The sequence below is a fragment of the Corynebacterium sp. HMSC06D04 genome, from assembly GCF_001807315.1.
GTDB classification, from domain to species: domain Bacteria; phylum Actinomycetota; class Actinomycetes; order Mycobacteriales; family Mycobacteriaceae; genus Corynebacterium; species Corynebacterium simulans.
On record NZ_KV788527.1, the window covers coordinates 1 to 94,768 of the forward strand.

91 protein-coding genes, 2 tRNA genes and 2 pseudogenes are annotated in these 94,768 nt (G+C 59.7%); 45 read left to right on the forward strand and 50 right to left on the reverse strand.

Annotated features, from left to right (window positions below; all coding sequences use genetic code 11):
- Positions 1 to 85: 85 nt before the first annotated feature.
- The 3 genes from HMPREF3155_RS01865 to HMPREF3155_RS01875 form a co-directional block, all read right to left on the reverse strand.
- Complete coding sequence (locus tag HMPREF3155_RS01865; RefSeq protein WP_070432444.1) at positions 86 to 1,252, reverse strand: restriction endonuclease subunit S; 1,167 nt, start codon at positions 1,250 to 1,252, stop codon at positions 86 to 88.
- Position 1,253: 1 nt separating this feature from the next.
- Positions 1,254 to 2,828, reverse strand: coding sequence for a type I restriction-modification system subunit M (locus HMPREF3155_RS01870; RefSeq protein WP_070432445.1), 1,575 nt, complete (start codon positions 2,826 to 2,828; stop codon positions 1,254 to 1,256).
- 90 nt (positions 2,829 to 2,918) lie between these two features.
- Complete coding sequence (locus HMPREF3155_RS01875; RefSeq protein WP_070432446.1) at positions 2,919 to 3,299, reverse strand: zinc ribbon domain-containing protein YjdM; 381 nt, start codon at positions 3,297 to 3,299, stop codon at positions 2,919 to 2,921.
- 115 nt (positions 3,300 to 3,414) lie between these two features.
- Here HMPREF3155_RS01875 and HMPREF3155_RS01880 point away from each other — a divergent pair, with 115 nt between their 5' ends.
- Entirely contained in the window at positions 3,415 to 4,023 is a 609-nt protein-coding gene (locus HMPREF3155_RS01880; RefSeq protein WP_070432447.1) for a CueP family metal-binding protein, read from the forward strand.
- Between the two features lie 416 nt (positions 4,024 to 4,439).
- Here HMPREF3155_RS01880 and HMPREF3155_RS01885 read toward each other — a convergent pair whose 3' ends face one another.
- Together HMPREF3155_RS01885 and HMPREF3155_RS01890 are read right to left on the reverse strand one after the other, a co-directional pair.
- On the reverse strand, positions 4,440 to 5,153 hold the full coding sequence (locus HMPREF3155_RS01885) for a Fic family protein (protein WP_246817632.1): 714 nt from the start codon (positions 5,151 to 5,153) through the stop codon (positions 4,440 to 4,442).
- A gap of 24 nt (positions 5,154 to 5,177) precedes the next feature.
- On the reverse strand, positions 5,178 to 5,894 hold the full coding sequence (locus HMPREF3155_RS01890) for a helix-turn-helix domain-containing protein (protein ID WP_070432448.1): 717 nt from the start codon (positions 5,892 to 5,894) through the stop codon (positions 5,178 to 5,180).
- A gap of 115 nt (positions 5,895 to 6,009) precedes the next feature.
- Between HMPREF3155_RS01890 and HMPREF3155_RS01895 the strand changes: the two genes are divergently transcribed.
- Together HMPREF3155_RS01895 and HMPREF3155_RS01900 are read left to right on the forward strand one after the other, a co-directional pair.
- The gene (locus tag HMPREF3155_RS01895) at positions 6,010 to 8,538 is read left to right on the forward strand and encodes a hypothetical protein (protein WP_246817633.1); all 2,529 of its coding nucleotides are present in this window, start codon (positions 6,010 to 6,012) and stop codon (positions 8,536 to 8,538) included.
- Between the two features lie 29 nt (positions 8,539 to 8,567).
- Complete coding sequence (locus HMPREF3155_RS01900; protein ID WP_070432450.1) at positions 8,568 to 9,218, forward strand: MOSC domain-containing protein; 651 nt, start codon at positions 8,568 to 8,570, stop codon at positions 9,216 to 9,218.
- On the opposite strand, the gene HMPREF3155_RS01905 is transcribed toward HMPREF3155_RS01900, so the two are convergent.
- The gene (locus HMPREF3155_RS01905; RefSeq protein ID WP_246817634.1) at positions 9,193 to 10,716 is read right to left on the reverse strand and encodes an ATP-binding protein; all 1,524 of its coding nucleotides are present in this window, start codon (positions 10,714 to 10,716) and stop codon (positions 9,193 to 9,195) included. The two genes, HMPREF3155_RS01900 and HMPREF3155_RS01905, sit on opposite strands and share 26 nt — an antisense overlap.
- A gap of 390 nt (positions 10,717 to 11,106) precedes the next feature.
- Here HMPREF3155_RS01905 and HMPREF3155_RS13205 point away from each other — a divergent pair, with 390 nt between their 5' ends.
- From HMPREF3155_RS13205 to arfB, 3 genes are read left to right on the forward strand one after another with little or no spacing between them, the layout of a single operon-like run.
- Positions 11,107 to 11,898, forward strand: coding sequence for a Fic family protein (locus HMPREF3155_RS13205; RefSeq protein WP_246817637.1), 792 nt, complete (start codon positions 11,107 to 11,109; stop codon positions 11,896 to 11,898).
- Between the two features lie 8 nt (positions 11,899 to 11,906).
- On the forward strand, positions 11,907 to 12,416 hold the full coding sequence (locus tag HMPREF3155_RS01915; RefSeq protein WP_246817639.1) for a putative glycolipid-binding domain-containing protein: 510 nt from the start codon (positions 11,907 to 11,909) through the stop codon (positions 12,414 to 12,416).
- Positions 12,417 to 12,447: 31 nt separating this feature from the next.
- Positions 12,448 to 12,891 (forward strand): alternative ribosome rescue aminoacyl-tRNA hydrolase ArfB, encoded by a 444-nt coding sequence (gene arfB, locus HMPREF3155_RS01920; RefSeq protein ID WP_070432453.1) that lies wholly within the window; start codon positions 12,448 to 12,450, stop codon positions 12,889 to 12,891.
- 69 nt (positions 12,892 to 12,960) lie between these two features.
- Here the strand turns inward: arfB and HMPREF3155_RS01925 are convergent, their stop codons facing one another.
- Both HMPREF3155_RS01925 and HMPREF3155_RS12480 read right to left on the reverse strand, forming a co-directional pair.
- The gene (locus tag HMPREF3155_RS01925) at positions 12,961 to 13,254 is read right to left on the reverse strand and encodes a HigA family addiction module antitoxin (protein WP_083281220.1); all 294 of its coding nucleotides are present in this window, start codon (positions 13,252 to 13,254) and stop codon (positions 12,961 to 12,963) included.
- Positions 13,241 to 13,434, reverse strand: a pseudogene (locus HMPREF3155_RS12480) (type II toxin-antitoxin system RelE/ParE family toxin). The gene HMPREF3155_RS01925 and the pseudogene HMPREF3155_RS12480 overlap by 14 nt, the downstream one beginning before the upstream one ends.
- 369 nt (positions 13,435 to 13,803) lie before the next feature.
- Between HMPREF3155_RS12480 and HMPREF3155_RS01930 the strand changes: the two are divergent.
- From HMPREF3155_RS01930 to HMPREF3155_RS13210, 3 genes and pseudogenes are all read left to right on the forward strand, one after another.
- Positions 13,804 to 14,163: a Cd(II)/Pb(II)-sensing metalloregulatory transcriptional regulator CmtR gene (locus HMPREF3155_RS01930; protein WP_005530797.1), complete on the forward strand. Its 360-nt coding sequence runs from the start codon at positions 13,804 to 13,806 to the stop codon at positions 14,161 to 14,163.
- Positions 14,160 to 16,052 carry a heavy metal translocating P-type ATPase gene (locus HMPREF3155_RS01935; protein ID WP_070432454.1) on the forward strand — a complete coding sequence of 631 codons (1,893 nt, stop codon included), beginning with the start codon at positions 14,160 to 14,162 and terminating at the stop codon, positions 16,050 to 16,052. Before HMPREF3155_RS01930 ends, HMPREF3155_RS01935 begins: the two co-directional genes overlap by 4 nt.
- Before the next feature lie 311 nt (positions 16,053 to 16,363).
- Positions 16,364 to 16,486, forward strand: a pseudogene (locus tag HMPREF3155_RS13210) (IS3 family transposase); the annotation flags it as partial.
- A 133-nt stretch (positions 16,487 to 16,619) separates the two neighbouring features.
- On the opposite strand, the gene HMPREF3155_RS01940 reads toward HMPREF3155_RS13210, so the two are convergent.
- The 7 genes from HMPREF3155_RS01940 to HMPREF3155_RS01970 all read right to left on the reverse strand — a co-directional run bounded on the left by HMPREF3155_RS01940 (position 16,620) and on the right by HMPREF3155_RS01970 (position 24,306).
- Positions 16,620 to 17,354, reverse strand: coding sequence for an ATP-binding cassette domain-containing protein (locus HMPREF3155_RS01940; RefSeq protein ID WP_052750540.1), 735 nt, complete (start codon positions 17,352 to 17,354; stop codon positions 16,620 to 16,622).
- On the reverse strand, positions 17,341 to 19,125 hold the full coding sequence (locus HMPREF3155_RS01945; RefSeq protein ID WP_246817641.1) for a hypothetical protein: 1,785 nt from the start codon (positions 19,123 to 19,125) through the stop codon (positions 17,341 to 17,343). The genes HMPREF3155_RS01940 and HMPREF3155_RS01945 overlap by 14 nt, the downstream gene beginning before the upstream one ends.
- A 227-nt stretch (positions 19,126 to 19,352) precedes the next feature.
- Positions 19,353 to 19,637 carry a lactococcin 972 family bacteriocin gene (locus HMPREF3155_RS01950; protein WP_046646499.1) on the reverse strand — a complete coding sequence of 95 codons (285 nt, stop codon included), beginning with the start codon at positions 19,635 to 19,637 and terminating at the stop codon, positions 19,353 to 19,355.
- Positions 19,638 to 20,143: 506 nt separating this feature from the next.
- The gene (locus HMPREF3155_RS01955; RefSeq protein WP_246817794.1) at positions 20,144 to 21,535 is read right to left on the reverse strand and encodes a recombinase family protein; all 1,392 of its coding nucleotides are present in this window, start codon (positions 21,533 to 21,535) and stop codon (positions 20,144 to 20,146) included.
- Positions 21,536 to 21,810: 275 nt separating this feature from the next.
- Positions 21,811 to 22,599 (reverse strand): zeta toxin family protein, encoded by a 789-nt coding sequence (locus HMPREF3155_RS01960; protein WP_062036587.1) that lies wholly within the window; start codon positions 22,597 to 22,599, stop codon positions 21,811 to 21,813.
- Between the two features lie 3 nt (positions 22,600 to 22,602).
- Entirely contained in the window at positions 22,603 to 22,866 is a 264-nt protein-coding gene (locus HMPREF3155_RS01965) for a hypothetical protein (protein WP_005530783.1), read from the reverse strand.
- A 30-nt stretch (positions 22,867 to 22,896) separates the two neighbouring features.
- Positions 22,897 to 24,306: an aldehyde dehydrogenase family protein gene (locus tag HMPREF3155_RS01970; protein ID WP_070432456.1), complete on the reverse strand. Its 1,410-nt coding sequence runs from the start codon at positions 24,304 to 24,306 to the stop codon at positions 22,897 to 22,899.
- A gap of 124 nt (positions 24,307 to 24,430) precedes the next feature.
- On the opposite strand from HMPREF3155_RS01970, the gene HMPREF3155_RS01975 reads away from it, so the two are divergent.
- The gene (locus HMPREF3155_RS01975) at positions 24,431 to 25,363 is read left to right on the forward strand and encodes an AraC-like ligand-binding domain-containing protein (RefSeq protein ID WP_070432457.1); all 933 of its coding nucleotides are present in this window, start codon (positions 24,431 to 24,433) and stop codon (positions 25,361 to 25,363) included.
- A 461-nt stretch (positions 25,364 to 25,824) separates the two neighbouring features.
- The gene (locus tag HMPREF3155_RS13370) at positions 25,825 to 25,947 is read left to right on the forward strand and encodes a hypothetical protein (protein ID WP_256374613.1); all 123 of its coding nucleotides are present in this window, start codon (positions 25,825 to 25,827) and stop codon (positions 25,945 to 25,947) included.
- Between the two features lie 33 nt (positions 25,948 to 25,980).
- On the opposite strand, the gene HMPREF3155_RS01980 is transcribed toward HMPREF3155_RS13370, so the two are convergent.
- The 7 genes from HMPREF3155_RS01980 to HMPREF3155_RS02010 form a co-directional block, all read right to left on the reverse strand.
- Entirely contained in the window at positions 25,981 to 27,456 is a 1,476-nt protein-coding gene (locus HMPREF3155_RS01980; protein ID WP_070432458.1) for an NAD-dependent succinate-semialdehyde dehydrogenase, read from the reverse strand.
- An 8-nt stretch (positions 27,457 to 27,464) separates the two neighbouring features.
- Positions 27,465 to 28,244, reverse strand: a complete 780-nt coding sequence (locus HMPREF3155_RS01985) for an HpcH/HpaI aldolase family protein (protein ID WP_070432459.1) — start codon at positions 28,242 to 28,244, stop codon at positions 27,465 to 27,467.
- On the reverse strand, positions 28,229 to 29,014 hold the full coding sequence (hpaH, locus tag HMPREF3155_RS01990) for a 2-oxo-hept-4-ene-1,7-dioate hydratase (protein ID WP_061925411.1): 786 nt from the start codon (positions 29,012 to 29,014) through the stop codon (positions 28,229 to 28,231). The genes HMPREF3155_RS01985 and hpaH overlap by 16 nt, the downstream gene beginning before the upstream one ends.
- A 107-nt stretch (positions 29,015 to 29,121) precedes the next feature.
- A complete protein-coding gene (gene hpaD, locus HMPREF3155_RS01995; RefSeq protein WP_061925414.1) occupies positions 29,122 to 30,198 on the reverse strand; it encodes a 3,4-dihydroxyphenylacetate 2,3-dioxygenase in 1,077 nt (358 codons plus the stop codon).
- 41 nt (positions 30,199 to 30,239) lie between these two features.
- Positions 30,240 to 31,754: a 5-carboxymethyl-2-hydroxymuconate semialdehyde dehydrogenase gene (hpaE, locus tag HMPREF3155_RS02000; protein WP_061925417.1), complete on the reverse strand. Its 1,515-nt coding sequence runs from the start codon at positions 31,752 to 31,754 to the stop codon at positions 30,240 to 30,242.
- 31 nt (positions 31,755 to 31,785) lie between these two features.
- Complete coding sequence (locus HMPREF3155_RS02005) at positions 31,786 to 32,457, reverse strand: GntR family transcriptional regulator (RefSeq protein WP_070432460.1); 672 nt, start codon at positions 32,455 to 32,457, stop codon at positions 31,786 to 31,788.
- Positions 32,454 to 33,932, reverse strand: coding sequence for a fumarylacetoacetate hydrolase family protein (locus HMPREF3155_RS02010; protein ID WP_070432461.1), 1,479 nt, complete (start codon positions 33,930 to 33,932; stop codon positions 32,454 to 32,456). The genes HMPREF3155_RS02005 and HMPREF3155_RS02010 overlap by 4 nt, the downstream gene beginning before the upstream one ends.
- A 124-nt stretch (positions 33,933 to 34,056) precedes the next feature.
- Between HMPREF3155_RS02010 and HMPREF3155_RS02015 the strand changes: the two genes are divergently transcribed.
- A complete protein-coding gene (locus HMPREF3155_RS02015; protein ID WP_070432462.1) occupies positions 34,057 to 35,418 on the forward strand; it encodes an MFS transporter in 1,362 nt (453 codons plus the stop codon).
- 156 nt (positions 35,419 to 35,574) lie between these two features.
- The gene (locus HMPREF3155_RS02020; protein WP_070432463.1) at positions 35,575 to 37,425 is read left to right on the forward strand and encodes an FAD-dependent monooxygenase; all 1,851 of its coding nucleotides are present in this window, start codon (positions 35,575 to 35,577) and stop codon (positions 37,423 to 37,425) included.
- Positions 37,426 to 37,511: 86 nt separating this feature from the next.
- On the opposite strand, the gene HMPREF3155_RS02025 is transcribed toward HMPREF3155_RS02020, so the two are convergent.
- Positions 37,512 to 38,153: a hypothetical protein gene (locus tag HMPREF3155_RS02025; protein ID WP_070432464.1), complete on the reverse strand. Its 642-nt coding sequence runs from the start codon at positions 38,151 to 38,153 to the stop codon at positions 37,512 to 37,514.
- A gap of 295 nt (positions 38,154 to 38,448) precedes the next feature.
- Between HMPREF3155_RS02025 and HMPREF3155_RS02030 the strand changes: the two genes are divergently transcribed.
- The 6 genes from HMPREF3155_RS02030 to trpA are packed head-to-tail and all read left to right on the forward strand — an operon-like array spanning position 38,449 to position 45,108.
- Positions 38,449 to 39,984: an anthranilate synthase component 1 gene (locus tag HMPREF3155_RS02030; protein WP_070432465.1), complete on the forward strand. Its 1,536-nt coding sequence runs from the start codon at positions 38,449 to 38,451 to the stop codon at positions 39,982 to 39,984.
- Positions 39,981 to 40,646 (forward strand): anthranilate synthase component II, encoded by a 666-nt coding sequence (locus tag HMPREF3155_RS02035; RefSeq protein ID WP_061925439.1) that lies wholly within the window; start codon positions 39,981 to 39,983, stop codon positions 40,644 to 40,646. The genes HMPREF3155_RS02030 and HMPREF3155_RS02035 overlap by 4 nt, the downstream gene beginning before the upstream one ends.
- On the forward strand, positions 40,647 to 41,669 hold the full coding sequence (trpD, locus tag HMPREF3155_RS02040; RefSeq protein ID WP_070432466.1) for an anthranilate phosphoribosyltransferase: 1,023 nt from the start codon (positions 40,647 to 40,649) through the stop codon (positions 41,667 to 41,669). It abuts the gene before it with no gap.
- The gene (gene trpCF, locus HMPREF3155_RS02045; RefSeq protein ID WP_070432467.1) at positions 41,662 to 43,038 is read left to right on the forward strand and encodes a bifunctional indole-3-glycerol-phosphate synthase TrpC/phosphoribosylanthranilate isomerase TrpF; all 1,377 of its coding nucleotides are present in this window, start codon (positions 41,662 to 41,664) and stop codon (positions 43,036 to 43,038) included. The genes trpD and trpCF overlap by 8 nt, the downstream gene beginning before the upstream one ends.
- A 37-nt stretch (positions 43,039 to 43,075) precedes the next feature.
- On the forward strand, positions 43,076 to 44,290 hold the full coding sequence (trpB, locus tag HMPREF3155_RS02050) for a tryptophan synthase subunit beta (RefSeq protein ID WP_070432468.1): 1,215 nt from the start codon (positions 43,076 to 43,078) through the stop codon (positions 44,288 to 44,290).
- Positions 44,290 to 45,108: a tryptophan synthase subunit alpha gene (gene trpA, locus HMPREF3155_RS02055; RefSeq protein WP_070432469.1), complete on the forward strand. Its 819-nt coding sequence runs from the start codon at positions 44,290 to 44,292 to the stop codon at positions 45,106 to 45,108. The genes trpB and trpA overlap by 1 nt, the downstream gene beginning before the upstream one ends.
- A gap of 113 nt (positions 45,109 to 45,221) precedes the next feature.
- Here the strand turns inward: trpA and HMPREF3155_RS02060 are convergent, their stop codons facing one another.
- Positions 45,222 to 46,439: a dicarboxylate/amino acid:cation symporter gene (locus tag HMPREF3155_RS02060; RefSeq protein WP_070432470.1), complete on the reverse strand. Its 1,218-nt coding sequence runs from the start codon at positions 46,437 to 46,439 to the stop codon at positions 45,222 to 45,224.
- Between the two features lie 167 nt (positions 46,440 to 46,606).
- Between HMPREF3155_RS02060 and HMPREF3155_RS02065 the strand changes: the two genes are divergently transcribed.
- Together HMPREF3155_RS02065 and HMPREF3155_RS02070 are read left to right on the forward strand one after the other, a co-directional pair.
- Positions 46,607 to 47,062 carry an SdpI family protein gene (locus tag HMPREF3155_RS02065; protein WP_061925457.1) on the forward strand — a complete coding sequence of 152 codons (456 nt, stop codon included), beginning with the start codon at positions 46,607 to 46,609 and terminating at the stop codon, positions 47,060 to 47,062.
- 236 nt (positions 47,063 to 47,298) lie between these two features.
- Positions 47,299 to 47,670: a Rieske (2Fe-2S) protein gene (locus tag HMPREF3155_RS02070; RefSeq protein ID WP_061925459.1), complete on the forward strand. Its 372-nt coding sequence runs from the start codon at positions 47,299 to 47,301 to the stop codon at positions 47,668 to 47,670.
- 73 nt (positions 47,671 to 47,743) lie between these two features.
- Here the strand turns inward: HMPREF3155_RS02070 and HMPREF3155_RS02075 are convergent, their stop codons facing one another.
- Positions 47,744 to 48,808, reverse strand: coding sequence for an NADH:flavin oxidoreductase/NADH oxidase (locus HMPREF3155_RS02075; RefSeq protein WP_070432497.1), 1,065 nt, complete (start codon positions 48,806 to 48,808; stop codon positions 47,744 to 47,746).
- A 28-nt stretch (positions 48,809 to 48,836) separates the two neighbouring features.
- On the opposite strand from HMPREF3155_RS02075, the gene HMPREF3155_RS02080 reads away from it, so the two are divergent.
- The gene (locus HMPREF3155_RS02080; RefSeq protein WP_070432471.1) at positions 48,837 to 49,796 is read left to right on the forward strand and encodes a bile acid:sodium symporter family protein; all 960 of its coding nucleotides are present in this window, start codon (positions 48,837 to 48,839) and stop codon (positions 49,794 to 49,796) included.
- Entirely contained in the window at positions 49,793 to 50,104 is a 312-nt protein-coding gene (locus HMPREF3155_RS02085) for a hypothetical protein (protein ID WP_061925465.1), read from the forward strand. Before HMPREF3155_RS02080 ends, HMPREF3155_RS02085 begins: the two co-directional genes overlap by 4 nt.
- 20 nt (positions 50,105 to 50,124) lie before the next feature.
- Here HMPREF3155_RS02085 and HMPREF3155_RS02090 read toward each other — a convergent pair whose 3' ends face one another.
- From HMPREF3155_RS02090 to HMPREF3155_RS02105, 4 genes are read right to left on the reverse strand one after another with little or no spacing between them, the layout of a single operon-like run.
- Positions 50,125 to 50,457 (reverse strand): branched-chain amino acid transporter permease, encoded by a 333-nt coding sequence (locus HMPREF3155_RS02090; protein ID WP_061925468.1) that lies wholly within the window; start codon positions 50,455 to 50,457, stop codon positions 50,125 to 50,127.
- Positions 50,457 to 51,161, reverse strand: a complete 705-nt coding sequence (locus tag HMPREF3155_RS02095; protein ID WP_070432472.1) for an AzlC family ABC transporter permease — start codon at positions 51,159 to 51,161, stop codon at positions 50,457 to 50,459. Before HMPREF3155_RS02095 ends, HMPREF3155_RS02090 begins: the two co-directional genes overlap by 1 nt.
- 17 nt (positions 51,162 to 51,178) lie before the next feature.
- Positions 51,179 to 51,775: a YqgE/AlgH family protein gene (locus HMPREF3155_RS02100; protein WP_070432473.1), complete on the reverse strand. Its 597-nt coding sequence runs from the start codon at positions 51,773 to 51,775 to the stop codon at positions 51,179 to 51,181.
- 3 nt (positions 51,776 to 51,778) lie between these two features.
- The gene (locus tag HMPREF3155_RS02105; protein WP_070432474.1) at positions 51,779 to 53,182 is read right to left on the reverse strand and encodes a CCA tRNA nucleotidyltransferase; all 1,404 of its coding nucleotides are present in this window, start codon (positions 53,180 to 53,182) and stop codon (positions 51,779 to 51,781) included.
- Positions 53,183 to 53,210: 28 nt separating this feature from the next.
- Between HMPREF3155_RS02105 and HMPREF3155_RS02110 the strand changes: the two genes are divergently transcribed.
- The 9 genes from HMPREF3155_RS02110 (at position 53,211) to HMPREF3155_RS02150 (ending at position 65,639) form a co-directional block, all read left to right on the forward strand.
- Positions 53,211 to 53,795: an NUDIX hydrolase gene (locus tag HMPREF3155_RS02110; RefSeq protein WP_061925480.1), complete on the forward strand. Its 585-nt coding sequence runs from the start codon at positions 53,211 to 53,213 to the stop codon at positions 53,793 to 53,795.
- A complete protein-coding gene (locus HMPREF3155_RS02115; RefSeq protein ID WP_061925483.1) occupies positions 53,792 to 55,801 on the forward strand; it encodes a DUF6049 family protein in 2,010 nt (669 codons plus the stop codon). Before HMPREF3155_RS02110 ends, HMPREF3155_RS02115 begins: the two co-directional genes overlap by 4 nt.
- Positions 55,802 to 55,809: 8 nt before the next feature.
- A complete protein-coding gene (gene murJ / locus HMPREF3155_RS02120) occupies positions 55,810 to 58,986 on the forward strand; it encodes a murein biosynthesis integral membrane protein MurJ (RefSeq protein WP_070432475.1) in 3,177 nt (1,058 codons plus the stop codon).
- 157 nt (positions 58,987 to 59,143) lie between these two features.
- Positions 59,144 to 59,671: a YceI family protein gene (locus HMPREF3155_RS02125; RefSeq protein ID WP_070432476.1), complete on the forward strand. Its 528-nt coding sequence runs from the start codon at positions 59,144 to 59,146 to the stop codon at positions 59,669 to 59,671.
- 214 nt (positions 59,672 to 59,885) lie between these two features.
- Positions 59,886 to 62,369, forward strand: coding sequence for an aminopeptidase N (gene pepN, locus HMPREF3155_RS02130; RefSeq protein ID WP_070432477.1), 2,484 nt, complete (start codon positions 59,886 to 59,888; stop codon positions 62,367 to 62,369).
- Between the two features lie 82 nt (positions 62,370 to 62,451).
- Entirely contained in the window at positions 62,452 to 62,991 is a 540-nt protein-coding gene (locus HMPREF3155_RS02135) for a sigma-70 family RNA polymerase sigma factor (protein WP_062036523.1), read from the forward strand.
- A 142-nt stretch (positions 62,992 to 63,133) separates the two neighbouring features.
- A complete protein-coding gene (gene trxB, locus HMPREF3155_RS02140) occupies positions 63,134 to 64,060 on the forward strand; it encodes a thioredoxin-disulfide reductase (protein ID WP_062036520.1) in 927 nt (308 codons plus the stop codon).
- 5 nt (positions 64,061 to 64,065) lie between these two features.
- Entirely contained in the window at positions 64,066 to 64,395 is a 330-nt protein-coding gene (gene trxA, locus HMPREF3155_RS02145; RefSeq protein WP_070432478.1) for a thioredoxin, read from the forward strand.
- Between the two features lie 62 nt (positions 64,396 to 64,457).
- Positions 64,458 to 65,639 (forward strand): N-acetylmuramoyl-L-alanine amidase, encoded by a 1,182-nt coding sequence (locus tag HMPREF3155_RS02150; RefSeq protein WP_070432479.1) that lies wholly within the window; start codon positions 64,458 to 64,460, stop codon positions 65,637 to 65,639.
- On the opposite strand, the gene HMPREF3155_RS02155 is transcribed toward HMPREF3155_RS02150, so the two are convergent.
- The 8 genes from HMPREF3155_RS02155 to rpmH are packed head-to-tail and all read right to left on the reverse strand — an operon-like array spanning position 65,636 to position 70,477.
- Entirely contained in the window at positions 65,636 to 66,211 is a 576-nt protein-coding gene (locus tag HMPREF3155_RS02155) for a hypothetical protein (protein ID WP_061925507.1), read from the reverse strand. The two genes, HMPREF3155_RS02150 and HMPREF3155_RS02155, sit on opposite strands and share 4 nt — an antisense overlap.
- A complete protein-coding gene (locus HMPREF3155_RS02160; RefSeq protein WP_070432480.1) occupies positions 66,211 to 67,221 on the reverse strand; it encodes a ParB/RepB/Spo0J family partition protein in 1,011 nt (336 codons plus the stop codon). Before HMPREF3155_RS02160 ends, HMPREF3155_RS02155 begins: the two co-directional genes overlap by 1 nt.
- 8 nt (positions 67,222 to 67,229) lie before the next feature.
- Entirely contained in the window at positions 67,230 to 68,078 is an 849-nt protein-coding gene (locus HMPREF3155_RS02165; RefSeq protein ID WP_061925513.1) for a ParA family protein, read from the reverse strand.
- A gap of 10 nt (positions 68,079 to 68,088) precedes the next feature.
- Entirely contained in the window at positions 68,089 to 68,697 is a 609-nt protein-coding gene (rsmG, locus tag HMPREF3155_RS02170) for a 16S rRNA (guanine(527)-N(7))-methyltransferase RsmG (RefSeq protein WP_070432481.1), read from the reverse strand.
- 15 nt (positions 68,698 to 68,712) lie between these two features.
- Positions 68,713 to 69,699, reverse strand: a complete 987-nt coding sequence (gene yidC, locus HMPREF3155_RS02175; RefSeq protein WP_083281221.1) for a membrane protein insertase YidC — start codon at positions 69,697 to 69,699, stop codon at positions 68,713 to 68,715.
- Positions 69,700 to 69,708: 9 nt separating this feature from the next.
- Positions 69,709 to 69,984, reverse strand: coding sequence for a membrane protein insertion efficiency factor YidD (gene yidD / locus HMPREF3155_RS12490; RefSeq protein ID WP_246817643.1), 276 nt, complete (start codon positions 69,982 to 69,984; stop codon positions 69,709 to 69,711).
- Positions 69,972 to 70,331, reverse strand: coding sequence for a ribonuclease P protein component (rnpA, locus tag HMPREF3155_RS02180; protein ID WP_062042802.1), 360 nt, complete (start codon positions 70,329 to 70,331; stop codon positions 69,972 to 69,974). The genes yidD and rnpA overlap by 13 nt, the downstream gene beginning before the upstream one ends.
- A 2-nt stretch (positions 70,332 to 70,333) precedes the next feature.
- The gene (gene rpmH / locus HMPREF3155_RS02185) at positions 70,334 to 70,477 is read right to left on the reverse strand and encodes a 50S ribosomal protein L34 (protein WP_005530694.1); all 144 of its coding nucleotides are present in this window, start codon (positions 70,475 to 70,477) and stop codon (positions 70,334 to 70,336) included.
- A 617-nt stretch (positions 70,478 to 71,094) separates the two neighbouring features.
- On the opposite strand from rpmH, the gene dnaA reads away from it, so the two are divergent.
- From dnaA to gyrB, 5 genes are all read left to right on the forward strand, one after another.
- Positions 71,095 to 72,639 carry a chromosomal replication initiator protein DnaA gene (dnaA, locus tag HMPREF3155_RS02190; protein ID WP_070432482.1) on the forward strand — a complete coding sequence of 515 codons (1,545 nt, stop codon included), beginning with the start codon at positions 71,095 to 71,097 and terminating at the stop codon, positions 72,637 to 72,639.
- Positions 72,640 to 73,184: 545 nt separating this feature from the next.
- Entirely contained in the window at positions 73,185 to 74,366 is a 1,182-nt protein-coding gene (gene dnaN / locus HMPREF3155_RS02195) for a DNA polymerase III subunit beta (RefSeq protein ID WP_082778674.1), read from the forward strand.
- Entirely contained in the window at positions 74,366 to 75,532 is a 1,167-nt protein-coding gene (recF, locus tag HMPREF3155_RS02200; protein ID WP_070432483.1) for a DNA replication/repair protein RecF, read from the forward strand. The genes dnaN and recF overlap by 1 nt, the downstream gene beginning before the upstream one ends.
- Entirely contained in the window at positions 75,525 to 76,046 is a 522-nt protein-coding gene (locus tag HMPREF3155_RS02205) for a DciA family protein (protein ID WP_070432484.1), read from the forward strand. Before recF ends, HMPREF3155_RS02205 begins: the two co-directional genes overlap by 8 nt.
- 142 nt (positions 76,047 to 76,188) lie before the next feature.
- Positions 76,189 to 78,243 (forward strand): DNA topoisomerase (ATP-hydrolyzing) subunit B, encoded by a 2,055-nt coding sequence (gyrB, locus tag HMPREF3155_RS02210; protein WP_070432485.1) that lies wholly within the window; start codon positions 76,189 to 76,191, stop codon positions 78,241 to 78,243.
- An 84-nt stretch (positions 78,244 to 78,327) separates the two neighbouring features.
- Here gyrB and HMPREF3155_RS02215 read toward each other — a convergent pair whose 3' ends face one another.
- The 5 genes from HMPREF3155_RS02215 to HMPREF3155_RS02235 all read right to left on the reverse strand — a co-directional run bounded on the left by HMPREF3155_RS02215 (position 78,328) and on the right by HMPREF3155_RS02235 (position 80,479).
- Positions 78,328 to 79,014: a nitroreductase gene (locus tag HMPREF3155_RS02215; RefSeq protein WP_083281222.1), complete on the reverse strand. Its 687-nt coding sequence runs from the start codon at positions 79,012 to 79,014 to the stop codon at positions 78,328 to 78,330.
- A 32-nt stretch (positions 79,015 to 79,046) separates the two neighbouring features.
- Positions 79,047 to 79,484 carry a DUF6918 family protein gene (locus HMPREF3155_RS02220; protein ID WP_062036503.1) on the reverse strand — a complete coding sequence of 146 codons (438 nt, stop codon included), beginning with the start codon at positions 79,482 to 79,484 and terminating at the stop codon, positions 79,047 to 79,049.
- Between the two features lie 33 nt (positions 79,485 to 79,517).
- On the reverse strand, positions 79,518 to 79,874 hold the full coding sequence (locus HMPREF3155_RS02225) for a hypothetical protein (RefSeq protein ID WP_070432486.1): 357 nt from the start codon (positions 79,872 to 79,874) through the stop codon (positions 79,518 to 79,520).
- Between the two features lie 126 nt (positions 79,875 to 80,000).
- Complete coding sequence (locus HMPREF3155_RS02230) at positions 80,001 to 80,270, reverse strand: cell filamentation protein Fic (protein WP_070432487.1); 270 nt, start codon at positions 80,268 to 80,270, stop codon at positions 80,001 to 80,003.
- Positions 80,267 to 80,479 (reverse strand): hypothetical protein, encoded by a 213-nt coding sequence (locus tag HMPREF3155_RS02235; RefSeq protein WP_061925542.1) that lies wholly within the window; start codon positions 80,477 to 80,479, stop codon positions 80,267 to 80,269. The genes HMPREF3155_RS02230 and HMPREF3155_RS02235 overlap by 4 nt, the downstream gene beginning before the upstream one ends.
- 78 nt (positions 80,480 to 80,557) lie before the next feature.
- On the opposite strand from HMPREF3155_RS02235, the gene gyrA reads away from it, so the two are divergent.
- The 5 genes from gyrA to HMPREF3155_RS02260 all read left to right on the forward strand — a co-directional run bounded on the left by gyrA (position 80,558) and on the right by HMPREF3155_RS02260 (position 85,189).
- The gene (gene gyrA / locus HMPREF3155_RS02240; protein ID WP_061925545.1) at positions 80,558 to 83,122 is read left to right on the forward strand and encodes a DNA gyrase subunit A; all 2,565 of its coding nucleotides are present in this window, start codon (positions 80,558 to 80,560) and stop codon (positions 83,120 to 83,122) included.
- Positions 83,123 to 83,125: 3 nt separating this feature from the next.
- Positions 83,126 to 83,470: a DUF3566 domain-containing protein gene (locus HMPREF3155_RS02245; protein ID WP_070432488.1), complete on the forward strand. Its 345-nt coding sequence runs from the start codon at positions 83,126 to 83,128 to the stop codon at positions 83,468 to 83,470.
- 166 nt (positions 83,471 to 83,636) lie between these two features.
- A tRNA-Ile gene (locus HMPREF3155_RS02250) sits at positions 83,637 to 83,713 on the forward strand.
- A gap of 9 nt (positions 83,714 to 83,722) precedes the next feature.
- Positions 83,723 to 83,795: transfer RNA gene (locus HMPREF3155_RS02255), tRNA-Ala, on the forward strand.
- A gap of 215 nt (positions 83,796 to 84,010) precedes the next feature.
- Entirely contained in the window at positions 84,011 to 85,189 is a 1,179-nt protein-coding gene (locus HMPREF3155_RS02260; protein ID WP_005323424.1) for an IS256-like element IS1249 family transposase, read from the forward strand.
- On the opposite strand, the gene HMPREF3155_RS02265 is transcribed toward HMPREF3155_RS02260, so the two are convergent.
- The 4 genes from HMPREF3155_RS02265 to HMPREF3155_RS02280 are packed head-to-tail and all read right to left on the reverse strand — an operon-like array spanning position 85,160 to position 87,962.
- Complete coding sequence (locus HMPREF3155_RS02265; RefSeq protein ID WP_246817645.1) at positions 85,160 to 85,471, reverse strand: HAD family hydrolase; 312 nt, start codon at positions 85,469 to 85,471, stop codon at positions 85,160 to 85,162. The two genes, HMPREF3155_RS02260 and HMPREF3155_RS02265, sit on opposite strands and share 30 nt — an antisense overlap.
- A complete protein-coding gene (locus HMPREF3155_RS02270) occupies positions 85,464 to 85,862 on the reverse strand; it encodes a hypothetical protein (RefSeq protein ID WP_070432490.1) in 399 nt (132 codons plus the stop codon). The genes HMPREF3155_RS02265 and HMPREF3155_RS02270 overlap by 8 nt, the downstream gene beginning before the upstream one ends.
- Positions 85,863 to 85,885: 23 nt before the next feature.
- Positions 85,886 to 87,100 (reverse strand): cysteine--1-D-myo-inosityl 2-amino-2-deoxy-alpha-D-glucopyranoside ligase, encoded by a 1,215-nt coding sequence (gene mshC / locus HMPREF3155_RS02275; RefSeq protein WP_005296309.1) that lies wholly within the window; start codon positions 87,098 to 87,100, stop codon positions 85,886 to 85,888.
- A 16-nt stretch (positions 87,101 to 87,116) separates the two neighbouring features.
- The gene (locus HMPREF3155_RS02280; RefSeq protein ID WP_070432500.1) at positions 87,117 to 87,962 is read right to left on the reverse strand and encodes an undecaprenyl-diphosphate phosphatase; all 846 of its coding nucleotides are present in this window, start codon (positions 87,960 to 87,962) and stop codon (positions 87,117 to 87,119) included.
- A gap of 70 nt (positions 87,963 to 88,032) precedes the next feature.
- Between HMPREF3155_RS02280 and HMPREF3155_RS02285 the strand changes: the two genes are divergently transcribed.
- Complete coding sequence (locus HMPREF3155_RS02285; RefSeq protein WP_070432491.1) at positions 88,033 to 89,085, forward strand: YncE family protein; 1,053 nt, start codon at positions 88,033 to 88,035, stop codon at positions 89,083 to 89,085.
- Between the two features lie 10 nt (positions 89,086 to 89,095).
- Positions 89,096 to 90,175, forward strand: coding sequence for a quinone-dependent dihydroorotate dehydrogenase (locus HMPREF3155_RS02290; protein WP_070432492.1), 1,080 nt, complete (start codon positions 89,096 to 89,098; stop codon positions 90,173 to 90,175).
- On the opposite strand, the gene HMPREF3155_RS02295 is transcribed toward HMPREF3155_RS02290, so the two are convergent.
- The 4 genes from HMPREF3155_RS02295 to tetA are packed head-to-tail and all read right to left on the reverse strand — an operon-like array spanning position 90,172 to position 94,462.
- Positions 90,172 to 90,528, reverse strand: coding sequence for a hypothetical protein (locus tag HMPREF3155_RS02295; RefSeq protein ID WP_005390939.1), 357 nt, complete (start codon positions 90,526 to 90,528; stop codon positions 90,172 to 90,174). The genes HMPREF3155_RS02290 and HMPREF3155_RS02295 overlap by 4 nt on opposite strands.
- A gap of 10 nt (positions 90,529 to 90,538) precedes the next feature.
- Positions 90,539 to 91,072 carry a YbhB/YbcL family Raf kinase inhibitor-like protein gene (locus HMPREF3155_RS02300; protein ID WP_070432493.1) on the reverse strand — a complete coding sequence of 178 codons (534 nt, stop codon included), beginning with the start codon at positions 91,070 to 91,072 and terminating at the stop codon, positions 90,539 to 90,541.
- A gap of 21 nt (positions 91,073 to 91,093) precedes the next feature.
- Positions 91,094 to 92,899: an ABC transporter ATP-binding protein gene (locus HMPREF3155_RS02305; protein ID WP_070432494.1), complete on the reverse strand. Its 1,806-nt coding sequence runs from the start codon at positions 92,897 to 92,899 to the stop codon at positions 91,094 to 91,096.
- Positions 92,900 to 94,462 (reverse strand): tetracycline efflux ABC transporter TetAB subunit A, encoded by a 1,563-nt coding sequence (tetA, locus tag HMPREF3155_RS02310; RefSeq protein ID WP_349018405.1) that lies wholly within the window; start codon positions 94,460 to 94,462, stop codon positions 92,900 to 92,902. It lies immediately after the preceding gene.
- A 103-nt stretch (positions 94,463 to 94,565) separates the two neighbouring features.
- On the opposite strand from tetA, the gene HMPREF3155_RS13105 reads away from it, so the two are divergent.
- A partial coding sequence (locus HMPREF3155_RS13105) for a hypothetical protein (protein ID WP_210385632.1) occupies positions 94,566 to 94,768 on the forward strand: 203 nt, incomplete at its 3' end.

Here is a 94,768-nt window from a genome sequence, read left to right on the forward strand (position 1 = left end):
GCGGACTCGCGGTACCAACTACCCCAAATCGACACCAATACGTGAAGCACTGGAACCATGTATCCATGCCACTTCAAAATTGCCATTAAAGTTCTCCTTGGAAAGCGCGGGTGGAGAGGGATTTTTGTAGTTCCGCGACGAGTTCGAATCGCTTGCTTAGCAATTGCCGGAGTTTATCGGTCATTTCTATTTGCGTTTCAAACCTAGAAAGCTCTGCGGGACCCAATACCGGCACTTTTAGCTTTCTAAGGTCCTTCACGTTCAGATGCTTTGAAGTCGCCCCGACCATCAGCATTCCTATGCGATTAGGGTCAAGCGAATAGAGTATTGATTGAAGAAGCCAATTACTTGAGGTCTTTTCCAGATCAGGACGAACCTGAACAAGACGCTGCCCCATACAAGCCCTTAGGCCAGCTGGGATCTTTGCGGCAATTCCTACGGTTCCTTCTCGGGAAAGAACAATATCGCCCTCCACTAGTTCGGCACGCTTTGTTCTTTCTTCAAACGTCTTCGATGACACGTATCTACGCTTATCCCATTTGAGACTGCCTACAGCCAAATTCCCTGTCCACAAGCAAATTTCTCCCTCTTCAGCCCATTTTGGGGTTGAATGCGGGCAATCTATAACTGCAACTGAAAGGTCTTCCAAAGGGCTCGTTGGAGCGTTCTGCGCAAAGCCTCTAAAAATTGATTCTTCAAATTGCCGGACTAACGCCTCCCAACCACTTACCAAGGCTTGAATTCTATTAACCTCATCCAAAATCGCCGCGATGCGGCGCTGCTCGTCGAGGGGAGGGAGCGGGATTCGAATGTCCGCCGCCCTTGATTTAGAAAGCTCCTTGAACGTCGCACCTGTACCCCGCGATTGAAGGACATCTTTCTGCGAAAGCAAATAGTGGGCTAGGTAGCGTGCATCTATTTCGGAGGAAGGAAGGAAGCTCTTGCAGCCCTGATTCGTAGCCATCGGCACTTGTGCAATTGCAACATATCCAATTGGCGCACGGCTCGAAAGCACAACACTTCCTGCCGGAAGAAGCACGGCAGAGCTTTTATCAACACCTTTTTGAGTAATGGCTCGTGCCCCAGAACATACTTCGAGCCCCTTTAGTTTGCTCAGATCGGCAGGTGTCACCCATGGAATCTCACCGTCCCAATACTCCGCAACACTCGTCTTCGGTGTGCCACCTGAAACAACCTCACACACATCCCCCAACCGCACCATCGGCCAGTCGTGCTTTGCCGTGCTCGCCATGTTATTTCCCCTCGCTAAGCATGGACTTGAGGTTGGCAAGGCCTTGGACGATGTCGCGGTCGAGTTCTTCGATTTCGGCGATGATGTCCATGGGGTCGCGGGTTTCTTGTGCTTCGAGGACGATCTCCTTGTAGCGGTTCATGGAGAGGTCGTAGTCGGCTTGGGCGATCTCCTCCTTGGGCACGGTGAAGGAGTAGTCCGTGCGGGCGCGCTCACGCTCGTCGGTGGTGCGGGAATGCCAGCGGGCAACAACGTCCGGAAGGTTGTTGAGCTTCAGCTGCTCGTCGGTGAGGGTGACGGAGGTGGGGACGTCGGCAAGCGCGGGATCGCTCAGGTCCTGGATATGGGAGGCAGGGGAGGGGCCGAGCAAGGGGGCGTCAAGAAACGGAGTACGTTTGTCATCCAGGGAGTAGCCATCTGCGGTGACGTCATAGAACCACACCTCATCGGTACCGCCCGAATCCGTGCGGGTAAAACACAAGACAGCGGTGGACACACCCGAGTAAGGCTTGAACACGCCGGAGGGAAGTTTGATGACAGCATCCAAGCGCTGATCCTCAACCAAGGTTTTGCGAAGAGCCTTGTGGGCCTTGGTGGAGCCGAAGAGAACGCCTTCAGGGACAATCACTGCGGCGCGGCCGCCCGGCTTGAGCAGCTGCAGGAAACGGTGGACAAAGAGGATCTCCGTTTTCTTAGCCGTCGTCACCGACTTGAGCTTGGGATCGATGGCATCCTTATCCAGGCTGCCCGCGAAAGGTGGGTTGGCCAGGACGAGATCGAAGGCCTCATCGTACTTCGTAGGCAGCTTCTGCAGGGAGTCGTGGTGGGAGATGTTGGGATCTTCAAAACCATGCATGAACATGTTCATCGCCGCGATGCGCACCATGGTTTTGTCAAAGTCGAAGCCCGTCAAGCCCTCTGTGATGAACGTTCTGCGGGTGTCCTTGTTGTAGAGGTCTTCGCGGTGATGGTGGGCAATCCAATCATTGGCAGCCACCAAGAACCCGGCAGTGCCACAGGCCGGGTCAATGATGTGCTGCTGTGGCGTCGGCTCCATGAGCGCGACGAGGAGCTCGATAATGTGGGTGGGTGTGCGGAACTGGCCGTTCGTACCCGAGGTGGACAGCTTGTCCAGCATGTACTCATACAAGTCGCCCTTCATGTCCTTGTTCGGAAAGTGCAACTGGTCAATGAGCTCCATGACGCGCGAGAGCGTGGCCTCAGATTCAATCTCAAAGGAGGCGTTAGCCATGTGTCCTTGGAAGCCTGTGCCGCCCATCTCCTTGAGGAAGGGGAAGACCTTGGTGATGATGGTGGCCTTGCGGCGGGCGATATCACGGTCCTCGATGAGATTGCGCCACCGCAGATCCTGTTGGCTGGCATCAAAGATGTTGTCCGTCGCGGTGGGATCTCCTAACGCCCGGCGCTTATCAATCTGGACCTGGCGCTCGTCGAGGTCCTTGATAAAGAGCAGGTAGGTGAACTGCTCGATGACGGAAACAGGGTTGGAAATGCCGCCGGACCAGAAGGTGTCCCAAATGCGGTCGACGTTGTTTTTGAGGGCGCCGGTAATCATGTAATTAAGCGTAACTGTCATGGGGATCCGTGCTGGCTATTAGCTCGCGGTAGGAAGTACCTCCGACTCTGCCCCACGCAGGTTTTAATACTAAACCTTCTTCACCACCGCAGGCTTGAGCTTCATCGCGCCGAAACCATCAATCTTGCAATCGATGTTGTGGTCTTCCTGGCCGGTGCCGGCGTCGAAGTTCAAGCGGATGCCGCGCACCTTCGTGCCAGCCTTTAGCGGCTGTTGCGCGCCCTTGACCTTAAGGGTCTTGGTGATGGTGACCGTGTCGCCGTCGGCAAGCACATTGCCCACCGAATCCACGATGACCGTCATGGACTCGTCTGCTGCTGGGTCACCAGGAGCATCGGCGGAGAACTCGTGCGCGCACTCCGGGCAGACAATCAGCGGCGGCATTTCGTAGGTGTACTCGGAGGAGCATTCGGGGCAGGGCGGCAAAGTTGCGGCCGAAGTATCAGACATAGGGGAGAGTTTAGCCTGCGTAGCGCGAAAAGATGATCCTTCTCTCATCCCTTTGATTGATACCCCGGTGGGGTATAGGCTTGAGTAAACATATTCGGACCCATTCGGAAGACTTATGAAACGCCTCATTTCTCTTGCGGCTGTGTGCGCCGCAGCCATCACCCTGTCCGCCTGCTCCACGGAGAGCCCCGTCCCGAGCGAAGCCTCGAAGAGCGCCGTTTCCAGCACCGACATCCAACAGGTGTCTGCCGAGGAGATCCTCGACGAGTTCGATCTCGAAGGGTTGGATGGCCCGGAGATCATCGACAAGCTGGACCACATGCCCAAGGAGGAGCGCCCTAGCGATCTGCACGCCTCCGTGCTGCCGAACGAGCTAGTCCTCACCGCCGAGCAGGGCCAAGCATCCCTGCCCTTGCCGGAGGACAAGTTCTACGTCTCCATCGCGCCGTACATGACCCAGACCCATGACTGCTTCAACCACTCCCTGACCACCTGCACTGGTGAGCTCAGCAAGGAAGACATCCACGTCACCATCACGGATGATGAAGGAAATGAGCTAGTCAACGAAGACACCACGACGTTCGACAACGGCTTCATTGGCTACTGGCTGCCGGCCGACAAGAAGGGCACCATCACCATCGAGCAGGACGGCAAGACCGGCGAGGTCCCACTGGACACCTCCGAGGAGGGCGCAACCTGCATCACCACCCTGCAGATGGCCTAAACCGCTCATTCATTCACCACGGTGAATCCCACGTCCTGGGGTTCACCGTTTGTCGTTTTATGGTGTCCACGCAGTGCTTGCCGACGTCAACAGTGTTCTGGGCAAGTCCCCATACGGCCACTCCCTGAAGAAATCTCCGAGCAGGCAATTGACCACAACAAGTCCGCTGGTGTCGTCAACTCTGTTCCTTTTAGCCACGCCACCCCGTCGGCGCCGGCTTCTTGGGCGCAGGCGTTGTGGCTGCCCTGCTCGGCGCCATCGCCGCATTCCTGCAGTCTGTCGGCGTGGTCAAGGCTGACTTCTCCGCTCTGCAGAAGATGTTCCGCTAAGCACTACAGCACTATGCACTAAAGGATGCGCTGAGCATTCAGCCCCCACGTAGGCCCTCCGCTTCGGAAGCGGAGGGCCTACTGCGCTTACTGGGAGGACTCCTCTAGGCAGTCATACAGGAAGTCCATCAAGGTCGTAGCGTCATCGGATCGGAACAGTTCATCGAGGGCAAGGTTGAATTCCAGCCTTCTCGCATTAGGGATATTAAGTGCTGCGTAGCCATTGCTCATCAAGAGGCCTGACGCCACAAGCCGTGCGGTTCGCTTGTTTCCATCGAAGTAAAACTGGCTACGCGTGGCAGAGCAGAAATAGGCCAACGCTTGCTCGACTGGGTTTTCAAGCCCTTGAAGGGAGACCAGCAAATCGGCATGAGCTTCACCCAATTCATCAGCAGGGTCGAAAGGGATGAACCCGCCATCCATGAGCCGCACTCCACCGCCATCTCCCTCCACATGGCCTTCACCACGGAAAAGACCAGCGTCCAGGGCCTCGTTCCTTGCTAGCACGGCATGGAGTGCGTTACTGGTGGCTTTATCCACCGCACATTCCTCTTTGAGGACCAGCTCATGGAGCAGGTTGAAAGCTTCTGACAAGTCCAAGATCTGTTGCTGTTCAGCAAGCGCCTTTCCACCCACCGTGACGCCATCGAGCAACGTACGGACTTCTGGGAGGGTGAACGTGTTTCCTTCCAGCGCGGCGGCATTCCACACCAAGTCAGGAAGTTGCTTGGTGAGTCGAAATAACGCGCGCTCGGTCCCCAACTCCACAATGTGAGGTCGCTCGTGGTGCTCCCAGCTCACTCGGCTCGTCGCTCTTCTCATCACCTATGCCCCTCCCACATAGTTTTCTGCGCACACATCAATAGCAAGTTGATGCGGTAATACGTAGTGTATTCCTGATTCTTTTGTTGCGCCCGTGAGCTCTTCACCAGCCACTGGCACGAGGGTGATCCCTCCGGATACTGGCTCAGCACTGGCACGAATCCGCGTGGGTAATGAAGGCACGATGTCTGCTGGATTTGTGCACCAAATCAATGTTGATCGAGGTTCTCCTTCACCAGCGATATGCCCCGAGACTTGTTGAGCTGCAAAGGCACCCGACATCGCCCACGGTTGCCCGCTCGCATCAACCGCTGAGGCAAGCGTTATGGGATTCGCCGGTAAAAAATGGAGAGCACCCTGGCGGCCGTAGGGGTTGGAGGCCCACGCGGCCCGTTCCATGAGAGCCCGGTAGCTACCGCCGCCGGCTGGAGCGTCACCCCACTGCACAAAGCGGTCAATCCAGGCTTTAACGTCCGGCTCCTCACTTGCGAGTTCCCCAAGAAGCACTCGGGCGGCTGTCGCGGCGGCGGCATCGCTCATGCGGTGTACCTGTACGGAAACCTCATACCCAAGCACGCGCATTACCTTCTCCAAGCCAGCCAAACTCGGTTGAGCTGTCTCACGCAACCACAGGTTGAGCGTATTTCGTGAGACCCCCGAACGCCGAGCCACTTCGCTCAGGCTGAGCGGGCTTTTCTTGAGGAGTTGTACTGGGTCCATGGCCCTACTATAGCTAGCTGTCCTATCGATAGGACACCTGTCCTACTCATAGGACAGTCAGGCCGCCTACCAGCGACATGGCAACAGCACCCCGCGGTGTCCTATGATGAAGCAAATGAGCGCGGAGATTTATTCACTTCCCACAACGCCGTTGGTCACCACTGATTTCATCGAACAGGGCCCCCGGATTTCACTGCGCCGGGGAAGCAACATCCTCATGCTTCAGCTGCCCGCCACGTACCCCGAAGCGGAACTGACGGATCCGCGGTGGGTGGTCAAGTCCCACTTCATCGATCGCCCGCATTCGGTGCGCGAATTCGCCACCGAAGAGCCGCTGGAAGTCGGCATCCCTGGGCCTTTTACCCGCATCGAAGTAACCCTGCGCGATGGCGATGAGGACCTCATCGAGACCGTCACCTTCACCGGCATCACCGATGAGGCGCCGTTCATCGTCTATGACCGCACCACCCTCATCGCGCCGCAGGGCACGCTCGAGGATGCCGAGCCGCTGGGCATCTGGGCCGGCTGGGAAGTGGGCCCGCTGCCGGAGCAGGTCCGAGTGCCGCAGAGGGAACCGGTGGACGTCGCCAAGCACGGCGATTTCGAGTGGGACTTTGACGTAGCAACCCTGCCTAACGCCCGGGGCCTCGACAACGAGCCCGTGTTCACCAAATCGCCGCGCGTACACCTGATTGCGGAAGGGGAGTGGCGCATCGATCTCACCTACGCGCCCCTCGGCGGCGAACAGGAGGAGATTTCGGAGCAGACTTTCGACGCAGGCATCGCTGAGCCTTTCCCGGGTGACCTCTACGAAGACCCGTGGGTGGGCCGCTACAAGGTGTCGCTGTGGCACGACGAGCAGCTTGTCGACGTCCGCTTCATCTCCCTCGCCGAGGGCCTCCACATGCGCGCCACCAACGACGGCCCGCGCGGCATGGATTTCCGCATCATCGACGCCCTCGGTGCGCACTCAACCTTCAGCTACACGCTGGCCTCTCCGCCAAAGAAGCCCATCGCGCTGGAGAAGGGACCACGCACCCTCGAGGACACCGAGGTCTCTCGCCGCGAGGTCGTAGCCAGTGAGGCCGGCTATGAGCTGGAATTCGATGTTTGGCCCGAGGCCTTGTTTAGCCGCGTCAAGCGCATCGGCTTGGAACCCACTGAGCACTCCGATAAGCCAGTGATTTTCGCCGGCCAGCTCGATCAGGACGATATGTTCACCGTCCACTCGCCGCGCCCACTGCCGCTGGCGAAGTTCGTCACCATTGACGGCCGCCAGAAGATCAAGGAGCTGGCCCGCACGTCGAAGACGACGCAGGCGGTCACCAGCCTCGCCGTCCCCAACGCCGCGCTGGCCAACGCCGTGCGCAAACAGCCAACGGCCGAGCTTTTCCTGATGTGGTCCACGCTGTCCTACGAGGATTACCTGGACTCCCTCCCGGCGGGGGAGCGCGAGGCTCACCAGGCCCGCAGCTTGGAGCGGCGCATCGTCGAATACGAAGCATCCGCCTCCACCAGCCTCATCTATGCGGCGCTGGCCACCGTCCGCAAGTCCCCCTTCGTCAGCCGCGGTCTGCTCAATGGCGATGAAATCATCATTGAACAGAACGCAGAACCGCAGGCAGATTTAGTGGGCTGGGCCTGGCCTTTGGCCGAGCCCAGCGTAGCGCCCACCCAACTCATGCCCACCGAAGAGGGGTTTGAACTGCCCGCGGAGCTTGCTGAGCATGGCTCGCTGCTTGTCGATGTCCGCGAGCTTCGCGCCTCCTCCAACCTCGCCGCCCCTGCACGCCCCTCCAGCGCCTCCATCGTGATCACGCCGGAAGGCTCGCCCGCAGCTCTGGCCTCGAAGGACTGGACTCCGGAACAGCTGTGGGGCACCTTCCGCGCGCTCCACGTGCTCTCCCAGCGCAGCCCCAACCCCAAACTGCAGGCGATGTTCGACAGCACCATCGATCGCCTGCGCGCCCAACCGGAGGCCGCGGTCCACACTCTGGCGCGCACCGGCGTCAGCGTCAACCAGCAGGCCCGCTCGCTTGCGCGCACGCGCTTGTTCCACTCGCCGCTGGAGCCCACTGCCGAATCCGGCGTCGATAGCTACCTGGATCTCCTCCTCAATCCCTCCACCAGCGAGAACCCCGAGCTCACCGCCGTGCGCGAGTCCGGCGCTGATGGACTGACCCGCCCGATGCTACTCAATGCTGCGACCATTCACAGCCCCACACCGCCCGTCGATGACCTGATGGGGGAGGCCGGCCGCGTCGCCGCGCTGCGTGAGTGCTTTGCCAACAACGGCGCCCTCGATGCGCTGGGCACCATCGAGCACCTACGCAAGGACGCCACGGCACTGGCCTCGCTGGTGCAAAACGCGGGCGTTGACATGTCCGTCAACCACACCCTCATCGCGTTGGGTGCCTTTGCCAGCGGAAACACCGCCGACGAGCTCAACGCCGCTGCCTGGATGCCCTATATTTCCTATGCCTTCGCCCTGGCATCCCGCGCCGCGGCGAACGACATCATCATGGAAAGCCCCCTACTCAAGGAGGACATGCCCATGCTTGCCGACGTCCTCCCGCTTGCCCCCCGCCTCTTCTTCTACGACCTCGTGACCGCCGAAGCGCTCTTCCGCGATCGCGATATGTAAGCGCGTGAGATGTGCCACAATGGGTGAGCATGAAGGTTATCTCCACGAACGTCGCTGTCCGCCGCCCGGAGCCGCACGGGCGGCACGAGTACACGGGCATCGATAAGCAGCCGTGCCCCTTCCTGGACCTAGAGATTCCCGGGCCCAATTATGGTGACGGCTCCGGCGTGGTGGGGGATTCCATCGGCGACCACGCCCACCACGGCGGCGCTGAGAAGGCCGTCTACGCCTATGCCCGCGAGGAGCTCGACTACTGGGAGGGCACGCTCAACCGCGTGCTGCGTGACGGCTACTTCGGGGAGAACCTCACCACCGAGGGGATCTCCTGGCCGAATATGCTGATCAACCAGCAGATTCAGGTGGGGGAGTGCGTGCTCGAAGTGTCTATCCCGCGCACGCCCTGTGCCACCTTCTCCGGCTGGATGGACGAGCCCGGTTGGCTCAAGTCCTTCACGGAGCGCGGTGATTGCGGCTCCTACCTGCGCATCATCGAGCCTGGCCGCATCACTCCTGGCGATGAAATTACGCTTATCGGCCGCCCCGACCATGACATCACCATGGGCATGGCCTTTGCCGCCAAGATGGGGGACAAGGAGCTAGCCCGGCGCGTCGTCGACGCCGGCTGCCTCGCCCCAGTCCACCACGATCAGCTGGTTAAGCGCCTGCAGCCCCGCGGTTAGCTAGCCATTCATAGGTTGTCGCTTGTGAACCGCGCGTGCCATCCATACGCACGAATCGTGCCTTCACCAGTGACTTCAGCGCATATCGGACCTGCGCTCGAGTAAGGTTTGTGGCTGTTTCTATTTCGCCGATAGACAGCGGTTGTGCCGCCGTACGCAGCGCCTCCGCTACGCGCGGGGCGTTAACACCCAGGCGTTCCAAGGTCACTGGTGCATCCACTCGTCGTTCCGGGCCGGTGCCTGATTCCTCCTTGCGTAGTGGCTCCCAGATACGGGCCTCTCCACGAGTGTCCGGCCGCCACATTTTCACCGTAAATTGCACGCCGGAATCTATCAGGTCAGGCTCCGGTAGTCCTTGCTCTCGCGCGGCATCCAGCATGAGCTGCACGCCGCCGCCTTCGCCCTCAATAACAAAAGAGCCATCGTCTGCTTTGAGATATCGGCACAGTCTATAGAGCCGCTGGTTAATCTCCTGGCGCGCCAGATCTCTCGACTTGAGCTGTTCAACCGTCAGATCCCGTAGGCCTCCTGGACTGGAGATAACCATCTTGTCCGGTAATAGGCGGACATCAATCGATTTACCCGCACCCAACGTATTTGGCCCAAGATCACGGTGCACCAATGCATTAGCCACGGCCTCTCGAATGGCCGGAAGGGGAAGTTCAGGAACTTCCACCATTGATCCGTCCTCTCGATATCGCCGTACGGCGGCTAAACGTTGCCTTACCCATCCCATTACCGAGTTCAACAGCACCGGAACGGGCCCCTCAAAGGTCTCCAACCCCAACACTCGCCCGTGCTTCGAACCATTTGGTAGCCTTTGCGCCACCGTTACTGCTAAGGAGGGAAAATGCCCTTGGGGATAGAAACCCAGCGCATACAGGCCAGCAAGCGTCAGCTCTCCAGTCGCGGTCGTCACCGCTAGCGCCCGTAAGACGTCCTCATCTTGAGTAAGTCCCGATAGTCGCCGATTCTTTTTCCGCGCCTGAACCAAGAAATCTTGCACCACGTCGCTATCTAGGTCTGCAAGGCTCGTGCCTTCCACAATCGTCGTGTCATAGGACACTGCCTCTTCGGCATGCAGCTTTGCCACGTCCATCATGCGCAGCTCCGAGGCACTCATACGGTAGTCCCCATCAGCCATTCGAAGATACGCTTCTCCCCTGTAGATAGCAGGCTTATCAATAATCGGAAGACCCGTAACCTCCGCAATCACGACATGCGTGCCATCTATTGCCACACTGTCGGTATGCACTGTGACTGGAGGGGTGATGGCATGACGCGCCTGCGAGGCCAGAGCAGCCTCCATCTCCGAAGGACTCTCAATGCCAGTGACAATGAATCCTTCCTTCTCATTGACACCGAGAATGATAAGGCCGCCACTCGGCATGTTTGCGAACGCGCACAATGTCTGCGGTAGAGAGTCCGGAATGCCCCCTTGAGCGGTTTTGACCTCGACTGTTGTTGAATCACCGCCGCGCAACTCAAGCTCAGCCAATAGCTCTCTCAGCTGATTCTCGGACCAACTGTTCACGATGAATACCCGCCCTCAATGTTAACAATGACGGCTCAATGCTAACTTCATTCCTCTTCAATGACAAGAGTTCTCATTGATCTTCCCATTGAGGTGTCATTGACATTCTCATTGAGGCCAAATTATGGCCCTGAAACCCCGTATGTTTAAGATTTATCTAGCGCATAAACCGCAATGAGTGGTTGGATAAGAGTTATCCAACCAATCATTTGCTGTCTGACGAATGGATAGCCTCTACAAGCCTCACTACGTTACCGAGAGCTGGATCCCCGAATCAGGCTCCGGCACTCCCCGGCGCGATAAGGCCGGAGGCCCTTTTTAGGTCTATGTCCCTGACCATCTTGTAAGTAAGGCATGGAGTTTTCCCCAGAGCTCACCAGGCGGGCAGCACGTATCGAGCGAGAGATCTTGGATCTCAACCGTCATGCTGCTTCTGGCCAGTTGGAGTCTGTGGCCCGCTTACTCATGCGTTCTGAGGCGATTTCTTCCTCACGCATTGAAGGTATTGCGCCCAACGCCGATAAGGTTGTCCTCGCGGAACTCGCCCAAGTAGAAGAAGTCCGTGGTTTTAAGGAAGGCGCGGAAGAGGTTGCCCGCAACCTCACCGTTCTGCGTTCCATTGAGAAAAGCTTTGCCACCGAACCGACAATCTCTGTCGAGCTTCTCGAAAAGCTTCGAAGAGAGTGGATGGGGGAGAAGGGCTCTATTTCCACTGGACTTCGCACTATTCAAAACTGGACCGGTGGAAGTAACCACACACCCATTGGGGCCGAGTTCATCCCAGCGCCCCCAGGCCTAGTCCATGACCTCGTGGATGACTTATGTCTTTACCTCGATGGCGCTTCGCACGGTGCTCTCATCCAGGCCGCAATTGCTCACGCTCAGTTTGAAACGATTCATCCCTTTGCAGACGGCAACGGGCACGTTGGCCCTGCTCTCATTCATGGAATTCTTCTGCGCCGCGGGCTTACGAAGTACACCATTCTGCCGGTAAGCCTCCTCCTCCTCGGTACGCGGTCCAAATCGAAAGCTACCTGCCTTTTCGCACCATCGAGCGTTGTAAAATCCTCACCATGGAGCGCACGTATAAGTGGGAGCATGTCGAGACTCCCCTCATCCGGAACGAGGCCGCAGTTCATTTTTTAGGAGCCGGTTTGACCGCTTCCGGAGTGCAATACGGCGATGGATACGAGGCCACGTGGGAGCTGCGCGCCGCGGAGAACTGGATGACCGAACGTGTGTCGGTGAACGTTGAAGGCGACGGATGGGGGCGAAGCCTCGAGCTGTTAAGGTCCGAACAAGGCGTGTGGTCGGCGGAAACCAATGAAGAGGGCGCCCAGCCTGAAGAGCTGCCTTCCCCCGGTATCGTCCAGTCAGCCGACCTGAAAGGCGCACTCGATTGCGATCTCGGTCTGTGCCCTCTCACCAACACAATGCCTATTCGTCGCTTGACGCTGCTTGAGACTCAGGTTCCGAAAACACAGCTGATCATGGCTTGGATTGATATACCGTCCCTCCAGGTGATCGCATCAGACCAGTACTACAGCTCCGTCGATGCTGAAACTGCCCGATATGAAAGCGGAACACGGGGAGTCGACGTCGAGTTGGAGGTCGACGGTGGCGGCGTGGTCGTACACTACCCTGATCTCGCACGGCGGGTCTGATCCGGAAGCAACTCTAACTAAGCTGGGCGGTATGAACGACCTGACCATCGCGCCTGGCCCAGGGATCCCCGGGGGTCTGGTCATCGTCGCCGCCGACCTGACGGAGCGGTTCGCGAAGTCGTCGGGACCAGGTGGCCAAGGCGTCAATACTACGGACAGCAAAGTGCAGCTTTCCGTCGATATCGCTACGTGCTCATCGCTTTCCGACGCCCAGCGTCGCCGCGTCCTTCACAACCTCGAACACCGCCTGGACGGCACAGTACTCACCGTGAGCGCGTCGACGCAGCGCTCGCAGGTCCGTAACCGCACCGAGGCACGCGAACGCATGGCCGCCCTCTTGCGTGAGGCGCTCGCTCCGCTTCCTCCTCCGCGGCGCAGGACCAAGCCGACGCAGAGCTCGGTGCGACGCCGTCTCGAAGCGAAAAAGCGGCGCTCGGAACTCAAGTCCACGCGACGGCGGCCCCAAATTCCCTAGTTCGAACCATCCGCGTGCATATCCTCACGCTGACGGACCTGGTTCGGGTAACCGCTACGCTGAGACAGCTTAGACCGGTTGAATCCGCTCGATTTCCGAGAGGATCTTGTCTTCCGCCACGTCCAAGTCATATTGAGCCTGTAACCCGAGCCAGAACTGGGGGCTCATTCCGAAAAACTTCGCTAGACGAAGGGCCGTGTCAGCGGTTACAGCGCGCTTACCGTGAACAATTTCGTTGATCCGGCGGGGCGGAACGCCGATGGAGACGGCGAGCTTGTGCTGGGTGATCCCCATTCCTTTGAGGAAGTCCTCCATGAGGATCTCACCGGGGTGAACCGGAGGGAGCTTGTCAGTGGTAGTCAACGATCTCAACCTCCTCTGGCCCCGCGGCGGACCACCGAAAACAGATCCGCCACTGGTCATTGATTCGAATGCTGAACTGACCCCGCCGATCACCTTTCAACGCCTCGAGCCGGTTTCCCGGGGGATCCGCTCTCGATTCCACAGACGCTCAGTGTCCTTGTCAGCGAACGACTGGATCATGCTTCACCCTATCCCCCATAACGCGAAGCATCAATAACGCTACACGTTAAATTTGAACTCCACGGTATGTTGTTGCAAAGTTACTTTCTCGTTAGCCTGCAACAATCAGAAAACTGCAATTACGTCAGCACACAGAGAACATATGGGCGCATGGAAACACGTAAAGGTTTTGCGGGATGGCGTAGACGTCAACGTGAAGATTCTGAGAACCTCGCCGCCCACGTCGCTCCCGCGTTAGGTGGCAGCCGAACCACAAAGGATCAGTCATCTTCTATCCCATCGACTAATTCCTGCAGGTCGCCGGACCTTCGCGCAACCGTCAGTTCAGTGCATTTTGAATAGTTCAGCGCACGTTGTATTGTTCAGTACATGCTGACTATTGCTTCACGCCTCGACGTCATGAACCGGCTCGGCCGGGCCATGGCTGATCCGACGCGTTCCCGAATCCTGATGACCCTACTCGACGGTCCGGGCTACCCGGCAGAGATTTCGCAAAGCTTGGATCTGACGCGCTCGAACGTCTCGAACCACCTGTCCTGCCTACGCGATTGCGGCATCGTCGTCGCTGAGCCGGAGGGCCGTAAGACCCGCTACGAAATTGCCGATCCGCACCTCGCGGCGGCGCTCGAAGCGCTGGTCAACGCGACGCTGGCCGTCGACGAGAATGCCCCCTGCATCGACACTGAGTGCTCGGTGCCCGGCTGCGGCGAGAAAGGAACGGACGCATGAGTTCAGCATGTGGATGCGAACACGAACCCGCCACGGAGATCGAAGAGCTCGATCGGCCATGGTGGAAGGACCCCGAGCTACTGCTACCGATCTTCTCCGGCGTAGCCCTCATTACAGGACTGGCGCTGGACTGGTCCGACTTGGAGACGCCCGCAACGGTACTGTATTGGCTTGGCCTGCTGTTGGGCGCTTACACGTTCGCACCTGGAGCAATCCGGAACCTTGTCACGAAGCGCAAGCTCGGCATTGGCTTGCTTATGACGATCAGCGCTGTCGGCGCGGTGATCCTTGGTTTCGTCGGAGAGGCCGCGGCGCTGGCGTTCCTGTACTCGATCGCCGAGGCGCTTGAAGACAAGGCGATGGACCGGGCCCAAGGCGGACTGCGGGCACTGTTGAAGCTGGTACCGCAAACCGCGACCGTCCTGCGCGACGGTACGACGGCCGAGGTCGCTGCGAAGGACCTTGAGGTTGGCGAGCTAATGGTCGTACGCCCCGGGGAGCGGATCGCCACGGACGGCATCATTCGGTCCGGACGCTCCAGCCTTGACACCTCAGCGATCACCGGAGAATCCATTCCGGAGGAGGTTGCGCCCGGCGACGAGGTACCCGCGGGAGCGATCAACTCCGCCGGTGTGCTGGAGGTCGAGACGACCGCAGCTGGAACGGACAACTCGCTGACCACACTCGTCGACCTCGTCGAGCAGGCGCAGGCGGAGAAGGGCGACCGCGCCCGGATCGCCGACCGAATTGCCCAACCCCTCGTGCCCGGGGTGATGATCCTGGCAGTGCTGGTCGGTGTGATTGGCTCGCTGCTGGGCGACCCCGAGACGTGGATCACCCGTGCGCTGGTGGTCCTGGTCGCAGCGTCGCCGTGCGCGCTGGCAATCTCCGTGCCGCTGACGGTCGTGGCCGCGATCGGCGCGGCCAGCCAGTTCGGAGTAGTCATCAAGTCCGGCGCGGCGTTCGAGCGACTCGGCGGCATCCGTCACCTAGCGGTAGACAAGACCGGAACCCTTACCCGCAACCAGCCCGAGGTTACCGGAGTAGTCCCGGCAGACGGATTCGATCGGGCACAGGTGCTTTCCTTCGCGGCGGCGGTTGAGCAGCAATCGACGCACCCCCTCGCCGCGGCGATCGTGGCAGCGGAGCCCGACGCGCCCACCGCCTTGGATATCAGCGAGGAAGCCGGTCATGGCATCGGCGGCACCGTCGAAGGCCGACGGGTGCTGGTCGGCAGCCCCCGATGGATCGACGCCGGGCCACTGAAGGCGGACGTTGAGCGCATGGAGTCCGAAGGCCAGACCTGCGTCCTAGTCACCGTCGATGACGCTCTCGCCGGGGCGATCGGGGTGCGCGACGAGTTGCGGCCCGAGGTGCCCGATGCCGTGCAGTCCCTGCACGACAACGACGTGGAAGTGAGCATGCTCACCGGCGATAACACTCGCACCGCTCGGGCGCTGGCTGAAATCGCCGGAATCGACGACGTGCGCGCCGAGCTGCGACCGGAGGACAAGGCAAGCATCGTCGCCGAACTCTCCTCCAAGACGCCGACGGCGATGATCGGCGACGGCATCAACGACGCGCCGGCACTGGCGGGCGCAACGGTGGGCATTGCGATGGGAGCAACCGGCTCTGACGCCGCGATCGAGTCCGCTGACGTCGCCTTCACTGGCCACGACCTCCGGCTGATCCCGCAGGCGCTGCAGCACGCCCGCCGAGGCAGCAGGATCATCAACCAAAACATCGTGCTGTCTCTGGCCATCATCATCGTGTTGATGCCACTGGCGATCAGCGGTGTACTGGGCCTGGCCGCCGTCGTCTTGGTACACGAAGTAGCCGAAGTCATCGTGATCTTGAACGGCCTGCGGGCTGCACGAGCGAAACGCTGAGGCTGTAACCGGCAAGTCTTATAAGGGTTAAACCACGCGCCGAACGCACACACACGTTGGACCAGGCGAGTCATTCGAGTTCACCACCTGGTCCTTCTCGATGCGTGCAGGCACGGGAACTGTGGGTGAACCTAATAGTTCAACGGCCCGATAACGCTTGCAGATTCTTCACACGAGGTAGCGGAATGGACCGAGGCCGAACGAAAACCGGAGTTAGAGACAGCGCTCTTCAACATACCCCCAATAACGCGAAACGTCATTAACGCCTCGCGTTACACGTTGAACTTGAACTCGACCACTTCGACATCAGTCGCCAAGAAGTCTTCCGGTGGTGCATGCGCTACAACACCCGCAGACAGCACTCCTGGTGCAACTTTCTAGCCCCCAATGACTTCGAAGCACTCACATCAGCTACACTGACCCAAGCAGCATAGCTAACCCCCGACGTGTCTACTTTCCGGGGGTCAGGCCCGTGCTCGACAACCCCAGCGGACTCAACGCCCACGCCAGCGTCGCGGACCATGCGGCCGGGTACCGGAAGGTGGCCAAGGCCGCGGGCATCGCGATTTAATCCCGCGCAGAGCCGGAGACTGTGACCTGGCGATCATTGATGCGCAAGGTGTTGTCAGCGGCAGCAATAACTGCGGCATCGTGCGTGGCGGCCAGAACGAGTGCGCCCCCGTCCGCAGCTCGCCGCAGGAGCGCGATAACTTGGTCGCGGTTTGTGGGGTCGAGGGAGGCGGTCGGCTCGTCAGCGAACACATAAGCCGCGCCGCGGAGCAGGGCTCGGGCGATGGCCAGCCGCTGCTGCTCGCCTCCGCTGAGAATAGCTGCCGGCCCGTCGAAGGGGACATCAAGACCGACTTCGCCGAGGGAGTGCAGCAATTCTTCTTTGGAGTATTGCTTCCTGGATAGCCCGAGGGTGAGGTTATCTTCGCAGCTTAGTTCGGGAATGATTCCGTGGTCTTGGTGGATTATCGCTGCGCGTTCTCGCCAGAACCTCCGCCTCCGCTTCATCTTCCACGCGGAGGCATTCTCGCCGTCTATCCGGAGGAGGCCGTCCGCCGGCGGCAGGAGCCCGGCCAAGGTGTTGAGCAGCAAAGTCTTTCCGGAACCGCTGGCCCCACAGATGGCGACAAAGCCTGGCCCGGGTAGGGAAAACGTTGCATTTTCCACGAGGGACTTCTTCACCGTCCGCGTGCTGCGTCCCGCAGAATAGGTCGATTCCGCGGCGAGACAGAGATGAGAGGTGGAAATCTCCGGCGGCAGAGTGGGGGACTGATTGGGGCTAGCCAATGACATTGTGACTCCTAGGGGAGGCGGACATGTGCTGAGAAATACTGAGACGGACAAAACCGAGGTAGACGATTAAGACAAGGCAGCTTAGCGCGGTGAAGGTGTAGAGGAACGGGTTGGGAAGCAGTAGCGGAGCCAGGACGGACAATATGACGACAACTGTCAGGCTGACCAGTTGGCTTTTGAATAGTCGCCACATCGTTTTGTCCGGTGATTGCCCAGCGCTGTGGAGGAGTACCAGGAGGCGACGGTGAACTCGGAGCTGGATGCGCGCCTGGACTATCAAGGCCGCAAGCGTGGCGAGCAAAGCTCCGAGGGCGCTCAGGATACTCAGCCAGAACAGCGCCGTGCTGGCTACTAGTTCGGCCAGACCGCGATCGGCCGCGTGTACCGGGTACACGTAGCCTTCGAGGCCGGCAGCGGTAAGTTCTGGACCCAGTTCCGAGAAATCCGCGAAGAGCAAATTTTTACTCGAAGCTGTGGAGCTTAGGAAGTCTGCGTCGAAGCCGGATAGATCGTCCGTTTCAAGCACGTAAAAACAATCGCCGGGAACCAGTTCCCCCGACATTGTTCCACTAATGAATCCGACCGCATGATCGGCACTGACCGGACCAATTTGCGCAGATTTAAGGAGCAGGTCGCCGGATTCCTGAGCCCACAGATCCACGGAAGCTGCGAAATGCTCTTGGGCTGCGGAATAGTCGACCGAGTGGTTGTCGTCTCCGGGACGGAACTGATAATCCTGCAGATCGTGCCATTGGCGGTTGGCAAGTGCCACGGGGCAGGAGTCCGGCACACCGGTAGCTTCTTTCGGCAAAGTATGGCTGAGGACAGCCCCGTGCTCCCGTTCCCAGCTGAGCGCGAAGTCGCGGAAGTTCTGCTGCACACTGGGCGGCAAGAGCTCGCCTCCTTCCACGCGGCCAGCAGGGCCGTCGAAGTTGGCTGAAAAATGCAAGGCTCCAAACTCCGCGAGAGATTTCCAGGTCTGCTGGGCCTCGGATTCCTGCTGGTAGGAGCGGAGCGCAGCCGCTGAGCTAAGACCCGCTGCTACAAAGGTCACGCAGGTAAAGACCGAAATTACTTTCAGCGCTTTTCCCGCCGCCTTCTCTGCGGGGGCACGCTGCCCCAGCAGCGCTACTGCGCGGCGCAACAATGGGGCGGTGACGGCTACGGCCAAACCGGTGGTAGCCAGGGCCAAGCCTATCCCGGCGGCGTAGAACCTGAGGAACAGGAGGGCAAAAGAATAGCTCCCTTGGCGGGCGAGGAATGTACTCGCAAGGCCAATGAGAACTAGGTGCGGGAGGATGACAAAGGTCCATTGCCGCGAATTGCCTTTTTGACTGCGGTGCCCTCCATTTATTGTGCGCAGCGCTGCCAATCTAAGACCGGAAACCCGAAGAACAAATACCAGGGCAAAAAGGGAAACGACAAATAGAAACAGGATCGCCACCAACGCGGGCAGGCGGAATACGACCGATTGGATGAGGTGAAGGAACTGCGTCTTTTCGCTTAGCCTGAGCCCGTCATTCCTGGCCGATTCGTAGAAGTGGTTCGCATTGCCACCCGTTGCTTTGGGAACCAAGACGTAGTCACCGTGGTAATCCAGCGACCCAAGCTCACTGGCCGCTTGGCTCAAGGCATCCGGCCGGTTGAGCCGGGGAATGCGTTCCGGTGCTGGATAACTTTCCTCCAGCGGGATGAAAACCTCGTGGGAAGTCCCGCTTGCGTCATCGGTGCCAGTCAGCCGGTAGATGGAGTAGCCGTTCTGCTCGGCCAATGAAACCAGTGAGTTACGGATTACCGTCGGTGCGTAGTCTGACTCAAGTTCCTCCGCGAGTGAAGTCTTAGGCTCGACGTAGTCAAGACTAAAGGTTGATTCGACCCCTAAGGACAAGGGCTTGGTGGAGTCAACCAGGGCTGTCAGCAGCCACCCAGTAGTCGCGATGACTGCAGCAAGAAGTAGGCTCAAAAGCCCAAGTACTAGGGGTCGAATACGCATGAGTTCTAGCAGAAGTTGTAGTAGTAGCTGTCCTTAGTGCCCGGCAAATTCGTTGCCCAAAGCTCGGCGATCGACTTCTGGCCGCCGCGGGTGTCGATGCTTTGTTGCCTTCTGTCGTTGACGATCACAGTCGAAGTATGGCACCGATTCACGGTGAAATAAGAACGCGCCTTAGCGTCCCAGAATCCGTACTCCCAGGTACCGCCACCTGCAGGGTAGCGAACTTTCCGGCCGACAGATGCCCAGTAGGTTGTGAAGGCTGGTGCTGCCTCGCCGAGTAGCTCGGCCATCACACCGGAAGCAAAGCCTCCCTTGGCGCCGTGGTCTTGGAATTCTTCTGCGGAAGCAACGGCTGAGTTAGATACGGAAACGCTCAGAGCAGAGGCAATCAGCAGCGCTGCAAACTGCCGAGTGCGCTTTTTTGGGGGTCATAACAGTCTCCTTTGAGAGAGGAAATGAGGCGGGATTGCCTCAAAAGGAAGGCTACCCTAAGTGAATATAAATGGGAATAGAACCAGTTTTCTAATTTTATTGGTACTTTTCACGGGCCTTAGGCTCGGGAGGGCGGTGGTTGTCCTTGGTCCGCTATGTCTTGGATTCACCCCGTACGGAGTGGGGTTGCCCGCAACACGCCCTTTCGTCCTTGCTCTCTTCTGACGTCATCCTCGCCAACGTCAGCTGCGCGAAACTCCTGCCTAGTTTCGCACGCCGCAAGCGCACGGTGTCGTGCGCTTGCTTAGGCCGCCCCTAAGGCGCAGCACATGCGCGCGATTGTTGATGTGCCACACACTGCAACCTAGTTCCACACGATCTGCACCGATTCAGGGTTGAAGGTCTTGGTGCCGCGCACGCCACGGCGCAGGCGCACCTGGCACAGGGTGTTAATGACTCGACGCTGCACGGCAAGCTCTGCGTTGTCGAAGGCGTCCACGGGCGAGGCGTAGCCGGTTGTGTCGAGCAGCGCCGATGCGCCAGCAAGGCGGGCACGGCGCGTTTCGAGTTTCTCGATCTGCGGCTCATAACGGTTTCGCGCGCGCTTGAGGTCACGGGCCTCGATAAGCTCCTCGTCGTAGTCAGCCTGGACGCGGGCGAGCTTTGCGCGAAGCTCAGCGAGTTCGTCGTCGATGGCGTCGACCTCGTCGTCATCCGCAGTTGGCAACAGGTCTGCTAGGTCGTCACGGCCAAGGCGGGCGCGGATCACGGCGAGCACAAAATCATCGACGCTATGAGTGCGCACTAAGCCACAGGCCGCGCAGCGGTAGCGGTCGGCATGCGTGTGCACGGGGTTGCCGCACTCGTCGCAGACATACAGGCCCGAGCCAAGATGGCGGCGAGTGTTCCGGCGCTCCTTGTTTGTCAGCCGGTCGGGATCATCGAGCACGTTTTGCACACGCCACCACAGATCGGGTGTGACGATCGGCTCCCACTGCCCTTTCACCGGCTCGCCGGTATCGGGGTCGCGGACGATATGCGTGACACGGCGGTATTTGTTCTTCACGCCTTTGCGCTTGGCCTTCTTATACGTGGAGTAGCCGGCATACACGGGGTTGCGCAGGATCGAGTGCAACGACGTGTAGGCCCAGGGCTGCGCGTCGGGAACCGACTTTTCTTCCTGGCCAGCAGCGCGACGGCGTGCGTTGCGCTCTGTGACCACGGTGTGCATATGGCGCGGCGTGGTCGGAATGTCCGGCAAGCCCGGTTGATCGACCCCAGATAAGGCGCGTGCGATATCGCGCATGGAGTTGCCCCTCTCGACAGCGCGGAACATACCGAGCACGGCGGCAGCTTCGGATGGGATGATCTCGCCGGTGGAGGTGTAGCCGATCGGGCGCACACCGCCGGAGTACCAGCGGCCCTGCTCGGCGCGCTGCTGTTGCGCACGGGATTGGCGCATGCTTTTGCGTTCGATCTCGCCGCGCGCCACGGCTGCTTTGATACGCGCGTACATTCTGCCGCCGTCGGTGGCAAGGTCAGCATCACCGTTCGCGGTGACGAGTTTCAGCCCCTGCTCTTCCGCCCTGTCGATCCACTCTTCGAGCTGCGCGGGCTGTCGTGTGAGGCGGTCGAGGTCCCAGCAAATGATCGCGTCGATCTCGCCGCGCTCAAAGGACGCCACCATCGCGTCGTAGTCGGGACGGTCCACGTCCTTCTTTGATGCAGAGATCGATTGATCGACGTAGGTATGCACGACGTCCCAGCCGCGTTACTCGGCGAGGGCTTCGCAGTCCTGACGCTGCCGGTCGATGGCGAGGCCGTCCATGGCAGCATCTAACGAGATACGGAGGTAAATAGCAGCACGTGTAGTCATACGCTATTCATAGCGCATTTAGGTTACATTGAAACGAAACTCCACGCAGACGACATCCTCAGCCTGCTCGACCTCGCAGACCGCTAGCTCGCCAGCAGCCGCTTTGACACGAAGCTCTCACCGCCTACCGGGCGCGCAGTTCCACGGGCACAGCCTTAAAGTTTGCGGATACGCTCTGCATCAGCCACGAGGTTTTGCGTGAGCTTCTCCGCTTCAAGGCCACTCAAGTCGCAGCTGTCGAAGCGGGCCAGCCAATCAGCACGAATGGCGGGGGAGTCGAACCAGGTTGCGCGCTCGGCTTCAATATCCTCGATACCGCTCAAGGTGCGGCCGTCGCGGGTGCGGATCTCGAGGTCGTCGACAAGCGGGGCAATCGCTTGAAGCCCTGGGACGATGGCCTTAAAGCCCGACGTATGGGAAACCTCATTGGTCCAGCGCGGGTAGCGGCTCACGCGCTGCGCCTCCAGGTAGCGCTGGACGACACCGAGCCTGGAGACCTCCTGCGCCACCGCCAAGCCCACGACCCTCACGCGGAAACCCGCGGAGCGAAACTTGGCTATCTCTCCTGCGATGAATTCCGGGTTGGACAGCGTGTTCTCAATGATGAGGGAGTGCCCGTGCTGCCGGCCATACTCAATCAGCGAGGACATCCAATAGGGCACCGGACCATTGGTGAGCACGTCCATGCGCAGGGGGTCGCGCTCCATGATCTCGTCGAGGGCGGGGTGCAGCTTCCGAACCTCATCGGAATCAAGGACCGCGTGACCATTCTTTACAGATTCAATAGCCGTTGATTTGCCTGACGCTGGCTGCCCCGCCACATAAATGACTTCTGGAACAGACGGACTGTGAGCATTCGATCGGCCAAAGTAGCTGGCTTGCAGAGTCTTTAGCCGTTGCTCCATAACTTGTGGATCAACGGGGAAATCAGCGGCGGAAAGCATAAGCTATGCCGCTTTGTGCTCGGAGGAGAGGGCTTCAAGCCGCTGCGCAAAGAGAGCCGCAGCGGCGCGGATGGCTTCAATGTCGGTTGAATCAACACCACTGACTATGTCCTCTACCAGCCAATTCTGACGAATCCACCATTGTGATTCAACATCGTTGCCTGCTTCAGCGGCCCGAGTGAGGTAGGCAGCTTTCAGCGAGGACGCAACCTCCTTCATTGCGTCGAAGGCTGCGTACTCGATCTCCGGGACGTTGGCGGTGCTCATGGCGCTTAGAATAGCAGCGCCACGGCGGTTTTAGCCGTTGATAATCTGCGGGTAGGCCAGGCCCTTGAGGCCCTCGGTGCCAAACTCCACGCCGTAGCCGGAGGACTTGATGCCGCCGAACGGCACGCGCGGATCTACGGCACCGTGGCTGTTGATCCACGTGGTGCCAGCCTCCAGCTGCGCGGCAACTTCCAGAGCGCGCTCACGGTTGGAGGACCACACGGAAGAGCCCAAGCCCACGTCAAGCTTGTTGGCCTGCTCGATGGCCCAATCCAGGTCTGTGTACTTCACAATCGGCAGTGCCGGGCCGAACTGCTCCTCGACGACCAGCGCGTTATCCGGGTCGATGTCCGCCACCAGGGTGGTGGGGTAGAAGTAGCCCGGCGCGTCATAGTCCGGGTCACCGCCCAGCAGCACGCGGGCGCCGGAGTCCTTGGCGGCGTTGACGAGCTTGTCCACGATGTCGAACTGCTGCTTGTTCTGCAGCGGGCCGAGCACGTTTTCTTCTTCCAAGCCCACACCCATCGGCGAGGCCTTGGCTACCTCGACGAGGGCTTCGCAGACGGCATCGTAAAGCGATTCCGGCACGTACAGGCGCTTCATTGCCGCGCAGGTCTGTCCAGTGTTGATGAACGCGCCCCAGAAAAGGTCGCCGGCGATGGCGGCTGGGTCGGCGTCGTCAAGCACGATGCCCGCATCGTTACCGCCGAGCTCAAGGGTGAGGCGCTGCAGGTTCGCGGCAGAGGACTCGACGATCTTCTTGCCGGTCGCAGTGGAGCCAGTGAACATGATCTTGTCGATGTCCGCGTGAGTGGTCAGTGCTGCGCCTACCGCGCCGTCGCCGGTGACAACCTGCAGGACGCCTTCCGGAAGCACGGAATTAAAGACCTTGATGAGCGCCAGGACGGACAGCGGGGTGTACTCGGAAGGCTTAACCACCACGGCATTACCCATGCGTAGGGCCGGGGCAATCTGCCAAATGGTGATCATCATCGGCCAGTTCCACGGGCCAATCGCACCGACGACGCCGAGCGGACGGTAGTGCACGGTCGCGGTGATGTCATCATCGACAGCGGTGTAATCAGGGGACTCGAAGGACGCCGTCGCGCGCAGCCACGCGGAGCACGCACCAACCTCGAAGCGAGCATTCGGGCCGTTCAGCGGCTTGCCCTGCTCGCGGGAGAGCAGCTCCACCAGTGGCTCCGCGGAAGCCTCAATGGCGTCCGCAGCCTTGAGCAGGAGGTCACAGCGCTCAGAGTCGCTGAGCTTTGCAAAGGACTTCTGCGCGTGAACCGCGCGCTCGACCGCCGCATTGAGCTCCTCAACACTGCCTTCAGGTGCGACGCCCACAACCTCTTCGGTGGCTGGGTTGATGATTTCTACGCCATCCTCAGCGCTAACAGCTGCGAGAAGATCTTCATACGTGGCGAACTGCGACATTTATTCTCCTTAGTCGAGGTGTGCAAAGTTTTGACTATTGTTACCCACAACACATATTGCCGCTTGACTTTAAGTGCACAAAGCTTGTTCAAAAGTGTGCTTGAGGTCACTGTATAGTACTTATATGCCCAACTCTTCCTCGCACTATGACCTCGCGGCCTGGCGCGCGGCGTCTTCGGAGACCTTCGGCAAGCTGGAGGTTCACGCACCCGAGGCGAGCACCTTTTGGGCCCAGCTCACCAGCACCAGGGTGGGGGAGGTCTCCCTCTTTGACATGCACACCGCGCCCCATTCGGTAAAAAGGGAAAACGCAGCGCTTGCCGACGCCCCCTTTTGCAAGCTCAGCCTTCAACTTTCCGGCCGCTCCACCATGGCTCAAAATGGCCGAACCTGCGAGCTTCATCCCGGTGACTTAGCACTGTATGTCACTCAACGACCTTATGTTCTTGAATATCCCGTCGAGCAGCACACTCTTATCGTTCACTTTCCAGAGAGCCTACTTAGCCTCACACCGGCGCAGATTCAGCAGCTAACTGCGAGCCCAGTTTCACGTGATCATGGCTTGGGCAAGGTGGCAGTGCCGCTTTTCGAGCAGCTGGCCGATAACCTCGACGTGCTCGAAGGCCCGCACGCCCCGGCCCTTGTTCACTCCGCCTTGAACATGTTGGTCACAGTGTTCTCTTCTGAAATCGACACCGCCTCTGACTCGAAGAATTTGTTATTCAACCAGGCCACCTCATATATCGAGCAGCATTTGGGTGATGCAGAACTTTCCCCAAGCAGTATCGCCACGGCGCTTTTCGTATCCGTGCGTCATCTCCATTCCCGCTTCGCCGCACAAGGCCTATCAGTAGGCTCCTATATCCGCAGCCGCCGACTAGAGAAAGTACGGGAGGAGCTAACAAACCCCTTAAATGCCAAGGAACCCATTGGCACCATCGCCGCGCGCTACGGCCTGCACGATCCTTCGCACTTATCACGGGTATTCAAAGCTGAATTCGGACTTTCTCCGAGTTCCTTTCGCAGCCAAGCACTAGCTCCAAAACCGCGAGCCTGAGTGCATTCCATGCCGGCTGTGGCCATTTGTGCTTTCCTTATGTCTTTCTCTTCTCGTTCCCTCATCAGCGTTCTCACCTGCGCAACCCTGCTTGATGGCTGCGGCGATGATTCTTCTTCGAGCATGAAGCCTGTGTTCAAGGCACCTTCCTCCACGGCACAGCAGTCCAGCGTCCAAACCGCTACTCAAGCTGATGCGGCCAGCCCCTCGCCGGAAACGACAACACGCGAGGAATCTTCGAGTCCAGAGGAAACTACTTCTTCAGTAGCGCTTGTATCGCCGGAGGTGCCGGCTGATGTTCGCGCAAAGATTTGGAATGGCGGCGCCGTTCCAAAACTTGGTTTCACCAAGGCGGGCTTGCTGAGCGAAGGAAAGTTTGTGGACAGCTCAATCGGCCCAGGCGGCCCCAGCGCTGAGCTGGTGGGCTTTAACGAGGCCTCGCGCCACTACCCGAGACCACCGTGGATAACTTCCGCGCCTTCCAGGGCGACATTGACGGCGATGGAGAGGTTGAAGTTCTTGCAACCATCATGTCCACCGGTGGCGGCACTGGCTGTTCCTACGAGACGGTGGTCTTCAATTAGGCTGCGGCGCAAGCCCCTGGATCAAACGCCCAGTTACGCGCCCGCATAAGGATTGCGCACACCGATGTACTGCAGCGAGGTGTACTCCTCGATGCCCTCGGCGCCGCCCTCGCGGCCCATGCCGGACTGCTTGACGCCACCGAATGGGGCAGCGGCATTAGAGATGACGCCGGCGTTAAACCCCATGAGGCCGAACTCTAGGCCATCGCCCAGGCGCCACATACGGTCGGAGTCTTCCGTGAACACATAGGAGGCCAGGCCATACTCGGTGTCGTTGGCCAGTTCGATGGCCTCGGCTTCATCGCTGAAGGTGAGGATCGGCGCAACCGGTCCGAAGATCTCCTCCTGCGCCACGCGTGATTCACGTGAAACATTGGTCAGGACGGTCGGCTCGTAGAAGTAGCCAGCACCCTCACCACGGCTGCCGCCGACGAGGACTTTGGCACCCTTGGCGACGGCGTCTTCGACGAGCGCGGCGACGTTGTCCTGAGCCTTCTTCTCAATGAGCGGCCCACAGGTAACGCCCTCATCCATGCCGTTGCCCACCTTGAGCTCAGAGATCTTGGCTGCAAACTTCTGGGCGAACTCTTCGGCCACGGACTCGTGCACAATAAAGCGATTAGCTGCGGTGCAGGCCTCACCAATGTTGCGCATCTTCGCGCCCATCGCACCCGCTACAGCTTGATCCAAGTCTGCGTCCTCGAAGACGACGAACGGCGCGTTGCCACCGAGCTCCATGGAGGTGCGCAGAACGTTGTCCGCAGCAGCCTTCAACAAGGTCTTACCCACCGGAGTAGAGCCAGTAAAAGACACCTTGCGCAGGCGCGAGTCAGCCATGACCGGCTCAGAAATGGCGGAAGCGGACTTACCCGCCACGACGTTCAGAACGCCCTCCGGAAGACCTGCGTCAATCATGGTCTGGGCGAAGTACTGAGCGGTCAGCGGAGTCAGCTTCGCTGGCTTGAGCACCATGGTGCAGCCCGCAGCAACCGCCGGCGCAACCTTGCGGGTAGCCATGGCGAGTGGGAAATTCCACGGGGTGATAAGCAGGCACGGGCCCACCGGCTTACGGCGGGTCACCATCTGAAGGGTGCCCTCCGGTGCAGGCAAGCTGCGGCCATAGTCACGCACGGCTTCCTCAGAGAACCAGCGCAGGTACTCCGCACCGTAAGTGACCTCACCGTAGGCCTCAGCCAGAGGCTTGCCCATTTCCAAGGTCATCAACGCAGCGAATTCATCCTTGCGCTCGGTAACAAGCTCGAAGGCACGACGCAGAATGTTAGAACGCTCGCGCGGGGTTGTGCGCGCCCACTCGTCCTGGACGGCACAGGCGGCATCCAGCGCGGCCACGGCATCCTTCGAGTTACTCGAAGCCAATGTGGCTAGTACCTCGCCGGTGGCGGGATTCTCTACGTCGAAGGTCTCACCTGACGCAGCATCGCGCCACTGCCCGTTAATCAGCAAGCCGGTCGGAACCTTGGCCAACAGTTGCTCAACATTGATGGTCATAAAAGTTGCTAACCTTTCTTCGAGAATTTGTCCGCCAGCGTACGCGCCGCACCGGACAACAGCTGGACATCAGCTCCTACCAGCGCGAACGACGCACCTGCGTCGAGATAACGCTGCGCCTGCTCCAGATTGAAAGCGTTGACGCCCACCGGCTTGTCCGCGGCACGAACCGCATCGAAAGTACGCTGCACAGCGTCCAGCACGTCTGGATGAGCCTGCTGGCCCAGCAGCCCCATTGAGGCCGCCAGATCCGATGGGCCGACAAATACTTGGTCAACACCATCGACGGCCGCGATCTCCGCCGCGTTCTCCACAGCGGTGAAGGACTCAATCTGCACGGTTAGGCTGACGGTCTCAGCGGCCTTCTGCAAATACCCCTCCACACCATTCCAGCGGGAAGAACGAGCCAACGCACTGCCGACGCCGCGCACACCGCGCGGTGGGTAATACATTGCCGCTACAGCCTTCTCGGCCTCGGCTGCAGTATCGACCATCGGCACCATCAGATTCTGGGCACCAACATCTAGGTATTGCTTGATAAGTGCGGTGTCATTAACCGGAACACGCACCATGCGGGTTGGCCCATACGCATCCGTGGCCCGCAGCAATTCTGCGATGGTCTCCAAGCTATAAGGGGAGTGCTCACCATCAATGAGCAGCCAATCGAAACCGGCGGAAGCAACAATCTCCGCCGCCACCTGGGAGCCGGAGCAGATCCAGGCGCCGATCAAGGGGGCGTCGTCAAGCGCGCGCGTGAAGGTTGGCGGAAGTTCTACTGGAATCGGCATGTGATTGCTCCCAACTTTCCATAATCGGCGTGGACCGTATCGCCCGGCTCCACCCACATCGGCTTTGTGAAGGAACCGGCGAGGATGATGTCGCCCTTCTTCAAAGTGTCGCCGTGCGCATGCAGCTTGTTCGCCAGCCAGGCGACGCCCATCGCCGGATGGTTGAGCACCGCCGCGGCGACGCCGGTGTCTTCGATGGATTCATTGCGATAGAGGAGGGCGGAGACCCAACGGAGGTCAACGTCTTCGGGACGGACTGGGTTGCCGCCATAAACCATCGCACCGAGCGCCGCATTGTCAGAGATGGTGTCCACGATGGTCCGGCCCTTCATCTCAATACGGGAGGAGAGGATCTCCAAGGCTGGCACCACGTAATCGGTCGCGCGGAGCACGTCAAAGATGCTGCAGTTAGGCCCCGCCAGGTCCTCCTTGAGAACGAAGGCAAGCTCCACCTCGATGCGCACATTCGAGAACTGCGCGTGCTCGATAATGGAACCGTTCTCATAAACCTGGTCCGCAAAGATGGCACCGTAATCCGGTTCGGTAATGCCGGTTGCCTCCTGCATTACCTTGGAGGTCAAGCCAATCTTGCGGCCAACGAGGCGTCGCCCACCGGCGATGCCGCGCTTTACCCATTCACCCTGGATGGCATAAGAATCCTCCACACCCATGTCCGGGAAACGAGTGCTCAGCAGAGGAATCATCGTGCGGTCGCGCTCGGCCTGCGCCAGCTCATCCGCGATGGCTATATGTTGCTTGCTATCTAACATTGTCGCATTCCTTAGTTCGTTGTTTCACGTGAAACATGCAGAAAAGCTGGACCGCATTTCTGGGTTTTAATCAACCTTGAAATCACAGTCCAGCATCCATGAGAGCTTTAGAGCTGGTTGCCGAGCTTGAACTCGCCCTGCTTCCACTCCGGCATCTCCTCGGAATCTTCCTTGCGGGTGTAGGAGAAGCCATCCGCGCCGATGGTCTGCGCCATCTCGGACTCATCGGTGCGCTCGACCAGCGGAACCGGATTACCATCGAGGTCGAGGACGGTGGAGCCGTCGCGGTACCAAGAAGGAACAACCGGGGTACCCCACCAGTCGCGACGCTGATTGTCGTGGACGTCCCAGGTGACAACCGGGTTGTCTGGGTCGCCGGTGTAGTAATCCTGGGTGTAAATCTCCACGCGGTGACCATCCGGGTCACGCAAGTAGAGGTAGTAGGCATTGGAAACGCCATGACGGCCTGGGCCACGCTCGATAGCGTCAGACTCGCGGAGAGCGCCAAGCTTGTCGCAGATGGCGATGATGTTGTGCTTCTCGTGGGTAGCGAACGCGATGTGGTGCATGCGCGGGCCGTCACCACCAGTCATTGCAGTGTCGTGGACGGTCGGCTTACGGCGCATCCATGCGGCATAGACGGTGCCCTGCTCATCGCGGATATCCTCAGTGATGCGGAAGCCAAGATCCTCCATGTAATCCACGGCCTTCGGAACATCCGGGGTGATCTGATTGAAGTGATCCAAGCGAACCAACGCGCCCGGGATATGAGCGTCATAGCTCCACGCCAGACGCTCGCGGTGCTCTACCTCGTAGAAGAACTCGTATGGGAAACCGAGCGGATCCTGCACACGAACGGAATCGCCGACGCCCTTGACAAAGCCGTCCTTGTTTCGGCGAACCTCGCAGCCGCGAGCCTTGTAAAACTCCTCAGCACGGTCCAGATCTTCTGGGCTACGCACGCGGTAAGAGAAGGCCGCCACTGCCGGAACAGGCCCCTTGCGCAGCACCAGGTTGTGGTGGATGAACTCCTCATAGGTGCGCAGGTAGATTGCATTGTCATCTTCCTCGGTCACGACGAGGCCTAAGGTATCCACGTAGAACTTACGGGAAGCCTCAAGATCGGTAACAACGATCTCCATGTAGGCGCAACGCAGGATATCCGGTGCTTGAACGTTGGTCATGATGTGCTCCTTGGGTGAAAACTAGGTGAGAGAAAAAGGATTTAGTCCTGCTTGCCGAAGACCGGATTGTGAACCTTGTCGAGGTTGATGTGGACTGCCTGCTGGTCGGTGTAGAAGTCGATGGAACGGTAGCCACCCTCATGACCCAGGCCGGAAGCCTTCACGCCGCCGAATGGGGTACGCAGGTCGCGGACGTTATTCGAGTTGAGCCAGACCATGCCGGCCTCCACATTCTGTGCGAAGTTGTGCGCACGCTTGAGGTCGGAGGTCCAGACATATGCGGCCAGACCGTACTTGGTGTTGTTGGCCAGCTCGAGCGCTTCCTCGTCGGTGTCGAACGGGGTGATGGCAACGACCGGGCCGAAGATTTCTTCCTGGAAGATGCGGGCGGATGGGTCGACGTCAACGAAGACGGTCGGCTGCACAAAGTTGCCCTCTTCGAAGCCCTCTGGGCGCTCGCCGCCGGCGGCCAGCTTGGCTTCCTGCTTGCCAATCTCAATGTACGAGGTGACCTTCTCGTAGTGCTCTGGGTGAACCAGGGCGCCAACCTCGGTCTTCGGATCGGAAGGCAGGCCCACCTTTACGCGCTTGGCGACGGCGGTGTAGCGCTCAACGAACTCATCGTAAATGTCGCGCTGAACCAGGATGCGGGAGCCGGCGGTGCAGCGCTCGCCGTTCAGGGAGAACACGCCGAAGATGCAGGCGTCGATTGCGGTGTCGAGGTCCGCGTCGGAGAAGACGATGGCAGGGGACTTGCCGCCCAGCTCCATCGACAGACCCTTCAGGTGCGGTGCCGCGTTCCCGAAGATGATCTGACCGGTGCGGGACTCGCCGGTAAAGGAGATCAGCGGGACGTCTGGGTGCTTGACCAGTGGGTCGCCCGCGTAGCCTTCCTCGCCGAAGCCGTTGACTAGGTTGAAGACGCCCTTCGGGAGGCCAGCCTCCTCAAAGATGCCTGCCCACAGCTGTGCGGAAAGCGGGGTGAACTCGGCAGGCTTCAGGACAACGGAGTTACCGGTGGCGATAGCAGGAGCGAGCTTCCAGGACTCCAGCATGAAAGGAGTGTTCCACGGGGTGATAAGACCTGCGACGCCGATTGGCTTGCGGTTGACGTAGTTGATCTGGCGGCCCGGAACCTTGTAGGCGTCGTCGGCCTGCGCAACGATGAGGTCAGCGAAGAAGCGGAAGTTCTCCGCCGCGCGCTTGGCCTGGCCATTGGCCTGGGTGATGGGCAGGCCGGAGTCGAAGGACTCCCAAGCAGCCAGCTTGTCTGCGCGGGTCTCGACGATGTCTGCGATTTTGTTGAGGACGCGAGCGCGCTCGCGGGGGAGAGCCTTGGACCACTCGCCGCGCTCAAAGGCAGCCTTGGCGGCAGCAACGGCCTTGTCGATGTCGGCCGGCTTGCCGGAGGCGGCCTTGATGTAGTTCTGGTTGGTTACCGGATCGAGTACGTCGAACTCGTCGCCGTCGATGGAGGAAACGAACTCACCATCGATGTAGTGGAGGATCTTCTCTGGCAGGTCGTTTGGCTTCGCGGCGTCGTTGTTGATGCTCATGGCTTTAGGGTTCTCCTTTAAGTCTGGGTATCTAGGTTGCGTTTGCAGTGTCTGTTTCGGCGTTTTTTGCCCGATAGCTCCGAGAGGTTTGCAAGCGGTGTTCCCGTGCAACCTTTTCCACGTATGCTTCCTCGGCGCCGATCTCGATGAGGGTGATTAGCTTTTCGTGTTCTTCCACCGAGTCCAACGCTCGCTCTGGGATGTAGCGGAAGGTCGAAACGCGGTGATATTCCAGTTGGTCCCATTGCCCGTAAACCAGCTTTACAAGCCTTTCGTTGGGACACTTGGCAAAGAGCACGCTATGAAATTCTTTGTTGAGCTTGGTGAACTCGTCTGGGTCGTGGGTGACATCAAGCTCCCGCATCTGCTGATTAAGCTCCCGCGCCTTAGCGACGTCCGCGGCTTCGAGGAAAGGAGCGGACTGGGCGGTTGCCCGGGCCTCGAGTGTGGCCACGATCTCCATGGATTCGTAGTAAGCCTCGCGGTTGTGGGTGGTTACTCGCGCGCCCACATTGCGCTCGTAGGTAACCAGCCCTTCGGCCTCGAGCTGCCTGATGGCCTCGCGCACCGGCACGACGCTGACATCGAGTTCTTCCGCAATTGTTGTAAGAACCAAGCGGTGGCCTGGCTCGTATCCGCGGGTGCGGATCTGCTGGCTTATCCAGTTATATGCCTGTTGGGATTTGCTCTCCGCGAGGCTCATTGACCACCCCCATTCTTGAAGGCGAGGTAGGCCTCCTTGTTGGCGCCCTTTGGCGGGAACATCCCGTCGAGGCTTGCGCCGGCCTTGACCTGCTCGGCCACCCACTCATCCTCGTGCTCCTTGGCAAGCGCAGCGTCTGCTACCTCCTCAGCCAACTCGCGCGGGATGACGATGACGCCGTCGTCATCGCCGACGATGATGTCTCCCGGGATAACGGTGGCGTTGCCACAGGAAACAGCAATGTCGCTATCCCACGGAACGTGCTTGCGGCCGAGCACGCATGGGTGTGCGCCTTGGGTGAAGACGGGCAGGCCGATCTCACGGACCGCCTCGTAGTCGCGCACACCGCCATCGGTGACAACACCGGCCGCGCCGCGGGTCTTCGCGCGCAGTGCAAGAATGTCGCCCAGGGTGCCAGACCCCGGCTCTTGGCGAGCCTCGATGACGATTACTTCGCCTTCCTTCACGGTGTCGAAGACTTTCTTCTGCTCGTTGAAGCCGCCGCCGTGGCTCTTGAAGAGATCTTCGCGCCCGGCAACGAAGCGCAGGGTGCGGGCGACGCCCACCATTTTGGTGCCCGGAGTCTGTGGATAGACACCTTCGATGACGGATTGGTTGATGCCGCGATTTCGTAACTGTGCCGAAAGTCCGGCGGTGGGCGCCTCCTCCAATTTCCGCTTCAATTCCGCGGAAAGTTCGGAAGAGGAGGAAGAGGCAAGCGGCGGAAGCCCAGCGGACTCACGGTCGCCGTAGGCATCCTCACGCTGCTTGTCATCGACATTCGGCAGGTTGCCCAGAGCCGAATCGAAGGAAGCCGGGATTTCTACGACTGCCGTCTTAAGACGTCCGGAGGTCTCGCCACCCGGTACGTCAACCTCGACCTCGACGACATCGCCGGGCTTGATCACGGTGGAGCCCGCCGGGGTGCCCGTCAGGATGATATCGCCAGTCTCCAAAGTCATGTGCTGGGAGAGGTCCGCGACAAATTGCGCGAGAGGGAAGATGAGGTCCTTCTCAGACGAGGTACCCTCCTGCGCCAGCTCGCCATTAACCCAGGTGCGCAGGCGCAACGAGGCGGGGTCGATCTTCTGGGCGTCGATAAGCATGGGCCCAATCGGCGTATAACCATCGCGGGACTTGGAACGGGTATTAGATCCCTTATCCTGCGCGCGATAATCATAAAGCCCCAGGTCATTGGAAGCAGTTACATAGGCGACATGACCCCAAGCCTCATCCAAGGTGACATTGCGAGCCGGCTTGCCAATGATGAGCGCAATCTCGCCTTCAAATGCCAACAGCTCAGTGCCCGCCGGACGCTCGACGACGCCGCCGGATTCCGCCAGGGTACTGGTCGCCTTCAGGAAGTAACTCGGGGTCTTGGGCCAGCGACCACGTTGAGCGGCACGGGACTCAAAAGCCACGTGCACGGCAATAATCTTGCCCGGTTTCTCAGGCAGGAATTGGGGTACAGCCATGAAAAATCCTTCTTTTCTCTCAAATGTTTGCCCAAATCGTATATTATCCCTACCAACGCCGCAAGTGGTTCAACTCACAATAAGTGGTTAGGTATACGACAAGCCACAACTTGAAAGGGAAAACATGTCGCAAGCAACTGCCGCTCCGACAATCACGACGGCCGAACGCCGCCGTGTTGTCGCCGCGACCACCATCGGTACCGCCATCGAGTGGTACGACTACTTCCTCTACGCCGCGGTAGCTGGCCTCGTATTCAACAAGCTCATGTTCGGCCCGCTGGAAGGCGGCCTGGCCACCATCATCTCCTTCCTTACGGTTGGCCTTTCCTTCCTCTTCCGCCCAATCGGCGCTTTCCTCGCCGGCCACTTCGCCGACCGCTTTGGCCGTCGCGTGGTTCTCATGGTCACCCTCTTTGCCATGGGCTGCGCCACCACGCTAATCGGCGTCCTGCCCACCTTCGATAGCGCTGGTGTTTGGGCGCCAATCCTGCTCATTGCCCTGCGCATCATCCAAGGAATTTCCGCAGGCGGCGAGTGGGGCAGTGCGGTGCTGATGGCGGTGGAGCACGCACCCGTCGATAAGCGCGGGCTCTATGGCGCCGGACCCCAGGTGGGCGTGCCGGCTGGCCTGCTGCTTTCTTCCGGAGTTCTTTCAATCATGAACACCATCGCGCCTGGCGGCGCCTTCATGGCCTGGGGTTGGCGTGTACCGTTCCTGCTTTCCTTCGTGCTGGTTTTGGTGGGTTATCTAATCCGCATGGGCGTTGACGAATCCCCAGTCTTCGAGGAAATCGCCGAGCGCCAAGAGGAAGAAACGCCACATCCTTTCGCCGTTCTGTTCAAGAAGTTTTTCCCGCTGGTCTTCACTGCGGCACTGGTTTTCGCAGGCAATGGCACCGTGGGCTACATGACCACGGGCGGCTACATCCAGAAGTATGCGACCGACCCGGACGGTCCGGTTGCGCTCGCGCGCGGCGACGTCCTGAATGCCGTCACGCTTTCCGCGTTTACCTGGGCACTTTTTACGTTGTTTGCCGGTGCCATCTCCGATCGAATTGGTCGCCGCGCGACTTATCTCATCGGCTTTATCGCTCAGGCGCTCGGCGCCGCAGCGCTTTTCCCTCTGGTTAACACTGGCGATCTCAAGCTGCTCTATCTGGCACTGACCTCGCTAACCTTTGGCCTGGGCCTGACCTACGGCGCCCAGTCCGCCATGTATGCCGAGCTTTTCCCGGCATCCATCCGCGCCACGGGCGTTTCCATCACCTACGCCCTCGGCTCGGTCCTAGGCGGAGCTTTCGCCCCGATGATTGCGGCTTCCCTGGTCGAAGCAACGGGCACCACCTTCGCGGTATCCGGCTATCTAGTCACGGCTTCGCTGGTTGGCCTCGTGTGCACCTTCATCCTCCGTGAGCGCAAGGGAATCCCTCTTGGCCCAGAGCACGAAGCCGCGCAAGCGCGCGGGCACTTCATCTTCAGCAAGTAATTCCCCACCGTTTCCACGCAAATCGAAATGCTCATTGTAGAAAATTGCGGCATCATATATGATTCCGCACATAGGACTTAGATCACACTCCCTTAATGCATTGAGTTAAGTCACCCGCATCCCATCCACTTCATCTCGGCCAACAAGGAGATCACAGTGCAGTTCCACCACAATGGTTATGTTTCCCAAGACCCCCGCGTCCTCGAGCCCGCAGGTTATGGCGTCGACCGCGCCAGCGAGCTGCCAGACACCATGGACGTCCTCATCGTGGGCTCCGGGCCCGCGGGCATGATCACGGCTGCACAGCTGGCGATGTTCCCGAGCGTCAACACTCGCATCATCGAGCGCCGCCCGCACCGCCTCATCCTGGGCCAGGCAGACGGCATCCAGTCCCGTTCCGTGGAGACTTTCCAGGCCTTCGGCTTTGCCAAGGAAATCACCGAAGAGGCCTACGAGATCACCGAGATGTCCTTCTGGAACCCGGATCCAGAAAACCGCGAGCACATTATCCGCGGCGCCCGCCCCGTCGATGACGAGGTTGGCATCTCTGAGTTCCCACACCTCATCGTTAACCAGGCCCGCGTTCTGGATTACTTCGCCCGCTTTGCCCACCGCGCCCCGGGCCGCATCGAACCAGACTATGGCTGGAAGTTCATCGAGCTCGAGGTAGGGGAGGGCGAATACCCCGTTGCCGTCAAGCTCGAAGATGAGAACGGCAATCCCCGCACGGTTCACGCCAAGTACGTCGTCGGCTCGGACGGCGCCAAGTCCCGCGTGCGCAAGTCCATCGGCCGTTCCTTAAACGGCGATCAGGCTAACCACGCGTGGGGCGTCATGGACGTCGTGGTCGATACCGACTTCCCAGATTGGCGCACCAAGTGTGCCATCCACTCCAAGGCTGGCTCGATCCTCCACATCCCGCGCGAGGGCGGCTACCTCTGCCGCATCTACGTCGACTTGGGCGTCGTCCCAGAAGGTGACAACGGCAAGATCCGCGAGACGCCAATCGAGAAGATCATTGAGAAGGCCAACGAGATCTACTCTCCTTATTTCATCGATGTGAAGATGGTGGCTTGGCACTCCGTCTACGAGGTAGGCCACCGCCTGGTCGATGCCTTTGATGACAACAACGATTCCCCGCGCGTCTTCCTCACCGGCGATGCTTGCCACACCCACTCCGCGAAGGCGGGCCAGGGTATGAACGTTTCCATGCAGGATGGTTTCAACATTGGCTGGAAGCTTGGCCACGTCTTGGATGGCCGCGCCCCGGTGGAGCTACTGAGCACCTACCATGGCGAGCGCCAGCCAGCCGCACAGAACCTCATCAACTTCGATAAGGAATGGTCCACCCTTATGGCCACCCCGCCGGAGGAGCTCGAGGATCCATGCGCGGTGGAGAAGTACTACGTCGCCGCCGAGGAATTCGCCGCCGGCATGATGACCCAGTACGAGGAGAACCTCATCGTCGGTGACACCCAGCATCAAGATCTCGCCACCGGCTTCCCGGTGGGCAAGCGTTTTAAGTCCTTTGAGGTTCTCCGCCGCTGCGACGCAGTTCAGCAGCACCTGGGCCACCAGCATTTCGCAGACGGCCGCTACCGCATCTACGCTTTTGCCGACGCCCCGAAGGCCGGCGAGGAATCCAAGTTCAGCGCCTGGGCCGAGCGGATGAAAGAGGTTCTGGCCAAGTTCACTCCCGCTGACGCCGACGAGAACACCTACTTCGACGTCAAGGCCATCTACCAGCAGACCAACCACCACGATTACGAGATCTTGGACGCCCCGCGTCTCTTCCGCCCGTTCAACGGCAAGTTCCATATCCCCAATTGGGAGAACGTATTCAACGCCCTGCCTGGCGAGCGCGACATCTTCGACGCCCGCGGAATCTCCCGCGAGGGCGCCGTTATCATCGTCCGTCCAGACCAATACGTCGGTGCGGTACTGCCGCTTGATAACGTCGCGGCGGTCGAGGCTTACTTCGACAAGGCGCTGTTGCCAACCAAGTAAGCAACGGCTCAAAAAGCAGCCACAAACAACGCCCCGCGTAGTGTTTCACGTGAAACACTACGCGGGGCGTTTAGCGTTAGCAGCGCCTAGGAGTGCTTAGCCAGGAGCGCTTCCAGACGCTCCGCGAGCGGCTGGCGGTTCAGCTCCGCTCCCTTCTCGCGGAGATCGGCAGCTTCAAATTCTGGAAGGACCTTATCCAAGACCTCGCTAGAAGATTCTTCTGGGTGCTTGAACGCGCGATAGAAAGCGGCACTCAATACGATTTGTTCCATCACCGCTATGGGCTTGCCCGGAGCATATTCCGGAGCATCCGGCTCAAAGTCCCAGACCTGGACCCAGTCGAGGCCGAAGAACTTGGGACAATTTCCTTCCACGATTTCGCGGGCGTAGTTGCGGGGAAGGGCAGCGCTACGGCGGCCCGGATCGAAGATGCCGAGGACTGGCTCGCCATCGTTCTCGCCAACCACGAGCCAATCGCTGCCGTGGTATTCCACCAGCGATTGGCCGAGCACGAGCTCAACCTCATCGACACTGAGATTCGGAGCGACCTCACGGGCGAAGGCGTCGACATATGGCGCTTGCCATGTCTTGTGCTTCTGCAGCTTCTCATCGTCGCCGTGAACTTCCATGAAACGCTTGAAGGTCTCGGCCGCTTCCTCACGGCGCTTGGCTAGTTGTTCCGAGTACTGTTCCTGAAGTGGTGCGAGTTTGGATTCAAGTGTGCCCATGGTCGCAACCGTACATCGGACCATTCATTCTGTCTGTGCATAAAATGTGCTCGAAACCACACACGTAGCACACACTCATGCTAAGGTGTGTCTCATGCAACTTCTGACCAATAAATCCCAGAACTGGTGGTGGCTCGCGTAACTGCGGGCCGGTTCACTCGAACCCAGAAGATTTAGGCTCGCGCTATGCGGGCCTTTCGTGGTTTTATAACCACCACGGCGCACGCGGCGCGAATCTAAAGCTTCAAAACTTTAAAAGCTACAGACAACATTTAGCCGCGAAAGGCCACCACGAATGCCACCAACCCCTACCTCCGGAACGGTCTTCCATACCGCCTCCCGAGCGATACCTTATGAGCAGGATGCATCCCTGCTTTTCCAACGGCTCGCGCAGCCGAAGGATAGCCTCCTCCTTGAAGCCGCCGACATCGAGTCGAAAAAGAACCTCAATTGCATCGCAATTCTCCAGGCCGCACTGAAAGTTACCTGCCGGGGACAGCGTGTCACAGCCACGCCACTAACTAAAGTGGGCGAGGCAATGATGGAGCGCCTCAAGGATCAGCTTGGCGAGTACTTCGATGGCGAGGCGTTCGCCTTTAGCCTTTCCGCGAAGAGCGACGAGCGCGAGCGCCTCCGCGACGTTTCGACCGCCGCCGTACTTCGTGCCCTTCAATTAGATGCCGGATACTCCACGCCGGATGGCGCCCTTCCATTCGTCGGAGGCGGCTTTGCTTATGACTATCTCGAGACCTTCGAGAAGCTCCCGGCCGTAGGGGAGGGGCCGAACGATTATCCGGATTATGAGTTCGTCGTCGCACAGACTCTCCTCACCATCGACCACGCCGCAGAGACCGCCGCGTTGCATGCGGTCGATCTGAGTGAGGACGCGGCGTCGGCAAGCTTGGCAGAGCTCGCATCCATCGAGCCGCAAGCGATAGAACCCGCGCCGGACCGAGATCGCCTCGTTGCGGAAGCTTCGATGCCCGACTCCAAGTTCCGCGCAATTGTGTCACAGTTACAAAATAACGTGACTGCGGGGGACATCTACCAAGTGGTGCCATCCCGCGCATTTTCCCTCGATTGCCCCGACGCCTTCGCCGCCTACCGCCAACTGCGCGAGACAAACCCCTCGCCGTATATGTTCTACGTGCGCGGCGCGGACTATGAACTCTTCGGCGCCTCACCAGAATCCAACCTAAAGTTCGACGCCCCAAGCCGCGAGGTTCAGCTTTATCCCATCGCCGGCACCCGGCCGCGCGGGCTCAACAAGGATGGCAGCTTCAACCACGAACTCGACATCCGCAACGAGCTCGAGATGCGCACGGATAACAAGGAAGTTGCCGAGCACACGATGCTCGTGGATCTGGCCCGCAATGATCTCGCGCGCGTGGCCGTCCCACAGACCCGCAAGGTCGCCGAGCTCCTCCAGGTGGATCGCTACTCCCGCGTGATGCACTTGGTTTCACGTGTAACCGCCACCCTCCACGAGGACTACGACGCCCTCGACGCCTATCGCGCATGCATGAACATGGGCACTCTCACCGGCGCCCCGAAGCTTCGCGCGATGGAACTCATCCGTGAAACCGAGAAAACGCGCCGCGGTTCCTACGGCGGGGCAGGGGGATACTTGAAGGGCGATGGCTCCATGGATAACTGCATCGTCATCCGCTCCGCCTACGTGAAAGGCGGGGTAGCGGTGGTTCAGGCTGGCGCCGGCGTTGTCCGCGATTCCGTGCCGCAGGCCGAAGCCGATGAAACCTTGCACAAGGCCTATGCCGTGCTGCACGCCATCGCACTCGCTCATAACGCAAAACTGGAGGTTGTCCGGTGACGCATTCCACGCAGACTCATTCCCCGCACGTGGTGCTCATCGATAACCACGATTCCTTCGTCTACAACTTGGTCGACGCGCTCGCCGGCTACCGCACGACCATCTTCCGCAATACCGTCTCGGTTGAAGAAGTCCTGGCTGCGGAACCCGACATCATCTGTCTCTCCCCAGGCCCGGGCCACCCGCGCGAGGCCGGCTGCATGATGGAACTCATCGATAAGGTGCTGGGGAAGATCCCGTTGTTTGGCATCTGCCTCGGCTTCCAAGCGCTGCTGGATCACCACGGCGGCACCGTCGAGCCCTGCGGCCCGGTTCACGGCAAGTCGGTCCGGATGACCCTCACTAAAGCTGGCGCGAAACATCCCATCTTCACCGGGCTCGCCGTCGACTCCGAGCCGGACAATCCGGATTACGTCGGCACCCAAGTCCCAGTGGCGCGCTATCACTCCCTGGGCTGCAAGAAAATCCCTACAGAAATGCGGGCGCTGGCTACCACCGAGACCGCCATCGGAGACGTCGTCATGGCGGCCGAGACCGAGGACCAGATGGCCTTCGGGGTCCAGTTCCACCCAGAGTCCGTACTTAGTCCCACCGGGCCCATCATGCTGGAAAGCTGCATCGAGTATTTGTCCGCGAAGTACCTATTTGGAAAGGCCAACTAAATGGAAGACAAGAACGCACTGAAGCTCCTCCAGGAGTACTTGAACACCGCCGAACCCACCCTCGAACAGGCCGGGAAGGTCTTTACTTCGCTGACCGTCGGCGAGTACGACGACATTCACATCGCCGCTTTGCTCACCCACATCCGCACCAGGGGCGAGACGCTTGCCGACGTCGCCGGTGCCGCCCATGCCTTCCTGAAGGCCGGCCGCCCTTTCCCGATCACCGGCGAGGGCCTGATGGACACCGCGGGCACCGGTGGTGACGGTGCGAATACCATCAACATCACCACCGCGGCGTCGCTAGTCGCAGCCTCCGACGGGGTGAAGATGATCAAGCACGGCAACCGCTCGGTTTCTTCCAAGTCGGGTTCGGCCGACGTCCTCGAGGCGCTGAACATTCCGCTAGACCTCAATCCAGAGCGCGCCGTGCGCCAGTTTGAGGAGTCCAACTTCACCTTCCTCTTCGCCCCGGCCTATAACCCGGCGGTGGCACACGTGCAGCCGGTGCGCAAAGCACTCGGCATCTCCACCATCTTCAACACCCTCGGTCCACTGCTTTCCCCGGGCCGCCCGGAGTTTCAGATCATGGGCATCGCCAACCCCGCGCAGGGACGCCTCATCGCGGAAGTCTTCAAGGAGCTAGGCCGCACCCGCGCGTTGGTGGTCCACGGTGCGGGCACCGATGAGATTGCCGTCCACGGCACCACCCACATGTGGGAGCTAAAGGATGGCGAGATCAGCGAATATGACGTCACGCCAGAAAGCCTCGGCATTGAACGCCACGAGCTCGCGGACCTCGTCGGCGGTGACGGCGCGGAGAATGCGCAGCTGCTTCGCGACGTCTTCGCGGGGGAGGGCAAGCCCGCACACCGCGATGCCATCGTCGCCGCGGCGGGTGCGATGTTCTATCTCTACGGCAAAACCGCAACCATCGCCGAGGGCGTCGCCCACGCGAAGGAAATCATCGACTCCGGCCAGGTGGCCGATTGGTTGCGCACCCACGAGGAGGCGAACTATGCCTAAGCTGCCAACGGTGCTGGAGGGGATCGTCGCGGGGCGTCGCACCCACCTCGCGGAGATCCGTGAGCGCATCGCCCACGTGGATCTGGCGAACCTGCCGAAGTCGGAGCGTTCGCTTTACGACGCCCTGGATGGCACCAATCGCTTCATCATGGAGTGCAAGTCCTCCTCACCTTCGCTCGGCCTCATCCGCGAGCACTACGAGCCGGGTGCCATCGCGCGCATCTACTCCCACTATGCCTCGGCAATTTCGGTACTGTGCGAACCCGATAAGTTCGGCGGCGATTATGATCATCTGCAAACCGTCGCGATGTCCACACATCTGCCGGTGCTGTGCAAGGACTTCATCATCGACCCGATTCAGGTTTATGCCGCGCGCTACTATGGCGCCGACGCCATCTTGTTGATGATGTCCATCGTCGACGACGCGACCTACGCGGAGCTGAAGGCGCTCGCCGATTCCTTAGGACTGGACGTACTGACGGAGGCGATTACCAAGGAGGAGGTCGACCGCGCCGTCGCCTTCGGCGTCGACATCATCGGCATCAATAATCGGAACCTCCACGATCTGAGCATCGACCTGACGCGTTCGGAAAAGCTCGCGGAATATGTTCCGCAAGGCAAGATCATTGTCTCCGAGTCAGGAATCCGCGATAACCAGACGGTGCGTCGCATCGGCGGCCACGCCAACGCTTTCCTCGTCGGCTCTCAACTGACGAGCCAGCCGGACATTGACCTGGCCGCGCGCCGCCTCGTCTACGGCGACAATAAGGTCTGCGGACTCAGCACTCCTTCCGCGGCGCAGGCGGCTCGTGCGGCCGGTGCCATCTACGGCGGACTCATCTTCGAGGAGGACTCTCCGCGCAATGTTTCACGTGAAACTGCGGAACAGATCATCAGCCACGAGCCGGGGCTGCGTTACGTTGCGGTCTCGCGCCGCACATCCAACTTCGCGGAGATTGCATTCGAGGGCATCCACGCAATCCAGCTGCATGCCCCGTATCAGGGGAGCGTCGAAGCCGAGCGCGCGCTCATCGCGGAGGCCCGCAAGCATTCGAACTTTGTCTGGCGTGCCATCGACATGACGGCGCCGGATGCCCCGGACTTGGCGCGGGCGCTTGCCGGAGACGCGGATCTCCTCGTTCTCGACACCGGCCGCGGCGGCACGGGGCAGACCTTCGATTGGTCCACGGTTCCACGTGATATCCCGGCCCTCCTCGCTGGAGGACTCAACCTCGAGAATCTGGAGGAAGCGCTCGCCGTCGGCACCGCCGGCCTCGACCTCAACTCCGGAATGGAGACCTCCCGCGGCAAGGACTCTGGCCTCATCGCCCGCGCCTTCCAAACCATCCGCAACTACACAAATCCTTAAATTGACTTCTTCACAACACCCCGACACAGGAAAGAACATGACTGAAACACAAGAAACCAGGGAAACCTTGCTCCCGGCCTACTTCGGTGAATTCGGCGGGCAATTCGTGCCAGAATCCCTCATCCCAGCTCTCGATCAGCTTGAGCAAGCCTTCGTCGATGCCCAAAACGATCCCTCCTTCCGTGAGGAGCTCGCCGGCTACCTGAAGGATTACCTCGGCCGCCCGACTCCGCTGACCGAGGCAACCAAGCTCGGCGGCAAGGCCCGCATCTTCCTCAAGCGCGAGGACTTGGTGCACGGCGGCGCACACAAGACGAACCAGGTAATCGGCCAAGCTCTGCTGGCCAAGCGCATGGGCAAGACCCGCATCATCGCAGAGACCGGCGCCGGCCAGCACGGCACCGCCACCGCACTGGCTTGCGCGCTGCTCGACCTTGAGTGCGTGGTCTACATGGGAGCCAAGGACGTCGAGCGCCAGCAACCCAACGTCTACCGCATGGAACTCATGGGCGCCAAGGTCGTCCCCGTCGACACCGGTTCCGGCACCCTCAAGGACGCCGTTAACGAAGCACTGCGCGATTGGACCGCAACCTTCCACGAGTCCCACTATCTCCTCGGTACTGCAGCCGGCCCACACCCGTTCCCAACCATCGTGCGCGAGTTCCACAAGGTGATTTCCGAAGAGGCAAAGGCGCAGATGATTGAACAAACCGGCGAACTGCCGGACCTCGTCGTCGCCTGTGTCGGCGGCGGCTCCAACGCCATCGGCATGTTCGCCGATTTCATCGAGGACGAGGGAGTCGAGTTAGTTGGCGCTGAGCCAGGAGGCGAGGGCCTCGACTCCGGTAAGCACGGTGCCACCATCAACAACGGAACGGTGGGCATCCTCCACGGCGCGCGCTCCTATCTGATGCGCAATGCTGACGGCCAAGTAGAGGAGTCTTACTCCATCTCCGCCGGCCTGGATTACCCGGGTGTCGGCCCACAACACGCACACCTGTCTAAGACCGGCCGCGCTAAGTACGTCGGCATCACCGATGCCGAGGCACTCGAAGCCTTTCAGCTACTGAGCAAGAAGGAGGGCATCATCCCGGCCCTCGAATCTTCCCACGCCCTCGCCTATGCGTTGAAGCGTAAAGAAGAAGACATCACCATCCTCGTATCCCTTTCTGGCCGCGGCGATAAAGACATCGACCACGTCCGCCACACCCTCGAGCAGAACCCACAGCTGCGCCTCAAGGAGGAAAACTAATGAGCCGCTACGACACCCTGTTTGCCACCCTCAAGGACGAGGGAGCATTCGTTCCTTTCATCATGCTGAGCGATCCCTCTCCGGAAGTAGCTCTGGAGATCGTCCGCGCGGCCGTCGCCGGCGGTGCCGACGCCCTCGAGTTGGGCGTTCCTTTCTCTGACCCAGTTGCCGATGGCCCGACGATTCAGGCCTCGCACATCCGCGCGCTAGCCAACGGCGCGACCGTCGATGCCGCAATTGAGCAGATCAAGCAGATTCGCTCCGAGTTTCCGGAGCTTCCCATCGGCATGTTGATCTACGGCAACGTCCCATTCACCCGCGGCATCGAGAACTTCTATCAGGAGTTCCACGATGCGGGTGCAGATAGCATCCTGCTTCCCGACGTCCCGGTGCGCGAAGGCGCCCCATTCGTCGCGGCCGCGGAAAAGGCTGGCGTCGACCCAATCTTCATCGCACCGGCACAGGCGAGCGAGAAGACCTTGGCAGGCGTGGCTAAATACTCCAAGGGTTACATTTATGCCATCTCCCGCGACGGCGTGACTGGTACGGAGAAAGTCTCGGAAACCCGCGGCCTCGACGAGGTGGTTGCCAACGTCAAGCGCTTCGAAGGCGCTCCGGTTCTCCTCGGCTTCGGCATCTCCACCCCAGAACATGTTGCCGATGCCATCGCTGCCGGCGCAGCGGGCGCTATAACCGGCTCCGCAATCACCAAGATCATTGAGAAGCACGTTTCACGTGAAACCGACATTGATGTCGATGCCCTTAAGCAAGACATCACCGACTTCGTCGCATCCATGAAGGCGGCGACCAAGAAGTAGCGGCACCTAAAAAAACTGAGCGCATCAAAACGCATATAAAAAGACCCGAGGAAGTTCTCGCATGAACTTTCCTCGGGTCCTAGTTTTGGATTAAGCGCCTATAAGAACAGCTCTTACTGTTGTTCGGCTGGGGTAGTGGTCTCCTTGTCAAGGCCCTCAATCTTGCCGCGCGCGAAGCGATCCACAATCATCGCGATTGCACCGTCGCCGGTGACATTCGCTGCGGTACCGACCGAGTCGATGGCAATGTATGCCGCAATCATGAGCGCCACGAGGGAATCATCGAAGCCCATGTTTGCCTGCAGAAGACCCACCGCAACCATCACCGCACCGCCTGGGACGCCAGGCGCAGCAACCATCATGATGGCCAGAAGGAAGATGAACCCTGCCGCCTCGCCGAAGGAAACATCCATGCCCGTCATCGTGACGATGGCGAAAGCGTACAGAGTCAGCTTGATCATCGAGCCCGAGATGTGGATGGTTGCGCCGAGCGGAATGACGAAACCAGCCACCGGACGGGAGATGCCATTCTTAAGCGCGGACTCTAGGGAGACCGGAATCGTGGCCGCTGAGGATGAGGTACCCAGCGCGGTGAAATAGGCCGGCGCCATATTCTTTAGCGCGACGAAGGGATTCTTGCGCGCGATTGCGCCAGCGATCAGGTACTGGAAGAGAAGGTACACGATGGTCATGACGACGGCGAGGATAAGCACCTTAGAGAAAGCAACGAGGACGTCGCCAAGATTGCCATTCATTCCCAGCGACAAGAACATGCCGAAGATGTAGACCGGCAGAAGCGGAACGACGAATCCCCAGATAATCTTGACTACGACGGCTTCCAGCTCTTTAGTCACCGCATAGAGAGTGTCGGACTTCACCGCAGTCATCGCAACGCCGATACAGAAGGACAAAAGCAACGCCGACATTACTTCGAAAGGTGGCGGCATATCCACGGTGAAGTAGGGCTGCAGCGCACCTTCCTCAATATCGGAAACGTTGGTATCGATGGTCTGGCCCGCAAGCATCGTTGGATAAAGCGCGACTGACAATCCATAGGCAATGAAGCCCGCGAGAATCGTGGAGCCATACGCGAGTGCGACCGTCATTCCGAGCCATTTGCCAGCGCCGCGACCAAGCCCCGCAATCGCAGGCGCCACGAGGGCGAAAATCAGAACTGGGATGAAGAAGCCCAGAAAGTTTCCGAAGAGCCCATTGAACGTGGCGAAGATGCGCGCGGCCCATTCCGGCAGAATGAAGCTAGCAGCAATGCCCAATATGATCGCAGCGACGATCTTAAAGAGCAAAGAGCTAGTAATACTCTTGAGGTTCATTTAGCTATCTTTTCATTGTTATGTGGTGCGTGTGACCACTGTTTTCTTTGGCACAACACGAGCAGAATGTTACCAAACGAGCAGCTTTTCACACTCATCGTAAAATCACCGCGAACCCACGAAGAGCTGGATTTTCTTCTGGCAAATTCAGGGATAAACTAGGGGACATGCTCGCGATAGCCATCATCTTCTTTACCCTCGCCGCCATCTTCCTCATCGTGGGCGGCCTCGCCACCGCGCGTAAGCTCCCCGGTAATAGTGTCGTGGGCCTCCGCCTGGTAGAAATCCGCAAGACTAAGGAAGCTTGGGACAATGCTCATGCAATCGCCGGCCCATTCTGGATGCTCGCTGGTGTCTCTTTGCTCTTCGGCGGAGTCGTGGCGATCTCCGCACGCGGCTGGATGTGGACCATCCCGGCCCTGACTTTTGTGATTTCCATCCTGGCGCTGTCCATCGGATCTAACATGGGTTCTCGCGCAGCCTTCCTGTGGGATGAAGCCCACAAGGCAGAAGAGGGCTGCGGTGACAGCTGCAACTGTGGCGACGATGGATGCGGCTCCACCGAACCCGAGGTAGATCTCGGGGCGCTCCGCAAGGCAGCCGAGCAAGCAGATCACGCCTAGCAAGCCTTCAGCCCTCGCGCTGCGGGGGCTATTTTCATAGAGTTTCATAAAGACACAGTGACGTTAATTAACAAATCAGATAGTCTAAGGACTTATCGTCATGAGTGACTTTAAGATTGGCAACTAATGTCAGCCGAAAATGGGGAGTATAAAGAATTTGTTTATTCCAAGACTTGGCCTCACCGACCGAAAGGAAACTGAGCCGATTTTCCGAAAGAATGCGATAGGGTAGACACATGACTCAGTGTTCACGTCGCATCTTCCTTCTCGGCTCCGCAACCACCTTCGCGGGCGCCTACCTTGCCGCATGCGGTAAGGAACCAAGCGCAGAAATCGCAGCCACCGAGGTTCCGGTCGGCTCGGCCGTCATTGTAGACAAGGTCATTTTCGCGCAACCCAAGAAGGGTGAGTTTAAAGCATACTCGCAGACTTGCCCACACCAGGGCAGCCTAATCACCCAGATCGAGGAGATGACGGCAACCTGCACCACGCATTTTACTTCCTACAACCTGGAAGACGGCTCCGTCATCGACGGCCCTGGAACCAAACCGCTAACCGAATATGACGTCGAGACCGAGGGCGACAAGGTTAAGAACGTCTCGGCTTAAGGCCAAAAAGAGCGAGTGTTTCACGTGAAACACTCGCTCTTTTGATTAATAGCGCCAAAACATTAAGACACAATCACCGAGCGCGGCTATAGGAGGGGAGCGCCTCCAACGGTGAACCGAGTTCTTCAGCAGCGCGTCGCGGCCAATAGGGATCCTTCAGAGCGGCACGGCCAACCTCAATGACATCGGCACGATGGGCAGCAAGAATTTCTTCGGCGTGCTGCGGCTCAGTAATGAGGCCAACCGCCGAAACCGGCAGGCCCGCTTCACGAACCTTAGTGGCATAGTCCACCTGATATTCAGGTCCAACCGGAATGTCGGCATGCACGTTGCCGCCGGTAGATACGTCAATCAGGTCGACCCCACGTTCACGCAGCTGCACAGCAAGGGTGACGGTGTCCTCGACATCCCAGGCTGGACGATCAAAGATCCAATCGGTGGCAGAGACACGCGCGATAAGCGGCATCTCCTCAGGGATGACGGCACGCACTGCGTCGACAACCTCAAGGGGAAGGCGCAAACGGCTTTCTAGGCTGCCGCCATAAGCGTCAGTACGCTGATTGCTTAACGGGCTCAAGAAGTTGTGCAGCAAGTAGCCATGCGCCATATGGAGCTCGATTGTGTCGAAGCCAGCCTCGACGCTGCGCTTTGCCGCGGCGGCAAAGTCTTCCACCACGCGCGCGATGTCGGCAGGAGCCATCTCCCGTGGAACCGCATAGTTGGGATAAGCGATGGGCGAGGGGCCTAGAGTTTCCCAGCCACCTTCGGAGACGGGGACGGAGCCGCGTGCATAGCCGGGCAACATCGGATAGGTGGAAGCCTTGCGCCCGGCATGGCCCAGCTGAATGCCGATGCGAGCATTAACGCTATGCGCGAAGTCGACGATTTCCTTCCACTTATCGCGCTGCTCATCAGTCCAGATACCGGCGCACTGCGGGGAGATGCGGCCTTCTGGGGAGACGGCGGTGGCCTCTACGATGCTGAGGCCAAAGCCGCCAACAGCATGTGAGCCATAGTGAACCATATGCCAGGGCTGAGGTACGCCTTGTACTGCCTGATACTGGCACATCGGCGGCATCCACACGCGGTTGGGAAACTCGACGCCGCGCAAGGTTAGCGGAGTAAATAGCTTAGTCATGATCACATGCTACCGATAGGATTTGTTCATGACTTCGCGCCTCAAGAAGATAGATCCGCTCATCTTGCTCATCGTCTCCGCGGTAATAGTCGCTATTATTTTCCCAGCCAGGGGAGGATTTGCCGCAGTCTTCGACTCGTTAACGAACATCGTTATTGCGCTGCTATTCTTCCTCTATGGTGCTCGTCTTTCTACTGCGGAGGCACTGGCAGGCCTGAAGAATTGGCGCTTACATTTAACGATCTTGGCTTTTACTTTCGTGGCCTATCCGTTGCTGGGATTAGCACTTCGCCCACTTACGGCATTCATTTCACAGGACATGTATCTGGGCATCCTGTTCCTGACGCTGGTGCCATCAACAGTGCAATCCTCGGTGGCCTTTACCTCGGTGGCGAAAGGAAATGTCGCGGGAGCCATCGTGTCTGCCTCGGCCTCAAACCTAGTCGGAGTCGTCCTAACTCCTTTGCTAGTCATGGCGCTGATTGGCGCGGGAGATGGCATATCGGTAGACGGGGGAGTCTTCCTGGAGATCAGTCTGCTTCTGCTTGCACCTTTCGTTTTAGGTCAACTCACGCGTCGCTGGGTAAAGGACTTTGCCGCTAACAAAGGCACAAAGATCGTCGACCGTGGTTCGATCACGATGGTGGTTTATGGCGCCTTCTCCAAGGGAGTGGTCGACGGCATCTGGGGCTCAATCAAGATCTGGGAGCTGGTGTTCCTCGTGGCGCTTTCCATCGCGATGGTGGCCTTCATGCTGTGGCTAACGCGCATAATAAGCTCCCACATCGGGTTCGGGCGCGAGGACGTCATCGCCATCGAATTCTGTGGTTCCAAGAAGTCTCTCGCCACCGGGCTGCCCATGGCGTCAGTTATCTTCGCGGCAGGTGGGACCTCACTGGGGCTTTTGATCCTGCCGCTGATGATCTACCACCAGGTTCAGCTGATGATCTGCTCCTGGCTGGCTGCCCGGTATGCTGGGCAGTCATGAGCACCCTGATGTACATCCGCACCACCATGGAGGTCCCGGGCGTCGGTTCCGCCATTCACGTAGCGGAAATGGAAGAAGTAGACGCCGAGACCTGCACCATGCTGCGCATGATTGCGCTCGCGCCAAACGACGCCGTGGCAGGCGCCGCCACCCCAAATAAATCGGTGGGAAACGCCGACATCCCGCAATCCACGGTGCCGCACCCAAACACCTACGACAATTACCCGAATATCAGCGCGGAGCATGTCTCCGAAGAGGATTTCACGGCACTGTGGACCGAGGCCTTGGCGCTCTACGGAGACCTATAGGACGCTTCGGCGTGGAAGCGTTAGAAGACGAAGTTAACTAAAAGCACGTAAGCGGCAGTTCCGCCGAAGATCGAGAAAGCGGAGCTCTTTCGCCACCAGTGCAGCCCGGCAGTAATCGCCACACCAATCAAGGCGGCGAGGATTCCGCCGGGCGCTTCTTTTTGTCCGTAGACGGTATAAACCACCAGCACGGTCATAACGCCCACCGGCATGGTCATACCGAGTAGGCCGATGAACTGGCTGCCTTTCAGCGCCTTGATGAAGGAAAAGGGCAGCTCACGCAACAGCAGAGTAACGACGCAGATTGGCAACAACACCGCCGCTACCATGGACAGACTTACGCCTGCTGGCATTAACGCTCACCCCTTCGCAGAATCATTGCGGTATCAAGACGTGGAGAGAAGTGACGCATCAACAGCAGCAAGAAATAGGCTGCCAGTGCGACCATGAGAACCTGCCCCGGAAACAGCACCGCGGAAAGAATGCCACACACTGCTGCGGAAAGCGGCAGAGAGTAATCCTTGTTGTTTTGGAAGGCATCCATGGTCAGGACGACGAAGAGCGCCACGAGGGCGAATTCGAGGCCCTTGATATCCGCGGGGATAACCTGGCCAGCAAGAGCGCCGACGATTCCGCTGCACACCCAGGAGGACTGAATCAGACCCTGAATAGTAAGGATGCGGGGGCCGCTAACTTCCTCATCCTTAGGCTTGGAGGAAACGATGGCATAGGCCTCGTCGGTTAGCGCATAAGTGGCATAAGCGCGGCCCAGACGGCTGTGGATGTTATCTCGTGGGAATGTAAGCCCGTAGAAAATATGGCGGAAGTTAACCATGAAACCAGTGACCAACGAGGCAATTGCACTGGTGCCTGCCGTAACCATATTGATGGCGAGGAACTCCATCGAACCCGCATAAATAACGGTGGAAAAGATGGGCGCCCACCACCAGTCGTAGCCGGTTTGCACAATCAGGATTCCGAACGCGAGTCCAAGCGGTACGAGTCCTAAGGCTACCGGCGCAGTATCTTTCAGACCTTTAAGAATCTCCTCACGCATGCGCAAATACTAGATCATTAGTTGTCATTAGTATTCGCTGGGTATGTGGAATACAAAGGCAACGGCATAGGCTGACGCTTCATAACATCGCCCCACAGGTCAGCGGCACCGGGAGTGAGCACGTCTTGCGCAAGCGCCGGAGCAACATACCAGTCGCCGCGATCAATTTCTTCCGATAATTGGCCAGGGCCCCACTCCGCATAGCCGGCGAAGAAACGCGCGCCGGCGACAAGCTCAGCGATCTCCTCGGGCTCAGCACGCAGATCCACGTGCACCAGGCGCGGGGCAAGCTTATTGAGCTGTGGCTCCTGCTCGATGCGCACGCCCTGCTTAGTCATGCCAAGCGCTATGACGGATTGCTGATTCATCGGGCCACCGATGTAGAGCGCCTGCGGCTTAGCCACGAGGGGCAGCCACTCAGGAAGCACGTTGAACACGGCCACTTCGGAGCGCTTGGTCAGATCGACGCCGAAGGTCATCACGTCGTTGTGCTCGATCACCAAGATCACCGAGCGAGCGAATTCAGGAGAAAGCATGCCCGGTGCAGCGATCAAAAGCTGGCCGGGGGCGGGCTCGTTGCGCTCTAGGGCGTTGAAAAGTCTATCGGCATACATTACTTACCTAGACTCCCACCACTGACGCAGCTTTGCAATAGCAACCTCGCGCCCCAGCGGGCCTTCCTCCAAGCGCAATTCCTTAAGATAAGACCAAGCTTGGCCAACCTCCGGCCCGGGCTGCAGGCCGAGGATCTCCATGATCTCGTTGCCGTCGAGATCCGGACGCACCTTGGCCAGATCTTCCTTCTTAGCGATCTCCGCGATGCGTTCTTCCAAGTGATCGTAAGTGCGCTGCAGGCGGCGAGCCTTCTTTTCGTTGCGGGTGGTGCAATCGGCGCGCACGATCTTGTGCAGTCGAGGAAGGAGATCGCCCGCGTCGGTGACGTAGCGGCGCACGGCAGAGTCGGTCCATTGGCCTTCACCAAAGCCATGGAAGCGCATGTGCAGGTAGACCAGCTGGCCGATGGCCTCGACGGTGGCCTTGGGGTACTTCAACTTGCGCAGGCGCTTGCGCACCAGCTTCGCGCCGACGACCTCGTGGTGATGGAAGGTCACCTTGCCGTTGGTGGTATCGCGGGTATCGGGCTTGCCGACGTCGTGAAGCAAGGCTGCCCAGCGCAGGATAAGGTCCGGCTCTTCCTCCTGATCGATGGCCTGCCGCAGCACGGTCAGCGAGTGGACATAGACGTCCTTGTGCTGTGCATGCTCATCGGGCGCCATACGCAACGCCGGAATCTCGGGGAAAACATGATCTAGGATTCCGGTATCAACGAGCAGGTCAATGCCCGTTTCCGGGCGCTTGCCCAGGATCAGCTTATCCAGCTCGACCTGCACGCGCTCGACGGTGATACGGCGGATCTCGCCAGCCATTTCTTCCATCGCGGCCTTGACGCGATCTGCCACCTGGAATTCCAGCTGCGAGGCAAAGCGCGCAGCACGCAGCATCCGCAGCGGGTCATCGTGGAAAGAGATCTCCGGTTTATCAGGAGTATCGAGGATCTTGTTTTGCAGATCGCTTAGGCCACCCATCGGGTCGTGGAACTCAAATCCATCTTCCTTGAGCTCGATGGCCATAGCGTTGACCTTGAAGTCGCGGCGGACCAGATCGCCTTCGAGGGTGTCGCCGAAGACTACCTCGGGGTTACGGGAATCCCCATCATAGGAATCGGAGCGGAAAGTGGTGATCTCGATCTGCTGGCCTTTATAGACGGCCGATACAGTGCCGAAGTCGATGCCGGTATCCCAGACCTTTTCGGCCCAGCCTTCCAAGATCTCCTGGACCACCTCGGGACGCGCATCCGTGGTGAAGTCAAGATCGTGGCCGAGGCGCGACAACAACGCGTCACGCACAGAGCCGCCGACTAGATAGAGCCGGTTTCCGCGAACACGAAATTGCTCTGCGAGGCCACTGAGCGAGGCTAGAGTCTTTTCAACGCCGTTTAGCTGAGTGTCCTGAAAATTCACGGGTGTGAGTCTACTACGATTAACCAGGATGACTAAGCACGAACAAGGCTCGGGCAGACGGCGTCGCCGCCGCCGTCCGGAAAGACGCCCCCAGCGCAGCTCCGCCACGCACATGACCACGCGTGACGAGACTTCCGCAGGCGGACTTGTCGTGTCCGGACTCGCCGAAGCCGTCGATGGGGACCAGGTAGATCTGTCCCGTATCTATGTGGCGCTCATCGGGCGCCTCGACCGCCGCGGCCGCCTGCTGTGGTCCATGCCGAAGGGGCACGTGGAAAACGGCGAGGACAAAAACGTCACCGCTGAGCGTGAGGTCTGGGAAGAAACGGGTATTCACGGCAAGGTCTTCGCGGATCTTGGAATGATTGATTACTGGTTCGTCTCTGAGGGCGTGCGCATCCACAAGACGGTGCATCACCACCTGCTGCGCTTTGTCGACGGCGTCTTGAACGACGAGGACCCAGAAGTCACCGAGGTCTCCTGGATCCCGGTCTCGGAGCTCATCGAGCACCTGGCTTATGCCGATGAACGCAAGCTGGCGCGCATCGCGCACGATCTGCTGCCGGATCTGGCCCGAAAGGAAGCCGCCGCAGGAAAGGCGACCCCACGGTGAAGCGGCTGGCAGCACTGATCCTCGCGGGAGCATTGGCTGCCCCGATTCCTGCGCAGGCGCAGACCACGCAGACCACGTCGTCGGGCACGCTCGACTTCGACATGCTCACCGAGTCAACCGAAGACGGCGTCATGTCCGCGACCTTCCGGATCCATAATCCGACGGAAGAAGAGATCGAGGATCTGCAGATAACGAGTCGGCGCAGCGATGCCATTTCGACCACTGCGCAGGCCCAGGAAGAGCTGGCGGCGGGCACCTACCCGTACTACGGGGCGTCGACAAGCGCAGGCAGCATTGGCCCAGGGGATACCAAGGAAGTGACGATCAAAGCACCGCTTTCTTTGGGGCAGGAGCCCACGCTCGCAATGACGGAGCCGGGCAATTACCCGCTGCTTTTCACGCTGACGGGTACCCAGGATGGGCAAGCCAATAGCTTTGCCGAGGAGCGCATGATCTTTGATTTCAATGCGCCGGTGGAAAATCGTCACGCCCTGACGCTGATCTACCCGATCACCGCGGACATAAACATCGTGCCTGGTGAGACCGGGGGAGAGTCCCTCATCTTGAGCGATGATCATCTGGCCGAAGAGCTGCGTGAGGGCGGCCGGCTGGATAAGTTGCTGGACTCCTACCTGGATCATGATTTAAAGGGTGCGGGCTGCGTGGCTTTGGATCCTGCGCTGGTGGATACGGTGAACCGCATGGCCGATGGTTATACGGTCAATTCCACGCGTCCTTCAATTGCGGAGCGCCCCAAACGCCTGCGCGACTCTTGGTTTAGGGATAAATCCGAAGAGCGCGGCGAGAAGGGCAGCGGTTCCGCGGATGCGAAGGCGTGGATTGAGCGCCTCAAGCAGATCGATTGCACGATGGCGCTGCCGTGGGGCAACACCGATATCAATGCGGTAGCCCACATTAATAATCAGTTCTTGACTAATGAGGCGATCGACCGCCACTTCGATGATCTGCTGGGCAAGCCGACGTCGACGCTGCTGCTTCCCGACGCCGGGTATGTCACCCAGGAGTTTTCACGCCCGGCTCTGGTGGCCGATAACACCGGCTGGTCTGGTAAAGCTGCAACTTTCAACGCCTCGCTGGGAGCGCTTCTGGATCCGAAGGCGGGCTACGGCAACCCGTATCTGCGCCACGATGAGGCAGAGAACTCTGCGCTGGCTGAGGCGCTGAGCAGCGCGGCATCGCTAAGCATTGCGGCAAGTGAAGAAGATGTGGTGGCCAAGCTGCCCAATAACCTGAGCCCGGAAAAAGGCCAGAAGGTGCTCGAGACCGCGGCGCGGCTCATCGAGCATGACAAGGTGCAGCCGCGCCCAGTGACGCAGCTGCCGTTGGAGGAGACTGAACGCCCGTCGGGCTCGCCTTATGAGGATGAAAATGCCTACAGCGACACGGATATCGTGCGCGTGGAGCAGCAGGCGCGTTATACGGATGCGCTGACCAACATCATGGTCAACGACCCGGCGATTGCGATGACGCGCTATGAGTTTACGCTGCCGCTGCGCCGCGACCTGCTGTTGGCGCTGTCCCGGGACTTTGATTACCGCCTGTCCAAGCAATCTGAGATGCTGCGCACTCTGCGTTCTTCGGTGTCGCTGATCCCACCGGGCAACGTCTATACCCGCGTCTCGGATTCATCGCCGCTGCTCATCGTGGCGGAAAATGGACTGCCGCTGCCTGTCGACGCCTCGCTTATCTATGAGTCCGACGACGCATCTCTCAACACTCCGTCGCGCGTGCGCATCCCAGCAAAGGGTTCCATTACGGTAACCATGACCGCAGATATGCCGGACGTCGACCGAACAGACATCAGCTTGTGGTTGGCCACGCCTAACCAGCAGACCATCTCCGAGCCGATAAATATCGCTGTTCAGACTCGTGCCGGTATCGTAAGCGTGTACGGAGTCGGCGCCATTGCCGCTCTTGCTCTCATTTTGACCCTGCTCTTTCGGCTGGGCCGTAGAAAAAGAAAAGTTCGAAAAAGAGATAGTTAGTTCCTTTTATGACTAATGAATATGGCTCCCGCCGTCGCATCGTGACGCCGACGCCACCGGCACCTGTGCCGGAGAAACGGATCGAACCCGTCCAGGTCGTTCCGGAAGAAGACAAGTCGACGCTGCGTGGCTCTCACCACGAGCAGGAGGCAGACTCCAATAGCTCGATTGTCCGCGCGACAGGCACCATGGCGATTGCCACGCTATTTTCGCGCATCACTGGCTTCCTGCGTCAGATGCTCATTGGCGCAACCCTCGGCGAAGTAGTCGGAACTGCCTTCGGTACGGCAAACCAGATCCCTAACCTCATTACTGAGATTGTCCTGGGCGCCGTGCTGACTTCTTTGGTGGTTCCAGTTTTGGTTCGAGCCGAAAAGGAAGACTCGGATAACGGCAGAACCTTCGTGAGAAGGCTGTTTACCCTGGCGATGTCGATACTTGCGGTGGTGACGATTTTGTCGATCGTTTTCGCGCCACTGATTACCAGATTGATGGTCCCGGAAGACAGTAAAGTTAATGCCTTCCAGGCCACGTCGATGGCGTATCTGTTGCTTCCACAGATCCTCTTCTATGGTCTATTCGCGCTCTTCCAGGCGATCCTGAATACGAAAAATGTATTCGGGCCGGGCGCTTGGGCGCCGGTTATCAACAACGTCATTTCCATTACGGTGCTGTTGATGTACCGCTTGCTGCCGGGCGAGCTGGATCCGACGGCAGCTTCCCCCGTGACAGATAAGCACGTCATCTTGCTTGGCTTGGGCACCACGTTGGGCGTGGTAGTCCAGTGCCTCATCTTGGTTCCCTATCTGGTTAAGGCCAAGATCGATCTGCGCCCGAAGTGGGGAATCGATCATCGCATCAAGCAGTTCGGCGGAATGGCGTTGGCGATTATTGTCTACGTTGCCATTTCCCAGGCCGGCTACATTGTCACTTCCCAGGTGGCTTCCTACGCCGACCACGGCGCGATGTTGGTCTATCAGAACGCATGGCTAATGCTGCAGGTGCCTTATGGCGTCATCGGCGTCACGCTGCTGACCGCCATCATGCCGCGGCTTTCGCGCAACGCAGCGAACGGCGATGTCGAAGCCGTGGTGCGCGATCTCACGCTGGGTTCGAAGCTGACGCTTATCGCTCTTATTCCGATCGTCATCTTCATGACCGGCTTCGGTATTCCAATCGCCCGCGCGCTGTTCCAATACGGCGCTTATGGCGCATCGAGCGCAGAGCAGCTCGGCCTGACTATTAGCTTCTCCGCGTTCACGCTCATTCCTTATGCGCTCGTGCTGTTGCACCTGCGCGTCTTCTACGCCCGTGAGGAAACCTGGACGCCGACCTTCATCATCGCCGGCATTACGGCCACCAAGATTGCGCTGACCCTGCTTGCTCCGATGGTCGCTGACTCCACCGACCGCGTGGTCATCCTGCTGGGTACCGCGAACGGCTTCGGCTTCCTCTCCGGTGCGGTTATCGGCGGCTTCCTGCTTAAGCGCAAGCTGGGCAGCCTGGGCGGCCGCGAACTGCGCACCACCGTCATCTGGTCCACCCTGGCCGGTGGCATTGGCTTGCTCGCAGCAACCGCCCTCCACTGGTGCTTCAACCGCGTCTTGCCGGACAGCATTCCTTCCATCGTCTACTTGCTCGAAGTAGCGTTTCTGGGCGTTGTATTCGTGGTCGTGGCCGGCATCGTGCTTTCGCGTTCCGGCTTGCCAGAAGTCATCAACTTGGGCCGCCAGCTGCAGCGCATTCCGGGCATGTCGAAGATCATCAAGATCGAGCACGCCGAAGCCATCGAGATCGAAGAACCGGAGGTGCGAGAGATTCAGCCGGTCTACACGGCAGACGCATTCAACTCCTCGCCGGTTCCGCCACCGATGTCTGCTGGCATTGTCCGCGGCCCGAGCCTGGTGCCGGGCGCTCCGGTCTCTGATGGCCGCTTCCGCTTGTTGAAAGACTACGGCTCCGTCCCCGGTGCCCGCTTCTGGAAGGCCCGCGAACAGTCCTCTGGCAGGCTCGTCTCTCTGACTTTCGTGGACACCACTGGTGAGGCTCCGCTGGCACCGGCCACCCCGGCGGTAGCTGCCCGCCGCTCGGCTGAGATCTCCCGCAATACCCGCAAGCTCAGCGAGCTTCATCTTTCGGCGATTGCATCAAACATCAAGATCCTGTCCTATCGTCAGGGCTGCCTCGTAGTGGCTGACTGGATTGAGGGCACGCCGTTGAAGACGGTTGCAGAAGACCACAACCTGGATCCAAAGGCCGTCGCACGTGCTCTGGCTCCGCTGGTTGCTGATATCGCTACGGCCCACGAAAACGGCTTGGTGTTGGGTCTGGATAACCGCAGCCGCGTGCAGATCGGTACCGACGGCGTCGCAAAGCTGGCTTTCCCCGCTGTGCTGAAGCGCAACACGGAAGAAACCGACCTCGATGGAATCAACTCCACGATCACGTTGTTGACCGAGGCCGCGGGTTCCAGCGAGCTGCAAGAAATTGCCGATTCCGAAGACGGACTGGCCGAGCGCGCGCAGAAGCTTGAGGAGTTCGCCAAGGAGGACGCGGAGCTCGAAGGCGAGGGCGAAGCACCTGAGGTCCACAAGCTCGACGTTCCGGAAGAAAAGGTTGAACAACCAGAGGCCATCCCAGGCTTCGGCGGCCGCGGCTACTCGGGATCGGGCGCGATTGTGCTGGGCGTCTTTGCCACGGTCTTCGTGGTGTTGATGGCGGCGCTGACGGCGTGGATCATGTCCCTGGTGGGCGATGACTCGCCAGTGTCGAAGCCTTCGACTTCGGTAACGAGCTTCCCGAATACGCCGCCCGTGTTGCTGAAGGAAAAGGAAGCCTTCACGGTTCCGGATAATAAGCCGCAGAAGGCGCTCATTGATGGCAAGACAGCTGACCGCGTCAACGTGGAGGAAGGCGCGCTGGTCACCCTTGAGAAGAAAACGCAGTTGCACGTGCTGCAGCTGAGCCAGTACGGCGCCACGGGAAACAAGTTCACGATTTATGGCGTCGACATGGCCGACTTCGATCCGCAGGACCCGGAGGGCACCGAGCTGGCCGAAGGTAAGCTGAGCTCTTCCAAGCAGGACATCGAATTAGAGAAGGTCCAGGAGGGCTTCGACGGCGTGCTCATCATGTTTGACGGCAAGACGGCCGTCTCAGAGATGCAAGTCGTTGGATTGCCATAATTTTATTCACGATTCAATAGCGCCATCATGCCTGCTTAGGCATGGTGGCGTTTGTCTTTGAAAATAGTAGTTTTACTTAAACCGTTGACTATTTCAAGACGACAACTAGAATCAATGTTGTCACATCAACAAAAGCGAAACTTTTTAGGAGAACACCATGTTCGCAGGCACTTACGCAATCGACCCAGCACACTCCACCATCGGCTTCGTAGCTCGCCACGCAATGGTCACCAAGACCTGCGGCAAGTTCGACGAGTTCGAGGGCACCATCACCGTCGCTGAGAACATCGCTGATTCCAAGGCGGAGGCCACCATCAAGGCCGCTTCCATCAACACCGGCAACGAGGACCGCGACGCACACGTTAAGGGCGATGACTTCTTCAGCGCCGAGCAGTACCCAGAGCTGACCTTTAGCGCTACCTCCTTTGACGTTGACGAAACTGGCAACGGCACCGTTACAGGTGACCTCACCATCAAGGGCACCACCAAGCCGGTCACCCTGAACGTCGAGGCAGAGGGCCTGGCAGAGGATCCATTCGGCAACACCCGCTTCGGCTTCGAGGCAACCACCAAGATCAACCGCACCGACTTCGGCATCGACTTCAACGCACCGCTGAAGACCGGCGGCGTGCTGGTCTCCGAGGAGATCAAGATCGAGCTCGAGATCTCCGCCATCAAGCAGTAAGAAATTTGCGGCCAAATTTGGCCCGGCTAGCAGCCATAAACCCCATCACCGATAACGCGCCCAAAGTGCGGTCGATGTTGGGGTTTAGTCATGCGCCCACAATGCTCTCCCGCAAGGTTCTCCCACAAGGTCCTTGCACCCGCCAAGCCGAAACAATCAGACCAAGCAGATAAAAACGGAGTCGCGGGGCACGGCAATCCCTAAAATAAGCGACATGGCTAACACGACCTCCCGCAAAACCGCGAACCTCACACAGGCTGAAGCGCAGGCCCGCAGTGCGGCGCTGCAGATTTCCGCTTATCACTTGCACCTTGATGTCAACAGCGCGCCTACCTCGGCGGAGACATTTGAGGTAACTTCCCGCATCACCTTTACGACTAACGCACCTGAGACCTTCGTGGATTACTTGGGCGATAAGGTCCGTTCCGTGCGGCTAAACGGCACGGAGGTGGAAAATACCTTTGATGGTGGGCGCATCTACCTGCGCGATCTTCCGGTAGGCGAGGAGATCAGCGTGGAGATCACGGGCTCCTCACGCTATTCGCGCACCGGTCAGGGCCTGCACCGCATGCAGGATCAGGCCGATGGGAATCCCTACCTTTACTCGCACCTTGAGCCTTCCGACGCCCGCCGCATCTTCCCATGCTTCGATCAGCCGGATCTCAAGGCGAATTTCACGGTAACGTTGAGCGGCCCAACAGGCTGGCAGCTGCTTTCGAACCAGCCGGAGGAAAACCGCAGCGAGTCCGGCGATTCCGTGAGCGTCACCTTCGCATCCACTCCGCTGCTTTCTACCTACCTGACCTCCTTTGCCGCAGGGCCCTACGTGTCCAAGCAGCGCACTTGGAACGCGCCGGATGGCACCCTAAGCGCGCAGCTGCGCGCCTTCGCACGTGCGTCGATGGAACAGTACCTCGACGATGAGATCCTAGAAATCACTGCACAAGGCATGGATTTCTTCCACCAGGCGTACAAGTTCCCGTATCCGTGGGGCAAGTACGATTCCATCTTTGTGCCGGAGTACAACCTGGGTGCGATGGAGAATCCGGGCCTGGTGACCTTCACCGAGACCTACCTCTTCCGCTCCCAGGCCACCCGTGCCCAGCATGCGGGCCGCACCAACACGATCCTGCACGAGATGTCGCACATGTGGTTCGGCGATCTCGTGACACCGAAGTGGTGGGATGATCTCTGGCTCAAAGAGTCATTCGCGGAGTTCATGGGAGCGGATTCCTCCGTCGAGGCCACCGAATACACCGAGGCGTGGGCGAACTTCGCAGGCCAGCGCAAGAACTGGGCTTACCTGCAGGATCAGCTGCCCACCACGCACCCCATCAAGGCCGATATCCCAGACGTGGATGCCGCGCGCCAAAACTTCGACGGCATCACCTATGCCAAGGGCGCTTCCGTACTCAAGCAATTGGTGCACTACGTCGGCCGTGAGAACTTCTATGCGGGCGCGCAGGACTACTTCCAGGCCCATGCTTTCGGCGCTGCGACCTTCGATGATCTCCTGGATGCGCTGAAAAACCACACCGAGCGCGATCTCGACGCGTGGTCTGCAGCATGGCTCAAGACCTGGGGTCCAGACACCCTGACCCCGCAGCTGCACGTAGAAGGAGAAAAAATCACGGAGTTGGCCGTGCTCGCCGAGGCCGAGGATGAGACACGTCCGCACCGCCTCAACGCCGCGCTTTTCGACGCCGATCTCAACAAGTACGCGGTCCTCGACGTCGATGTCGCCGGCCCGCGCACCATTGTCGATGCCGCCTCTGGCCTGGCAGCACCCGCATTGCTGCTGCTTAACGATGGCGACCACACCTATGCCAAGGTGCGCTTCGACGAAACCTCGCTTGCCACCATCCAAGACAAGCTCTCTGCGATTGAGGATGAGCTTTCCCGCGCCGTCATCTGGACCTCCCTGTGGAACCTCACGCGCGATGGCGAATGGCCGGCTCAAAACTACGTCGACACCGTACTGCGGCACGCAGTAGGGGAGTCACCGTCACTGCTGGCCACGGCCCTGAACAATGCGCAGTACGCCGTTAGCCATTACCTGCCGGAATCACCCGACTTTGCCAACCACATTTGGCAGCTGCTGCAGGACGCAGAAAAAGGTACCGATACCCACCTGCTGCTCACGCGCGCGGCCATCGCGGCGCTCGGTGACAGCCCGGAGGACACCAACGAGCGCCTGCGTGCAGTGCTTGACGACGCCACGGATCCCGATATTCGCTGGGCCGCGCTGCGTGCGCTCGCAGCCCGTGAGGCAGTGACGAAGGAGGAGCTGGAAGAAGAAAAGCAGCGCGATAACACGCTGACCGGTGCAGCGGCGTACCTCGGCGTATCCCGTTCCTTCCCAGGGGACAAGCGCGAGGTCTTTGATATGGTCCTGCGACCTGGCGCTTACTCGAATGCCGAGGTCGATTCCCTGCTGGCCGCTTTCAACGCGCCACGTTCGAAGCAGCTCACCGAGCCTTTCGCCGAAGAGTTCTTCACGGTCTTGGACAAGATCTGGCAGGAGCATCCGATCGAAATCGCCAACCGTCTCGTCCGTGGGCTCTACCCAGAGCTGCCTATGGCAGACGCCGCGACAGACGAGTTCCTGCGCATTGAGCGCCCACGTGCCCTGCGCCGCGTGCTGCTCGAATGCCAGGATCACTTGCGCCGCACGCTGCGGGTCAAAAGTGGTCAATAGGAAAGACACAGTTCGCTAGCGCGACTAGATTCCCCTCGGTTAAAACAGGTTCACATACTTGTTGATCCGGGGGGGAATCTACATGTCTGAACGCAGTGATCATGAATTGGTTGAGGCTTTCATCGAGGGGGATAACAAAGCCTTTTCCGTCATAGTAGAAAGGCACCGCGCCCGCCTTACAACTGTGGCGCGCCGTTATACGCACAACGACACCGATGCGCAGGACGTCGTCCAGGAAGCCCTGCTTCGCGCCAGCTGCAATCTGCACAAGTACCGGCGCAAGTCAGCGCTTTCTACTTGGCTGCATCGACTGGTCATGAATTGTGGTTATGACTACGTTAAGCATCGCTCCAACCAGCAAAATTCTTCTCTCGATGTGGACTTCATCGATGATGACCGCAACCATCTGCTTGCGCATAACCCGAACGAGTTCTTGGATGACAAACTGGCAGTCCGCGAAGCCCTAGAGCTGCTGCGCCAAGACCAGCGCGACGCCCTGTATTGGACCGACATTGAAGGCTATGGCATCGCCGAAGTCGCCGCAGCGCAGGGAGTAGCGCCAGGTACTATCAAATCCCGTAGAGCCCGCGCACGTAGCGTGTTACGCAAGGCCATGGCCTAAATAAGGAAATAAGCCTGCGATATTTAGCGTTGCAGGACAGGTCACGTTTAAGCATCAACCCCGTTTCTGATACCCGAATTTAACCATGGCGCGGGTAGGATTTGTGGGGTTAATCCAGCAAAACATTGCAAGGGAGTTTTTAATGACCGTCCACGATGTCGCCATCGTAGGCTCCGGCCCTGCCGGTTACACCGCGGCGCTTTACGCCGCACGCGCTGAACTGAAGCCGATCGTCTTCGAGGGCTTCGAGTACGGCGGCGAACTCATGAACACCACCGAGGTGGAGAACTACCCAGGCTTCCAGAAAGGCATCATGGGCCCAGAGCTCATGGAAGAAATGCGTTCCCAGGCCATCCGCTTCGGCGCGGACCTGCGCATGGAAGTTGTTGACTCTGTCGAGCTGGCAGGGAATATCAAGAAGCTGCACGTTGGAGACGAGGTCTTCGAAGCTCGAACCGTCATTCTTGCCACCGGCGCAGCACCGCGTTACCTGGGCATCCCGGGTGAGGCCGAGCTAGCTGGCCGCGGCGTTTCTGCCTGCGCTACCTGTGACGGCTTCTTCTTCAAGGGCCACAACATCGCCGTCGTTGGCGGTGGTGACTCTGCAATGGAAGAGGCAACCTTCCTCACCAAGTTCGCAGAGACCGTAACCATCATTCACCGCTCCGAGAACTTCCGAGCTTCCAAGATCATGCTGGAGCGCGCAAAGGCCAATCCACAGATCAAGTGGGCTACCAACAAGACCGTAGAGCGCGTTCTCGAGGGCGAGGGCAAGGTTGCCGGCCTGGAGATCAAGGACGCCATCACCGGTGAGGTCTCCACACTGGACGTCACCGCGATGTTCGTTGCCATCGGCCACGATCCACGCTCCGCCTTCCTGGAAGGCCAGGTTGAGCTCAACGAGGGCGGCTACGTCGTCGTTGAGCAGCCTTCCACCAAGACCAACCTGCCGGGCGTCTTCGCCTGCGGCGACTTGGTTGATGACCATTACCAGCAGGCTATTACTGCGGCAGGCTCCGGCTGCCGCGCAGCAATCGATGCGGAACACTTCCTCGCAGAAAGCGTTTAATAATCATGAGCAACGTAACAAGCGTAACCACGGATACTTTCCGTACTGACGTCGTTGAGGCTTCGGCTTCCAAGCCTGTCGTCGTGGACTTCTGGGCTGAATGGTGTGGTCCATGCAAGAAGCTTTCCCCGATTTTGGATGAAGTTGCCAGCGAGTTGGGCGAGGATGTTTCCGTCGTAAAGGTTAATGTCGACGAGGAGCGCACTCTGGGCGGCATGTTCCAGATCATGTCGATTCCTTCTGTGCTGATCTTCCGCAACGGCGAGAAGGTCGACGAATTTGTCGGCCTGCGTTCCAAGTCAGACATCGTGGCACAAATTCAAAAGCAGCTTTAACTGGTAGCCTTATTCACATGCGTCACAGGGCGCACAGTTTTAACACGAGAAAAGGGGTAGGTGTGAATCGCGTTCTGCAGGTCGGTGACCAAAGTGTCCGCGTCGCCGAAGCACGTGCAACCCTCGCCCGTCTCGGCCTCATGAAGGATTACCGAGGCGCACTGTCCGATTGGAAGCAACAAAAGTATTCCGAGACGGAAAAAGTATTCGACGCCGAACTCTCTGAGGTCATCAAGGCCTTTCAGCAGTCTCGCGGAATTGTTCCCACCGGCGTAATCGATGACCTTACCCTTCGTGAGCTGCGCCAGGCTTCTTATAGCTTGGGCGCGCGCGTACTCACGTACGAGCCGGGCAACGTTTTAGTTGGCGACGATGTCGCACAACTTCAGCAGCAACTTCAAGAACTCGGTTTCTACCAGAACCGAGTGGATGGCCACTTCGGTCCCGATACTCACGCCGCACTCATGGAATACCAACTCAACAGCGGTCTCCAAAAGGATGGCGTGTGTGGTCCGACCACGATCAACGCTCTTAATCTGCTGGGCCGCCGGATCACCGGCGGTTCCGCACACAACATCCAAGAGCGCGAGCGTGTCCGCAACGCCGGCCCACAGCTTGCAGGCAAGCGCGTCGTCATCGACCCTGCCTTAGGCGGTGCCGACAAGGGCATCAAGGTCAAGGGCCGCTTTGGTGACGTCACCGAAGAAGAGCTTCTGTGGGACTTGGCAGAGCGCGTGGTCGGACGCATGATTGCAGCGGGCATGGAAACCATCATCTCGCGTCCACGTACCGATAATCCTTCTGTCAAGGACCGTGCGGATCTGGCAAACGCCTTCGACGCCGATCTGGTTATTTCTTTGGCTTGTGACCGCTATCCAAACGAGAAGGCCAATGGCATTGCCACCTTCTACTTTGGTTCAGAGATCGGCAGCTCCTCGCTCATTGGTGAAACTCTTTCTGGTTTCATCCAGCGCGAGATCGTGGCTCGCACGCCACTGCAAAACTGCTGGAACCACGGCCGCACCTGGGATCTTTTGCGCCTGACGCAGATGCCAGTTGTCCAGGTTGTCTTGGGCTATCTCACCAACCCTGGTGACGTAGAAGTGCTTACTACGCCAGCCAAGCGCGATGATATTGCAGAAGCAATCGTGGTTTCTGTAAAGCGCCTCTACCTGCTCGATGATGACGATGCTGTCACCGGCACCTATAAGTTCTCGGAGTTGCTGCGCGCCGAGGAGGCTTAAGCCAAAGCTTTTGCTAGCAGATCTTCTACCGCAGCGGCCGAGAGCAGGTCGAAGGCTGGTGGGAGATCCAGGCGCAGCCGTGGAGTAACGGGGTGGTCTTGGACCACCATAAAACCCGCCGATTCTAAGGTTTCTACTGACAGAAGCCCGATGAAGGCGGGTTTTTCGCGTAATAGGAACTCTGCCTCTTTTGCGTCGCGGTAGCCAAAAGCTTCTACCGCGCTGAACTCACGCGAGGAAAGGTTCATAATCGCGGCGTCGAGAAGCACCGCTTCCAAGCCACGTGCCGCGCGATGGGATTTCACAAACAATGAGGACAGCAAAGCTGCGTCCTGGCTCACGGGTGCGGTAGGCAGCTTGGACGCCCCAGGCGCATAATCAGCGGGGCAGAAGAAGACCGTAGCCTCGTTGCCCACCGTTAGGCCACAGTCGCCGGCGCTTAGGAGCACAGCGGAAATCCACGCCTCTTTCTCGAAGGCGGGATCAGTTACCTCAGTATCAAGCTCCCAAAAGATGGAACGAGCCGCCAAGGGGTTGATTTCCACCCCTTCCTTGACTGACTCGACGAGCATTACTTGCCCTCGATGAGACCAAGGATGCGCTCGAAATCTTCCTGATCGCCAAATTCGACGACCATCTTGCCCTTGCGCTTGCCCATGGTGACGGTGACCTTGGTGTCGAAGCGGTCAGACAGGCGCTCTGCGGAATCGGTGAAGTACTGTGGCTGCGGGGCAGCAGGCTTCTTCTCCTGTGGCTTATCGCCCCTCTTGTACAGCGTAACCGCTTCCTCGGTGGCACGGACGGACAGGCCTTCTGCGATAATGCGGTTGGCGATGAGCTCCATGGCCTCAGCATCGGGCAGGCCCAGCAGGGCACGCGCATGGCCGCCGGATAAGGTGCCAGCAGCGACGCGCTTTTGCACGTTCACCGGGAGCTTGAGCAGGCGAATCATGTTGGTCACCTGCGGGCGGGAACGGCCGAGGCGATCAGCCAGCTCGTTCTGGGTGACGCCGAATTCCTCCAGCAACTGCTGGTAGGCGTGTGCCTCTTCCAATGGATTAAGCTGCACGCGGTGAATGTTTTCCAGCAAGGCATCGCGCAGGAGGTTGTCATCCTTGGTATCGCGGACGATGGCCGGAATGGTGGCAAGTCCCGCCTTGGAGGAAGCACGCCAACGACGCTCACCCATGATGAGCTCAAAGCCGCCCTCATCTGCCGGGCGCACGACGACCGGCTGGAGCAGACCGAACTCCTTGATGGAATGAACGAGTTCTGCGAGGCCTTCTTCGTCGAAGACGGTACGCGGCTGCTTTGGGTTAGGAATGATGTCACCGACCGCGATCTCGCGGTAGGTAGCGCCGATCACGGAAGGCTTTGCCTGACGCTTCTTATTAGCGCCCTGTGGAATGGTTGGCGCGCCCTTCACGCGGGGCTTATCACCAGCTGGACCGCCGGTAGCAGCGCCAAGGATGATATCTGCTGCATCGTTACCAAGGCGCGGCTTGCGGGATGGGGCGTCGGGGCCAGAAGGGATAAGTGCTGCAAGACCCTTGCCGAGGCCACCTTGCTTTTGTTCCGTCATGCTAAAACTTATCCTTCCAATTCAGCGAAAATCTCTGGGCTAACGCCGATGGCGCCAGTGGTGGGGTGCGGGCGGTAGTCACCGCGCGAATCGAGCTCGCGGGCCGCCGCCGAATAAGCCCTAGCACCGGTGGAAGAAGGATCATAGGAGATAACAGTCTTGCCGTAACCCGGCGCCTCAGACACGCGCACCGAACGCGGAATTACATTACCAAGAACTACAGCGCCGAATTGTTCGCGTACTTCATGGGCAACTTGCTCTGCCAATTTGGTGCGGGCGTCATACATGGTGAGCAAAACGGCGGAAATATGTAGTTCCTCGTTGAGGTGCTCACGAATCATGGAGATGTTGCCCAGCAGCTGGCCCACGCCCTCCAGTGCGTAGTACTCGCACTGGATAGGAATGATGACCTCTTCGGCACAGGTCATGGCATTGATGGTCAAAAGGCCCAGCGAAGGCGGGCAATCAATGAAGACGTACTCGAAGCCGTGCTCTTCAAGGAAGCCGTTATGGAGTGCGTCATAAAGGCGGAACTCACGGCGTACCAGCGAGACCATTTCGATCTCCGCGCCAGCCAGATCAATGGTGGCGGGAATACAGAAGAGATTGGCGCTAGAAGGAGACGGCTGCATTGCTTGCTCCGCAGTGCGGTCTCCCAGCAAGACCTCGTAGCTCGAATCAGTGCCCGAGGTATGGGCAGCGCCCACCGCAGTTGAGGCATTGCCCTGCGGGTCCAGGTCGATCACCAACACTTTTTTGCCGGCCTCAGCGAGCGCCGCGGCTAGATTGACAGCCGACGTGGTCTTGCCAACGCCGCCTTTCTGGTTCGCGATGGTGATAAGACGTGGATTAGTCATGCCGTCTACTCTAGTTCACGCGCGGGACACGGATGATAGTCGTGCCCTTGATGGTGGTGACCTCGGCTTTACCTGCGCCAGCACGCTTTAGCTCAGCTGCGTCGCGCTCCAGCTCTTCATACACGGACTCGCCCTTCAAAGCGATCATCTCGCCGCCCACCTTGACCAATGGCAGCGACCACTTGGCAAGCTTGCCCAAGGGCGCGACGGCGCGAGAGGTCACGATGTCTGCACCCTTCACGGCCTTTTTCACTGGGCCTTCTTCGGCGCGGCCGCGGATGACGGTGACGTTATCTAGGCCCAGCAGCTCCTTGACCTCAGACAGGTAATTAGAGCGCTTTAGAAGCGGCTCGATCAGGGTGATATCAAGGTCTGGGCGCGCAATGGCCAGCGGGATGCCTGGGAGGCCTGCGCCACTGCCGACGTCGATTACGCGGGCGCCTTCCGGCATGACATCGCCGATCACGGCACAGTTGAGAAGATGGCGCTCCCACAGGCGCGGGACTTCGCGGGGGCCTATAAAACCACGAATGGACCCGTCTGTAGCGAGCGAATCGTGGTAAGCCTGCGCGAGTGGCAGACGGGAGCCAAATACTTCAGACGGGTCCAAATCGGACACTAGAAACTCCTGTTTTTAGTTGTTGTTTTTGCGCTGTTTCTTGGTGCGGTTGTCCTTCTTGCGCACGCCTGGCTTCGGTGCGGAAGTGCGCTTGAGTTCTGCCTTGGCGGCTGCCTCTCGCTCCTCTTCCTCATCCATCTTCTTGTACACGATGCGAGTCTGGAAGAAGGTCCAGACGGTGTTGGCCAACATATAGAACAGCAAGCCAATAGGCCAAATAGCACCGGAGAAGACCAGCATGCCTGGCATGACCCACAGCATCATCTTGTTCATGATTGCCATCTGCTGCTGCATCATCTCAGCGTTCTGGCCTTGCGGGGTCGGAGTCTTCCCGGAAGCACGGCGTGCCTCCTGGCGGTTGAGCGACATACGGGCATTGAAGTGGGTCAAAACCGCAATGATGGCAATCAACGGAACGATGATGACCGCTGCCTGCGACGTCGTGATGCCCTGCTGATCCAGAATCGGCGAGTTCACGCGCAAGTTGGTAATCAGCGGAACGCCAAAGATCTTGGCGTCCAGGAACTGCTGCACCAATTCCGGCTTGAAGATGTAGTTCGCAGTGTTCGCGTTAGCCTCCACCGACATTGGCTCATCAGCTGGGTGACCGAAGCCACCCACAGTCTGAATGGTGCGGTCGAAGGCGCGCAGAACATGGAACAGACCAATGAACATTGGGATCTGAGCGAAAATCGGCAGGCAGCCTGCCATCGGGCGAACGCCAGATTCCTTGTAGATGCGCTGCATCTCTTGCGCAGCCTTGGTTTGGTCATTCGCGTACTTGGTACGCAGCTCCTGGATTTGCGGCTGGATCTCCTGCATCTTGCGGGATGAGCGCAGCTGGGTGATGGTCGGCTTGACCATGATGGCCTTGAGCGTCCACGTCAGCAGGACAATCGAGAGAATCCACGTGATGCCCAAAGAAGGATCCATCACGAAGCTCAAAAGCCAGTGCCAGAACCACAAGACGGCCGAGATCGGCCAATAGATGATATTAAGCAAGGATAGTCCTCAGTTGTTGTTCGTGCCGGGTACGGGATCAAACCCGCCCGGATGCCAAGGGCCGCATTTGCAAACCCTAGCGATGGCCATGCCGGCGCCTTTGAAAGCTCCGTGAACGGAGAGTGCTTCGAGGGCGTAGGCACTGCAAGTCGGTTCAAAACGACAGGTGGAAACCATCTTAAGGGGTGAGAAATACTTTTGGTAGAAGCGCACCGCTTTTACCATCGGTTTTGCCACACCCTTAGCTTCCGGGATTTCGACACCGGAAGAATTTACATACCGCATTTACGCAGAGCCTTGCGGATGTCTTTTTCTAGTTGCTCACTGCTCGCTGTGGCGCTTGCGGGAAGCGCGCGGATAACCAGATCTGCGGTCGGTGGAAGATCCGGAAAGAGGGACCTGCACACATGCCGAAGCCGCCGGGAGGTGCGGTGGCGAACCACTGCATTCCCGACGGCTTTTGAAACAACCAATCCGAACCTTGGGCCAGCGGCCGCAATATCGAATTTGGTGTCTTGGCTGGTGTTGTTACGAAAGTGCACAACAACCGTACGTGTACCGGCCCGCTTGCCGCCCTTGATCGTCCTGCGGAATTCCGCTGGCGAGGTGAGCTTATGCTGGGCTGGAAGCACGATTATGCCGACAGCTTTGCGCGGCCCTTCTTACGACGAGCTGCGACGATAGCGCGACCTGCACGGGTGCTCATGCGGGTGCGGAAGCCGTGCTTACGAGCGCGACGACGGTTGTTGGGCTGGAAGGTACGCTTACCCTTTGCCACGATTATCTCCTTGAAGTTGTGCGCGGAGCCCAGGGAAAGTCATTCCCCCAGCTCCACTGATGAATGGATATGTGAGTAGTTAGCAACCCCTGGGAGTGGGTTCGCACTCACGCGCAACGTCTTCTGTTGCGATAGACCATGACAGATTACGTGACGAATGCAGCCTTGAACAAATCGACACCCGGGTGTACCCAAAATTACAAAGATGTTTTTATCTGCAGCTAAAAGGCTACTTTGCGGGGTCAGAGCACATGTGGCGGCTTGCATTTTAAGTTCACGCCATGCATGTGCCGAAAAGCGTTAGACAGCCCCGCTAACTCGACGGTAAAACTAAAGAATCGAATTCCACAGCCGTCCACAAGGTGTGAATAACTCTAAATCTCAGCTTTAGACTTTTTGTATTCCAGCAGGTAAATAGCCTAAAGTACCCGATTGATAGTTATCCACAGCCATCGACTAGGCTGTGGATAAACATTTGTTCCACATCTGTGGATAACTCTGTGGAGATCGAGGTCGTTCCGCAATTTTCGATGTGGATACGTCCGTGAAATTCACTGTAAATTTTTCTCCGTCCGAACTAGGGCCTTCTTCTGGGAAGGCCGCACAAGGTAGGCGCGTTGACTGATCAACAAGCGGTACTTAACGCCAACTGGCGAGCAGTAGTGGAAGATCTGCTCGCCCAATCTGAGAAACCCAACTCAGAGGTACCCAACTTCAACCACACGCAGCGACTGTATCTGCAGCTCGCGCGACCCATCATGATGATGGATGGCTACGCACTGCTGGCAGCACACAATGAAAAGGCCAAGGCAGTCATCGAAACCGATCTCGGCCCACACATCTCGCGTGCCCTTACCCGGCACCTGGGCAGGCCGTGCACGCTTGCTGTAACTCTGGCCAATCCGGTGGAGGAAGAAGCACCGCTTAACGACGCCCCGGCTCAAGCACCGCAGGCGCCTTCACAGCCGCAGTATCAGCCGCCACAGCAGGCTTGGCAGACCAGCCATGCCCCGGCGAGCTTGGATGAACTGGCCGATCATTACAACCAGCAACAGCAGCAGTACCAGCCTCAGCACAATGCAGATGCCCGCATTCCGCGTGAGCAGCCGGCGCACGATCCCAATAGGGAAGAGTCGCTGAATCCAAAGCACACGTTTGAAAACTTCGTTATCGGTTCCTCCAACCGCTTTGCCAACGGCGCGGCGGTGGCCGTAGCGGAAAATCCAGCGCGTGCTTATAACCCACTGTTTATTTGGGGCGGCTCCGGTCTGGGCAAAACCCATCTGTTGCACGCCGCGGGCAACTACGCGCAGGTACTGCATCCGGGTCTGCGCGTGAAGTACGTTTCTTCCGAGGAATTTACTAACGACTACATCAATTCTTTGCGCGATGACCGCCAGGAGTCCTTCAAGCGGCGTTATCGCAATCTGGACATCTTGATGGTTGATGACATTCAGTTCTTGGAGGGTAAGGAATCGACTCAGGAGGAGTTCTTCCATACCTTTAATGCGCTGCATCAAGCCAATAAGCAGATCATCTTGTCTTCTGACCGTCCGCCGAAGCAGCTGACCACCCTGGAGGATCGCCTGCGCACTCGCTTCGAAGGTGGTTTGATCACGGATATTCAGCCGCCAGACCTTGAGACCCGCATAGCCATCTTAATGAAGAAGGCAGCTGCGGACGGCACCGAAGTAGATCGATCTGTTCTAGAGCTCATCGCTTCGCGCTTCGAGTCTTCTATTCGCGAGCTTGAAGGCGCGCTGATTCGCGTTTCTGCTTATTCCTCTTTGGTTAACGAGCCGATCAGCTTGGAGATGGCGGAGATCGCATTGCACGATCTCGCGCCCGATTCAGCGGGACGTGAAATTACGGCAACTGCGATCATGGAAGTAACAGCAGAGTTCTTCGACATCGACGTCGAGACCCTGCGCGGTGCGGGCAAAAAGCGCGCCGTCGCTCATGCCCGCCAGTTGGCTATGTATCTCTGCCGCGAGCTGACTGAGCTTTCCTTGCCGAAGATCGGTGATCAGTTCGGAGGCAAGGATCATACGACTGTCATTTATGCCGATCGCAAGATCCGTAAGGAAATGACAGAAAACCGCAATACCTACGATGAGATCCAGGCGCTGACCCAAAGGATCAAGAACCACAGCCGTTCTTAAAACGCTTTCTGCAGCTAGAAATATAACCCGCCACCTGCACTTAGGTGGCGGGTTATATTTATCCACAGCGTTATTCACACCTGTGTAATTTCATTGTTGTAATTCATAGATCTTCGACACATTTTTGTTTTTCACAAAGCATTCGCCCTGATCAGGAGCTTGTGATCAACGCTGTGATCAAATTCCACAATCCTGGGGATAGATTGTGGATAAAATCGGTCCCCCTCCGGTTACTCACAATTTATGTAATTTGATCACACTGATCCCACAGCCACGATCACAGCGCGGATCGGGCCCACCACCTTGTCGTTTAGGGCGTTATCCACAGATCCCACAACGGTTATTACTACTACTAACTATTTTTCCTGATCCCTAAAGTAAAAAGGGGATGTGTGTAATTCTCGCCCTCGCCTCGAGCCGAGGCACCAGGCCGCGAGTGAATTACAAAAGTCTGTCGCACGGCGCCCATGCGGTAAGTTGGAAACAGCTTTTGTTACTTACAAAAATCAACCCAGCTAGAACCCAGCAAGGAGCTCATCGAGACCATGGACCAATCTGTGTCATTTCGTGTTGCCAAAGATGATCTGGCCAACGCAGTTGCTTGGGTAGCCCGTAGTCTGCCTTCCAAGGTGACGCAGCCTGTTCTTCGCGCGATGCTTATCACCGCCGATGACAATGGTTTGGAATTCACCGGCTTCGACTACGAAGTTTCTACTCGCGTACGCATTGCGGCAATGATCGACGAACCAGGCCGCATCGCCGTCGCCGGTAAGTTGCTCGCAGACATCGTTGCCACCCTTCCGAACAAGGAAGTCGAGATGACCCAGCAGGATTCCAAGGTCCTGCTCACCTGCGGTTCCTCCCGCTTCGAGCTGCCTATCATTCCACTCGATGATTACCCGCAGCTGCCGGTTCTGCCGGAGGTCACCGGCACCATCAACCCACAGCTTTTCGTTGAGGCCATCAGCCAGGTCGCATCCGCTGCCGGCAAGGATGACACTCTGCCGATGCTGACCGGCGTGCATATGGAAATCAACGGTTCCCACGTCGAAATGACTGCTACCGACCGTTTCCGCTTGGCTATGCGCACCTTCGAGTGGGATCCGGTATCCCCTGACGTAAAGGCAAAGCTGCTGGTTCCTGCGAAGACCTTGCAAGACACCGGCCGCTCCCTTGATACTCACCTCAACATCCCGGTGGAGATCGCGGTAGGTACCGGCGAAAACATTGGCGCAGAGGGCCTGTTTGGTCTGCACGCGGATAACCGCGAGACCACCACGCGCATGCTGGATGCAGACTTCCCAAACGTCTCTCCGCTGCTGCCAAAGACGCATACCGCGATGGCCAGCATCGAGGTTGCTCCGCTGCAGGAAGCCATCCGCCGCGTTTCCCTGCTGACTGATCGCAACGCCCAGATCCGCATGGACTTTTCTGAAGGTCAGGTCACCCTGGCAGCTGGCGCGGATTCCGGTAAGGCAGACGAGACTTTGCCGTGTGCATTTACCGGCCGCGATGAATTCACCATCGCCTTTAACCCGGGCTACCTCAAGGATGGCCTGGCCGTGGTCCACACTGACCGCGTGGTCTTCGGCTTCACTGAGCCTTCCCGCCCAGCAATTATGATTCCGGAGCCAGAGGAGATGCCGATGGCAGATGAGGATGGAGTCTTCCCAACCCCGGAGACCAACTTCACCTACCTTCTGATGCCGGTCCGTCTGCCAGGTTAATGTTCATCCGCGAACTCGACGTCCGGGATTTTCGCTCGTGGCCTGAGCTACATATTGAGCTCGGCCCGGGGATCACTTTGTTCGTCGGACGCAACGGTTTTGGCAAAACCAACATCGTCGAGGCGATCGGGTACGTGGCCCACCTGTCCTCGCACCGTGTTAGCCACGACGCCCCGTTGGTACGTCAAAGCGCCGCTAATGCCAGAATCTCCACCACTGCCGTCAATCGGGGCCGCGAGCTTACCGCGCACCTGCTCATCAAACCGCACGCGGCTAACCAAGCCCAGATCAATCGCACGCGGCTGAAAAGCCCGCGCGAGGTATTGGGCGTGGTCAAAAGCGTGTTGTTCTCGCCTGAGGATCTCGCGCTCGTGCGTGGTGAGCCGGCTGAGCGGCGCACCTACATGGATGACATCATCGCCTCGCGTACCCCGCGCTTAGCTGGGGTAAAGGCGGATTATGACAAGGTCTTAAAGCAACGCAATGCGCTTTTAAAGTCGGCGTCGTCAAGCCTGCGCCGCGGCTACGATGACGCCGATGGTGCCTCGGCTTTGGCCACGTTGGATGTATGGGACGCCCAACTCGCACATTTAGGCGCGCAGGTGATTCAGGCACGCCTTGCACTTGTCGACGCCTTAAGCGAGCTGATCCCATCCGCCTATTCAGGCCTGGCCCCGGAATCGCGGCCAGCCCACATCGAGTACAAATCTACGATCGATGTTTCTGACCGCGACGTACTGGAAGCAGTGATGCTCACCGAGCTTGCCGCTAAGCGGCAGCGCGAGATCGAGCGCGGCATCTCCCTGGTGGGCCCGCACCGCGATGATCTCGTGCTCAACCTCGGAACGCAGCCGGCAAAAGGCTTTGCTAGTCACGGTGAGACCTGGTCATATGCCATTTCATTGCGCCTTGCCGAGTTCAATCTCCTGCGCGAGGAAGGCACCGATCCAATTTTGATTCTCGACGATGTTTTCGCCGAACTCGACGCCAAGCGCCGGGAGAAGCTCGTGCACCTGGCTACCGAAGCCGAACAAGTGCTGATCACCGCCGCCGTGGATGAGGACCTGCCCGGCAACCTAGAGCCGATCGTGCGCTATGAAGTCTCCGTTCGGGATACTCAAGAGGGGCGGATTTCTGAAATTACAAAGGTGAGCGACGATGACTGATCCTATTCAGGATTTCTTTGATCGTGTGCGTTCAAATTCCAAGAACGCTCCCAAACTGGATAAGCCAGCGCCGAAGATGAAGATCAGTCACGATGCACCAGCGAAGAAATACCGCGTGGGCAGGCCCACCGGCCCCGATGGCAGGCGGCAGCGTCGCAGCCTGGATATCCCCAGTCTCGGTGCCACGCTGAACAAGGAGATTGTGCGCCGCGGGTGGGAAAACGAGCTTGCTGATGGTTGGGTCATGGGCAATTGGGCCAACCTGGTGGGCGAGCGCATCGCCGCGCACACGAAGCCCGAGCGAATTAAGGACAAGGTCGTCTATATTTCTTGCGACGCCTCCGTGTGGGCCACCGAGCTGCGCTATCTGCAACGCCAGATCTTGCGCAAAATCGCGGACCGCCTCGGGCCCGACGTCATCGTTGAACTGCGTATTCAAGGCCCCAAGCAACACCGCAATTATCAGGGCCGGCAGTGGGTGAAGCCGCAAGGCTCGCAAGATACCTACGGATAGCCGCCGCGGGAGAAAATCCAGATCGAAAAATCGGGCTAAATTCCGCCCTCTCACTGGTGTGGAGTGCTCTCTAGTAGGGGGACACCGTGTAGAATAGCTAAAGTCTTAGATTTTGCTATAGCCAAAAGGAGTACACGTTTCCGTGGCTGAAGAACACGCATATGGTGCTAGTTCCATTACCATCTTGGAGGGCCTCGAGGCCGTCCGCAAGCGTCCAGGTATGTACATCGGTTCCACCGGCGTACGCGGTCTCCACCACCTGATTTGGGAGGTCGTGGATAACTCGGTCGATGAGGCCATGGCTGGTTATGCCTCCAAGGTCGTCGTCAAGCTGCTCGCCGACGGCGGCGTTGAGGTTATCGATGATGGCCGCGGCATCCCTGTGGAGATGCACGCCTCCGGTGCGCCGACCGTCCAGGTTGTCATGACCCAGCTGCATGCCGGTGGTAAGTTCGACTCCGATTCCTACGCAGTCTCCGGTGGTCTGCACGGCGTCGGTATCTCCGTTGTGAATGCTTTGTCTACTCGCGTTGAGGCAGAGATCAAGCGCAACGGCAAGCACTGGTATCAGAACTTCTCTAACGCCATCCCAGATGAGCTGGTCGAAGGCGGCAATGCTCGCGGTACCGGTACCACGATCCGTTTCTGGGCCGATCCAGAGATCTTCGAGACCACGGATTATGACTACCAGACCATCGCACGCCGCCTGCAGGAGATGGCCTTCCTGAACAAGGGCCTGACCATCGAGCTCATCGACGAGCGCGTTACCGAGGAGCAGCTCGAGCTTGAGGCAATTGCCGACGCCGAATCCGGCGAGACCGCCCTGGACGCTGAGTCCTTTGACGACGTCGACGTCGATTCCGAAGCAGACGGCCCGAGCGAGGATAAGCCGGCAAAGAAGCTGCAGAAGAAGGTTGTCTACCACTACCCAGACGGCCTGATTGACTACGTCAAACACCTCAATAAGACCAAGACCGCCATCCACCCCACCATCGTCGCTTTCGACGTCAAGGGTGAGGATCACGAGGTCGAGGTCGCTCTGCAGTGGAACCAGGGCTATAAGGAGTCCGTCCACACCTTCGCCAACACCATCAACACCCATGAGGGCGGTACCCACGAAGAGGGTTTCCGCGCCGCGCTGACCTCCTTGATGAACCGCTACGCCAAGGAGCACAAGCTGGTCAAGGAGAAGGACGGCAACCTTTCCGGCGATGACTGCCGTGAGGGCCTTTCTGCCGTCATTTCCGTCAAGGTCAGTGACCCACAGTTCGAGGGTCAGACCAAGACCAAGCTCGGCAACTCTGAGATTAAGGGCTTCGTCCAGCGCGCCGTCAACGAGCACGTCAACGACTGGTTCGATGCCAACCCGGCAGAGGCAAAAGCGATTATCAACAAGGCCGTTTCCTCCGCGCACGCACGCGTCGCAGCGCGTAAGGCCCGCGAGATGGTGCGCCGTAAGTCCGCCACCGACTTGGGCGGCCTGCCCGGCAAGCTTGCCGATTGCCGTTCTAAGGATCCGAAGATCTCCGAGCTTTACATCGTGGAGGGTGACTCCGCAGGCGGCTCCGCAAAGGCCGGCCGTGACTCCATGTTCCAGGCAATTCTGCCGCTGCGCGGCAAGATCCTGAACGTGGAGAAGGCACGCATGGATAAGGTTCTAAAAAATGCCGAGGTCCAGGCGATCATCACTGCTTTGGGCACTGGTATCCATGAAGAATTCGACATCTCCAAGCTGCGCTACAACAAGATCGTGCTGATGGCCGACGCTGACGTTGACGGCCAGCACATCGCGACCTTGCTGTTGACCCTGCTCTTCCGCTTCATGCCGCAGCTGGTTGAGGATGGCCACGTCTACCTGGCTAATCCGCCGCTGTACAAGCTCAAGTGGGCAAAGGGCCAGCCGGGCTATGCCTTCTCCGACGCCGAGCGTGACAAGCTGCTGGCAGAAGGCCTCGAAGCTAATCGCAAGATCAACAAGGACGACGGCATCCAGCGCTACAAGGGCCTGGGTGAGATGAACGCATCCGAGCTATGGGAGACCACACTCGACCCAACCACCCGTATCCTGCGCCGCGTGGATCTGGAAGACGCACAACGCGCCGACGAGCTCTTCTCCATCCTGATGGGTGACGATGTCTCGGCTCGCCGTTCCTTCATTACCCGCCGCGCGAAGGACGTTCGCTTCCTGGACGTGTAAAGCCTTTGGCTTTACACGAGCCAGAAAAACTTGCGCCCTGCTCTTCCTCGAATGGGAGAGCAGGGCGCTTTCTGTAATTTGGCCTTAGATGTCCAAGTCGATGCCGTGCAGGGTGACCGTCTCAGAAAGATCGGCGCGGCCCGGCTCTACGTTGAACACGGGGCTGTCTTCGTCCGCCTTACCGAAGGCGATGGCGACGACCATCTTCTGCTCCTCATCAATGCCGAGGAACTCGCGGGTGGTCGGTGCCATGAGCGAAATCATGCCCAGCGGGGTTCCGTTATAGCCGTGGGCTCGTAGGGAAAGCAGGAAGTTTTCTGCATAAGTGCCCTGATCGAAGGCAGCACGAATGCGATCGCCCATTGGCGGGATATAAAGAAGTGCTGCGTGCGGGGCGCCAAAGAAGCGGAGGTTTTCGCGCACGAACTCGGTGCGGCCCTCCTTATCCTCACGGGCGATTCCTAGGATGCCGTACATTTTCTTTGCCAGCTCAACGGAACGGGAAGGGTGCACGCCCTCGCCGTAGTCCAAGGTGAAATCCGGGTTGATGCCGTTTTCATTGAACTCGGCGATGAGCGCATCAGAAAGTTCGTGGAGCTTCTCACCGCTAACCACGTGCACGTCCCATGGCTGCGTATTGGAATTAGATGGTGCAGACTGGGCGTCGATAAGCACTTGTTTAATAACCTCTGCCGGAACTGGTTCTGGCAGGTAGGCGCGGGCGGAGTGGCGGCTGCGGATGAATTCAGAATAGTTATTGCTTGAAGTCATGCGCGCCAGACTACACCTTCTTACATATGGGGTTACATATGCTTTTGCAAAATGCGCGCGAGCTCCGGAATCTGGGGTTCAATAATTTTGGCGATCTTGCTGCGTAGGGAGTTATAGGTCTTCACCAGCGCCGGATTATTTACCTGGTCTGCATTACGATCAGCCACACCCAAGATGGAATCTGCCACCTCTTTGTCGTTTCCGGCCAGGTAGGTGCCGAAATCCTCCTGCGGGGAGGTCTCGAACTCCTGCCAGTAGGATTCCATCTCGCCGAGGAGATCCGGCAGGGCGCGGTTGATCCCTTTTGAGACGATGTCGGCGTCGACCTTCTTCGCCGCGGCCACCGCGCCCTTGATGGCCATGCCGGTGATGCCGGATTGTTCGGAGACAGTGTTATCGACCAAGGAAACAAGCGCGGTGACAACGCTGGTGCGGGTTGGCTCTTCCAGGAGCTGGGAAAGATTAGACATGGCAGTAATCTTACTGAAACCCGAATGCGGCAATTAGCCCTTCAGGGCAGCAATCTGATCTGCAAGTTGGGTTAAGCCGTTGTCACGAGCAAGGCGCTCGAGGTCGAGGTTCGGGACGCCCTGGGTGAGAAGTGCCGGAGCGAAATCGGTCACCAGCTTGAAAATAAGCGCGGCGCCAGCGACGGAACCGCCGATGATGATGCCCAAATCGAGTGGGGAAGAGCCGGTGAGAGAGGAAGTTTCCTCGCCTGGTTTGAAATTAGGATTGACCTGGTTTTCCCAGGTGTTGGTGGTCTCAGGGGTGCTGGAGGTGGCGGTTGCGGCTGGGGTGACAGCGGTGCTTAGGGATACTGCTACTACGCCCGCAGCGATGGCTTTCTTCAGAGACATGTCTTCCTTTCCTACGCGTTGCATTGACGCTTCAGTCATTCCTCAAGGCCAAGCCGCGCGGATATTCGAGGGAATAGTTAAGTATTACCAGCTATAACTTACATAACTCAGGCAACAATGGATAGGTCAGCGCAGGCTAAGACGTGATTCCGTCTCCATGAATACTCGGGCGCTAAGTGCTGCGAAGGCGCGGTTGTGCTTGTTAAGCGCAGGATAAGCCACCAATATCTGCTGCATCGCTTGTGCTGCTTGCTGCCGGTTTGCGTGGACGGGGATGCCATCAATTCGGGCACTTGAGACGCTCGCGGCGGCAACTAACGCGCCAAAGTTAGTCACCGTGGTTTTGTGTTGCGCGCAGAACTCGCGCGCGATGAGAAGGAGCTGCTCTGCGGTCATGATCGAGCCCTGCGGATTTCTGCCTCGAGCTCGGCGCGGCCGGGCAGGAGCTGGCGTGCGGCGTCTTGGACCGCGGCGTCGGAAAGCGTGCGCGCCGCAGCCGCCACAACTGCACGCACCACCGCCTCGTGCTTGGAGGTGCCTTGCGCGGAAGCCAGAAGGGTCAGCGCATGATCCTGTTCCGCTGTAAGACGAAGAGTCATAGCCATGGCCCGATGGTATCACCGTGGTATCACTAGTGCGGCGCAGCCGGCGGGAGAGGGGCGCAGAGGGTAGAATTTGCCGTTATGAGTGACCAAAATGACGATCTCTTTGATCGTATTCAACCGATTGATATCAACGAGGAGATGGAGTCGAGTTACATCGACTACGCCATGTCCGTCATCGTCGGCCGTGCTCTGCCAGAGGTACGCGACGGCCTGAAGCCGGTGCACCGCCGCATCCTGTACGCGATGTTCGACTCCGGCTACCGCCCCGATCGCGGCTACGTGAAGTCCGCCCGCCCGGTCTCGGACACCATGGGTCAATTCCACCCGCACGGTGACTCCGCAATTTATGACACGTTGGTGCGTCTGGCACAGTCCTGGAACATGCGCTACCCGCTGGTCGACGGCCAGGGTAACTTCGGTTCCCGCGGCAACGACGGCCCAGCGGCAATGCGTTACACCGAGTGCCGCATGACCCCGCTGGCCATGGAAATGGTCCGTGACATTCGCGAAAACACCGTCGACTTCTCCCCGAACTACGACGGCAAGACCCAGGAACCGGACATCCTGCCTTCCCGCGTTCCAAACCTGCTGATGAACGGCTCCGGCGGCATCGCCGTTGGTATGGCCACCAACATCCCGCCGCACAACCTGAACGAGCTGGCTGAGGCTATCTTCTGGTTGCTGGATAACCCAGAGGCCTCCGACGAAGAAGCGCTGGCAGCCTGCATGGAGCGCGTGAAGGGTCCGGACTTCCCAACCGCCGGCCTCATCGTTGGTGACCAAGGCATCAAGGATGCCTACACCACCGGCCGCGGCTCTATCCGTATGCGCGGTGTGACCTCCATCGAGGAGTCTGGCTCCCGCCAGACCATCGTCATCACCGAGCTGCCGTACCAGGTCAACCCGGATAACATGATCTCCAACATCGCGGAGTCCGTGGCCAACGGCAAGATCGCCGGTATCTCCAAGATTGAGGACGAGTCCTCCGACCGCGTCGGCATGCGCATCGTGGTCACCCTGAAGCGCGATGCCGTCGCTCGCGTCGTGCTCAACAACCTCTACAAGCACTCCCAGCTGCAGACCTCCTTCGGCGCCAATATGCTCTCCATCGTCGATGGCGTGCCGCGCACCCTGCGCCTGGACCAGATGCTGCGCTACTACGTTGCGCACCAGATCGAGGTCATCGTTCGCCGTACCCAGTACCGCCTGGATGAGGCCGAAAAGCGCGCCCACATCCTGCGTGGTTTGGTCAAGGCCCTCGATATGCTCGACGAGGTCATCGCGCTTATCCGCCGTTCCCCAACGGTCGACGAAGCGCGAGAAGGGTTGAAGGAGCTTCTCGACGTCGATGATGTACAGGCAGACGCCATCCTCGCGATGCAGCTGCGTAAGCTGGCAGCCCTGGAGCGCCAGAAGATCATTGACGAGTTGGCTGAGATCGAAGAGATCATTGCTGACCTCAAGGACATCCTCGCCCGCGAGGAACGCCAGCGTCAGATTGTCCACGACGAGCTCGCTGAGATCGTTGAAAAGTACGGCGATGAGCGCCGTACCCAGATCGTGGCCGCTTCTGGCGACGTCACCGACGAGGATCTTATCGCCCGCGAGAACGTGGTCGTCACGATCACCTCCACTGGCTACGCAAAGCGCACAAAGGTTGATGCCTACAAGGCGCAGAAGCGCGGCGGCAAGGGCGTGCGCGGTGCGGAGCTCAAGCAGGACGACATCGTCAAGAACTTTTTTGTCTGCTCCACGCACGACTGGATCCTCTTCTTCACCAACTTTGGCCGTGTTTACCGCCTCAAGGCTTATGAGCTGCCGGAGGCAGGCCGTACCGCACGTGGCCAGCACGTGGCTAACCTGCTGGAGTTCCAGCCGGAGGAGAAGATCGCACAGGTCATTCAGATTCAGTCCTACGAGGACGCTCCTTACCTCGTCCTGGCTACCAAGCAGGGCCGCGTCAAGAAGTCCCGACTCACCGATTACGAGTCCGCACGTTCTGCCGGTCTAATTGCCATCAACCTCAACGAGGGTGATGCGCTCATCGGCGCGTCCCTCGTCGACGAAGGCGATGACATCCTGCTGACCTCTGAGCAGGGCCAGGCCATCCGCTTCACCGCTGACGATGACCAGCTGCGCCCGATGGGCCGCGCCACCGCCGGCGTGAAGGGCATGCGCTTCCGCGACGATGACCAGCTTTTGTCCATGTCCGTGGTTCACGATGGCGAGTACCTGCTGGTTGCCACCTCCGGCGGCTACGGCAAGCGCACCGCTATCGAGGAGTACACGCCACAGGGCCGCGGTGGCTTGGGTGTTATGACCTTCAAGTACACCCCGAAGCGCGGCAAGCTCATCGGCGCTATCTCCGTCGATGAGGAAGACGAGATCTTCGCTATCACCTCCGCTGGGGGCGTCATCCGCACCGAGGTAGGCCAGATTCGTCCTTCCTCCCGCGCCACCATGGGCGTGCGCCTGGTCAACCTCTCCGACGACGTCGAATTGCTTGCAATCGACCGCAACGTTGAGGACGATGGTGAGGAAGACGCTCAGGCTGTGGCCAAGGGCGAGAAATCCGTTGAGGACGTTCAGCAGGAACACCTCAAGGTTGCGGATTCCAAGAACGCAGCAGATAGCGAGGAGTAATCCATGGCAAGACGAGACGTAACCCTTACGCGGATCTCACCGATTTCGGCCTTCCGCGTGGGCTTGGCGATGTCCCTCGTCGGGCTTATCGCATGGCTGCTTGCTGTGTGCCTGCTTTACTTCGGCCTCGATCAGGCGGGAATCTGGGATTCCCTCAACAGCCTAGTCGGCGGAGTGGGCGGCGCCTTCGAAGTGACCTTCGGTGTGGTCTTGTCTATCTCTGCTCTCTTCGGCGCAATCGTGGCGGTGTTCAACATGCTGCTGGCGCCGCTGCTCGCGGTACTTTATAACGCCATCGTGGACGTCTTCGGTGGTTTCAAGCTGGGTATCCAGTCTGGTCATAACTAAAGCCCGAGCCCGCTAACCCACATCGAACCGGCATCGTCTTTTAGGTTTAAATTCTTAAGAGACGGTGCCGGTTTCGCTTTTTAAACAACCTTCTAAAACCTTGTCTGCGCTGGCGATTTGTGTATTTGTCGGATCGGTATGTAAAGTTACTTCTCGTTCCGCACAGGGGCCTATAGCTCAGTCGGTTAGAGCGCATCGCTGATAACGATGAGGTCGCAAGTTCGATTCTTGCTAGGCCCACCACGGAACAATGGGGCATTAGCTCAATTGGTAGAGCATCTGCTTTGCAAGCAGAAGGTCAGGAGTTCGATTCTCCTATGCTCCACAGCTCGGAACCCGGCACCGTAATGGTGTCGGGTTCCTTTGTTGCTTCGGGGCGGGGTTAAGGGTCAAAAAGTGTGTCCGGAATCGCGGATTTTCACGGATTGACCTGTAGGTTTCCGGAAAGTATATGCTCCGGAAGCATATATCTAGCCCCCGACGGGAAATCCTCGGTGTGGCAGCCGTGATGTGCTATGCGCGGCGTGGTGTGGTGTCGCAATGTCGAAGAACCAACCACGCTGCCACTGCGGCGGTGAAATGAAACGCAACGGCACCACCAGCAAAGGCACCACCAGATGGCGCTGCAAACAATGCGGCGCCTCCAGCGTCAAACGTCGAAACGACATCACCAACGCGGCAGTGTTCACCCAGTTCATCGAGCATTGCACCACCGCAATATCACTCGACGACCTAGCCAAACGAAACGGTGTTAGCCGCGCCACCATGAAGCGGCGCTTCAAGTGGTGCTGGCTCGTTGATGTGCCTGACCCCACCGCCGGCCACCACAAGCGGATCTACGACCAGGTATTTCTCGATGGCACCTACACCGCCGGTGGCTGCCTGATCGTCGCGGCGACCATCGACCACGTGATCGCCTGGCACTGGTGCAAACACGAAACCACCCGCGACTACCAACTGCTGCTTGAACGCATCGAAGCCCCACTCATCGCCGTCATCGACGGCGGCCAAGGCGCATACAGCGCAATCAAAAAGTGCTGGCCGACTACGAAAATTCAACGCTGCCTCGTCCACGCCCAACGCGTGGTCCGCCGCTACACCACCACCAACCCACGCACCGATGCCGGGCGCACCATCTACCGACTTGCGCTGAAACTGACCCGGATCACCACACTGGATGAAGCCGCCGCGTGGGGTGTGCAACTGCACGAGTTTTCAACGATCTACCGGGAATGGATGAACGAGAAAACCATGATCAAAGACCCCAAAACAGGTGCATGGACCCGCGTGTGGACCCACCACAACGTGCGCAAGGCCTACAACAGCCTCAACCATCTTTGGCGGTCCGAGATGCTGTTTGTCTACCTCAACCCGCCAGCAGGAGTCCTTGCGCCCGAGCGGATCAAATCCACCACCAACAGCTTAGAAGGCGGCATCAACGCCCAGCTCAAACTGCTCGCCAGAACCCACCGCGGCAGATCAGGCGAACGACAACGCCGCATGCTGGATTGGTGGCTCTACTTAAAAACGGAACTGCCTGACGATCCAGTACGAATCGCCAGGCAGTCCGACTGGGGCCAGGGCCAACTCGCCAAAGTATCCACCCTGACCCAAACCGAGAACCAAGCCGACCACGAAACAGGACGCCCAGCCCTCTACGACAACGCTATCGACACCGACTACACCCACTCAATCGGCATTCAAAAAGGCCAAATCTAACCCCCGCGACACGCCGAGCCAGACACACATTTTGACCCTTAACCCGTCGAACATCCAGGTGCGGTAACGCTCCAGGTCGCCGTCTTTAAGCTCGTAGCCCGCCCACTCGGCCACCACGCTCAAGGTGTTGGGGAAGCTGCCGCCGATAGTTTTAGCGCGCACCTCCGGGGTGAGCGGGCGGCCCAGCAGCTCGCCGAGCTCGAAGGTGGCCTTACCCCACAGCGGTTCGGTGTCGATGAGGGTGCCGTCCATGTCCCAGAGGACGGCCTTCGGCCTACTCAAGTTCCGGAAGCTCGTTGAGAGCCTCGTCCGTGGCGCCGGTGGCGGCCGCCGCACGGAACACCAAGGTCTCGATGTCGGCCTTCTCCTCCGGTTCAAGCACCGCGTTGGCGTGCTTTTCGTTGAACTCCTCGAGGTTCTCGTAGAACGGCGCCACGACCTTCACCAGCGCGTCGCCCTCAGGGTCGTCGCCAAGCAGATCGAGGGCGTCAAGGAGCATCTCAAGCCGCTTCTTCAAATCCGGCAGCACCGCCGGGTCGAAAGGCTCTTCCCACAGGTCCTTGTCCTCGTCCTGCAGGTAGGAACCGGTGGCGAAGGTGTTCAGGTCGTCGATGAATTCGTCTACCTCGGGCTGAAACTGGGCCCGAATCGAGTTGTCCGCAGCTGCGCTCATGGGCCCATTGTGCGTGAGGCGCGCTAAATGCGCACCCCGAGCAGCCCGTCGAGGGCGGTGGCGATGATCTGGTTGCAGTCGCCGGCTGCGCCGTCGAGAAGCGAAAGTGCCTCCGGGGTGTTCAGATCGTCCGCAAGAATCGCGCGAAGCTTATCGACGACTTCCGTCGCCTCCGCCTCAGAAACCTCGCCGGCGAGCTGCTCGCGCCAACGCGTAAGGCGCTCCTCGGCCTCGGCCAGGATCGCGTCGGAGAAGTCCCGGTCCTCGCGGTAGTGGCCCGCAAAGACAGCCAGGCGGATCGCCGACGGGTCGTGGCCTGCCTCCGAGAGCTTGTGCACGAACACGAGGTTGCCCAGGGACTTGGACATCTTCACACCGTCGAGGGCGATCATGCCGGCGTGGACGTAGTGCCCGGCCATGCGCTCGACCTTTAGCGCGGCCTCAGCGTGGGCCGCGGAGAACTCGTGGTGCGGAAACGCCAGGTCAGACCCGCCGCCCTGGATGGCGAAGTGGCTGCCCAGGCGGTTGGTGGCAATCGCGGAGCACTCGACGTGCCAGCCCGGACGGCCCGGGCCGAACGGTGAGTCCCAGGCGGGCTCGCCCTCGCGGTGGCCGCGCCAGATCAGCGCGTCCAGCGGATCGCGCTTGCCCTCTCGATCCGGGTCGCCGCCACGTTCCGCGAAGTACTCCTCCATGGTGGCGCGGTCCAGGTTGGACTCGTAGCCGAACTGCTCGGTGGCGTCGATGGAGGCGTAAATGTCGCCCTGGTCGAGCTCGTAGGCGGCGCCGGCGTCGAGAAGCTGCTGCACCATCGCGATCACCTCGTCGACTGACTCCATCGCGCCGATGTAGTCGCGCGGCGGGATCACGGACAGGATCTCCATGTCGCTGCGGAACAGGTTGATCTGGCTGGTGCCGAGTTCGCGCCAGTCCACGCCGTCGCGCTCGGCGCGCTCGAACAGCGGGTCGTCCACGTCGGTGATGTTCTGCGCGTAGTGGACCTTGTGGCCGTTGGCGAGCAGCTGGCGCTGCGCCAGGTCGAAGGTGAGGTAGGTCGCGGCGTGGCCGAGGTGGGTGGAGTCGTACGGGGTAATGCCGCAGACGTACATCCCCACCTCCCCGTTCGCATCCGGGGTGGTGTCTACTTCTTTGACGCGCTGATCGGCGGTGTCGAAGAGCTTCAGCGGCACCGGGGTGCCGGCGACTACGGGTACGGACGGGTCGGGCCATGCATGCATGCGGACAACCCTACAACTAGGCGGCCATCACGCCAGTGCCGAGCAGCGCCATGACCAAAAGGCCCAGCGGAATGCGGTAGGCGGCGAACCACGCGAACGAGTGGTTGGACACGAACTTCAGCAGCCAGGCAATGGAGATGTAGCCGACCACAAAGCCGATGCCGGAGCCGACGAGCAGCTGCAGCCCGCTTGCCGCCTGGCCCGCCTGGGGGTCGAAGGCATCAGGCAGGGAGAACAGCCCGGAGGCCAGCACTGCCGGAATGGCTAGCAGGAAGGAGAAACGGGTGGCAACCTCGCGGTCGAGGTTGAGGAACAGACCGCCGGAGATGGTGCCGCCGGAGCGCGACACACCGGGGGTGAGCGCCAGGCACTGCCACAGGCCCATCAGAACCGCGTCCTTCATGGTCAGTTCCTCGAAGCCGCGGGTCTTTTTGCCGCGGCGCTCGGCCAGGATGAACACCAGCGAGAACAGGATTAGCACGGTGGCGGTGATCCAGAGGTTGCGGAAGTTCTCGCGGATTAAGTCCTTGAGCAGCACGCCTGCAAGACCGACGGGGATGGTGCCGGCGATGACCATCCAGCCCATGCGGTAGTCGAAACCGCGCTTGGACTTGTCCGCGAGGCCGGCGAACCAGGCGGTGAGGATGCGCCAGATGTCTTTGGCGAAGTACACCAGCACGGCAAGCTCCGTTCCCAGCTGGATCACGGCGGTGAAGCTGGCGCCGGCGTCTTCGCCCCAAAACAGTTGGGAGACGATGCGCAGGTGGCCCGAGGAAGACACTGGCAGAAACTCGGTGAGGCCCTGGACAATGGACAGGACGATCACCTGGACCCAGGACATTGTGGTGGCGGGATCAGTCATGGTGAAAGACACTACCCCGCCCGCTTAGCCATCGCGGTGCGCGACGGGCGCGTTGCTAGGCTTTGACCTTGTGAATGCTCGTTTGTTTGCCCCCAGTTCCCGCCTCCGCTTTGTCGCAGTTTCCGGTGCAGTCGCGGCTGCCCTGGCGTTGAGCGCCTGCGGCGCGTCTCCCTCTGCCAAGATCGAGGAAGCCGGCGGAGAGGCAGCTGCGAACATGGGCAGCGCTGAGCCGGTGCAGTCCCCGCAGTCGTCGGACCCGGCGGGCGACCTGGTCGACTTCGAGCCGGTGAGCGATGTGGACGAAACGAACGGCCGCATCGGCGTTCGCACTTCAAGCGCGCTGACTATCGGCACCCTCGAGGAGATTCAGCAGGGCAAGGCCGCCCGCCACGAGCTGGACCAATCCTGCGGCGAGGCTTCCGCCAACGCCGGCACCTTCGCGCTCGCCTGCGCAGGCGAGATCAAGCTCTTCGGAGACCGGGAGGAGACTATCGCCACGGATAAGCCGGTCACGGCGGCCACGGTGGCGTCGACAGGCGAGGTGCTCGCAGGCAGCGACTCGGAGCGCAAGATCTGGGTCTTCGACGGCGGCGAGCTCAAAGACACCATCGACGTCGCACGCGAAACCGACCAGTTGCAGGCGGTGCAGGTGGACGGCCAGCGCGACTCGGTGGTGCGCACCAACCGCTTCGACACCACCATCCAGGACATCGACTGGAACGGCTCGCGCCAAGGCGGCACCCTGCGCGTCGGCCTGGGAGTGGGCAAGGTGCGCGGCGGCGAGCACGGCCTGGTGCTGGCCGCGGATTCCACCGGTAGTCAGCTCCACGTCTACACCACCGACGACATCATCCGCCTCCAGCAGTCCGCGCCGGTGCCGGAAGGACCCTGGGATGCCGCGTGGGACCCCGCGCAGCGCCTCGCATGGGTCAGCTCGCTGGCCAGCAACACCGCCACCGGCTACGACATCTCCCAGGGCATTCCGGTGAAGCGCAAGCATTTCGCCACCGTCGCAGATGCCCAGAGCATCATTACGCTTGACGACGGCACCGTGGTCGCCGCCTCCGCATCCGGCGACGGCATCCAGATCGTCTCCCCCGCCGACCAGACCGAGAGCAACTAGGAGAAAACCCATGACGCTCTACGACCGCGCACTCAAGCTCATGTTCCTGCTGCCGCCGGAGCGCATCCACGGCATCATCAGCGGCGCGTTGCAGACGCTGCACTTGGTCACCCCGGTCAACCGCGTGATGGAAAAGGCCGTGCGCGTGCACGACCCGGTGCTGCACCAAACTGTTTTCGGCGTGGATTTTCCCGCCCCGCTGGGGCTGGCGGCCGGCTTTGACAAGAACGCCGAGGCGATCGACTCCTGGGGCGCGATCGGTTTCGGTTACGCCGAGATGGGCACCGTGACCCCGAAGTCCCAGCCGGGCAACCCCACGCCGCGCCTGTTCCGTCTGCCGGAGGACAAGGCGATTTTGAACCGGATGGGCTTCAACAACAAGGGCGCGCTCGTGGTCGCCGACAACCTGCGTGCGCGGCGCTCCCGCGACGTGGTGGGCATCAACATCGGCAAGAACAAGACCTCCGAGGATGCCGTGGCGGACTACCGCGCCACCGCGACGCTTCTGGGCCAACTTGCGGACTACCTGGTGGTCAACGTCTCTTCCCCCAACACGCCGGGTCTGCGCGACCTGCAGGCGGTGGAGGAACTCCGCCCGATCCTGGAAGTGGTGAAGAAATCCACCACCACCCCGGTGTTAGTGAAGATCGCGCCGGATCTTTCCGACGAAGACATCGACGCCGTGGCCGACCTCGCCGTGGAGCTGGACTTGGCCGGCATCGTGGCTACCAACACGACCATTTCCCGCGACGGGCTGAAAACGCCCGCCTCCAGGGTGGAGAAGATGGGCGCGGGCGGCATCAGCGGAGCCCCGTTGGAGAACCGCTCGCTTGAGGTGCTCAAGCGCCTCCACGAGCGAGTCGGCGACAAGCTGGTGCTCGTCAGCGTCGGCGGTATCTCCACGCCCGAGCAGGCGTGGGAGCGCATCGCCGCGGGCGCGAGCCTGCTGCAGGGCTACACGCCGTTCATCTACGGCGGGTTGGGCTGGATCCGCGGCATCCACCGCGGGATCGCCACGCAGATCAAAGCCCACGGCCTGGACTCGATTGAGCAGGCCGTGGGCAGCGGGCTGGAGTGGAAAGCGCTCTAAGCGTGTCCGGCTGCGCTGCGGCGCAGCACCACCGCGCAGAGTCCGGCGGCGAGCGCCCAGCCGATCAGCCAGAACGGCGTGGTGGCCATCAGCTCGGTGTCGGGCGCGATGAAGCCGAGCCCGATGAGCACCACGGCCACGATTAGCGCGCCGACCTGGGTGCGTGAGCCTTCCTGCTTGGTGTTGTAGGTGGCGAAGGCGCCGACGATGGCGACCGCCACGATGATGGAGAGCACCTGCGGGGTGACGGGGAACGCGGCGTCGCCTCGAAGCAGCGCCAGCACGGCGTAGAGCACGAGCACGAGTGCGATGCCCATGAACGCGCCGCCGACGCGGAGTTGCACTGGAACCATTCGGCGAATCTTACTGGTTTTCGTACCAGCCCCAGATGATTGCTCGGCCGAGCGAGTGGAAGTTCAGGTTGAAGCCGAGCTGGGTGGGGTTGGCAATCTCGTCTGCGGGCAGCTCCGTGTCCACCGCGTGGACGGCGAACAGGTAGCGGTGCGGGCCGTGGCCGGCCGGCGGGTTCGCACCGTAGTAGCCCTTAACCCCGCTGTCGCCGGTGAGCACCACCGCGCCAACCCCGAGGTCGTCCTTCGCGCCTGCTCCGGCTGGCAGCTCGGTAACGTCCGCGGGGATGTTGAACGCGGACCAGTGCCAGAAACCAGAGGCGGTCGGCGCGTCCGGGTCGAAGCAGGTCACCGCAAAGGTCTTGGTGCCCTCCGGGGCGCCGGACCAGGAAAGCTGCGGGCTGGTGGCGTTGTCGCCGGCAAGCGTGTCGGCGAGGCGCTCGCCGTCGACGATGTCCTCGGACGTGATGTCGAAGGACGGCACGTCCGCCAGCGGGGCGTACGGGTCGGGGCCGGGGAAACGGTCGGAAACATAATTTGCAGTCATGTCCCCATTCCTACCGGAGAGTTAGTGACCGCCGCCACTCCACGCAGCGAACAGTTGCGCGTATCTCCCGTCGGCGGCGACGAGTTCGGTGTGGGTGCCGTCCTCGATGATGCGCCCGGCGTCCATGACCAGGATCCGGTCCGCGGCCGCCGCCTGGTCTAGGCGGTGCGCCACCACCAGTGCCGTGGTGTCTGCGGTGATCCGCGCGGCGGCGTCCTCCAGCGCGTTGGTGGCGTCGCTGCCAGCTTCTGCCGTCGCCTCGTCCAGGATGAGCACCTTCGGGCCTGAGAGCGCCACGCGTGCGAGCGCGAGCTGCTGCTCCACCTCCGGGGGCAGCTCCTCCGCGCCTGCGCCGACGGCGGTGTCCAGCCCCTTCGGGAACAGGCGCGCGAACTGGGTGCCTTCAGGGTCGAGCCCGACACTTGCCAGCGCCCGCAGCAGGTCCGCGTCGGTCGCATCCTGTGCGGCCATCGAGAGGTCCTCGCGCAGGGTGCCGGCGAACAGGTGGACGTCCTGGGTGAGCAGGGTGACGTTCTTGGCGGTCCACGTGTCGCTGACCTGCGAGGTATCTACTGCGCCTACCCGGATGCACCCAGACGTGGGCTCCACCAGCCCCGCAATGAGCGCGGCGAGCGTGGACTTGCCGGCGCCCGAAGTCCCCACCAGTGCGGTAGTTGTTCCCGCCTCGAGCGTGACAGAGAGGTCCTCCAGCACGTTGGCGCCGCCCGGGTAGGCAAACGAGACGTGGTCGACTTCCACGTCCACCGGCTCCGCCAGATCCTCCGGAACGGCCGTAGCTTCACGCCCGTCCGCGAGCTTGGCCAGGCTCACCGCGCGGCCCACTGCGGTGGCCGCGCTCTGCAGCTCGCCGACGAAGAACAGGGCGTTGAACACCGTGACCTCGGCGCGGATGACCATGAACACGGCGGCACTCGCCTGGCCCGGGCTGACGGCACCGGCCGTCGCGAGCCACGCGCCGACGCCAAGCGTGAGCAGCACCCACGCGGCGAAAGCGACCTGGCCGATGCCTGTGAGCCGGATGAACCAGGGCACACGGTCCATCTCCGCCTCCACCGCGCCCCACGAGGTCCGCCGCATCCGTGCCAACGCCCAGCGCTCCAAGTCGAAGGCGCGCAGCGTGGGCAGGCCCCGGACGGTATCCAGCAGCACCGCGTTGCGACGCGCCTCCGCCACGCTCACCGCGTTGGAGGCATCCGGGATGGCGCGGACCACCGCGCGGGCGAACGGGTACGTGCAGATGCAGATCAAAAGCAGGATCAAGGCGAAGCGGACGTCGATAAGCAAAAGCCCGATAAACGTGATCGGAAAGACGAACACGGTGGTGAGCACGCGCGAGCCGATGGCGGTGATGGTTTGGACGACGTCGTCGATGTCCTTGGTCATGCGTGTGATCACGTTGCCGGTGCCGAGCTCCATCACCCGCGGCACAGGTGCGCGCAGGATCGCGTCGAGGCAGCGACGGCGCAAGTCGATGGACGCGCGGGCGACCTTGAGGCCCACCACGTAGTTACCGAGGGCGCGCAGGAACATCTCGACGAGCATGCAGGCCAACGCCAGTCCAACAGTCCACACAAAGGCGCGGGTGCCGGTGCCCAGTAGCGGCACCTCGCCTCCGGTGAGCGGGTCGACGCTGCGCCCGAACAGGTTCGACTGCGTGGTGTACACGGCGACGATGAGCGCCTGGATGAGCAGCAGACCCGCCCACCAGCGTCTGTCCAGCGCGTTGGGCAGCGCCGAGAGGTACGCGAAGGTCTCCTTCACACTTGCGGGTGCGACCGCGTCTGTGCGTGCGTAATCGGGCGCCATCTACGCCACCTCCAATTCGGTTCCAGCGTGCTGCCACGCGGCGTTTCCGGTGATGACCACGGTGGTTTTGTCTGCTCTGAGCGCGGCGACGGCTGCCACGACGTCCGCCTGTGTCACGGAATCGAGCCCCGTGGTCGGGTCGTCCAGGATGAGCACCTCCGGGTCGGCGGCGAGCGCCCTAGCAAGCGCGACGCGCTGCCGCTGCCCGCCGGAAAGGTTCAGGCCGGCCTCGCCCAGCGGTGCGTCCGGCAACTCGCCTGCTTCGTTGATACCGCCGAGCCTGCGGAGGATGTCTTGGCAGTGGGCGGCGGCGAGCGCCTGCTTGACGACGTCCTCCGGCACATCCCCGCGCGGGTTCACGTTGTCTGCGATGGTGCCCTCAAACACGTTGACGGTGTGCGGCGGGAACAGCACGTCTGCGCGCTGCGCCCACGCGGCGGCGGTGGCGTAGGAACGCTCCGCCGGCTCGAGAATCCACAGCCCCGCGCCTGGGACCGGTGTGTCTGTTAGCTCGGGCCCCGCGGTGTCGTCGCCCGCGTGGTGCAGCTGCTCGATGCGCTGGCCACTCGCGACGGCCCTGCCCCACCCGCTGGCCAGGTCGCCGAACGCTAAGCCCGCCATGGTCAACGCAGGCTGCACCAACAGTGCCACGGATGTCAGCTGCCCCGGGGTGATCTCCCCGCGCAGCGTCATCCACGCGCTCAAGCCCACGATGCCAAGGTTGCACAGCCACGCCACGCAAAACCTGGCGAAACCGAGCCACACCTCCACACGCAGGTGCGTGAGCATCAAGCGCTTCGCCTTCGCCGTTTCGGCGTGAAAACGTGTTGCCACGGTTGCACCCGCGCCTAGGCCTTTGACGGTGCGAATGCCTTGCGACGCATCCGTGGCCAAGCCAGCGACATCCGCCTCCGCGGCGCGACGCTTCAACGACACCCGCGTCACCGGCCCCGCGGTCCACGCGGCGAACAGAGCGATGATCAGCGCGCTGGCCGGGATGGCCAGTGAGATCCACGGGGAGACCGACCACATCGCCACCATCGCGCAGACCGCGTAGCCGATGGCCATGAGCGGAAACGACAGCAGCTCGCGGTAGCGGCCGACGGTGTTCGCGTCCGCGTCGATGGTGTTGAGTACGGTGCCGGGGCTCATCGCTCCCGCCCCGCGGCGCAGCACGCCCGAGGACAGGTGCTGCTGCGCGTTGTGGGTCACGCGGCGCACCGAGGCTGTGGCCAGGCCGTCGCCGGTGGCCTCGCCGATGAACTGGATGATGAAGATGCCGACCAATACTGCGAAGAGCCACCATGCGTTGAACTTTTCTTCCCCCACCAGGCCGTCCACGATCATGCCCACCACCACCGGCACAAACGCGGCGATGCCGGAGCCGATGAGGTAGCTCAGAATGTGCAGCACCAGCACGCCCGGGTATGCGCCTACCATGTCCCTGACCACACGGTTCCCGCTGCTCCAGCGCGCCGGGTGGAGCCGCGCCGGATCGTCCGCTGGCGGCGCGGGCGGGACGAACCAGCTGTACGTCTTCATTCTGCGCGGCGGTGGCATCATTCTGGAAAATCTAGCAAATATTGGGCGTGCACCGTTCCTGACACGGGGCTAAGTAGCAAAATTTCGTCCGCATGCCCTTCTGCTACTTTGCCCGAGGTGACTAATGGGTAGACACTCATTGGAAACGCCCGGTCGCAAGAAAAAAGACCCCGCCACCTCAGGAGTTGGAATCCTTAACGTGGTGAGCGGAGTCCTCAACGTTGCGAACGCAACAGCGAAGTTTGGCTGTCAACCCATGGTTGACTTGTTTAGTCTCCTGTCGGTAGACTACCGTTATGAAGCGAAACGCCGTCATCAAGAAATTGA

Bases quoted from the DNA above. Each gene is read 5' to 3' on its own strand.
- HMPREF3155_RS02215 (WP_083281222.1), bottom strand. From the start codon at position 79,014: ATGACTTCAAGCAATAACTATTCTGAATTCATCCGCAGCCGCCACTCC.
- gyrA (WP_061925545.1), top strand. From the start codon at position 80,558: ATGAGTGACCAAAATGACGATCTCTTTGATCGTATTCAACCGATTGAT.
- HMPREF3155_RS01950 (WP_046646499.1), bottom strand. From the start codon at position 19,637: ATGGCCGAGCTACTCGGCGAGGCAGCACCAGCCTTCACAACCTACTGG.
- HMPREF3155_RS01940 (WP_052750540.1), bottom strand. From the start codon at position 17,354: ATGTCATTGGCTAGCCCCAATCAGTCCCCCACTCTGCCGCCGGAGATT.
- HMPREF3155_RS01985 (WP_070432459.1), bottom strand. From the start codon at position 28,244: ATGCCGATTCCAGTAGAACTTCCGCCAACCTTCACGCGCGCGCTTGAC.
- HMPREF3155_RS01890 (WP_070432448.1), bottom strand. From the start codon at position 5,894: ATGGACCCAGTACAACTCCTCAAGAAAAGCCCGCTCAGCCTGAGCGAA.
- HMPREF3155_RS02005 (WP_070432460.1), bottom strand. From the start codon at position 32,457: ATGAGCCTCGCGGAGAGCAAATCCCAACAGGCATATAACTGGATAAGC.
- HMPREF3155_RS02280 (WP_070432500.1), bottom strand. From the start codon at position 87,962: ATGACTGATCCCGCCACCACAATGTCCTGGGTCCAGGTGATCGTCCTG.
- HMPREF3155_RS01930 (WP_005530797.1), top strand. From the start codon at position 13,804: ATGCTGACTATTGCTTCACGCCTCGACGTCATGAACCGGCTCGGCCGG.
- trpD (WP_070432466.1), top strand. From the start codon at position 40,647: ATGGAAGACAAGAACGCACTGAAGCTCCTCCAGGAGTACTTGAACACC.
- HMPREF3155_RS01965 (WP_005530783.1), bottom strand. From the start codon at position 22,866: ATGAGCACCGCCAACGTCCCGGAGATCGAGTACGCAGCCTTCGACGCA.
- HMPREF3155_RS02165 (WP_061925513.1), bottom strand. From the start codon at position 68,078: ATGACTAATCCACGTCTTATCACCATCGCGAACCAGAAAGGCGGCGTT.
- HMPREF3155_RS01880 (WP_070432447.1), top strand. From the start codon at position 3,415: ATGAAACGCCTCATTTCTCTTGCGGCTGTGTGCGCCGCAGCCATCACC.
- HMPREF3155_RS02010 (WP_070432461.1), bottom strand. From the start codon at position 33,932: ATGGCTGTACCCCAATTCCTGCCTGAGAAACCGGGCAAGATTATTGCC.
- HMPREF3155_RS01865 (WP_070432444.1), bottom strand. From the start codon at position 1,252: ATGGCGAGCACGGCAAAGCACGACTGGCCGATGGTGCGGTTGGGGGAT.
- HMPREF3155_RS02030 (WP_070432465.1), top strand. From the start codon at position 38,449: ATGCCACCAACCCCTACCTCCGGAACGGTCTTCCATACCGCCTCCCGA.
- tetA (WP_349018405.1), bottom strand. From the start codon at position 94,462: ATGATGCCACCGCCGCGCAGAATGAAGACGTACAGCTGGTTCGTCCCG.
- HMPREF3155_RS01960 (WP_062036587.1), bottom strand. From the start codon at position 22,599: ATGCTTTCCGCCGCTGATTTCCCCGTTGATCCACAAGTTATGGAGCAA.
- recF (WP_070432483.1), top strand. From the start codon at position 74,366: ATGTTCATCCGCGAACTCGACGTCCGGGATTTTCGCTCGTGGCCTGAG.
- HMPREF3155_RS02225 (WP_070432486.1), bottom strand. From the start codon at position 79,874: ATGTCTCTGAAGAAAGCCATCGCTGCGGGCGTAGTAGCAGTATCCCTA.
- HMPREF3155_RS01935 (WP_070432454.1), top strand. From the start codon at position 14,160: ATGAGTTCAGCATGTGGATGCGAACACGAACCCGCCACGGAGATCGAA.
- HMPREF3155_RS02065 (WP_061925457.1), top strand. From the start codon at position 46,607: ATGCTCGCGATAGCCATCATCTTCTTTACCCTCGCCGCCATCTTCCTC.
- HMPREF3155_RS02085 (WP_061925465.1), top strand. From the start codon at position 49,793: ATGAGCACCCTGATGTACATCCGCACCACCATGGAGGTCCCGGGCGTC.
- HMPREF3155_RS02125 (WP_070432476.1), top strand. From the start codon at position 59,144: ATGTTCGCAGGCACTTACGCAATCGACCCAGCACACTCCACCATCGGC.
- HMPREF3155_RS01900 (WP_070432450.1), top strand. From the start codon at position 8,568: ATGAAGGTTATCTCCACGAACGTCGCTGTCCGCCGCCCGGAGCCGCAC.
- HMPREF3155_RS13205 (WP_246817637.1), top strand. From the start codon at position 11,107: ATGGAGTTTTCCCCAGAGCTCACCAGGCGGGCAGCACGTATCGAGCGA.
- HMPREF3155_RS02080 (WP_070432471.1), top strand. From the start codon at position 48,837: ATGACTTCGCGCCTCAAGAAGATAGATCCGCTCATCTTGCTCATCGTC.
- HMPREF3155_RS02300 (WP_070432493.1), bottom strand. From the start codon at position 91,072: ATGACTGCAAATTATGTTTCCGACCGTTTCCCCGGCCCCGACCCGTAC.
- yidD (WP_246817643.1), bottom strand. From the start codon at position 69,984: ATGCGGTATGTAAATTCTTCCGGTGTCGAAATCCCGGAAGCTAAGGGT.
- HMPREF3155_RS01870 (WP_070432445.1), bottom strand. From the start codon at position 2,828: ATGATTACCGGCGCCCTCAAAAACAACGTCGACCGCATTTGGGACACC.
- HMPREF3155_RS02090 (WP_061925468.1), bottom strand. From the start codon at position 50,457: ATGCCAGCAGGCGTAAGTCTGTCCATGGTAGCGGCGGTGTTGTTGCCA.
- HMPREF3155_RS02100 (WP_070432473.1), bottom strand. From the start codon at position 51,775: ATGTATGCCGATAGACTTTTCAACGCCCTAGAGCGCAACGAGCCCGCC.
- HMPREF3155_RS02060 (WP_070432470.1), bottom strand. From the start codon at position 46,439: ATGAACCTCAAGAGTATTACTAGCTCTTTGCTCTTTAAGATCGTCGCT.
- trxB (WP_062036520.1), top strand. From the start codon at position 63,134: ATGACCGTCCACGATGTCGCCATCGTAGGCTCCGGCCCTGCCGGTTAC.
- HMPREF3155_RS02270 (WP_070432490.1), bottom strand. From the start codon at position 85,862: ATGAGCGCAGCTGCGGACAACTCGATTCGGGCCCAGTTTCAGCCCGAG.
- HMPREF3155_RS01975 (WP_070432457.1), top strand. From the start codon at position 24,431: ATGCCCAACTCTTCCTCGCACTATGACCTCGCGGCCTGGCGCGCGGCG.
- HMPREF3155_RS02305 (WP_070432494.1), bottom strand. From the start codon at position 92,899: ATGGCGCCCGATTACGCACGCACAGACGCGGTCGCACCCGCAAGTGTG.
- HMPREF3155_RS02160 (WP_070432480.1), bottom strand. From the start codon at position 67,221: ATGACGGAACAAAAGCAAGGTGGCCTCGGCAAGGGTCTTGCAGCACTT.
- HMPREF3155_RS02110 (WP_061925480.1), top strand. From the start codon at position 53,211: ATGACTAAGCACGAACAAGGCTCGGGCAGACGGCGTCGCCGCCGCCGT.
- trxA (WP_070432478.1), top strand. From the start codon at position 64,066: ATGAGCAACGTAACAAGCGTAACCACGGATACTTTCCGTACTGACGTC.
- HMPREF3155_RS01980 (WP_070432458.1), bottom strand. From the start codon at position 27,456: ATGACCATCAATGTTGAGCAACTGTTGGCCAAGGTTCCGACCGGCTTG.
- HMPREF3155_RS02245 (WP_070432488.1), top strand. From the start codon at position 83,126: ATGGCAAGACGAGACGTAACCCTTACGCGGATCTCACCGATTTCGGCC.
- trpA (WP_070432469.1), top strand. From the start codon at position 44,290: ATGAGCCGCTACGACACCCTGTTTGCCACCCTCAAGGACGAGGGAGCA.
- hpaH (WP_061925411.1), bottom strand. From the start codon at position 29,014: ATGTTAGATAGCAAGCAACATATAGCCATCGCGGATGAGCTGGCGCAG.
- HMPREF3155_RS01895 (WP_246817633.1), top strand. From the start codon at position 6,010: ATGAGCGCGGAGATTTATTCACTTCCCACAACGCCGTTGGTCACCACT.
- arfB (WP_070432453.1), top strand. From the start codon at position 12,448: ATGAACGACCTGACCATCGCGCCTGGCCCAGGGATCCCCGGGGGTCTG.
- HMPREF3155_RS01970 (WP_070432456.1), bottom strand. From the start codon at position 24,306: ATGTCGCAGTTCGCCACGTATGAAGATCTTCTCGCAGCTGTTAGCGCT.
- HMPREF3155_RS02070 (WP_061925459.1), top strand. From the start codon at position 47,299: ATGACTCAGTGTTCACGTCGCATCTTCCTTCTCGGCTCCGCAACCACC.
- murJ (WP_070432475.1), top strand. From the start codon at position 55,810: ATGACTAATGAATATGGCTCCCGCCGTCGCATCGTGACGCCGACGCCA.
- trpCF (WP_070432467.1), top strand. From the start codon at position 41,662: ATGCCTAAGCTGCCAACGGTGCTGGAGGGGATCGTCGCGGGGCGTCGC.
- HMPREF3155_RS02135 (WP_062036523.1), top strand. From the start codon at position 62,452: ATGTCTGAACGCAGTGATCATGAATTGGTTGAGGCTTTCATCGAGGGG.
- pepN (WP_070432477.1), top strand. From the start codon at position 59,886: ATGGCTAACACGACCTCCCGCAAAACCGCGAACCTCACACAGGCTGAA.
- HMPREF3155_RS02235 (WP_061925542.1), bottom strand. From the start codon at position 80,479: ATGGCTATGACTCTTCGTCTTACAGCGGAACAGGATCATGCGCTGACC.
- HMPREF3155_RS02075 (WP_070432497.1), bottom strand. From the start codon at position 48,808: ATGACTAAGCTATTTACTCCGCTAACCTTGCGCGGCGTCGAGTTTCCC.
- HMPREF3155_RS02155 (WP_061925507.1), bottom strand. From the start codon at position 66,211: ATGCTCGTCGAGTCAGTCAAGGAAGGGGTGGAAATCAACCCCTTGGCG.
- HMPREF3155_RS02205 (WP_070432484.1), top strand. From the start codon at position 75,525: ATGACTGATCCTATTCAGGATTTCTTTGATCGTGTGCGTTCAAATTCC.
- HMPREF3155_RS02230 (WP_070432487.1), bottom strand. From the start codon at position 80,270: ATGACCGCAGAGCAGCTCCTTCTCATCGCGCGCGAGTTCTGCGCGCAA.
- HMPREF3155_RS02295 (WP_005390939.1), bottom strand. From the start codon at position 90,528: ATGGTTCCAGTGCAACTCCGCGTCGGCGGCGCGTTCATGGGCATCGCA.
- dnaN (WP_082778674.1), top strand. From the start codon at position 73,185: ATGGACCAATCTGTGTCATTTCGTGTTGCCAAAGATGATCTGGCCAAC.
- hpaE (WP_061925417.1), bottom strand. From the start codon at position 31,754: ATGAGCATCAACAACGACGCCGCGAAGCCAAACGACCTGCCAGAGAAG.
- HMPREF3155_RS02025 (WP_070432464.1), bottom strand. From the start codon at position 38,153: ATGGGCACACTTGAATCCAAACTCGCACCACTTCAGGAACAGTACTCG.
- HMPREF3155_RS02220 (WP_062036503.1), bottom strand. From the start codon at position 79,484: ATGTCTAATCTTTCCCAGCTCCTGGAAGAGCCAACCCGCACCAGCGTT.
- HMPREF3155_RS01875 (WP_070432446.1), bottom strand. From the start codon at position 3,299: ATGTCTGATACTTCGGCCGCAACTTTGCCGCCCTGCCCCGAATGCTCC.
- HMPREF3155_RS02015 (WP_070432462.1), top strand. From the start codon at position 34,057: ATGTCGCAAGCAACTGCCGCTCCGACAATCACGACGGCCGAACGCCGC.
- mshC (WP_005296309.1), bottom strand. From the start codon at position 87,100: ATGCATGCATGGCCCGACCCGTCCGTACCCGTAGTCGCCGGCACCCCG.
- HMPREF3155_RS02095 (WP_070432472.1), bottom strand. From the start codon at position 51,161: ATGCGTGAGGAGATTCTTAAAGGTCTGAAAGATACTGCGCCGGTAGCC.
- HMPREF3155_RS02260 (WP_005323424.1), top strand. From the start codon at position 84,011: ATGTCGAAGAACCAACCACGCTGCCACTGCGGCGGTGAAATGAAACGC.
- trpB (WP_070432468.1), top strand. From the start codon at position 43,076: ATGACTGAAACACAAGAAACCAGGGAAACCTTGCTCCCGGCCTACTTC.
- hpaD (WP_061925414.1), bottom strand. From the start codon at position 30,198: ATGACCAACGTTCAAGCACCGGATATCCTGCGTTGCGCCTACATGGAG.
- HMPREF3155_RS02290 (WP_070432492.1), top strand. From the start codon at position 89,096: ATGACGCTCTACGACCGCGCACTCAAGCTCATGTTCCTGCTGCCGCCG.